This is a genomic window from Zoogloea sp., assembly GCF_030157465.1.
GTDB lineage: Bacteria > Pseudomonadota > Gammaproteobacteria > Burkholderiales > Rhodocyclaceae > Zoogloea.
Window position 1 is genome coordinate 1 of the sequence record NZ_JAOAUU010000147.1, and the last position, 97,941, is coordinate 97,941.

The 97,941-nt window shown below is 63.7% G+C and carries 103 protein-coding genes and 3 tRNA genes; 29 read left to right on the forward strand and 77 right to left on the reverse strand.

Annotated elements, in window-relative coordinates; all coding sequences use genetic code 11:
• The 11 genes from Q1W26_RS17900 to Q1W26_RS17950 form a co-directional block, all read right to left on the reverse strand.
• Positions 1-2,797 (reverse strand): efflux RND transporter permease subunit (locus Q1W26_RS17900; protein WP_300442939.1); only part of this gene is annotated, 2,797 nt, incomplete at its 3' end.
• Positions 2,794-4,044 (reverse strand): MdtA/MuxA family multidrug efflux RND transporter periplasmic adaptor subunit, encoded by a 1,251-nt coding sequence (locus Q1W26_RS17905; protein ID WP_300442941.1) that lies wholly within the window; start codon positions 4,042-4,044, stop codon positions 2,794-2,796. The genes Q1W26_RS17905 and Q1W26_RS17900, both read right to left, overlap by 4 nt.
• A 320-nt stretch (positions 4,045-4,364) precedes the next feature.
• Entirely contained in the window at positions 4,365-4,526 is a 162-nt protein-coding gene (locus Q1W26_RS17910; RefSeq protein WP_300442943.1) for a hypothetical protein, read from the reverse strand.
• A 263-nt stretch (positions 4,527-4,789) separates the two neighbouring features.
• Positions 4,790-6,406 carry a type I restriction-modification system subunit M gene (locus Q1W26_RS17915; protein WP_300442945.1) on the reverse strand — a complete coding sequence of 539 codons (1,617 nt, stop codon included), beginning with the start codon at positions 6,404-6,406 and terminating at the stop codon, positions 4,790-4,792.
• Between the two features lie 262 nt (positions 6,407-6,668).
• Positions 6,669-7,535 (reverse strand): DNA damage-inducible protein D, encoded by an 867-nt coding sequence (gene dinD / locus Q1W26_RS17920; RefSeq protein WP_300442947.1) that lies wholly within the window; start codon positions 7,533-7,535, stop codon positions 6,669-6,671.
• Positions 7,532-8,842: a restriction endonuclease subunit S gene (locus Q1W26_RS17925; protein WP_300442949.1), complete on the reverse strand. Its 1,311-nt coding sequence runs from the start codon at positions 8,840-8,842 to the stop codon at positions 7,532-7,534. The genes dinD and Q1W26_RS17925 overlap by 4 nt, the downstream gene beginning before the upstream one ends.
• A complete protein-coding gene (locus Q1W26_RS17930; protein ID WP_300442950.1) occupies positions 8,839-9,195 on the reverse strand; it encodes a hypothetical protein in 357 nt (118 codons plus the stop codon). Before Q1W26_RS17930 ends, Q1W26_RS17925 begins: the two co-directional genes overlap by 4 nt.
• Positions 9,192-10,691, reverse strand: a complete 1,500-nt coding sequence (locus tag Q1W26_RS17935; protein WP_300442952.1) for an RNA-binding domain-containing protein — start codon at positions 10,689-10,691, stop codon at positions 9,192-9,194. Before Q1W26_RS17935 ends, Q1W26_RS17930 begins: the two co-directional genes overlap by 4 nt.
• Positions 10,654-13,665: a type I restriction endonuclease subunit R gene (locus Q1W26_RS17940; RefSeq protein WP_300442954.1), complete on the reverse strand. Its 3,012-nt coding sequence runs from the start codon at positions 13,663-13,665 to the stop codon at positions 10,654-10,656. Before Q1W26_RS17940 ends, Q1W26_RS17935 begins: the two co-directional genes overlap by 38 nt.
• 194 nt (positions 13,666-13,859) lie before the next feature.
• Positions 13,860-14,087 (reverse strand): hypothetical protein, encoded by a 228-nt coding sequence (locus Q1W26_RS17945; RefSeq protein WP_300442955.1) that lies wholly within the window; start codon positions 14,085-14,087, stop codon positions 13,860-13,862.
• A 4-nt stretch (positions 14,088-14,091) separates the two neighbouring features.
• Positions 14,092-15,147: a sigma-54 dependent transcriptional regulator gene (locus Q1W26_RS17950; RefSeq protein WP_300442956.1), complete on the reverse strand. Its 1,056-nt coding sequence runs from the start codon at positions 15,145-15,147 to the stop codon at positions 14,092-14,094.
• 126 nt (positions 15,148-15,273) lie between these two features.
• Between Q1W26_RS17950 and Q1W26_RS17955 the strand changes: the two genes are divergently transcribed.
• From Q1W26_RS17955 to Q1W26_RS17975, 5 genes are read left to right on the forward strand one after another with little or no spacing between them, the layout of a single operon-like run.
• On the forward strand, positions 15,274-15,564 hold the full coding sequence (locus Q1W26_RS17955; protein ID WP_300442958.1) for a hypothetical protein: 291 nt from the start codon (positions 15,274-15,276) through the stop codon (positions 15,562-15,564).
• Positions 15,546-16,427: a MotA/TolQ/ExbB proton channel family protein gene (locus Q1W26_RS17960; protein ID WP_300442960.1), complete on the forward strand. Its 882-nt coding sequence runs from the start codon at positions 15,546-15,548 to the stop codon at positions 16,425-16,427. The genes Q1W26_RS17955 and Q1W26_RS17960 overlap by 19 nt, the downstream gene beginning before the upstream one ends.
• Before the next feature lie 18 nt (positions 16,428-16,445).
• Positions 16,446-16,874, forward strand: coding sequence for a biopolymer transporter ExbD (locus tag Q1W26_RS17965; RefSeq protein WP_300442962.1), 429 nt, complete (start codon positions 16,446-16,448; stop codon positions 16,872-16,874).
• Between the two features lie 13 nt (positions 16,875-16,887).
• On the forward strand, positions 16,888-17,319 hold the full coding sequence (locus Q1W26_RS17970) for a biopolymer transporter ExbD (RefSeq protein ID WP_300442964.1): 432 nt from the start codon (positions 16,888-16,890) through the stop codon (positions 17,317-17,319).
• Positions 17,316-17,963: an energy transducer TonB gene (locus Q1W26_RS17975; RefSeq protein ID WP_300442966.1), complete on the forward strand. Its 648-nt coding sequence runs from the start codon at positions 17,316-17,318 to the stop codon at positions 17,961-17,963. Before Q1W26_RS17970 ends, Q1W26_RS17975 begins: the two co-directional genes overlap by 4 nt.
• Positions 17,964-18,093: 130 nt before the next feature.
• On the opposite strand, the gene ribA is transcribed toward Q1W26_RS17975, so the two are convergent.
• From ribA to Q1W26_RS18015, 8 genes are all read right to left on the reverse strand, one after another.
• Positions 18,094-18,759 carry a GTP cyclohydrolase II gene (ribA, locus tag Q1W26_RS17980; RefSeq protein ID WP_300442968.1) on the reverse strand — a complete coding sequence of 222 codons (666 nt, stop codon included), beginning with the start codon at positions 18,757-18,759 and terminating at the stop codon, positions 18,094-18,096.
• Between the two features lie 256 nt (positions 18,760-19,015).
• Positions 19,016-19,768, reverse strand: coding sequence for an ABC transporter permease (locus Q1W26_RS17985; protein ID WP_300442970.1), 753 nt, complete (start codon positions 19,766-19,768; stop codon positions 19,016-19,018).
• A complete protein-coding gene (locus tag Q1W26_RS17990; RefSeq protein ID WP_300442972.1) occupies positions 19,765-21,012 on the reverse strand; it encodes an ABC transporter substrate-binding protein in 1,248 nt (415 codons plus the stop codon). Before Q1W26_RS17990 ends, Q1W26_RS17985 begins: the two co-directional genes overlap by 4 nt.
• Before the next feature lie 26 nt (positions 21,013-21,038).
• The gene (locus Q1W26_RS17995) at positions 21,039-21,842 is read right to left on the reverse strand and encodes an ABC transporter ATP-binding protein (protein ID WP_300442973.1); all 804 of its coding nucleotides are present in this window, start codon (positions 21,840-21,842) and stop codon (positions 21,039-21,041) included.
• Positions 21,839-22,924, reverse strand: coding sequence for an acyl-CoA dehydrogenase family protein (locus Q1W26_RS18000; protein WP_300442974.1), 1,086 nt, complete (start codon positions 22,922-22,924; stop codon positions 21,839-21,841). Before Q1W26_RS18000 ends, Q1W26_RS17995 begins: the two co-directional genes overlap by 4 nt.
• Positions 22,921-23,481, reverse strand: coding sequence for a carboxymuconolactone decarboxylase family protein (locus Q1W26_RS18005; RefSeq protein WP_300442976.1), 561 nt, complete (start codon positions 23,479-23,481; stop codon positions 22,921-22,923). Before Q1W26_RS18005 ends, Q1W26_RS18000 begins: the two co-directional genes overlap by 4 nt.
• Positions 23,482-23,574: 93 nt before the next feature.
• Positions 23,575-24,489: an AraC family transcriptional regulator gene (locus Q1W26_RS18010; protein WP_300442978.1), complete on the reverse strand. Its 915-nt coding sequence runs from the start codon at positions 24,487-24,489 to the stop codon at positions 23,575-23,577.
• 99 nt (positions 24,490-24,588) lie between these two features.
• On the reverse strand, positions 24,589-25,233 hold the full coding sequence (locus Q1W26_RS18015) for an RluA family pseudouridine synthase (protein WP_300442980.1): 645 nt from the start codon (positions 25,231-25,233) through the stop codon (positions 24,589-24,591).
• 105 nt (positions 25,234-25,338) lie between these two features.
• Between Q1W26_RS18015 and Q1W26_RS18020 the strand changes: the two genes are divergently transcribed.
• From Q1W26_RS18020 to Q1W26_RS18030, 3 genes are all read left to right on the forward strand, one after another.
• Positions 25,339-25,641: a type II toxin-antitoxin system Phd/YefM family antitoxin gene (locus Q1W26_RS18020; protein ID WP_300442982.1), complete on the forward strand. Its 303-nt coding sequence runs from the start codon at positions 25,339-25,341 to the stop codon at positions 25,639-25,641.
• Between the two features lie 2 nt (positions 25,642-25,643).
• Positions 25,644-26,012 carry a type II toxin-antitoxin system RelE/ParE family toxin gene (locus Q1W26_RS18025; RefSeq protein ID WP_300442984.1) on the forward strand — a complete coding sequence of 123 codons (369 nt, stop codon included), beginning with the start codon at positions 25,644-25,646 and terminating at the stop codon, positions 26,010-26,012.
• 337 nt (positions 26,013-26,349) lie between these two features.
• The gene (locus Q1W26_RS18030; RefSeq protein WP_300442985.1) at positions 26,350-28,002 is read left to right on the forward strand and encodes a hypothetical protein; all 1,653 of its coding nucleotides are present in this window, start codon (positions 26,350-26,352) and stop codon (positions 28,000-28,002) included.
• Positions 28,003-28,764: 762 nt separating this feature from the next.
• Here the strand turns inward: Q1W26_RS18030 and Q1W26_RS18035 are convergent.
• From Q1W26_RS18035 to Q1W26_RS18050, 4 genes are all read right to left on the reverse strand, one after another.
• Positions 28,765-28,840, reverse strand: a tRNA-Gly gene (locus Q1W26_RS18035).
• 21 nt (positions 28,841-28,861) lie between these two features.
• Positions 28,862-28,938 (reverse strand) — tRNA-Asp (locus tag Q1W26_RS18040).
• Between the two features lie 88 nt (positions 28,939-29,026).
• Positions 29,027-29,111 (reverse strand) — tRNA-Leu (locus tag Q1W26_RS18045).
• Positions 29,112-29,241: 130 nt separating this feature from the next.
• Positions 29,242-29,928 carry a hypothetical protein gene (locus Q1W26_RS18050; RefSeq protein WP_300442986.1) on the reverse strand — a complete coding sequence of 229 codons (687 nt, stop codon included), beginning with the start codon at positions 29,926-29,928 and terminating at the stop codon, positions 29,242-29,244.
• A 252-nt stretch (positions 29,929-30,180) separates the two neighbouring features.
• Here Q1W26_RS18050 and Q1W26_RS18055 point away from each other — a divergent pair, with 252 nt between their 5' ends.
• The gene (locus Q1W26_RS18055; protein WP_300442988.1) at positions 30,181-31,047 is read left to right on the forward strand and encodes an EamA family transporter; all 867 of its coding nucleotides are present in this window, start codon (positions 30,181-30,183) and stop codon (positions 31,045-31,047) included.
• Positions 31,048-31,100: 53 nt separating this feature from the next.
• Here Q1W26_RS18055 and Q1W26_RS18060 read toward each other — a convergent pair whose 3' ends face one another.
• Together Q1W26_RS18060 and Q1W26_RS18065 are read right to left on the reverse strand one after the other, a co-directional pair.
• Positions 31,101-32,153, reverse strand: a complete 1,053-nt coding sequence (locus Q1W26_RS18060) for an NADP(H)-dependent aldo-keto reductase (RefSeq protein WP_300442990.1) — start codon at positions 32,151-32,153, stop codon at positions 31,101-31,103.
• Positions 32,154-32,260: 107 nt separating this feature from the next.
• Positions 32,261-32,470 (reverse strand): dodecin, encoded by a 210-nt coding sequence (locus Q1W26_RS18065; RefSeq protein ID WP_300442992.1) that lies wholly within the window; start codon positions 32,468-32,470, stop codon positions 32,261-32,263.
• A gap of 338 nt (positions 32,471-32,808) precedes the next feature.
• On the opposite strand from Q1W26_RS18065, the gene Q1W26_RS18070 reads away from it, so the two are divergent.
• Positions 32,809-34,041: a cytochrome c gene (locus tag Q1W26_RS18070; RefSeq protein ID WP_300442994.1), complete on the forward strand. Its 1,233-nt coding sequence runs from the start codon at positions 32,809-32,811 to the stop codon at positions 34,039-34,041.
• A 15-nt stretch (positions 34,042-34,056) separates the two neighbouring features.
• Positions 34,057-35,472 (forward strand): FAD/NAD(P)-binding oxidoreductase, encoded by a 1,416-nt coding sequence (locus tag Q1W26_RS18075; protein WP_300442996.1) that lies wholly within the window; start codon positions 34,057-34,059, stop codon positions 35,470-35,472.
• Positions 35,473-35,877: 405 nt separating this feature from the next.
• Here the strand turns inward: Q1W26_RS18075 and Q1W26_RS18080 are convergent, their stop codons facing one another.
• The 25 genes from Q1W26_RS18080 to bioB all read right to left on the reverse strand — a co-directional run bounded on the left by Q1W26_RS18080 (position 35,878) and on the right by bioB (position 57,535).
• Complete coding sequence (locus Q1W26_RS18080; RefSeq protein ID WP_300442997.1) at positions 35,878-37,764, reverse strand: family 2A encapsulin nanocompartment cargo protein cysteine desulfurase; 1,887 nt, start codon at positions 37,762-37,764, stop codon at positions 35,878-35,880.
• Positions 37,739-38,668, reverse strand: coding sequence for a family 2A encapsulin nanocompartment shell protein (locus tag Q1W26_RS18085; RefSeq protein ID WP_300442999.1), 930 nt, complete (start codon positions 38,666-38,668; stop codon positions 37,739-37,741). The genes Q1W26_RS18080 and Q1W26_RS18085 overlap by 26 nt, the downstream gene beginning before the upstream one ends.
• Before the next feature lie 96 nt (positions 38,669-38,764).
• On the reverse strand, positions 38,765-39,007 hold the full coding sequence (locus Q1W26_RS18090; protein WP_300443000.1) for a helix-turn-helix transcriptional regulator: 243 nt from the start codon (positions 39,005-39,007) through the stop codon (positions 38,765-38,767).
• The gene (gene epsC / locus Q1W26_RS18095; RefSeq protein WP_300443001.1) at positions 39,000-40,013 is read right to left on the reverse strand and encodes a serine O-acetyltransferase EpsC; all 1,014 of its coding nucleotides are present in this window, start codon (positions 40,011-40,013) and stop codon (positions 39,000-39,002) included. Before epsC ends, Q1W26_RS18090 begins: the two co-directional genes overlap by 8 nt.
• 4 nt (positions 40,014-40,017) lie before the next feature.
• Positions 40,018-40,536, reverse strand: a complete 519-nt coding sequence (locus tag Q1W26_RS18100) for a rhodanese-like domain-containing protein (protein WP_300443002.1) — start codon at positions 40,534-40,536, stop codon at positions 40,018-40,020.
• A gap of 245 nt (positions 40,537-40,781) precedes the next feature.
• Positions 40,782-41,465: an alpha/beta hydrolase gene (locus Q1W26_RS18105; RefSeq protein ID WP_300443004.1), complete on the reverse strand. Its 684-nt coding sequence runs from the start codon at positions 41,463-41,465 to the stop codon at positions 40,782-40,784.
• Positions 41,466-41,529: 64 nt separating this feature from the next.
• Positions 41,530-42,537 (reverse strand): sulfate ABC transporter substrate-binding protein, encoded by a 1,008-nt coding sequence (locus tag Q1W26_RS18110; RefSeq protein WP_300443006.1) that lies wholly within the window; start codon positions 42,535-42,537, stop codon positions 41,530-41,532.
• Between the two features lie 149 nt (positions 42,538-42,686).
• On the reverse strand, positions 42,687-43,115 hold the full coding sequence (locus Q1W26_RS18115; protein WP_300443008.1) for a DUF1841 family protein: 429 nt from the start codon (positions 43,113-43,115) through the stop codon (positions 42,687-42,689).
• 6 nt (positions 43,116-43,121) lie between these two features.
• Positions 43,122-43,754 carry an endonuclease III gene (gene nth, locus Q1W26_RS18120; RefSeq protein WP_300443104.1) on the reverse strand — a complete coding sequence of 211 codons (633 nt, stop codon included), beginning with the start codon at positions 43,752-43,754 and terminating at the stop codon, positions 43,122-43,124.
• Between the two features lie 18 nt (positions 43,755-43,772).
• Positions 43,773-44,459 carry an electron transport complex subunit E gene (locus tag Q1W26_RS18125; protein WP_300443009.1) on the reverse strand — a complete coding sequence of 229 codons (687 nt, stop codon included), beginning with the start codon at positions 44,457-44,459 and terminating at the stop codon, positions 43,773-43,775.
• A 14-nt stretch (positions 44,460-44,473) separates the two neighbouring features.
• Complete coding sequence (locus Q1W26_RS18130; RefSeq protein WP_300443010.1) at positions 44,474-45,127, reverse strand: RnfABCDGE type electron transport complex subunit G; 654 nt, start codon at positions 45,125-45,127, stop codon at positions 44,474-44,476.
• 66 nt (positions 45,128-45,193) lie between these two features.
• Complete coding sequence (locus Q1W26_RS18135; RefSeq protein ID WP_300443012.1) at positions 45,194-46,216, reverse strand: RnfABCDGE type electron transport complex subunit D; 1,023 nt, start codon at positions 46,214-46,216, stop codon at positions 45,194-45,196.
• A gap of 22 nt (positions 46,217-46,238) precedes the next feature.
• Positions 46,239-47,930 (reverse strand): electron transport complex subunit RsxC, encoded by a 1,692-nt coding sequence (gene rsxC / locus Q1W26_RS18140; protein WP_300443013.1) that lies wholly within the window; start codon positions 47,928-47,930, stop codon positions 46,239-46,241.
• 1 nt (position 47,931) lies between these two features.
• On the reverse strand, positions 47,932-48,480 hold the full coding sequence (rsxB, locus tag Q1W26_RS18145) for an electron transport complex subunit RsxB (protein WP_300443015.1): 549 nt from the start codon (positions 48,478-48,480) through the stop codon (positions 47,932-47,934).
• 4 nt (positions 48,481-48,484) lie between these two features.
• Positions 48,485-49,069: an electron transport complex subunit RsxA gene (gene rsxA / locus Q1W26_RS18150; RefSeq protein WP_300443017.1), complete on the reverse strand. Its 585-nt coding sequence runs from the start codon at positions 49,067-49,069 to the stop codon at positions 48,485-48,487.
• Positions 49,070-49,181: 112 nt separating this feature from the next.
• Positions 49,182-50,195 carry a quinone-dependent dihydroorotate dehydrogenase gene (locus tag Q1W26_RS18155; protein WP_300443019.1) on the reverse strand — a complete coding sequence of 338 codons (1,014 nt, stop codon included), beginning with the start codon at positions 50,193-50,195 and terminating at the stop codon, positions 49,182-49,184.
• A gap of 41 nt (positions 50,196-50,236) precedes the next feature.
• A complete protein-coding gene (locus Q1W26_RS18160; RefSeq protein ID WP_300443021.1) occupies positions 50,237-50,716 on the reverse strand; it encodes a hypothetical protein in 480 nt (159 codons plus the stop codon).
• Positions 50,717-50,738: 22 nt separating this feature from the next.
• Complete coding sequence (locus Q1W26_RS18165; protein ID WP_300443023.1) at positions 50,739-51,479, reverse strand: arginyltransferase; 741 nt, start codon at positions 51,477-51,479, stop codon at positions 50,739-50,741.
• A 6-nt stretch (positions 51,480-51,485) separates the two neighbouring features.
• Positions 51,486-52,190, reverse strand: a complete 705-nt coding sequence (gene aat, locus Q1W26_RS18170) for a leucyl/phenylalanyl-tRNA--protein transferase (RefSeq protein ID WP_300443024.1) — start codon at positions 52,188-52,190, stop codon at positions 51,486-51,488.
• A gap of 55 nt (positions 52,191-52,245) precedes the next feature.
• Positions 52,246-52,782: a C40 family peptidase gene (locus tag Q1W26_RS18175; protein WP_300443026.1), complete on the reverse strand. Its 537-nt coding sequence runs from the start codon at positions 52,780-52,782 to the stop codon at positions 52,246-52,248.
• Between the two features lie 249 nt (positions 52,783-53,031).
• Positions 53,032-53,862 carry a phosphoserine phosphatase SerB gene (serB, locus tag Q1W26_RS18180; RefSeq protein ID WP_300443027.1) on the reverse strand — a complete coding sequence of 277 codons (831 nt, stop codon included), beginning with the start codon at positions 53,860-53,862 and terminating at the stop codon, positions 53,032-53,034.
• Entirely contained in the window at positions 53,862-54,938 is a 1,077-nt protein-coding gene (locus tag Q1W26_RS18185; RefSeq protein ID WP_300443029.1) for a 3-deoxy-7-phosphoheptulonate synthase, read from the reverse strand. The genes serB and Q1W26_RS18185 overlap by 1 nt, the downstream gene beginning before the upstream one ends.
• A gap of 36 nt (positions 54,939-54,974) precedes the next feature.
• A complete protein-coding gene (locus tag Q1W26_RS18190; RefSeq protein ID WP_300443030.1) occupies positions 54,975-55,622 on the reverse strand; it encodes a pyrimidine 5'-nucleotidase in 648 nt (215 codons plus the stop codon).
• A 20-nt stretch (positions 55,623-55,642) separates the two neighbouring features.
• Positions 55,643-56,527, reverse strand: a complete 885-nt coding sequence (gene bioC / locus Q1W26_RS18195) for a malonyl-ACP O-methyltransferase BioC (RefSeq protein ID WP_300443031.1) — start codon at positions 56,525-56,527, stop codon at positions 55,643-55,645.
• Between the two features lie 21 nt (positions 56,528-56,548).
• On the reverse strand, positions 56,549-57,535 hold the full coding sequence (gene bioB, locus Q1W26_RS18200; protein WP_300443032.1) for a biotin synthase BioB: 987 nt from the start codon (positions 57,533-57,535) through the stop codon (positions 56,549-56,551).
• Positions 57,536-57,639: 104 nt separating this feature from the next.
• Here bioB and Q1W26_RS18205 point away from each other — a divergent pair, with 104 nt between their 5' ends.
• Positions 57,640-58,317, forward strand: a complete 678-nt coding sequence (locus tag Q1W26_RS18205) for a ComF family protein (protein WP_300443034.1) — start codon at positions 57,640-57,642, stop codon at positions 58,315-58,317.
• Between the two features lie 33 nt (positions 58,318-58,350).
• Entirely contained in the window at positions 58,351-58,815 is a 465-nt protein-coding gene (locus Q1W26_RS18210; RefSeq protein WP_300443036.1) for a tRNA (cytidine(34)-2'-O)-methyltransferase, read from the forward strand.
• Positions 58,816-58,821: 6 nt separating this feature from the next.
• On the opposite strand, the gene Q1W26_RS18215 is transcribed toward Q1W26_RS18210, so the two are convergent.
• From Q1W26_RS18215 to Q1W26_RS18240, 6 genes are read right to left on the reverse strand one after another with little or no spacing between them, the layout of a single operon-like run.
• Positions 58,822-59,802, reverse strand: a complete 981-nt coding sequence (locus tag Q1W26_RS18215) for an NAD(P)H-dependent glycerol-3-phosphate dehydrogenase (protein WP_300443037.1) — start codon at positions 59,800-59,802, stop codon at positions 58,822-58,824.
• A 4-nt stretch (positions 59,803-59,806) separates the two neighbouring features.
• A complete protein-coding gene (locus Q1W26_RS18220; protein WP_300443039.1) occupies positions 59,807-60,259 on the reverse strand; it encodes an SH3 domain-containing protein in 453 nt (150 codons plus the stop codon).
• A complete protein-coding gene (gene secB / locus Q1W26_RS18225) occupies positions 60,259-60,723 on the reverse strand; it encodes a protein-export chaperone SecB (RefSeq protein ID WP_300443041.1) in 465 nt (154 codons plus the stop codon). Before secB ends, Q1W26_RS18220 begins: the two co-directional genes overlap by 1 nt.
• Positions 60,724-60,771: 48 nt before the next feature.
• The gene (grxC, locus tag Q1W26_RS18230) at positions 60,772-61,044 is read right to left on the reverse strand and encodes a glutaredoxin 3 (RefSeq protein WP_300443043.1); all 273 of its coding nucleotides are present in this window, start codon (positions 61,042-61,044) and stop codon (positions 60,772-60,774) included.
• A gap of 2 nt (positions 61,045-61,046) precedes the next feature.
• Entirely contained in the window at positions 61,047-61,457 is a 411-nt protein-coding gene (locus tag Q1W26_RS18235) for a rhodanese-like domain-containing protein (RefSeq protein WP_300443045.1), read from the reverse strand.
• Positions 61,458-61,506: 49 nt separating this feature from the next.
• The gene (locus Q1W26_RS18240; RefSeq protein WP_300443046.1) at positions 61,507-61,827 is read right to left on the reverse strand and encodes a metalloregulator ArsR/SmtB family transcription factor; all 321 of its coding nucleotides are present in this window, start codon (positions 61,825-61,827) and stop codon (positions 61,507-61,509) included.
• 282 nt (positions 61,828-62,109) lie between these two features.
• Between Q1W26_RS18240 and Q1W26_RS18245 the strand changes: the two genes are divergently transcribed.
• The 3 genes from Q1W26_RS18245 to moeB are packed head-to-tail and all read left to right on the forward strand — an operon-like array spanning position 62,110 to position 64,821.
• Positions 62,110-63,537, forward strand: a complete 1,428-nt coding sequence (locus Q1W26_RS18245; RefSeq protein WP_300443047.1) for a S41 family peptidase — start codon at positions 62,110-62,112, stop codon at positions 63,535-63,537.
• A gap of 24 nt (positions 63,538-63,561) precedes the next feature.
• On the forward strand, positions 63,562-64,017 hold the full coding sequence (locus tag Q1W26_RS18250) for a hypothetical protein (protein WP_300443049.1): 456 nt from the start codon (positions 63,562-63,564) through the stop codon (positions 64,015-64,017).
• 54 nt (positions 64,018-64,071) lie between these two features.
• The gene (gene moeB / locus Q1W26_RS18255; protein ID WP_300443050.1) at positions 64,072-64,821 is read left to right on the forward strand and encodes a molybdopterin-synthase adenylyltransferase MoeB; all 750 of its coding nucleotides are present in this window, start codon (positions 64,072-64,074) and stop codon (positions 64,819-64,821) included.
• Here the strand turns inward: moeB and Q1W26_RS18260 are convergent.
• The 8 genes from Q1W26_RS18260 to Q1W26_RS18295 form a co-directional block, all read right to left on the reverse strand.
• Complete coding sequence (locus Q1W26_RS18260; RefSeq protein ID WP_300443051.1) at positions 64,813-65,790, reverse strand: sterol desaturase family protein; 978 nt, start codon at positions 65,788-65,790, stop codon at positions 64,813-64,815. The genes moeB and Q1W26_RS18260 overlap by 9 nt on opposite strands.
• Entirely contained in the window at positions 65,790-66,539 is a 750-nt protein-coding gene (locus Q1W26_RS18265) for a polysaccharide deacetylase family protein (RefSeq protein WP_300443052.1), read from the reverse strand. Before Q1W26_RS18265 ends, Q1W26_RS18260 begins: the two co-directional genes overlap by 1 nt.
• A 2-nt stretch (positions 66,540-66,541) precedes the next feature.
• Positions 66,542-67,501 (reverse strand): beta-propeller fold lactonase family protein, encoded by a 960-nt coding sequence (locus tag Q1W26_RS18270; RefSeq protein WP_300443054.1) that lies wholly within the window; start codon positions 67,499-67,501, stop codon positions 66,542-66,544.
• Between the two features lie 111 nt (positions 67,502-67,612).
• Positions 67,613-68,701: a bifunctional diaminohydroxyphosphoribosylaminopyrimidine deaminase/5-amino-6-(5-phosphoribosylamino)uracil reductase RibD gene (gene ribD / locus Q1W26_RS18275; protein WP_300443056.1), complete on the reverse strand. Its 1,089-nt coding sequence runs from the start codon at positions 68,699-68,701 to the stop codon at positions 67,613-67,615.
• Between the two features lie 13 nt (positions 68,702-68,714).
• Positions 68,715-69,194: a transcriptional regulator NrdR gene (gene nrdR, locus Q1W26_RS18280; protein ID WP_300443057.1), complete on the reverse strand. Its 480-nt coding sequence runs from the start codon at positions 69,192-69,194 to the stop codon at positions 68,715-68,717.
• Positions 69,195-69,226: 32 nt separating this feature from the next.
• The gene (gene glyA / locus Q1W26_RS18285; RefSeq protein WP_300443058.1) at positions 69,227-70,477 is read right to left on the reverse strand and encodes a serine hydroxymethyltransferase; all 1,251 of its coding nucleotides are present in this window, start codon (positions 70,475-70,477) and stop codon (positions 69,227-69,229) included.
• 118 nt (positions 70,478-70,595) lie between these two features.
• Positions 70,596-72,635 carry a Cache 3/Cache 2 fusion domain-containing protein gene (locus Q1W26_RS18290; RefSeq protein WP_300443059.1) on the reverse strand — a complete coding sequence of 680 codons (2,040 nt, stop codon included), beginning with the start codon at positions 72,633-72,635 and terminating at the stop codon, positions 70,596-70,598.
• Positions 72,636-72,740: 105 nt separating this feature from the next.
• Positions 72,741-73,379 carry a histidine phosphatase family protein gene (locus Q1W26_RS18295; RefSeq protein WP_300443061.1) on the reverse strand — a complete coding sequence of 213 codons (639 nt, stop codon included), beginning with the start codon at positions 73,377-73,379 and terminating at the stop codon, positions 72,741-72,743.
• Between the two features lie 217 nt (positions 73,380-73,596).
• Here Q1W26_RS18295 and Q1W26_RS18300 point away from each other — a divergent pair, with 217 nt between their 5' ends.
• Positions 73,597-74,187, forward strand: a complete 591-nt coding sequence (locus Q1W26_RS18300; protein ID WP_300443063.1) for a TRAP transporter small permease subunit — start codon at positions 73,597-73,599, stop codon at positions 74,185-74,187.
• Position 74,188: 1 nt separating this feature from the next.
• Complete coding sequence (locus tag Q1W26_RS18305; RefSeq protein ID WP_300443065.1) at positions 74,189-75,685, forward strand: TRAP transporter large permease subunit; 1,497 nt, start codon at positions 74,189-74,191, stop codon at positions 75,683-75,685.
• 91 nt (positions 75,686-75,776) lie between these two features.
• On the opposite strand, the gene Q1W26_RS18310 is transcribed toward Q1W26_RS18305, so the two are convergent.
• The 6 genes from Q1W26_RS18310 to Q1W26_RS18335 all read right to left on the reverse strand — a co-directional run bounded on the left by Q1W26_RS18310 (position 75,777) and on the right by Q1W26_RS18335 (position 80,770).
• Positions 75,777-76,808: a GGDEF domain-containing protein gene (locus tag Q1W26_RS18310; protein WP_300443067.1), complete on the reverse strand. Its 1,032-nt coding sequence runs from the start codon at positions 76,806-76,808 to the stop codon at positions 75,777-75,779.
• 186 nt (positions 76,809-76,994) lie between these two features.
• Positions 76,995-78,275, reverse strand: coding sequence for a dihydroorotase (locus Q1W26_RS18315; RefSeq protein WP_300443069.1), 1,281 nt, complete (start codon positions 78,273-78,275; stop codon positions 76,995-76,997).
• Positions 78,276-78,292: 17 nt separating this feature from the next.
• Positions 78,293-79,252 carry an aspartate carbamoyltransferase catalytic subunit gene (locus Q1W26_RS18320; protein ID WP_300443071.1) on the reverse strand — a complete coding sequence of 320 codons (960 nt, stop codon included), beginning with the start codon at positions 79,250-79,252 and terminating at the stop codon, positions 78,293-78,295.
• Complete coding sequence (pyrR, locus tag Q1W26_RS18325; RefSeq protein ID WP_300443073.1) at positions 79,245-79,745, reverse strand: bifunctional pyr operon transcriptional regulator/uracil phosphoribosyltransferase PyrR; 501 nt, start codon at positions 79,743-79,745, stop codon at positions 79,245-79,247. Before pyrR ends, Q1W26_RS18320 begins: the two co-directional genes overlap by 8 nt.
• Complete coding sequence (gene ruvX / locus Q1W26_RS18330; RefSeq protein ID WP_300443075.1) at positions 79,732-80,160, reverse strand: Holliday junction resolvase RuvX; 429 nt, start codon at positions 80,158-80,160, stop codon at positions 79,732-79,734. Before ruvX ends, pyrR begins: the two co-directional genes overlap by 14 nt.
• A gap of 43 nt (positions 80,161-80,203) precedes the next feature.
• Positions 80,204-80,770, reverse strand: coding sequence for a YqgE/AlgH family protein (locus Q1W26_RS18335; protein WP_300443076.1), 567 nt, complete (start codon positions 80,768-80,770; stop codon positions 80,204-80,206).
• 117 nt (positions 80,771-80,887) lie between these two features.
• Between Q1W26_RS18335 and Q1W26_RS18340 the strand changes: the two genes are divergently transcribed.
• Complete coding sequence (locus Q1W26_RS18340; RefSeq protein ID WP_300443078.1) at positions 80,888-82,330, forward strand: deoxyribodipyrimidine photo-lyase; 1,443 nt, start codon at positions 80,888-80,890, stop codon at positions 82,328-82,330.
• Here Q1W26_RS18340 and Q1W26_RS18345 read toward each other — a convergent pair.
• The 4 genes from Q1W26_RS18345 to Q1W26_RS18360 all read right to left on the reverse strand — a co-directional run bounded on the left by Q1W26_RS18345 (position 82,327) and on the right by Q1W26_RS18360 (position 85,577).
• On the reverse strand, positions 82,327-83,166 hold the full coding sequence (locus Q1W26_RS18345) for a class I SAM-dependent methyltransferase (RefSeq protein WP_300443080.1): 840 nt from the start codon (positions 83,164-83,166) through the stop codon (positions 82,327-82,329). The two genes, Q1W26_RS18340 and Q1W26_RS18345, sit on opposite strands and share 4 nt — an antisense overlap.
• 70 nt (positions 83,167-83,236) lie before the next feature.
• Positions 83,237-83,806 carry a YqiA/YcfP family alpha/beta fold hydrolase gene (locus Q1W26_RS18350; RefSeq protein WP_300443082.1) on the reverse strand — a complete coding sequence of 190 codons (570 nt, stop codon included), beginning with the start codon at positions 83,804-83,806 and terminating at the stop codon, positions 83,237-83,239.
• Positions 83,803-84,768 carry a hypothetical protein gene (locus Q1W26_RS18355; RefSeq protein WP_300443084.1) on the reverse strand — a complete coding sequence of 322 codons (966 nt, stop codon included), beginning with the start codon at positions 84,766-84,768 and terminating at the stop codon, positions 83,803-83,805. The genes Q1W26_RS18350 and Q1W26_RS18355 overlap by 4 nt, the downstream gene beginning before the upstream one ends.
• A complete protein-coding gene (locus tag Q1W26_RS18360) occupies positions 84,753-85,577 on the reverse strand; it encodes an undecaprenyl-diphosphate phosphatase (protein ID WP_300443085.1) in 825 nt (274 codons plus the stop codon). Before Q1W26_RS18360 ends, Q1W26_RS18355 begins: the two co-directional genes overlap by 16 nt.
• Positions 85,578-85,743: 166 nt before the next feature.
• Here Q1W26_RS18360 and Q1W26_RS18365 point away from each other — a divergent pair, with 166 nt between their 5' ends.
• Positions 85,744-86,967 (forward strand): HD-GYP domain-containing protein, encoded by a 1,224-nt coding sequence (locus Q1W26_RS18365; RefSeq protein ID WP_300443087.1) that lies wholly within the window; start codon positions 85,744-85,746, stop codon positions 86,965-86,967.
• Positions 86,968-86,972: 5 nt separating this feature from the next.
• Here the strand turns inward: Q1W26_RS18365 and Q1W26_RS18370 are convergent, their stop codons facing one another.
• The gene (locus Q1W26_RS18370; RefSeq protein ID WP_300443088.1) at positions 86,973-87,212 is read right to left on the reverse strand and encodes a DUF2789 domain-containing protein; all 240 of its coding nucleotides are present in this window, start codon (positions 87,210-87,212) and stop codon (positions 86,973-86,975) included.
• Positions 87,213-87,348: 136 nt separating this feature from the next.
• Here Q1W26_RS18370 and Q1W26_RS18375 point away from each other — a divergent pair, with 136 nt between their 5' ends.
• The gene (locus Q1W26_RS18375) at positions 87,349-87,915 is read left to right on the forward strand and encodes a DUF3365 domain-containing protein (RefSeq protein ID WP_300443089.1); all 567 of its coding nucleotides are present in this window, start codon (positions 87,349-87,351) and stop codon (positions 87,913-87,915) included.
• Positions 87,916-88,009: 94 nt separating this feature from the next.
• On the opposite strand, the gene Q1W26_RS18380 is transcribed toward Q1W26_RS18375, so the two are convergent.
• On the reverse strand, positions 88,010-88,798 hold the full coding sequence (locus tag Q1W26_RS18380) for a MipA/OmpV family protein (RefSeq protein WP_300443091.1): 789 nt from the start codon (positions 88,796-88,798) through the stop codon (positions 88,010-88,012).
• A gap of 257 nt (positions 88,799-89,055) precedes the next feature.
• Here Q1W26_RS18380 and Q1W26_RS18385 point away from each other — a divergent pair, with 257 nt between their 5' ends.
• From Q1W26_RS18385 to Q1W26_RS18405, 5 genes are all read left to right on the forward strand, one after another.
• The gene (locus Q1W26_RS18385) at positions 89,056-89,709 is read left to right on the forward strand and encodes a cytochrome b/b6 domain-containing protein (RefSeq protein ID WP_300443092.1); all 654 of its coding nucleotides are present in this window, start codon (positions 89,056-89,058) and stop codon (positions 89,707-89,709) included.
• 29 nt (positions 89,710-89,738) lie between these two features.
• A complete protein-coding gene (locus Q1W26_RS18390; protein WP_300443093.1) occupies positions 89,739-90,404 on the forward strand; it encodes a response regulator in 666 nt (221 codons plus the stop codon).
• A complete protein-coding gene (locus Q1W26_RS18395; protein ID WP_300443095.1) occupies positions 90,401-91,777 on the forward strand; it encodes an ATP-binding protein in 1,377 nt (458 codons plus the stop codon). The genes Q1W26_RS18390 and Q1W26_RS18395 overlap by 4 nt, the downstream gene beginning before the upstream one ends.
• Positions 91,778-91,904: 127 nt before the next feature.
• Positions 91,905-93,113 (forward strand): efflux RND transporter periplasmic adaptor subunit, encoded by a 1,209-nt coding sequence (locus Q1W26_RS18400; RefSeq protein ID WP_300443096.1) that lies wholly within the window; start codon positions 91,905-91,907, stop codon positions 93,111-93,113.
• Positions 93,113-93,853, forward strand: coding sequence for an ABC transporter ATP-binding protein (locus Q1W26_RS18405; RefSeq protein ID WP_300443097.1), 741 nt, complete (start codon positions 93,113-93,115; stop codon positions 93,851-93,853). Before Q1W26_RS18400 ends, Q1W26_RS18405 begins: the two co-directional genes overlap by 1 nt.
• A gap of 5 nt (positions 93,854-93,858) precedes the next feature.
• Here the strand turns inward: Q1W26_RS18405 and Q1W26_RS18410 are convergent, their stop codons facing one another.
• Complete coding sequence (locus tag Q1W26_RS18410) at positions 93,859-94,302, reverse strand: CBS domain-containing protein (RefSeq protein ID WP_300443098.1); 444 nt, start codon at positions 94,300-94,302, stop codon at positions 93,859-93,861.
• Between the two features lie 145 nt (positions 94,303-94,447).
• Here Q1W26_RS18410 and Q1W26_RS18415 point away from each other — a divergent pair, with 145 nt between their 5' ends.
• The 3 genes from Q1W26_RS18415 (at position 94,448) to Q1W26_RS18425 (ending at position 97,927) form a co-directional block, all read left to right on the forward strand.
• Positions 94,448-95,611, forward strand: coding sequence for an ABC transporter permease (locus tag Q1W26_RS18415; protein ID WP_300443099.1), 1,164 nt, complete (start codon positions 94,448-94,450; stop codon positions 95,609-95,611).
• Positions 95,611-96,780, forward strand: a complete 1,170-nt coding sequence (locus Q1W26_RS18420; protein ID WP_300443100.1) for an ABC transporter permease — start codon at positions 95,611-95,613, stop codon at positions 96,778-96,780. The genes Q1W26_RS18415 and Q1W26_RS18420 overlap by 1 nt, the downstream gene beginning before the upstream one ends.
• Positions 96,781-96,901: 121 nt before the next feature.
• Positions 96,902-97,927: a 7TM-DISM domain-containing protein gene (locus tag Q1W26_RS18425; RefSeq protein ID WP_300443102.1), complete on the forward strand. Its 1,026-nt coding sequence runs from the start codon at positions 96,902-96,904 to the stop codon at positions 97,925-97,927.
• Positions 97,928-97,941 lie beyond the last annotated feature (14 nt).

The following is a 97,941-nucleotide window of genomic DNA, read 5'->3' on the forward strand; positions in this document are numbered from 1 at the left end:
CGGCGCTGATGGCGAAGTCGATCATCATGATGGCGTTCTTCTTGACGATGCCGATCAGCAGGATGATCCCGATGATGCCGATCATGCCCAGCGGCCGGCCCGACAGCAGCAGGGCCAGCAGGGCGCCGACGCCCGCCGAGGGCAGCGTGGACAGGATGGTGACCGGGTGGACGGTGCTCTCGTAGAGCACCCCGAGCACGATGTACATGGTGACCACCGCGGCCAGGATCAGCAGCAGGGTGTTGTCCAGCGAGGCCTGGAAGGCCAGCGCAGCGCCCTGGAAGCTGCTGCGGATGCCGCGCGGCAGGCCCAGCTCGGCTTCGGCGGCACGGATCGCGCTGACCGCGTCGCCCAGTGCCACGTCCGGCGCCAGGTTGAAGGACAGGGTTACCGCCGGGAACTGCCCCAGGTGGTTGATGGCCAGCATCGTGCGCCGTTCGCTGATGCGCGCCACCGACGAGAGCGGCACGCTGCCCCCGCCGGCGGCCGGAATGTGGATGTGTTCCAGCGCGGCGGGGCTTTGCTGGAAGTCCGGCCCCACCTCCAGCACCACCCGGTACAGGGCCGACTGGGTGAAGATGTTCGACACCTGGCGCTGACCGAAGGCGCTGTAAAGGGCGTTGTCGATGGCGGCCGGGGTGACGCCGAGGCGGCCGGCGCTGTCCCGGTCGATGTCGATGAAGGCCATGGCGCCCTGGTCCTGCAGGTCGCTGGCCACGTCGGCGAGCTGGGGCAGGGTGCGCAGCTTTTCGGTGAGCCTGGCCGACCACTGGGCCAGTTGCACTTCATTGGCGCCTTCCAGGCTGAACTGGTACTGGGTGCGGCTGGCCCTGTCCTCGATGGAGAGATCCTGCACCGGCTGCATGAACAGCCGGGTATCGAGGCGGTGCTCTTGCAGCCGCGCCTGCAGGCGGCGGATCACCTCGGTGGCGCTGGCATCCCGCTCGTCCTTCGGCTTCAGCCGGATCAGCATGCGGCCGCTGTTGAGCGTGGTGTTGGTGCCGTCCACGCCGATGAAGGAGGACAGGTTTTCCACGGCGGGGTCTTCCAGCACGATACCGGCGAGGGTTTGCTGGCGCTCGGACATGGCAGTGAAGGAAATGTCCTGGGGGGCTTCCGAGATCGCCTGGATCAGGCCGGTGTCCTGCACCGGGAAGAAGCCCTTGGGGATGAACACATAGAGCAGAACCGTGAGCGTGAGGGTGCCGAAGGACACCAGCAGGGTCAGGCGCTGATGCCGGAGCACCCATTCGAGCATCACCGCGTAGCGGTCGACGATGGCCTGGAAGAGGGCGCCGTTTTGCGCGTGCTGAGGGCCGACCGGCTTGAGCAGGCGCGCCGACATCATCGGGGTGAGGGTAAGCGACACCACGGCCGAAATCAGGATGGCCACCGCCAGGGTGATGGCGAATTCGCGAAACAGGCGGCCAACCACGTCGCTCATGAAAATCAGCGGAATCAGCACCGCGATCAGCGACACGGTGAGGGAGATGATCGTGAAGCCGATCTGCTTGGCGCCCTTGAGCGCGGCCTCCAGCGGGGTTTCGCCGTCTTCCACGTGGCGACTGATGTTCTCGATCATCACGATGGCGTCGTCCACCACGAAGCCGGTGGCGATGGTGAGGGCCATCAGGGTCAGGTTGTTGATGCTGAAGCCGGCGGCGTGCATCACCGCAAAGGTGCCGATCAGCGACAGGGGCACCGCCACCGCCGGAATCAGCGTTGCGGTGAAACTGCGCAGGAACAGGAAGATCACGCCCACCACCAGCGCCACGGCCAGCACCAGCTCGAACTGCACATCCTTGACCGAAGCCTGGATCGAGAGGGTGCGGTCGGTCAGGAGGCGCAGGTCCACCGAGGTGGGCAGGTCGTCCTGCAGCTGGGGCAAGAGGGCGCGCACCCGCTCGGCGGTTTCGATGACGTTGGCCCCGGTCTGGCGGTGGATGTTGATGATCACCGCCGGGCTTTTGTCGGCCCAGGCGGCCAGGCGGGTGTTCTCCACGCCTTCGACCGTTTCGGCCACGTCGCCCAGGCGGATCGGGGCGCCGTTGCGCCACGCGATCGTCAGCTTGCGGTAGTCCTCGGCGGATTTGAGCTGGTCGTTGGCGTCGAGGGTGGTGGCCTTCACCGGGCCGTCGAAGCTGCCCTTGGCCATGTTGACGTTGGCGTTGGAGATGGCGCTGCGCACGTCCTCGAGGCTGAGCCCCGCCGACGCGAGTGCCTGCGGGTTGACCTGCACGCGCACGGCCGGGCGCAGCCCGCCGCCGATGGTGACAAGCCCGATGCCCGGCAGTTGCGAGATCTTCATGGCCATGCGCGTATCCACCAGATCGGCCAGCCTTGCCATGGGCAGGCTGGTGGAGCTGACGGCGAGGGTCAGGATTGGTGCGTCGGCCGGGTTGATCTTGCTGTAGACCGGCGGCATCGGCAGATCCTGCGGCAGGAAGCTGCTGCTGGTGTTGATGGCGGCCTGCACCTGCTGTTCGGCCACGTCCATGGCCAGTGCCAGGTCGAACTGCAGGGTGATCACCGAAATGCCCTCGCCACTGGTCGAGGACATGCGCTTGAGCCCCGGCATCTGGCCAAACTGGCGCTCGAGCGGCGCGGTGATGGCCGACGTGGTGACTTCAGGGCTGGCGCCGGGGTAGCGGGTGGCGATCTGGATCGTCGGGTATTCCACCTCGGGCAGGGCCGATACCGGCAGCAGCCGCATGGCGATGAGGCCGATCAGCAGGATCGCCACCATCAACAGCGAGGTGGCGACGGGGCGGAGGATGAAGGGGCGGGACGGGTTCATGCCGGCTTCTTGCGCTCGCGGCGTTCGCCACCGGGGCCTCCCTCGGGGCCGCCCTTGCGGGATTCCGGCGAGCTGAGTTCAACGGGGGCGCCATCCCGCAGGCGGTCGACGCCTTCGACGACGATCTTCTCGCCGGCGCTCAGGCCTGATTCGATGGCCACGGTGTCGGTGGTGGCGGTGCCGGTGACCACCGGGCGCATGTGGGCGGTCTTGTCCTGTTCATTCACCACATACACAAAGCTGCCCTGGGCGCCTTTCAGGATGGCCGCCGAGGGCACCAGCACCACGTCGCGGCGGGTGTCGATGCGCAGGCGGGCGCTGACGAACTGGTTGGGAAAGAGGGCGCCGTCCCGGTTGTCGAACTGGGCCTTGAGCTTGACGGTGCCGGTGCTGGTGTCGATCAGGTTGTCGGTGCTGATGAGGCGTCCGCTGGCCAGCTGGCGGCGCCCGTCCCTGTCCCACGCCTCGACGGCGAGGCCCTTGCCGGCCCGGATCTGGGCTTGCACGGCGGGCAACTGGGCGGCCGGAATCGCGAACATGACCGAGATCGGCTGGGTCTGGGTGACGATCACCAGCCCCCCGGCGTCGCTCGCCCGCACCATGTTGCCGGCGTCAACCTGGCGCAGGCCGAGGGTGCCGGATACCGGGGTGGTGACCCGGGTGAAGCTCAGGTTGAGGCGGGCGGTGTCCACCAGCGCCCGGTCGGTCTGCACGGTGCCTTCCAGCTGGCGCACCTGGGCTTCCTGGCCGTCCACCTGCTGGCGGGCAATGGAATCCTTGGCCAGCAGGCCCTTGTAGCGCTCCAGGTCGAGGCGGGCGTTGGCGAGAAGGGCTTCGTCGCGCTTCAACTGGCCGCTGGCCTGCTCCAGCGCGGCGGCGATGGGGCGGGGGTCGATCTCGGCAAGCAGGTCACCGGCCTTGACGGTATGTCCGTCCTGGAAGGCGATGCGCTGGAGCAGGCCGTCGACCCGCGGCTTGATGGTGACGGTTTTGAAGGCCGTGACCGTGCCGATGGCGTTGAGGCTCACGTCGATGTCGCCGGACCGGCTGGCGGCGGTGAGGACGGGCGCCGGGCGATTGGCGGCGTCGCGGTTGCGCCCGCCCGGGCCGCGTCGGCCGCTTTCCGGTGCGGGCGCCTTTTCGGCGGCGCGGGCTTCGGGGGCCGGCAGGCTGCGAAAATAATAAGCGCCGCCGGCGGTGGTGGCGGCGAGCAGGGCGAGGGTGGTCCAGACGTACGTCTTTTTCATGGAGTTCGGATTCAGGATAAAGCGCGGTGCAGGGCGGTTCCGGGCGCCGGGGGAGCGTGCCCAATTGATTCGTTTAATTGCAGGTTTCGTGCCGACCTTAATGTTTTATTTCCGGATTGCTTTTCCGGAATTGGAATAAGGCCTCAAGCGCTTGAATTGAAATGAATCGCGGCGCTATTTTTTGGGTGCGCCAAATTGCGGCGGGCAATCACCGTGGGTGGTGCGGACGCAGGGTCGGGCGCGTTTTCGGGTTGCGTGTTCAGCACCGCTGTTGCCGGCCTGCTGGCTGGGCAACAGCGGGCAGGCCCTGTTGCCACGGATCAGGCGTCCGGGCGGAAGCCCCATTTGGGCGTGAGCAGCAGGGCCAGCATCGAGGCGACACTGCAGCCGATGGCCGCCCACAGAATCAGCGGGTTCTCGTTGATCCGCTCGGGGTAGATGCTCAGGCCGGCGGCCAGGCCGATGCCATTGCCGCCGGCCACCAGCACGACGGCGGCCAGATCGTGGTAGCGCCGGGCCTTGTTGGCGCCGGTGGCCCAGCCGGGGTCGGTGTTGTAGCTGGGCAGGCCGTGGTGGTTACGCTCCAGCCGTTCAAGGGTAGAGAGAAAGCGACGCAGATTGGTGATGGCCCGCTCGGCCTTGAAATCAAGAGCTTGTCCGTGAATAAGAGGCCGAGGCCCCGGAGCGTAGAGGAATTGCCGTCCGGTGCCGCGTGTGATGCGACTTCATTGAAGCACTTTGAGGTTCACGGCAAGGCTGGCAGGCCCAGCTCTTTGAGGAAGGTATTGTGTTTGTCCCGTGCATCCTTAATGGTTTGTGCCAGGGTGACCAGCTCGGTATTGATTAACTGCAAATCGACTTCGGCCTCGCCTACGGCCGTGCTGATATAGCGTGAGATATTCAGGTTGAAGTCGTTCTTCTCGATCTCCGCCATTTCCACGCGGCGGGCATAGCGCTCGATTCGTTCCGGGCGTTGCTGGTAGGTGTCGATGATCTTGGCGATGTGCTCGTCGCTCAGTTGGTTCTGGCGTTTGCCTTTCACGAAGTGCTCGGCGGCGTTGATGAAGAGCACGTCGTCGGGCTTCTTGCACTTCTTGAGCACAAGGATGCAGACCGGGATGCCGGTGGAGTAGAAGAGATTGGCGGGCAGGCCGATGACGGTGTCGATGTGGCCGTCCTTGAGCAGCTTGGTGCGGATGCGTTCCTCGGCTCCTCCACGGAAGAGCACGCCGTGCGGCAGGATGATCGCCATCACGCCCTCGTCTTTGAGGAAGTGGAAGCCGTGCAGCAGGAAGGCGAAGTCGGCAGCGGATTTGGGGGCGAGGCCGTGGCTTTTGAAGCGCACGTCGTCGGCCATCGCGGCGGTCGGCGCCCAGCGGTAGCTGAAGGGCGGGTTGGCGACGATGGCGTCGAAGCTCGGCTTTTTCGCCGGGTTCTGCTCGCGCATCATGTCCCACTCATTAAGCAGCGTGTCGCCGTGAAAGATGTCGAACTCCGTGTCCTTCACCCCGTGCAGCAGCATGTTCATGCGCGCGAGGTTGTAGGTGGTGATGTTCTTCTCCTGGCCGAAGATCTTGCCGATGGTGCCGCCGGCCTTGTTCACCTTCTTGCGCACGTTGAGCAACAGCGAACCGGAGCCACAGGCAAAGTCCAGCACGCTCTCCAGGCGCTTCTTGGTCCCGGTTTTCGGTTCCTGGCTGTCCAGCGTGACGATGGCGGAGAGGATGTCGGAAATCTGCTGCGGGGTGTAAAACTCGCCCGCCTTCTTGCCGGACCCGGCAGCAAACTGGCCGATCAGGTATTCATAAGCATCGCCCAGCGCATCGATGGCCGTGGAGAACCCCGCCAGTCCCTCGGCAATCTTCTGGATGATGGTGCACAACTTGGCGTTTCGGTCGGGGTAGGTCTTGCCCAGCTTGGGGGAGCCCAGGTCAATCTCGGAAAACAGACCCTGGAAGGTGCTCTCGAAAGACTCCGTCTCGATGTACTTGAAGCCCGCTTGCAGCGTGTTGAGCAGCTCCGCATTCTGCGTGCGGGCCAGGTTGGCGATGCTGTTCCAGAGGTGCGCGGGCTGGATGACGTAATGCACCTTGCGCCGCATCTGCTTCTCGAACGCCGGGATGTCGTCCACGTTGTTCGCATACCAGAGCGCCAGCGGCACCTTGCGGGTGTCGCCGTCCACATCGGGGTAATCCCGCCCCAGCTCCTTCTTCGCCGCCGTCTCGTAGTTGTCCGAGAGGTAGCGCAGGAAGAGGAAGGACAGCATGTAGTCGCGAAAGTCGTCCGCATCCATCGCCCCGCGCAGTTGGTCGGCGATGCTCCAGAGGGTGTTGCCCAGTTGTTTCTGGTTTTGTTCAGTCATGTCTCTTCTTCAATGGATTGGGCTGTGGCTGCAGCTTCATCGCCTGCTCAAAATCGCGATCCAAGTGATCGGCCTTGGCAATCTGTCGGAATTGCCGACAGGTTGCCGTGCATGAACAAGATCTGCGCTACTGGCCGAGCAGTTGCCGAGGAATCCTCGGTAACTCGCTTACACCGCAACTCGGTTTGAACCGTCAAGGATTCCTTGACAGTTGCCGCCAGGATCAAACCTCGAACCACAGCAGGATGGGAAATCAGGCCGTTCATTCTTCGTGTGATGGCTTCGGCAAACGTCCGGCCTGCTTCTCCAGCTTTTTTTCTTCAGCTTTGACGCGGCGCTCCAGTTTCTTGATGTCCTGCTCGGGCGGCAGGGCTTCCGGCTTGATGCCACGCTCGCCGAGCATCTGGCGCACGCTGGTGTTGTTCTGCAGATGTTCCTTGGTGATGGCGGGTTCCCCGCGCAGGTCGGCCTGCTGCACGTTGTGATTGGTCATTTCCGTTGCCAGGTTCTTGGCGGCAATCGTCAGGGTCGGCAAAAAGTCCGCCAGCGGGCGGGACTGGGTGATGCCAAACTTGTCCTTCATAGCCTGCGTGGTGTGGCCGCCGAAGAGGGCGGCGTCACCTTTGGAGCGGATGCGGCCAAACCCTGCATCGTCCACGCCGCGCTCGAAGATATTGTCGGAAAGCGCCTTTTCCGAGGCTCGCAGCTTGTCGCGGGCCTCCAGTCGATGCAGCAGTTGCAAACGCTCTTCGATCAACTCCAGCTTGCGTGTCTGGATGGCGAAATAACTCTGGGCAAAGGCAATCGGCTCTTTGCGTGGGTCGCCGTTCTGGGCGATCAGGTAGCACGCGTAGCGAGTGAGCATGAAATCCTCGATCTCACGCTGCCCGCCCTTACCGTGAGTGATCAATTTCGTGACGCCACGAAAATGATGCCCGGCCTCGTAACCCGTTGTTTTGCAAGACTCGATGGCACGCTGGATGGCGGTCAAAAAATTCTCCCACCGGGCGTAGCCCAGCGGTTCCTGCAAATCACGGGCGAACCAGAACTCAAGGTCGGCCGCCTCGGGATGGGTTTGGGCCAGCGCGTCAAACTGGCTTTGCATCTGGACGATGAGTTCTTTGTTCATAGATCGATGGTTTCCTCCGGCGATGGGAAAAGCTGCTGCATCAGCCCTTTCTTGTGGGTCTTGAGGGCTTCGAGCTTTTGGGTTTCGGCGGCGATCAGGGCATCGAGGCTGCTTAGGCATGAGGCGATACGTTGTTGTTCGTCGGGTGGAATAAGCGGGATCTTGAGCTGGGCAAACGTCTCACGCGTGAGGTGCTTGATGCCTCCGCCAGTGAAGAGCATTTCAAACTGGGTTGTGCCTGCAAGGTTCTCAAGGTGGAAGACGAGCAAGCAGGGTTCAAAAGGCACATTGAACCGGACGCGGTGAATGGCCTTCTGAAACTTGAGGTCTGGCAAACGTCCGTCCCAGACGGCAGCACGCCCCGGTTCTCCACCCTCGCAAACAACGACATCACCCGCTTTCAATCCGAAGCGATCAAGTTCACCGTCGTTGAAATACATTTCGGGCAGATTTGACGTGTTCACTTCATTCCAGCGAACGGACAAGTTATTGAGGTATGGCAGAAACCGACCTGTTGTGTGCTTTTGTTTGTCGAGCATTTTGCCAAGCTTGATCTCGGCGATGTCTCCCAAAGCCACTTCCTCCCACTCCCCGGCGTTTTGGAATTCGGGGAAGCGGAGGCGGGGTTGGGTTTCGCCTTCGCGGGGGAAAAGCTGCTGCATCAGCCCTTTTTTATGGGTCTTGAGCGCGTCCACTTTCCGCGCTTGCGCGGCCATCAGTTCGTCCACCGAACTCAGGCACTCGGCGATTTTTTGTTGTTCGGCGGGTTTTGGGAATCTGACCGGTAGGGCTTTGATGATGTCAGCGTTAAGATTCTGAACGCCACTTCCGGCAGCGTTATCAACAAAGTAGCTTTGGCTGCCGGGTGCCGAAATCGAATAATAGAGAAAGTCTCTATCAGCCTTCTTGGAGATGTCCGTGATGGCAATCCAGCCGTCATGAATGCATGTTTCAATCTGAAGAATGTAGGGCCGTCCGAAACTCATCGAGTTTGAGAGAATTAAGTCTCCGGGTTTTACGACTCTGGTTTTGCTCAGTGCTTCAGGGCGGACTTTCTCGGCAGTTCGAGTGACGTATTTGGCTTCTTTATCCACATCGCCAATCTTGAGCCAGTTGAGGCCGTTCGCATCGGTGGTGAGGAAACCATCAATTGGACGTGGAGAACCGCCACGAACGACTTCCGACAAATCACCCAAGATGGAGTTATCCCACCCCTCTGCCTCCCGAAACTCCGGAAACCGCAGCTTCGGCACCAGCGCAGGCTTTGCCTCTGCCGTCAGAACGGGGCTTGGCGTTTGGGGGTTCATGGCGCCACCTCGTCGGTGAGGTTCTGGTCATCGGCATCCCACATCTCGCGGTAGGCGTGGACATAAGCCGCGGTGGCCTGGGGGTCCAGCGTCCAGTAATGGCGGCAGAGGGTTTTGAAGAGGGCCAAGCCCTCCGGCAAGCAGGCGTGGTCCAACAGTTGGTCGAGTGTGTGCTCGATGCGTTGAACATCGCGGCTGCCGCTGCGCACCATGTCTTGCGCGGTGGGCGTCAGTGCTTCGATGGCCTGTTCGTGCAGTGTTTGCAGCCCGGCCGCGGTCGTCTTCAACTCAGCGAGCAGGTCTTGGTAGGTGGCTGCGCGCGGCCTTGCGGTGTGCTGGTCCTGGGTGGTCATTTCAACAAGGCCTTTCCTTGTGCAGTCAGTCGGTATTGCTGCAGGCGGCTGTTGGGTTTGTCGGGGATGGTGGGTTCGATCAGGCGGGCTTGCAGCAGCTTGGTCATGGCGGCCTTGTAGTTGCCTGTGGGTTGGCTGTAACCGAGTGCGCTGAGCAAGGGGCTGCGGCCCAGCGGCTGGGCAGCGAGCGCGGTCAAAATTTTCTGGTCGGTGTCGGTCAAGGCGACTGGGGCCTCGACTGAGGCCTCGACTGGGGCCTCGACTTGTTCGGTCACGTGTTCGCCCGCGCCCTCCCATTGCGCCCCGGGCCGCTTCACACGGGCGGTGAACTGGTTCCCGCTGACCTCGCTGATCAGTTCAATTTGGGGCCACTCGCCCAGCGCCCGGGGTATGCCGCTGCCCATGCCACGGTAGGGCAGCAAGCGGAAGGCGTGTTCGCTCAGCGTGGGATTGCGGCGGTTGGTTTTGCCGTGGCGTATGTCGTCAATGCTCAGGCTGTCGGGAAGGGGGCCTGGGCTGATGATCTCGATGCGGTCGCGAAACACCAGAATGCGGATGGACGCGCTGGTGAAGTAGTCGCGGTGTACCAGAGCATTGACCAGCAGCTCTTGGAGAGCCACCTCTGGCACCTCCAGGATGCCCGGTGAGTTGAAGCCCTGATCGCCCTGCACGCGACGCAGGTTGCGTTTGATGAAGGCCATCGCTTCGGTGTATTGGGCAGACAGAGTGCCGTTGAAGTCCTGGCTGTCCTGGTAGTGGCTGTCGGCAATGCTGGTGCCGAAGAAGGCCACGGCCTTGATCGTGAACGCCGGCCGCCAGCGCAGCGGGTTGCGGCCAAACAGCATGAGGCCAGCCAAGGTCAGTTCGCGGCCATCGCCCAGACCCAGGTTTTGCAACACGGCATCCAGCGGCAGCCCGGCTTGGGCGTCATCTGCGCTGTAGTGCTGGGCCAGGTAGCGGCGAAAGGTGGGCTCGTTGATGTCTGCGCTGGAGGTACCCGCCACGGGCACCACATCCGCATAGACCAGGCCGCCACTCTGAAACATGCGCTGCATTTCTTCGCGGGCGGTCACATGGCGTTTGTCAGCACCTTGCTTGACCCAGATGCGCCCTTGATGGTCCAGATAGGGTTTGGCCAGGCCATTGGGCACGGTCACCACCATCACCAGCCCGTCGTGGGTCTTGACGTTTTCGGTGAGGGGGTGAATGGGCGGGCGCACCTGCTGGCTGCTGGCGTTGCTGAGCATTTGGTTGAGGTGGCGAATATCGGCGGCGCTCAGCCCAGTGATGGTGCCGTCGTCTTCCACGCCGATCAGCAGCGTGCCACCCCCACTGTTGGCAAAGGCGGCCAATTCGGCGGCCAGTGCGTCGGGGCTGTTGAAGTGGCGCTTGAATTGCTGGCGGGTGTGTTCGCCCAGGGCGATGCGCTCCAGCAGCGCGGTTTCAGTGAGCGGTGTCTCATTCATACGCACTGAGCCCAGAAATGTCGCGGCCACCGGCTCGTTTGACCAGGTAGGGTGCGCAGTCCTGCATGAGGCGGAGTTCCTTTTCAGTGCGGTCTTTCCAGCCGAGGTCATACGGGGCGTAGAGGTCACTGAGTTTGTCGCCATCGAAAATCATGCGGTCCAGGGTGCCGTCCACAAAGCTTTGCAGTGCGGCGGGGTCAAGACCGTGCCTGGCGGCGATGGCGGCGAGTTCCTGGGCGTTCTTCTCCGCCTTGAAGCGGGTGTAGCCGTCGCGGATGGCGGCCTCAGAGAGGCCCTCGCCGGCCTTGAGCGTGCCGATGTATTCGGCAATGTCGTCGCGCTCGTTGATGAACTTGGCGTCGGCGCTGATGAGGCCGATGAGTTCCTCGCGGGTCATTTTCGACTTGCCCGGCCCCTTTTCCGAGAACTTGGCGATGAGGCCCATGATGTAGTCGTAATCAATGACGGCTGAGGCAAAAAGGACGAACTCGAAGTCAAGCTGATCCACGGGATCGGTGGTGCCGGGTTTGTCGCCGCCCTTGCCCTGCTGCTCTCTGAGCTTTTTGGCGGTTTCCAGATACTGGCCTTTGAAGCCGCGCAGGTTTTCCTCCGGCAGCACCTGCTCGATGGTGGCTTTGTTTTCCCCGGTGAGGTCGGTGTATTGGTCGAGCTGGGTCTTGAGGCGCTGGACTTCCTTGAAGTGGCTGATGAAGGCGGCGCGGGCGGCGTCACCCTTCAAATTGGCCACGGCAGAGGGCGTGCAGGCCAGGCCCTGGGACTGCATGAATTCGCCGAGCTTCTGCACGGCGGTCTCCAGTTTCTTGATCACCACAGGCGCCTTGTCTACGAGCCAGATTTCCCGGGCCTGCTCGCCGGTCTTCTCGCCGGAGAAAAGGGCGATGGCGGCATCGACGGAATCCCGCTGCTGGCGGAAGTCGAGGATGTTGCCGTAGGGCTTGGTGCCGTTGAGCACGCGGTTGGTGCGGGAGAAGGCCTGGATCAAGCCGTGGTGCTTGAGGTTCTTGTCCACGTAGAGCGTGTTCAGGAACTTGGAATCGAAGCCGGTGAGCAGCATGTCCACCACGATGGTGATATCGATCTTCTGCGCCGGGGGGTAGTCGGCATTCGGCCACTGCTGGTCTTTGATGCGCTTCTGCACGTCCTGGTAGTAGAGGTCGAACTCGCTGAGGCGGTGATTGGTGCCGTAGCGGGCGTTGTAGTCGGCGAGGATGGATTTGAGCGCGGCTTTCTTGCCCTCGGGGTCTTCCTCGTTGTCCGCCTGCTCCTGCGGCAGGTCTTCCTGTATCTGCTTCACATCCGGATCGCCCTCGGCGGGCGGGGAGAAGACGCAGGCGATGTTGAGCGGCTTGAAGTCGGGATCGGCGGCCGCCTTTTCTCCTTGCATGGTCTTGAACAGCGCGTGGTATTCGATGGCGTCGTTGATGGACGCGGTGGCGAGAATGGCATTGAAGCGGCGTCCGCCGGTGGCGGCATCGTGCTTGGCAAGAATGGCTTCGATGACCGCCTTCTTGGCGATGGCTTCGCCGGGTTTCGGCGGGTTCTTGCCCTCGGGCTTGAAGAAGTCGATGTGGAAGCGCAGGACGTTGCCGTCCTCAATGGCGTGGGTGATGGTGTAGGCGTGGAGCTGCTGCTGGAAGAGCTCTTCGGTGGTTTGGTATGAAGCCACCTCGCCGTCGATTTTTACGCGACTGGCGTTGCCCTTAGGTCCACCAAATATTGGTGTTCCAGTGAAGCCAAAGAGCTGCGCCTTGGGAAAGAAGGCTTTTATGGTTTTGTGGTTCTCGCCAAACTGCGAGCGGTGGCATTCGTCGAAGATAAATACGACGCGCTTGTCCTTCAGTGCTTCGAGCTGCTCTTTGTAGGTGGCCTGGCCGTTTTTGCTGCGCTGCTTGTTGCGCTTGCTGTTTTCATCGAGCGCGAGGCCGAGCTTCTGGATGGTGGTGACGATGACCTTGTCGGCGTGGTCCTCGGAAAGCAGGCGACGCACGAGGGCGGCGGTGTTGGTGTTTTCTTCGACGCAGCCTTCCTGGAACCTGTTGAATTCTTCCCGCGTCTGGCGGTCGAGATCCTTGCGGTCCACGACGAAGATGCACTTGTGGATGTGCTCGTTTTCCTTCAGCAGTGTGGAGGCTTTGAAGGAGGTGAGCGTCTTGCCGCTGCCGGTGGTGTGCCAGATGTAGCCATTGCCGTTGTCGTCATCGATGCACTTCACCATGTGCTGCACGGCATAGACCTGGTAGGGCCGCATGATCATGAGCTTTTGCTCGCCCGCGAGCAGCACCATGTAGCGGCTGATGGTCCGGCCGAGATCGCACTTTTTCAGGAAGCGCTCGGCGAACTCGTCGAGGTGGGTGATCTTGCGGTTGTCCTCGTTTGCGAACTCATAGATGGGCAGGAAGCGCTCGTCGGCATTGAAGGCGAAGTGGCGGGCGTTGTTGTTGGCGAAGTAGTAGCTGCGGTCGCGGTTGCTGACGATGAACAGCTGCATGAAGCAGAGCAGCGTCTTGGTGTAGCCGTTGCCGGTGTCGTGCTTGTATTCGACGATCTGTTCCATGGCCCGGCGGGGATTGACGCCGAGGGTCTTCAACTCGATCTGCACGACCGGCACGCCGTTGATGAGAAGAATCACATCGTAGCGGTGGTGGCTGTTGTTCGTGTTGATGCGGAGCTGGTTGATGACCTCGAAGTGGTTTTTGCACCAGTCCTTGAGGTTCACCAGTGTGTAGTTCAGCGGCGTGCCATCGTCACGGGTGAAGGCATTGATGCTGCGCAGGGTTTTGGCCGCGGTGAAGACATCCGGGGTGACGATTTCATCCAGCAGCCTGGCGAACTCTGAATCCGTGAGGCGGACCCGGTTCAGGGCTTCGAATTTCTCGCGGAAGTTTTTCTCTAGTGCGGCCCGGTCAGTGATGTCCGAGCGGTATTCGTATTTAAGCCCCGTCAGTTTGTCGATGAAGCTTTGTTCGATTTGTTGTTCAATCATTGTTGGTGCTCTGCAATCCTGATGCCGCTCCTGGCCACACATGACACTGGCAAATTTCCACAAATGGCCACCTCTTACAACCGTTGAGCATTCTGAAGCATTTCACTTCAGGATGCTCTATCCGCGACCACCGCGCGGAATCAGAGGTCTAGCGCGAGAGCGGTTTAGTCCAGGGGCTATTTGCGGACAAGCGTCTAAAACGCCAGGCAGGTGGAGGCGACCGGAAAGCCGAGAATCAGCCATTCGACCGGCACGTGACCCGCCGTGGCGCCCGGCTTGAGCGCCACCAGCGCGGCCAGAATGCTCACCACCAGTGTGACGTAAAGGGCCAGCGCATGCTGGCGCTGGGCAATACGGGCATTGACCTCCTGATAAGCGGCGATGAAACGGTAATTGGCATCGACCCATGATCTTCCGGACATGGGCCTATTCGATCAGTTTCATGCGCTTGAGGTGGGTGCGCAGCACATTGCGCGAAATGCCCAGCAGGCGCGCGGTGCGCACCTGGTTGAGGTGTTCCCACTGGTAGGCGGTGTTGATGGTGTGGTCGACAATGTGATCGAACAGGCCGTCGCGCCCTTCCTCGAACAGGCTTTTGAGGTGGCGGGTGAAGCAATCCTGCAGATCCGCCGGCGTGGACGGCTGCTCACGGGGCGTGCGGTTGATCTCGGTGGACAGCAGGTGCAGGTCGTCCGCCTCGATCTGCTTGCCGTGAAAGACCAGCAGGGCGCGGTGAATCACGTTTTCCAGCTCGCGGATGTTGCCGGGCCATTGGTAATCGAGCAGGGTCCGTTCGGCCTGGGGTGACAGGCCGGGCTCGGCAATTTCGAGGCGCTTGGCGTATTTGCTGATGAAATGGCGGGCCAGCGGAATGATGTCGCGGGGGCGATCCCGCAGGATGGGAAGGTCGAGGGAGACGACCTTGAGCCGGTAATAGAGATCCTCCCGGAAACGCCCTTCGGCAACGGCTTTTTCCAGATCCACGTTGGTGGCGGCAATCAGGCGGACATCCACCTTGATCGGCTTTCTGGCCCCGATCCGGACAACCTCGCCCTCCTGCAGCACGCGCAGCAGCTTGACCTGCATGTGCAGGGGCAGATCGCCGATTTCGTCGAGGAAAAGGGTGCCGCCATTGGCGGCCTCGAACCAGCCGGCCTTCGAATTGAGGGCGCCGGTGAAGGCGCCTTTTTCGAAGCCGAACAATTCGCTCTCGAAGAGGGTTTCGGAGAAGGCTCCGCAATTGATGGCCAGAAAGGGTTCGGACGCCCGCAGGCTGGACAGGTGCACCTGACGGGCCACCAGCTCCTTGCCCGTGCCGGTTTCGCCGATGATCAGGATATTGGCATTGCTCGGGGCAACCCGGTCGATCAGGGACAGCAGTTGCAGGGATTTGGGGTCGGCGAATACGACCGCGCTGGCACGGATCGACAGGGAAACCGACCGTGGGTCCGGGAAGGTAATGATATGGGGCGAATAGTCCATTTTTTTTCTGCCGGCTTGGGTATGTTTGAATTGTATGGATTTGGTTCCTTTTGCAAAAACAAGATTTTCTGATTTCCATATATCTGCTCATTGTTGAGCAGTTCTGCTGCTGTTTCAGCAATTGCCATGCCTCTGATGCAGCAGGATGCCCTTTTTGATCCCGGGCCTGTTTTTCAAGTTTATGAATTTAAAGATTTATGTGGTTCTGGCACGGCCCATGCAAATGCTTTGGCATTGGCGCAAACGGCCGGCCTGAACCCGCTATCTTTCTTCGGATTGTTTCTGCGAGCGGGTTTTCAGGTGGCTTCAAGCCCGGTGTTGGCCGAATTGAGTTCGGCTTCGGTAACCCCGTTGGTAACCCCGTTTATCCGTCTTCTTTATCTGTCCGGAGAATTAGCATGTTCAATTTTGATATAAGCAAGGGCCGCTCCCGTATTTCGGCCGTTCTGGCAAGCGCCGTGATCGCCGCCTCCGGCGCAAGCTTTTCGGGCGTCGTGATGGCCCAGTCCGCACCGGCCGTGACCACGTCCGCCGAAGCCGCTGCCGCCGCACCGTCGGCGCCCGCGACGGGCAGTCTTCCGGCTGCAGGCGCCGGCAAGGCGGCCGCCACCGAAGCGGTAGAGAACCCCTATGGCCTCGAGGCCCTGTGGAAGACCAGCGATGCCGTGGCCAAGACCGTGCTGCTGCTGCTGCTGATCATGAGCGTCGGCAGCTGGTACGTGATCATCGTCAAGCTGCTCGAGCAATCGAAGATCGGCCGCCAGGCCAAGAAGACCACCAGCCAGTTCTGGAATGCCGGCTCCGTGCAGCAGGGCGCCGAGAACCTGGAAAGCACCAGCCCCTTCCGCTTCATCGCCGAAGCCGGCATCGAAGCCACCAAGAAGCACGACGGCCTGCTCCAGCACGTGGGCTTCAATGACTGGGTGACGCTGTCCATCCAGCGCGCCATCGAGCGCATCCAGAGCCGTCTGCAGGGTGGCCTGGCCTTCCTGGCAACGGTGGGTTCCACGGCGCCGTTCGTCGGTCTCTTCGGCACGGTGTGGGGTATCTATCACGCGCTGACCGCCATTGGCGTTGCCGGCCAGGCATCCATCGACAAGGTGGCCGGCCCGGTGGGCGAGGCGCTCATCATGACCGCCATCGGCCTGGCCGTTGCGGTGCCCGCGGTGCTTGGCTACAACTGGCTGGTGCGTCGCAACAAGAGCGTTCTGGACGATGTGCGCGCCTTCGGCAGTGACCTGCACTCGGTCATTCTGGCCTCCTCGGCCACCAAGGCCTGATCGCCGGAGCAACTGAAAATGGGAATCAGCGCAGCTCCCGCCGAGGGAGACGACGAAGTCATCGCCGCGATCAACACCACGCCGCTGGTGGATGTGATGCTGGTGCTGCTGATCATCTTCCTGATCACCATTCCGGTCGTCACGACTTCCGTGCCGGTGGAACTCCCCAAGGAGACCATCGAGATGCGGGAGACCAAGCCCGAGAACCTGGTGATCTCGGTGGACAGCGCCAACGGCATCTACATCCAGGACGCGAAGGTCGCAAATACGCGGGCGCTGGTGGAGCACCTCAAGAAGGTTTCGGTGCAGCGCCCGCAGCCCGAGGTGCAGATCCGGGGTGACATGAGCGCGCAGTACGAGGGTGTCGGCAAGATCCTCTACGCGTGCCAGCTGGCCGGCATCGGCAAGGTGGCCTTCATTACCGAACCGCCGGCGCGCGGCGGCTGAGAGGAGCAGGAAAATGGCAATGAACGTGGGAAGCAGCAGTGGCAGTGGCGATCCCGAGGTGATGATGGACATCAACACCACGCCCTTGATCGACGTGATGCTGGTGTTGCTGGTGATGCTGATCATCACCATCCCGATCCAGCTGCATTCGGTCAATCTCAATCTGCCGGTCGGTACGCCACCGCCCAGCGATGTGAAGCCCGAAGTGCTCAAGATCGATGTCGATGCCAGGAGCGTTGTGCATTGGCAGGGCACACCGGTGGTGAGCGGGGCCGACCTGGAGCTGAAGATGAAGGAAGTCTCGGAACGGGCCGTGCAGCCCGAGGTGCATCTGCGCCCCGACAAGCACGCCCGCTATGAAGTGGTGGCGAGCGTACTGGCGGCAACCAAGCGGTCGGGGCTCACCAAGATTGGCGTCATTGGAAGCGAGCAATTCATAGAATGAGCACGATTACCGCAAACTACCATTTCCAGCCCAAGGACCCGTCCCGGAACCTCACCGGTCTGGTCGTCGTCGTCGGGCTGCACGTCGTCCTCGGCTATGCGCTGGTTTCCGGCCTGGCGCGGGATATCGTCAAGGTCATCAAGAAGCCGCTGGATGCGGCGGTGATCCAGGAGGTGAAGCTGCCTCAACCACCGCCACCGCCGCCCAAGATCGTCAAGGTCGAGCAGGCGCCTAAGGTTCGCACGCCGCCGCCGCCGGCCTATGTGCCACCGCCCGAGGTGGCGCCGCCAGTGGCCGCTCCGGTGATCGCCGCGGCATCGCCGACGCCTCCGCCGGCACCGCCGGTGATCGCCCCGCCGGCACCCCCTCCGGCACCGGTGGCGGCGCCCAAGCCCGTGCGACTGGATATCGCAGCCAGCTGCCCGAACCAGGTGCGCCCCGAAGTGCCCCGCGGTGCTGAAGGCGTCAGCGGCATCATCAAGGCGCAGGCGGTGATCCGTGAAGGTGCCGTACGCGAGGTGACCATTCTGTCCGGCCCGAAGGTGTTCCACTCGGCGGTGCGCAGCGCCATGCTCCAGTACAAATGCGTGTCCGGCGATGCGGACATCGTGGCAACCCAGCAGTTCGTCTTCGAGGCGGGCTGAGCAGACGGGATATCCGGTGGCAGCAAGCATGAAAAAAGGGCTGCAGAACTTTACGGTTCTGCAGCCCTTTTTTCTTGGGTACTTGCCGCCGCTGCGGCCCTCGGGCAAGCGCTGCCGGATGGACGCTGGGCTAAGCCGCGCTCAGATCCGACTTTTTGGGCGCCTCGTCCGCGGCCCAGTCGGGCACGGCATGCCCCATGCGCTGGCGCTTGGTCTGGATGTACGCAAAGGAGTGCGGGTTGGGCCGGGTGATCACCGGGAGACAGCCCTCGATCTTGATGCCCAGGTTTGTCAGCTTTGCGAGCTTGTCGGGGTTGTTGGTCATCAGCCGGATGCTCGGCACATCGAAATGCGCAAGCATTTCGGGCACGACTTCGTAAGAGCGCGCGTCGTCGGGCAAGCCGAGCTGGCGGTTTGCATCCACGGTGTCGTAACCCTGTGACTGCAGGTGATAGGCCCGGACCTTGTTGGAAAGACCAATGCCGCGGCCTTCCTGGCGAAGGTAGAGCACCATGCCTGCGCCCAGGCGAACCACTTCCGAAAGGGCCTTGTCGAGTTGATCCCGGCAATCACACTTGAGGGAGCCGAACACCTCGCCGGTCAGACATTCGGAATGCACCCGTACCGGCAGTCCGGCTTTGCCTGCGACATCCCCATAAACGAGTGCAACGTGTTCCCGGTAGCCTTCCGTGATGTCAGCAACCGTTGTACGAAAGACGTGCATGGCAAAAACGCCGTGCGACGTGGGCAATTCGGTTGAGGCCAGCCATTCTGAATGTCGGGACGAGGTGTTCATGGGTCGGGATTGTATTGCGCTGCGTTTCAGCGCTTTATTAAGACCAGACTGAAACGCATCTGTGGGGTTGTACGGGGAGGGCGCCAATGCCTTATTTCGAACAATCCTAGCATGAACGCTCAATGCGCCGCTGCGGCCCGGATCAAGCCGTCCCGCAGCCTGGGGCTCCCCATATACCCATATTGGATCGATATTGCTGTTTCAATTCACCCCGCTATTGCTGACGGGCCTGGAGCAATGACTTTGCTGTCAAAGCTCAGGCGGCGTGCAGCCAGCGCTTGTGCAGCGTGCGGGCGGCGTGGTCGAGCAGGTAACCCAGAAAGCCGATGACAAGAATGGCGGCCATCAGGTCGGAATAGGCCAGGCGGTCGCGGGCGTCGAGGATGAAGTAACCCAGGCCGGCCGACACGCCGAGCATCTCTGCCGGCACCAGCACGATCCAGATGATGCCGATGGCGAGGCGCACCCCGGTGAGGATCTGCGCGGTGATGCCCGGCAGGATCACATGGACGATGGTTTCGCGCCGGGTGGCCGAGAGGCTGCGGGCCAGCAGCAGCCAGTTCTTGTCCAGCTGGGCAACGCCAGCGGCCGTGTTGAGCAGGATCGGCCATACCGCCGCAAAGGCCAGCAGGAAATACACCGGGGCATTGCCCACGCCCAGCACCATCACCGCCAGCGGCATCCACGATAGCGGCGAGATCATCCGGGCAAACTGGAACAGCGGCGTCGTGCTGCGCGAGAACAGGGGCGACAGGCCGGTGAGCACCCCGAGCGGAGTCCCCAGCAGCAGCGCTACGCCGAGGCCCACGGCAACGCGCTCCAGGCTGACCGCGACGTGCTCCCACAGCTCGGCGCCCTGCAAGAGGGCGAGCAGCGCGCGGGCGGTTTCGAGCGGGGCGAAGCTGGCCGCGATGGGGGTGACCCCGGCCAGCCAGACGCTGCCGGCGGCCCAGGCCAGTGCCGCGAGCACGAGGCCGGAGAGCGGCAGAAGCAGGTTCGCGCCCATCATGCGGCCAGCACTTCCTTGCGCAGCAGGTCCGCCGGCAGGCCGAACGCCTGCGGGCCGCCCACCGAGGCAATGGCCTTCTTCACAAAGCGGTCGTCCACCAGATCGCGCGCGGCAAAACGCGGGTCGAGCTTTTGCAGGAAAGTGTTGTCGCCCTCGAGCCGGGTTTTTTGCAGCGCCCGCACCAGTTCTTCGGTGTAGGACGGGAAGGGATAGGGCTGGAAGTCGATGCGCCGCTGCTGCCAGATCTTGTTGCGGACGGCGCCGCTGGCTTCGTAGCTGGCGGTGTCGGTGGCCGCCAGCACCTTGGCGAGCACCTGCGGGCTGTGGGGCGTGTAGCGGTTGTCGTCGGCGCTTGAAAGCAGCTTGGCGGCGTCGAGTTGGTTGCCGCGCGTCCACAGCTGGGCCTTGACGATGGCGTTGGTGACACGCTGGGCCCATTCGGGGCGCTCGGCGATGTCGCGTTCGGAAAGGAAGGTGACGCAGCAGGCGTGGTTCTTCCAGACATCGCCCGACAGGCGCAGCACCTTGCCGACGCCGGCGGTTTCGGCCGCGGCGTTGAAGGGTTCGGCAACGATGAAGCCGGCGATGGATTTGCCGGCCAGCGCCGACACCATTTCGGCCGGCGGCATCACCACGAGGTTCACCTCGTTGGGCTTGATGCCGTCCCGGTTGCGGTTGACCGGCACCAGCCCGTTGGCCTGCAGGAGCTGTTGCAGGATGACGTTGTGGATCGAATACCAGAAAGGCACCGCCACCGTCTTGCCGCCCAGCTCCGAGACGCTGTTGATGCCGGGCGCCACGGTCAGTGCCGAACCGTTCACGTGGTTCCAGGCCACGACCTTGGCCGGGAAGCGGGTGCCGTAGCGCACCCACAGGGTGGCCGGCGAGAGCAGGTGGATGACGTTGACCTGACCGGCCACGAAGGCCTCGATGACCTGGGCCCAGCTGCGGAACAGGCGCGGCTTTTCGGTGCGCAGCCCTTCGGCCTCGAAGAGCTTGCGGGCGTGGGCCACCAGCAGCGGGGCCGCGTCGGTGATGGGCAGGTAGCCGATCTTGACCGGCTGATCGTTGCTGGCGGACTGGGCCAGCGCGTCGCCGGCCGACAGCAGCGGGGCGGCGATGCTGGCGGCGCCGAGTGCCGAGATGCGCAGGAAATCCCGCCGGGTCAGGCCGCAGCCGCAATCGGGCGACTGGCAGATGTGGATGGGGCGGCGGGAGAGGTCGCTGTCGTTATCGTGCTTCATCGGGATGGGTCTCCGGGCGGTTCGGGTTAGCTGGCGTGGCGCAGGGCGCCAAGAATCGCGAGGCGCAGCGCGCCAACGGCTTCCGGGTGGTCTTCCCGGTTGCGGGGAATATCCACCGTCCATTCGTGCAGCAGCCGGCCGGGGCGGCCACCCATCAGCACGATGCGGTCGGCCACCAGGATGGCTTCGTCGATGTCGTGGGTGACGAGCAGCGCGGCGGTGTGCCAGCGGTGCACCACGTCCACCAGCAGGCTTTGCATTTCGGCGCGGGTAATGGCGTCGAGGGCCGAGAAGGGTTCGTCGGCAAAGAGCAGTTCGGGTTGGCGGGCCAGGGCGCGGGCCAGCGCGGTGCGCTGGGCCATGCCGCCGGATAGCTGGGCCGGGTAGGCGCCTTCGCGGCCGGCCAGGCCCACTGCGGCGATGGCGGCCTTGATGCGTTCATCGCGGGCGGCCTTGCCGGTTTGGGGCTGATGGGCAAAGTCGAGGCCGAAACCCACGTTGTCGGCCAGGTTGAGCCAGGGCAGCAGGCTGGCTTGCTGAAACACCAGCGCGCTGCGCGGATGGGGTGCCGCCTGCACGGTGTCGAGAAAGCGCACTTCGCCCTTGGCCGGGCGCGCAAGACCAGCGAGCACCCGCAGCAGCGTGGATTTGCCACACCCGCTGCCGCCCAGCAGCGCAACGATTTCGCGCCGCCGGATCGACAGGGACAGGTGGCTGAACACCGGCCCGGCAGCGCCGTGGGCGTAGCTCAGGCCGCGGGCTTCGAGCACGGCGGGGGCATCGGCTGCAGCGGCAATGGCAAGCGCGGGTTCGGGCAGGGGGCTGTTCATGCGGCCCTCAATGCGGCCTGGCGTTCGAGTTCGCCGTGGAGCTGGGTAAGGCTGGGGGTGACCACCGGAACGAAGGCGGCTTCCAGCCAGCGGCGGGCGAAATCGCCGGTGGTGGCCACCAGATAGGCGCGGCCGCCGCTGGCGTCGAGTTCCAGATCCATGGCTTCGCGCACGATGCCGGCGAGGCGGATGCGCACGCGGAACAGCGGTGCGGCCTGCGCGGCAAAGCTGCCGCTGGCGAGGCCGGCCTTCAGCTCGTCGATGGCATGGGCGAGGCCGCTTTCCAGCGCGTCGATGCGCGACTGGAGCCCGGCACGCACGGCGCTGCCGGATGCCTTGGCCGCAGCGATGCAGGCCCGCGCCAGCCCGATCGACATGCCGCATTGCAGGCCCAGAAAGCCCGGCCGCACCCGCGGCAGAAAGCTGCGCGCATCGGCGTGGATCAGTTCTGCCGCGCCGGAGGCGACGCCCTGGATGTCGATGGCCGCGGTGTTGCTGCCGCGCAGGGCCAGCAGTTGCAGATCGACCGTGCGCGTGATGCCCGGCGTGTCGCCAAAAAAGGCCACCACCGCCGGGGGCTGGCCGTCGGTCGGCTCGACCGCGGCGGCAACCGCAAAGCCCGCGCGGCGCAGGTTGGTCACCCACGGCAGCGTGCCGTCGAGGCGCCAGCCGTCGCCGGCCGGCGTGGCGGAAATCGACAGGCTTTCAATGCCCGACAAAAACTTCATCGCGTTGGAAAGGCCGGTGGCGCCGGCCAGCTCGCCGGCCAGCAGCGCCGGCAGGCGGCTTTCGCGGAGGCCCGCATTGGGGCTTTGCAGCAGGTATTCGATGAAGGTGCGCTGGCCCCAAAAGACGAAGGCGGCGGTGAGCGAACGCTCGGCAACCCGGGCAATGGCGTCGATGGCGTCTGCGGTGCTGCCACCACTGCCGCCCAGCTCCGGCGCCACGCCGATGCGGAAGAATCCGGCGGCGCCGAGCACCGATACGATTTCATCGGCGTGGTCGGTGCCGTCGTTGAGCGACTGGGCGTGGGCCGAAACCCAGGCCAGCGCGTCGTCCTGATTGCGGATCGCGGTGTTCATGATTCGAGTGCTCCCGGCCGGAAGCCTTGCAGCTCGGGGTTGATGCCGGTGCCGGCCAGGTTGTTGGCGAAATTGCACAGCGTGGCGAGGCTGATGCCGAGCAGCACTTCCAGCACCTGCTGTTCGTTGAAGCCGGCGGCCAGAAAGTCGGCCAGTTCGCCCTTGGCCACGTTGCCGCGGGTGAGGATCACGGCGCGGGTGAAGGCCACCAGCGCGTCGAAGCGCGGGTTGCCGGTGCTGCCGCGCTCTTGCAGGGCGCGTACCAGATCGCGTTCGAGGCCGGCTTTCTTGAGGGCGATGGCGGTGTGGCCGGCGACGCAGAAGTCGCAGCCATGCACGCTGGCGGCGGTGATCTGCACCACTTCGCGCTCGGCCAGGCTAAGGCTGCCGCGGGCATTGATGCCCGACACGGTGAAATAGGTTTCGACCGCCACCGGGGCGTTGGCGAGCACGCCGATCAGGTTGGGCAGAAAGCCGTTGTTGGCGAGCGCCGTGTCGATGAAGGGGCGGCTTGCGGCGGGGGCGGTGTCGGCAGTGTGGAGCGTGAGGCGGGTCATGGAGGGTGTCCGGATGGTTTTGCGATCGGTCAATTGTGCCTATCTTGTTTGCGCCGCTATATGCACAGATGTCGCGCTTTTTTGTTCGATCGTCTAAAGCTGAAGGGCGCTGCGCCGGGCGCGCTGAAAGGCGCCGGGCTGCTCGCCAATCACCTTCTTGAAGGCCCGGGTGAAGGCGGCCTGGGAGTGGTAGCCCACGTGCTCGGCGGCGCGCAGCACGCTGTCGCCGGTCTGTAGCCGGCGGGCGGCGATCTTCATGCGGATCTGCAGCAGGAACTGGGCTGGCGGCTGGCCGCTGGTTTCAACGAAATGCCGGCAGAAGCTGGCCCGCGACATGCACGCCACCCGGGCCATGTCGTCCACCGACCAGGCCTTGCCGGGTGCTTTGAGCAGGTCGTCGAGGAGCGGCGCAAACTCCGGGCGGCGCGCCACGGCCAGCAGGCCGGCCGCCACCTCGTCGCGGCGGGCCACGTCGCGAATCACATAAAAGAACAGCAGCTCGGTAAGGCGCTCGATGAGCGGCGACGAGGCGTTGGCGTTGCGCCCGGCTTCGGCCAGGATCAGCTGAAACAGCGGCGTGATGGCCGACTGAGCGGGGTCGTCGGCGCGGATCGTCACGTAGGCCGGGAAGGCGCTGGTGAACAGTTCGCCCAGCAGGCCCTTGAACTGGAAGAAGCCACAGGCCAGCCCGCAGGCACCGGGCTGGGGCGGATTCATCGGCAGCATGGCGCGGGGCTGAAAGCTGGCGTCGACGACGGCTTCGGGGGTGAGGCAGTGGGGAATGTCGCGCAGAAAGAAAACCCCTTCCCGCTCGCGCAGCAGGATGGGCGCCTGCCCTTCAAGGTGCAGCCACGACTGGCCGCGCAGCACGAGGTGAAAGCTGGCCCGCTCGCGCCCGGCCGTGGACGCCCGCCACGGGCCGCAATACTGCCCCACGTGAAAAATCGTGGTGTCGAGTTCAAGCCCGCTGACAAGCCAGTGGGCAAGGCGGTCGGTGTCGCTGTTCATGGGACGTTTCCAGGCTGGTCTGGCGCCAAGTCTCGCCAAGCCGGCACTTAAAACGAACCAATAAAAAGTGCTTTGCTTATCGGGTGGAGCGCTGCCGGCTTAGAACGGAACCGCGCTTTCGAAGCACGCCGGCACCCGGGTTTGCGGGTGAATCAGGGCGAGGCCGGCCGCGTGCAGGTGCATGCGCGGGTAACGCGCCGCGCTTTCGGGCGGGGCGTAGAGCGGATCGCCGATGATGGCGTGGCCGATCGACATCAGATGAACGCGCAACTGGTGCGTGCGGCCGGTGACGGGCCGGAGTTCGACGCGGGAAACGGCGTTGTTGCCGGCGCCGCTGCGCGAGATGACGCGATAGCGGGTGAGCGCGCGCCGGCCGCGCAAGGGGTCGACGATCTGGCGCGGACGATTGTCAGGGTCGTCGCCCAGCGGCAGGGCAATCTCGCCGGCATCGCTGGCAAGGTGGCCATGCACCAGCGCAATGTAATGCTTGCCGATGATGCGCTGCTCGAAGGCCAGGCTGAGGCGGCGCAGCATCTCGGGCCCACGGGCAAGCAGCACCAGCCCGGAGGTGGCCATGTCGAGGCGATGAACGATCAGCGCGTCGGAATACAGCGCCTGAACCCGGCCCGCCAGACAATCCTGCCGACCCTCGCCACCCGCCGGCACCGAGAGCAGCCCCGCCGGCTTGTCGGCAACAATCAGCGCGTCGTCTGCGTAAAGGATGGTGGGGGAGAGTTGCGGCATGGGGTGGAACGGGTGAGGGGTTGGGCCAGGTGCGTCCGCTGTCGTTACTTTTTTATGCACTGTATTATGTACAAAATCGTGCAACTAAAGACAACGAGGTTTGCCATGTCGATCTCTGCCAGTGACGTCATCCCCTTCTCGCAAGCCCGCGCCAATCTTTCCGACCTGGCAGACCAGGTCAAAGCCGGTGCCGAGAAGATCATCACCAAAAATGGTGAAAGCTATGTGGCCCTGATCGATTCGGATCGACTGGATTACTACCACCGGCTCGAACGGGAACATATCCATCTGCTGCTCATCACCGAAGTCGCCAAGGGGCTGGACGATGTAGCGGCTGGCCGCACCAAGGATGCGCGCACCGCTCTGCAAGCCATCAAGCGCAAGCGTGCCGCCAACGCGGGAGGCTGAGCGTGGCAGTCAAGCTCACCGCAAACTTTGAGCGCAATCTCGAGGAAATCGAGCAATTCCTGATCGACGCGGAAGCCGCACCGGCCTACGACGGGTTGCTTGATGAACTGCTTGAAACCGTCATCCCCAATCTTGAACGTTTCCCGGCGATGGGCCCTTCATTCATGGGCCGCCCGCTTCGCTCGGTCGAGACCAGCAACGGAATCGACGGGCTGCAGGCCAAGCTGGGCAAGATCGATGCAAATGCCGAAATTCGCGAATACGTGCTGCAGAACTATCTGCTGCTGTACGCAATCACCGGCAAAGAAATCTTCCTGCTCGCCATCCGCCACCACAAACAGCTTTCATTCGATTTCAAAGCCTTGTGGTAGCGGAGGACTTGCTGATTTGGTTGACGCGGCGCGCTTCAAAAGCTGCTCCCTATTCCAAATGTCCCAAAAAACCAGATCGCCCAGGTTGGCCAGATTCCTGCCGGGATTCGCCGCGAGCAGGCAGGGGGGCAGGCCTGCTGCTATTTGAAGATCGGCGTTTTAAGAGAGCCGATGTTGGTGGGATGGGGGGCTTTGCTTTGGCCGGAGTGGATCGTCATGCTTATGAGCTAAAATGGCAGTTGTCGGTTGTGGAATCAACCAGTGGATGCAACACACTAGAATCTGTGCAGACAGAACTAGTTATACATCGCGGTTCTTAATTTATGGGAGGTAGTTAATGAATCTAGATGGTTTATTCGTCGAATTCGTTGACGAAACCACTCCTTTGTCCAGTTTACATGGGGCAACAAGTCTTGAGGCTCAAGGCTCTTACAACACGCTGGACTTCGTTGTACGCCTTAGACCAGACCTCCATCAAATCCTTGAGGCCCAAGGTGGCGAGCTTTCCATGCGCAAATGCGACTCTTGGGATGCTGCCAAAGCTTTTTCGACCTACTTTCATGAAACGGTCCATTGGTGGCAGCACGTAGGAACTAGCGCAGGACTCATGTTGAGTTTTCTACAGCCAGCCCACGCACATATGAACCGACAGCGGCTGGGTGAAGTGCTTGTAGCGCATGGACCTGTGAAGCCCCTGATAGGCCTCGCCGCCAAGCTTCTCGATGCTAACGACAAACAAGACGAGTCCCTCAATTTCGTACTCAACAATTGGCACGACCTGGAGTTCTTCCGAAAGCTTGTTCTTAACCCAGTTGACCTTGCGAAGGTTGTAGCAAATGACCCCTATTTTATGAGCGTTGGCCACTCCTATCACATGGCTATTGGCGCTACCAGTTGGCTGATTGGCGCGACAGTAGATCCAGAATATGAGGTATTGCCTCACCCGTGCGATTGGGAAGCCTCAATGGCCGAGTTGCGAGCAACCAGAACTGAAGGCTTTTACCTCGGGTCGCCCATAAAGGTCCCGCCGCTTGGAGCAAGAGAAATCTTCGAGGGTCAGGCGCGCTTTTCGCAGTTGCAGTACCTCTTTGGGGCTAGCGGAGGAAAGCTTGCCTGGAACGATATTCGCAGAACAGGAATGCTCAGCGGCGTATATGTCCGCGCTTTTGAGGTCTTTCTGGACTTTGTAGAAGATGATTGGCCTGCAACAGTCGACGATCCCATCGTGGGACTCTTTCTCCTCATTTGTGACGTCGCTTTATCGCCATCAGAAGGTATCTTTTTGCCGATGACGGATCCCTCGGCTTTAATTTGGTCTACTGATCCAGCTTGGCGGTTTATTTTTCTTTGCCGGGCCGCCAAGGAGCAAGGGCATGATTTCAAGCGGTCGATCCAAACCTACAGCGCGCAAGAATATTGGGATGTAAGTCAGCGGCTCAGCGACTTGATACTTAGCCCCAGTCCAAGAAAGCTTGCAGAAGCTGTTGTGCGCAACTCCGATTCACACCCTTCATGGAGTCAATTAGTAGAGGAAGATCAATCATTTGAGTACCGAGAGGGAAACTTTCCCATACGCGTGCTTTTAGGACGGTTCACTCGCATGCAGCGAGATAAACTGGCATCGCCCCAATTCTTTTGCTGGCCCGGGATGTGCCTCACAAGCTATCGCCAACCACTCCCCCCTGAAACGGTTGTTTCGCTCTTCAGCGAACATCAAGCATTGTTCCTTGATCGTGCCGATAGGGATGTCTATCCACGACTGGTACCCGGGAAGGATGAGATGACACTTCAGCACTTATTGGACGAATTCTACGTATGGGTGTCCACGTACGAGATGACTCGGCAATGGCTGGTAGAAGATGGTCCGTTCGATTATGATTATTTATGGCTGACTAGCAAATTCACCAGTTCTGAAATTAAGGCTTGGGCGGATAACAACTTCCAAATTGGCACGGGTGTACACCCAGACGTTTTCTCAATTTTGCGGTGAGCCGGGACCCCGTAGCTAAAGCGATGAGGCTGGCTGCGAGATGTCATATAAACAGGTAATGGCAAAATCGAGTGTTGCTGTTGGAATACATACGCATTTCTTCTAGTTCAGGTAGTTCAGGTAGGTCGGGTTAGCGCAGCGTAACCCGACATTCCCCATACAATAGCGACGTGCCATCGTTTCCGGCGGAACCTTCTTCTTCAGCCTTGTGGCGGATCGTCGCCGACCTGTTCTTACTTCGAATGAAACTGTCGATGTCCTGCGCAATGCCTTCCGATCCGTTCGCCAATCGCGTCCATTCGAATAGATGTGATTGTCGTCATGCCTGATCATCTTCACTGCATTTGGACTTTACTGCCTGAAGGTGTCGACTTCTCCACCCGCTGGCGCCTGATCAAAACCGGATTCACCAAACATTGCCCGGAAACTCTCTGGTGCGCACCTAACACAGCGCAGCTGAAAGAAGGCGAACAAGCCATATGGCAACATCGATATTGGGAACGTCAAATACGGGATGAAACCAACTTTTCCCGTTAGCAGAAACGCGCAGGTCTCCTCGAAAAATTTAGCCCGGATATGTGGCAGATTTTCGCTACAGCCCAAAGTCTGCCGTTCAGGACGCAGTAAGGCGCAAGGCGCAGCGAGGAGACGTAATACAAAAGGTGAAATTTGATTCGCGTTTGCGCAGGGGAGGCGCTTGCGGCCCGGCGATTCAAGGTGGGTGTTTGATCCACCGAGTTCGGGGCGAGGGGCGGGAAGATTTGGAGCGGCAGAAGAGTCTCGAACTCTCGACCTCAACCTTGGCAAGGTTGCGCTCTACCAACTGAGCTACTGCCGCTTCCGGGTACTGCTTGAATGTTGGCGGAGTGGACGGGACTCGAACCCGCGACCCCCGGCGTGACAGGCCGGTATTCTAACCAACTGAACTACCACTCCAATTTTGCTGCTATTGCAAAGACGTTTTTCTCAAAACGCTTTTGCCAAAAAATCAGCCCTTTAAAGGGGCCGGACTTTTTGTATTTTTTGGTGCCCAGGAGAGGACTCGAACCTCCACGGAGTTACCCGCTAGTACCTGAAACTAGTGCGTCTACCAATTCCGCCACCTGGGCAGGCACAGAAGGAGGCGGATTGTATTGGAAACCGAATAAGAACTCCAGCAATTTTTAATCGTCGGGCGTTTGTGGCCGGTTGGTGGTTTGGATGGGCTATTGCCTTGGTGTGCTTGCAGAAATCTGCCGTTCACGACTCGTCCCGGCCGGGGTGGCGGAAATCGCTTTCTATCCAGGTTTGCGCCACGGCCGCGGTGAGCTTGAAGTCTGGGGCGACGCGTTCTTGGGTGATCAGCTCGCCGTGTTCGTCGAAGGCGGTGAGCAGGGCGTGTGCTTCGTATTCGTCGGGCACGATTTCGAGTGTCACTTCCCACTGGCTGTCGGCGGTGCTTACCGTAAGGCGCTTGTGAAGCCGGGCGTGGATCTGCTGTTCGTGGCGTTGCTGGATTTCCGAGGCAGTTTTAACCAGCCCGTTGAACGCGGATTGATCCAGCGGTCTGGGGTTGCGGAGGTCGTGATCGGTGTTCCAGGGGGCGAGCAGCAGGGGTTCGGATTTGTTGTCCCGGCGTATCTCCACGGCCCAGCCGTCGTCGTCTTCGTTCTTGATGACACGGGCGGTCCATCCGTTTTCGCTCCACAGCCGGGCTTCGCGGATGCCAGTGGCGCTGTCCGTGCTGTTTTGGGTGCTGGCGGGGGCGGTGAAGGGGATGCGCGGCTTGATGGGAGGCCGGGTTTCCAGGCGCGGGCTGGGGGGCGCAAGGGGCAGCTGGTGCGGCGCCAGGGTCTGGTAAGGAGGCATCGCCGTACTGCGTTTGCGCGTGGCGCGGGGAATGCGGCCGGGGGGAGGGGCGTCGCCTTGTGCGAATTCGAAACTCATTTGTTGGCTCATGGGCGTGATTCCATGGGGCCGGCAAGACCGGCGCGGTGTGTCAGGGCTGTGCTCGATGGGGCTTGGTTTGCGATACTGTACAAAATAACACTAACAGGTTCAAGCCTGGCGGCGGGGATGAGCCTGGCGGGCGAGGGCAGAACGCTGTTGTCAGCCACCTGAGTGGCCGGATTGCCCGACCTCGACCTCATCTCCCGGCGGGCTTATGATCCGCGCCTGTCTTGCCGGAAACCCCTGCCAATGCCGCACCTGATCGTCGTCAATCTGCTCTGGGCCTTTTCTTTCAGTCTTATCGGTGAATACCTTGCCGGGCGGGTGGATAGTGATTTTGCCGTGCTGATCCGGGTGGCCATTGCGGCGCTGGTGTTCATCCCCCTGACTCGTTGGCGTGGCTTGCCGCGGCAGCTGGTGGCCGGGCTGTGGCTGGCCGGGGCGCTGCAGTTTGGCGTGACTTACCTGTGCCTTTACCGCAGTTTCAGCGTGCTGACGGTGCCGGAGGTGCTGCTCTTCACGGTGCTTACGCCCATCTACGTCACCTTGCTGGACGACGCGCTGGTGCGGCGCTTCAGCCCGTGGGCGCTGCTGGCGGCGCTGGTGGCGGTGGCGGGCGGGGTGCTGATCCGCTTCCAGCCCCTCGAGGGGGACTATCTGGTGGGCTTCTTGTTATTGCAGGTGGCCAACGCCACCTTTGCGGCCGGGCAGGTTTTGTGTCGCCATTTGCTGGCCCGCTATCCGACGGAATTGCCGCTGTACCGCTTTTTCAGCCATTTCTTTCTTGGCGCGCTGCTGGTTGCGCTGGTGTCGTTTGCGATTTTTGGCAACACTGCCCGCTTGCCGCAGACGGCGGTGCAGTGGGGCGTGCTGGTGTGGATGGGGCTGTTTGCCACCGCGCTGGGCATGTTCTGGTGGGTCAAGGGCAGCACCCGGGTGGACGCGGGCACGCTGGCGGTGATGAACGAGCTGCATGTTCCGCTGGGGCTGGTGGTGAATCTGCTGATCTGGAACCGGGATGCAGACCTGCCGCGCATTGCGCTCGGGGGCGGGGTGATCGTGCTGTCCCTGTGGCTCAACCGGATCGGGCGTTCCCGGCGGGCGCTGCCGGTCTAGGCGGAGGGCGCCGCCGTGGGCAGGGCCTGCCCACGGGGTGAATCAGTTAAAGCTCAAGAGCAAAGGTTCGGGCGGCTGGTGTGAATGCGCTCGATCTCGTCGAGCACTTCGGCGGGCAGGCGAACATCGATGCTGGCGATGTTCGTCTTGAGCTGCTCCATGGTGGTTGCGCCGATGATGTTGCTCGTCACGAAGGTGCGGCTATTTACATAGGCCAGCGCCATCTGTGCCGGATCAAGGCCGTGCTTTCGGGCAAGGCCCACGTAGCTTGCGATGGCGGCATCTTGCGCTTCGCCCTTGTAGCGGGCGAAGCGCTCCCACAGGGTCATGCGCGCACCGGCGGGCTGGGCGCCGTTCAGGTATTTGCCGGTAAGGGCGCCGAAGGCCAGCGGTGAATAGGCCAGCAGGCCCACTTTTTCGCGGATGGCCTGCTCTGCAAGCCCGATCTCGAAAGTGCGGTTGAGCAGGTTGTAGGGGTTTTGCACGCTCACCACGCGCGCCAGTCCGGTGGTTTCGGCCAGCTTGAGAAACTGGCTGATGCCCCACGGGGTTTCGTTCGAAAGCCCGATGTGGCGCACCTTGCCTGCCCGCACAAATTCATCCAGCACCGTGAGGGTTTCAAAGATGGGCACGCTGTCTTCATCGGCCACGTGCTGGTAGCCCAGCTGGCCGAAGTGGTTGGTTGAGCGGTCGGGCCAGTGGAGCTGGTAGAGATCGATGACGTCGGTTTGCAGGTTCTGGAGGCTGCCGTGCAGGGCCGCTTCGAGGTTGGCGCGATCGAGCCGCGTGTTGCCGCCGCGAATGTGCCGGGCCTGGACGAGCCGCCCGGTGGAGGGGCCGGCGGCCTTGGTGGCAATCAGAACCTTGCTGCGGTTGCCGGGCTTGGCAAGCCAGCTGCCGATGTAGCGCTCGGTCGAGCCCTGGGTTTCGGGGCGCGGCGGCACCGGGTACATCTCGGCGGCGTCGACCAGGTTGATGCCGTGGGCGACGGCGTAATCCAGCTGCGCGTGGGCCTCGGCCTCGGTGTTCTGCTCGCCCCAGGTCATGGTGCCCAGCGTGATGAGGCTGATGTCGATATCGGTATTGCCTAGTTTTCTGTATTCCATGGGTTCGTCTGGATGGTTACGGTTGGGCTTCGGCCGCGATTGTAGCGAGGGGCCGGCACGGGCTGGGCGTTTCTCTTTTCACCCGCGCCAGGGCGTTCGCCACGCGTTCATGCGGTAAGCGCAAAGCCGATTTTCAGCGTGACCTGCCAGTGGGCGACCTTGCCGTTTTCGATATGCCCACGCGTTTCGGTGACCTCGAACCAGCGCAGGCCCTGGTGGGTTTCGGCCGCCTTGGCGATGGCGTTTTCAATGGACTCCTGGAGGCCGGTGGTGGACGAACCGGTGATTTCGAGCTTTTGGTAAATGTGGTCGGGCATGGCGGACTCCTTGGAAATAAACGCAAAAACAGGGTGGAACACGCGTGGCCAGGTGGGCCGGATGCCTCGTCGGCGGGCCGTTGCCGGTGCGTGTTTTCGCCTGTCGATGGCGGGCGGTGTTTTCTGCCCGCCAGTGAGTGAAAGACTCCGGCGGCGCGGGTTTCGTTCCGGCGGGCCGTACTGTTGAATTCCCGACCGTTGCGCCCCGCCTTTAAGGTCCGCTTAAGTTGGTCCGACCAGAATTGTTTCGCCCGATCAATTCTGGATGGCCGGGCGGGCTTCTTCACCAAGCCCGATCCAGGCCTCCGTCCTCACCCTGTTCAACGCAAGGAATCCGCATGACAACCGACAGACTTACCCGTGGTGCCGGCACGCACGGTTTATTGGCAAGCGCCCTGGCTGCCGCCTTTCTTGCTGCATGCGGCGGCGGTGGAGGCGGTGGCGGCACGACCGCTGCGCCGGCGGGCCCGGCAACGGTGCTGAACGGCGTGGCCGTGGACGGCTACCTGAAAGGCGCCACGGTGTTTCTGGATCTCAACGGCAACGGCCTGCAGGACGCTGGCGAGCCGTCAAGCATCACCAACGATACCGGGCGTTACGCGCTGAACTACAGCGGCGTTGCCGATTCGATCGCCGGCAAGATGATCGTGGTGACGGGCGGCATTGATACCGACACCGGCTACGCCTTTGGCGGCCGGCTGACCACCCGCGCCGAACAGGCAGCGAGCGGCCAGGTGGTTTCGCCCTTCACGACCCTGGTCGATGCCCTGGTTGCCCAGGGGCTGACGATCGATGCGGCCCGCAGCCGGCTGGCCGCAGCCCTCGGCCTGAGCGTCGCGGATCTCGCCACCGACCCGCTGGCGGCGCTGGCAAACCAGCCCGCCATCTACACCCAGCAAGTGGCGTTGCAGCGCAGCATCCAGCTGCTGGCCGCGGCCAACACCCGTGAGGGCGATTCGGCGTACGCGGCCCAGCAGCGCATCGTCGACGCCCTGGCGGTGGCGATCAAATCGGGCACCGGGCAGGTCAGCGTGGGAGGCCTCGTTGCGCAGATCAATGCCACCAACACCGCTGCCGGCCGCCAGCTGGCCGATGCTCTCCACGATGCCCTGGAAGCCGCGCTGAAAACCCCGGGCGGCCATCAAAGCGCCAAGGCGGTGCTGAAGGCCATGGACCAGATGCGTACCCGCATGGAAAACACCCACGACTACAACCTCGGCACCACGGCCAGCCAGCTCGACACCGAACACGGCACGGCGGCCTTCGCCAAGCTGACCAACACCGATCACTCCGATGACGACGACGCCATCAACTCGGTGACCCGCAAGCTGGGCAGCACCACCAGCGCGATCACCCAGCCGGCCAGCACCAGCGGGCGCCTCCTGGCATCCAACTGTTTCCAGTGCCACGGCACGGGCGGCGTTGGCGGGTTTGAAAGCATTCGCGGCTCCGACGCCGGCGAGCTGAGGGAGTACCTCGGCAAACCTGCGGGCGACGACATCATGGCGGCCCACGCCCAGGGCTACACCAGCGCCCAGCTCGACGCGATCATCGCCTACCTGAAGCAGTAAGACCGGAGACCCGACATGAAATCCGACAACAACAACACCCTCAAATCCCGTCGCCGCCTCATGCTGCTCGCCACCGCTGCGCTGGGCGCCGGGCTGGTGCCGTCGCTGGGCCGCCTGGCCTTTGCCGATTCCGACGGAGACGATGACGACAACCATTACGAAGAAAGCGCCAACACCAGCTTTACGCTGGCCAACACCGGCCTCAACGCGAAAATCGTGGTGGTCGGCGGCGGCATGGCCGGCGCCACCCTGGCCAAGTACCTGCGCCTGTGGGGCGGCAGCGGCGTGGCGGTCACGCTGGTCGAGCCCAATGCCAGCTACACCTCGAACATCATGAGCAACCTGGTGTTAAGCGGCAGCCGGTCGCTCTCCACCCTTGGCTACAGCTATGGCAGCCTGGCCGCCAAGTTCGGGGTGACGGTGAAGCAGGCCTTTGTCACCGGTATCGACAAGACCGCCAAAGCCGTGCTGCTGTCCGATGGCACCCGTTTGGCCTACGACCGGCTGGTGCTCGCGCCGGGCGTTGAGTTCATGAACGCCTACGGCCTCACCCAAGGCGACTACGCCGGCACCACGCCCCACGCCTGGCAGGCCGGGCCGCAAACCGCCGAGCTGGCTCGCCAGCTGGCCGGCATGAGCAACGGCACCTTCGTGATGACGATTCCGAAGGCCCCTTACCGTTGCCCGCCCGGCCCCTACGAGCGCGCCTGTATCGTGGCCGACTATCTCAAAACCTACCGGGGCGCCGCGTCGAAGGTGATCGTGCTTGACGAAAACGCCAGCATCCAGGCCGAAAGGGAAACCTTCACCACGGCGTTTGGCGTCACCCACGCGGGCGTCGTCCAGTACGAAGCCGGCGTCACGGGCATTGCGATCGACCCGGTGACAAAGGTCGTCAGCTACCTCGACGCCGTGGGCACGCCCCGTACGATCAACGCCCAGGTGGTCAATCCCATCCCGCCGCACCGCGCCACGGGCAGCAGCGCCGGTGGCTGGCTTGCCGGTGCAGAGCTCAACAACAGCGCCGATGGCCGCTGGTGCGTGGTTGATGTGCTGAGCTACGAATCCACCGCCGTGCCCGGCATCCACGTGATTGGCGACGCGGCCAGCTGCGGCTTGCCCAAGGCCGGCCATGTGGCCAACCAGGAGGCCAAGATCTGCGCCGACGCCATTGTTCGCCTGCTGGCCGGCCAGCAGCCCGATCCGGCACCGGTGGCCAACTCGGCCTGCTATTCGCCGATCACCGCTTCGACTGCTTCGTGGCTGACGGCGGTCTATCAGTACGACGCCGTGAACCGCAAGATGGTGGTGGCCGCCAACGGTGGCAATCCGCTGGGCGCTGTACCCACGGCATCGGCAACGGTGAGCAACAAGAACTACAAAAACATGAGCACGTGGTTCAACACCCTGATGGGCGACAGCTTCGCCTGAGCCAGGCCCGCCCGTTGCCGGGTACGCCGCCGTCCGTGCCCGCGAAAAAGCCACGCCCAGATCGGGCGTGGCTTTTTCGCTTTGGCCGTGGATGCGCAGAAAATGGGTTCGTTCACCCTTGTCTGTGGAATCTTTGCGTCGGTTTCAGGTGCGTTGTTGCGCCTTTGCGGGGGCTGGATGTGGGGGCTGGATGTGGGGGCGACTTCAGTCGCCCATCGGTGGTTGATCAACGCAAAGGCGGGCGACTGAAGTCGCCCCTACAGGATGCGCATCGCAGGGGTGATGCATTTCGCTGACAGAGCAAAAAAATAGCCGCAGATCGCTCTGCGGCTAAAGGTGTTGCTGCCAGATTCCGGGCCCGGCTTGTGCTGGAGCGCAAGCCGGGTTAATCGATTGCCCTGCTGCTCAGCGGCCGATGCGCCCCTTGCCGCGGGCGAGCCGGTGCAGCACTGCGACGAGGGTGTCGACCTCTTCGCAGGTGTTGTAGAAGGCCAGCGAGGGCCGCACCGTGGCTTCCTGCCCGAAACGTCGCAGGATGGGCTGGGCGCAGTGGTGGCCGGAGCGCACCGCGATGCCTTCTTCGTTGAGCGCTTTGCCCACCTCTTCGGGCCGGTAGCCGTCGAGGACGAAGGACAGCACGCTGGCCTTGTCCCGGGCGGTGCCGATCAGCTTGAGGCCGGGCACGGTGAGGAGGCCGCGCGTGGCATACACCAGCAGGTCGTGCTCGTAGCGGGCGATGTTCTCCATGCCGATGCGCTCCACGTAGTCGAGCGCCGCGCCAAGGCCTAGCGCATCCGCGATGTTGCCGGTGCCGGCTTCAAAGCGGGTGGGCGCGCCGTGGTAAACGGTTTTCTCGAAGGTGACGTCGGCGATCATGTTGCCGCCGCCCTGCCACGGGGGCATGTCTTCGAGGATGTGCCGCTTGCCGTACACCACGCCGATACCCGTCGGGCCGAAGATCTTGTGGCCCGAGAAGACGAAGAAGTCGGCGTCGATGTCCTGCACATTCACCCGCATGTGCGATACCGACTGGGCGCCATCCACCACCGCCACGGCGCCGGCCCGGTGGGCCAGGTCAACGATTTCCTTTACCGGCACCACGGTGCCGAGGGCATTGGAAACCTGCGTCACCGAGACGATTTTGGTGCGATCAGAGAGCAGTTTGCGGTACTCGTCGAGTCGCACCTGGCCGGTGTCGTCCACCGGGATCACCTTGAGCTTTGCGCCCTTGGCGGCGGCGAGCTGCTGCCAGGGAACGATGTTGGCGTGGTGCTCCAGGTTGGACACGATGATCTCGTCGCCTTCGCCCACGTTCTGCCAGCCCCACGTCTTGGCGATCAGGTTTATGCCTTCGGTGGTGCCGCGCACGAAGATGATCTCCTCGCTGGATGCCGCACCCAGGAAGCGGGCAACCTTGTTGCGCGCGCCCTCGTAGGCGTCCGTTGCGCGGGCGGCGAGTTCGTGGGCGGCCCGGTGGATGTTGGAGTTTTCGTGCTGGTAGAAGTAAGCCAGCCGGTCGATCACTGCCTGAGGCTTGTGGGTGGTGGCGGCGTTGTCGAACCAGATCAGCTGCCGGCCATTCACCCGCTCCTGCAGGATCGGGAAATCGCGCCGTACGGCGTGCACGTCGAAGGCCGGATGGGCTGCGCTGGGCGTGGCGGGCAGGTCTGCTTCCGGCTTCGGCACGTTGTGTGTGTCGAGGAAGTAATACGGGCTCGCTGCGCTGCTGCCGGGCACGGAGGCCGTGCGCCGCTCGCCGGCCAGTTCGGCCAGGATGCTGTGGAGTTCCGCTTCGCCGGGAAGGCCGAAGGATTGCGCGGCAGTGCGGTTCTCGGCCCGCGGTGCGGCATGTGCCGCCTGCTGCGGTGCGGACTGGAAGGCGCCGGCTTCACCCAGGAAGTAATAGGGTGTCGACGGTGCCAGCGGCGGTGGCGATACCGGCGGGCTGAAGGTGGGCAGCGCGGCTGCGTAGGCCTCGGGCACGCCGAGGGCCGGCGCACCGGGCCGGCCGGCCGCGCTGGCGTGGTCGATCGGCACGGATTCTGCCCGCACGGGCGCTACCGGCGCGGCGGCGGTCAGGGTCGGGCCGACGTTGCCGGGCGGAATGATTTCCGGCGCCGGGGCGCGCGGGGCATTCGGCAGCGACAGCGCGGATGCGCCGCCGAAGCCGGTCGGCAGCGCGGCGAAGAATTCACCCGCGAGCCGTGCCAGCGTCACCTCGTCCGGCAAGCCGGCAGGAACTGCGCCGGCCAGGCCGGCGAGCCCCTCACTTGTAGGTGTCGGGATAGTCATGGTACTTGCCGATCTCCACATCATCGAGGACAGCCAGTGCATCGTCGGTCAGCACGGCCAGCGAGCAATACAGGGAAATCAGGTAGGACGAGATGGCGTTGCGGTTGATGCCCATGAAACGCACGGACAGGCCCGGGGTCTGCTCGCCGGCAAGGCCCGGCTGGAACAGGCCGACCACGCCCTGACGCTTTTCGCCGGTGCGCAGCAGGATGATCTTGGTTTTGCCGTCTTCAACCGGAACCTTGTCCGACGGGATCAGCGGGATGCCGCGCCAGGTGAGGAACTGGGCGCCGAACAGGCTGACGGTGGGGGGCGGCACGCCGCGGCGGGTGCATTCACGGCCAAAGGCGGCGATGGCCAGCGGGTGGGTCAGGAAGAAGCCGGGTTCCTTCCAGACCTTGGTGATCAGGTCGTCGAGGTCGTCCGGGGTCGGGGCGCCGGTCAGGGTGGAAATGCGCTGCTCATCGGTGACATTGGCCAGAAGGCCGTAGTCGGGGTTGTTGATGAGTTCGGATTCCTGGCGTTCCTTGATCGTCTCGACGGTGAGGCGCAGTTGCTCCTTGATCTGGTCGTGGGGGCTGCTGTACAGATCGGAGACGCGGGTGTGCACGTCGAGGATGGTGGTGACGGCGTTGAGGAAGTACTCGCGGGGGGCTTCGTCGTAGTCGACGAAGGTTTGCGGCAGTTCGGACTCGTCGCGCTGGGAGCAGGCAACACGCACATCGCGGGGGTTCTTGACCTTGTTGAGGCGGTAGATACCGGCTTCGACCGGCAACCATTGCAGCAGGTGCACCAGCCAGCGCGGCGAGATGGTGGACAGCTGGGGAACGGTTTTGGTGGCATTGGCCAGTTGCCGCGCGGCGTTATCGCCAAGGGCTGTGGGGACGTCGTGGTGATCGGACATGGATGGGCTCCTTATTCCTGCAGGTGGAAAGCTTATGAAAAAATCAGATAAAGAATTCTGGTTGTGCGGTGCATCAACTTCAACCGGCTATAGCCGTCAACTGCGTGCCTGGCCGGTGCTGGCGGATTCAAAACGGGCGACCAGCGCCGAGGGTTGCAGGCCGAGGGCCGCGGCGAGCTTGGTCAGCGTGGCCAGCGAGGGCATGGCCCGGCCGCGCTCGAGATCGCCGATATAGCTGCGGTTGAGATCGGCGTGCTCGGCGAGGCGCTCCTGCGACCAGCCCCGTTCTTCGCGAACCTGGCGTACGGCGTTGCCGAAGCTGCGCGAAAGCTCAGTCATCGATAGGCTCTCCGCTGGCGGGTGCCTGCTGCCGGGTGGTGGCCTGGGTAACCTGGCTGCCGGGCGGGACGCTGTGGGTGAGCCACACGTTGCCGCCGATGCTGGAGCCGCGGCCGATGGTGATGCGGCCGAGAATGGTGGCGCCGGCATAGACCACCACGTCGTCCTCGACAATGGGGTGGCGGGCGAGGCCTTTTTCGAGGCTGCCGTCGGCACCCACCGGAAAGCGTTTGGCGCCGAGGGTGACGGCCTGGTAGAGGCGCACGCGGCGCCCGATCACCGCGGTTTCGCCAATCACGACGCCGGTGCCGTGGTCGATGAAGAAGCTCTCGCCGATGTCGGCGCCCGGATGGATGTCGATGCCGGTGGCCGAATGGGCCAGCTCCGAAACGATGCGGGCGATGAGCGGCACGCCGAGGCGATACAGCTGGTGGGCCAGGCGGTGATGGATGACGGCCAGGATGCCGGGGTAGCACAGCACCACTTCGTCCACGCTGCCGGCGGCCGGGTCGCCGTGGTAGGCGGCTTCGACATCGCTGTCGAGCAGCTCGCGGATGCGCGGCAGGGCGGCGGCAAAATCACGCACGATGCGCTCGGAGGCCACGTGGCTGGCATCGATGTCGGGGTGACCGTGGCGCAGCTGGTAGTCGAGCTCCAGCGCCACCTGCTCACGCAGGCCGTTGAGGGCGGCGTCGAGGGTGTGGCCGACGTAGAAATCCTCGTTTTCCTGGCGCAGGTCGGCCGGGCCGAGGCGCATCGGAAAGAGCGCGCCGCGCAGGCCGTCGACGACGACGCGCAGGGCTTCGCGGGAGGGCAGCTCGCGGCCGCCGTATTCGCGCTGGCGCTGCTGGGCGTGGCGCCAGCGTTCGCGCACGGCGCGCAGCCCGGTGACGACGCTGTCCAGATCCCACGAGTTGCGCGCGGGCGCTTGCGAGTGCAGCGGGGCGACCTTGGCCGGGCGGGTGCCGGTGGTGGCGTCGGAGTGGTTTCGGCTGGCCTGGAGCATGGTTTCAGTCCTGGATCCAGGGCAGGGCGTGGTAGCGCCAGCCGCCCAGGCTGCCCCGCCGGGTGTCGGCATCCAGATCGCCCTCGAAGCCTTCGAGAATGTTGAAGGCGTTGGCGAAGCCGGCCTTGCTTGCGGCTTCTGCGGCGGCCGCCGAGCGCTTGCCGCTGCGGCACAGGAAGAGCACCACGGCGTCTTTCCTGACCTTGGCTTCGAGTTCCTTCACGAAGCGCGGGTTGCGCGTCATGGCGGTGCCGGTCATCCAGGCCACGTGCAGGGTGTCGGGCACGTGGCCGACAAACTTGCGCTCTTCGTTGGTGCGTACGTCGACCAGCACGGCATAGCCGGCACTGGCCAGCTCCCAGGCTTCGGTCGGGCTTACGCCACCGGCGAAGGGAAGGCCTTCGGCGCGGGCGCGTTCGCGGGCTGTTGCAAGCAGGGTGTCCAGCTCATCGGGCTGGCTGGTGGCGTTCTGGGCACTCAGGTGCTGGTTCGAGGCGAGGTCGCTGTGCTGGGTGTCGAGCATGGTGGGTCTCCACTGGCGGTTTGCTGTTGGACGTTTGACTGCACGTCCTGTCCGGGTGGAGACACATTAGCGGGCTGCTGTGCGTGCGCGAACCAAGAAGAATGTGAATGGATTTCACCGCTTGATTCATAAGCTATGCAGCTTATGAATTGGCGTGGCGGGGCTGATTGGCCGCCATAAAACACGAAAGCGAAGCCGGCTGGCTTCGCTTTCAGGGCTGCAACCCGGGGCGGGCGCCGCGGCGATCAGTTGAGCGGGTCGAAGAGCAGGGCTTCGTTGCGCGTGCGGTGACGCAGCCTGGCGAGGGCGCCATGGCGGCCCCTGCGGGTGATTTTCTGTTCATCGATGCTGCCCAGCGGCAGGTCGTCGCCGGCCGCCTGCAGGGCCAGGAGGAGTTCCAGCCCGCGCGGCCAGGGGCCGTGGCCGGAATCCACGTTGATGTGGCCGGCGGCGCCGATCTGCTCCAGGTGGCTGCCCCAGCAGTCGGCCCAGTAGGCCGCGGACGACAGGCGTACCCATGGATCGTCGGTACTGGCCACGACGAGGCTGGGCACGCCGAGGGGTTCGCGCGGAATCCAGCGGGCGGTGCTTTCCTGGTCCGGGTGGGCGTTGGCATCCCGCAGGCCGCGCGGGGTGAAGCGCTCCGGATCGGCGGGGGCGACGAGCATGAGGCCGGCAACGCGGTGCAGGCGGTCGGCTGCCGCGACCACCGAGGCGAGACAGCCGAAGCTGTGGGCAACCACCCACACCGGCCCGGGCGACTGGTCGATGGCATCGCGCACGGCATTGGCCCAGCGGGCCAGCACCGGCTGCTCCCAGTCGATCCCGGTGACACGACGGGCGTCTGGTACTTGCTGTTCCATCCAGCTTTGCCAGTGTGTCGGGCCGCTGCCGTGGAGCCCGGGCACGATGAGGGTGGTGTGGTGCATGGCCTTGTCTCGGAAAAGAGGTGGGCGGCGGGGCCGGATTCGGATGGCCCGGCCGGCGCCCGGTTTACCTGGCGCTGATCTGGTCGAACACGCCGCCATCGGCGAAGTGGGTCTTCTGGGCTGCGGTCCAGCCGCCGAAGGCGTCGTCGATGGTGAAGAGTTTCACCGGCGCGAACTGTTTGGCGTACCTGGCGGCGATTTTGGCGTCACGCGGGCGGTAGTAGTTTTCGCCGGCGAGGGTCTGGCCTTCGGGGGAGTACAGGTATTCGAGATAGGCGGTGGCGACTTTGCGGGTGCCGCGTTTGTCGACGACCTTGTCGACAATGCTGACCGGCGGTTCGGCAAGGATGGAGACCGACGGCGTGATCAGATCGAACTTGTCGGGGCCGAGTTCCTTGAGCGCCAGGTAGGCTTCGTTTTCCCAGGCGATCAGCACGTCGCCAATGCCGCGCTCGACAAAGGTGGTGGTCGAGCCGCGGGCGCCGGAATCCAGCACCTTGACGTTGGCGAACAGCTTTTTGACGAAATCCCTGGCGCCGGCCTGGGTACCGCCCGGCTGCTTGAGCGCGTAACCCCAGGCCGCGAGGTAGTTCCAGCGGGCGCCGCCGGAGGTCTTGGGGTTGGGGGTGATGACGGCTACGCCGGGTTTGACCAGGTCGTTCCAGTCATGGATTTTTTTGGGGTTGCCCTTGCGCACCAGGAACACGATGGTCGAGGTGTAGGGCGAGGCGTTGTGGGGCAGGCGTTTTTGCCAGTCGGCGGGGATCAGCCGGCTCTTGTCGGCGAGCGCATCCACGTCGTAGGCCAGGGCCAGGGTGACGACATCGGCTTCAAGCCCGTCGATCACCGAGCGCGCCTGCTTGCCCGATCCGCCGTGGGATTGCTTGATGGTGACCGTCTCGTTGGTCTTGTTCTTCCAGTATTTGGCGAAGGACGCGTTGAAATCCTGGTAGAGCTCGCGGGTCGGGTCGTAGGAAACGTTGAGAAGGCTGACCTGCGCCTGGGCCGTGCCGACGAAGCCGATGGCGAGGAGGGTGGCGAGCAGCTTCTGGGTGATGCGTCGGAGCGGCATGGGATTTTTCCTGGAATGGCATTCGATGAGGCAAGTCTAGGTATGACGGGCCGCGGATCGAACCAAGAAAAATCGCGAAGCTAATTCATGGGGGTGGAAAGGGGCGTGTGGCGCGGCGCCTTCGCCGGCGGGAAGGCGCAAGCCCCGTTTTACGTTCCGGCCCGCTTCCTCACCGCCTCCACATATTCCCGCCCGTCCAGTGGCGCCTTGTCGCGCTGGGCGCGCCAGATGGTTTCGCCGAGGGCTTCGAGCACGTCGTGCAGGGCGGCGTGGCGGTCGCCGCGTTTGGCCTGGCATTGCTCGAAGGCTTCGCGGATGCCGGGGGGCTGGTTGATGGAGAGTTGTTCCTCGATGGCCAGGTGCAGCGAAAGGTGCAGGAAGGGGTTCACCTGCCCGTCTTCGGGGCTGAAATCTTTCTGCACGGCGTCGGGGTCTTCCAGCAGCGGCTGGTATTCCGGGTGGTGAGCGACGAGATCGGAGGCGATGATCTCGAGCTGGGTCAGCACTTCACGGCTCTTGTGCTTGCGCCAGGATTCAACGAAAAACTGGCGGGCCTGGTCTCGGGAGGGATCGAACATGGGGTTTTATTCCGTCTTGTCGCGGTTGAGGCAGAGGTCGCGGATGATGCATTCGCCGCACCGGGGTTTGCGGGCGGTGCAGACGTAGCGGCCGTGGAGGATGAGCCAGTGGTGGGCGTCGCGCAGGTATTCCTTGGGGATGCGGCGCAGCAGGCGTTTTTCGACTTCGAGCACGTCCTTGCCGGGGGCGAGGCCGGTGCGGTTGGCCAGCCGGAAAATGTGGGTATCCACGGCCATCGTCGGTTCGCCGAAAATGGTGTTGAGCACAACGTTGGCTGTTTTGCGGCCGACCCCGGGCAGGGCTTCGAGGGCTTCGCGGTCGTTGGGCACTTCGCCGGCGTGGCGTTCGAGCAGTTGCCGCGAGAGCATCGCGGTATTTTTGGCCTTGTTGCGGAACAGACCGATGGTCTTGATGTGCTCGGCAATGCCCGCTTCGCCGAGATCTGCCATGGCCTCGGGCGTGGGCGCGAGGGCAAAGAGCTTGCGGGTGGCGATGTTCACGCCCTTGTCGGTGGCCTGGGCCGAGAGCACGACGGCCACCAGCAACTGGAAGGGCGAGGCGAATTCCAGCTCGGTGGTGGGCGTCGGGTTGGCGTCCCGCAGGCGGCGGAAGACTTCGGCGACCGCCGCGAGGCGCATGTCAGGCATGTCGGCGGATCAGGCTTCGGCCGGCGTATCGGTGATGGCCGGCGGATTCATCCTGGCGCGTGCCAGCTTGCGGGCTTCCAGCCAGTTGCGCCCGGCGATCAGGCAGCCCAGGGCGAAGAAGGCGCCCGGCGGCAGGATGGCGATCAGGAAGCCGGGGTAGTCGTCGCCGAACACGTGAATGGCCTCGGCGCCGGGGAAGAGCATTTCGATGCCCGACAGCAGGGTGCCGCTGCCGATGAGTTCGCGGATGGCGCCCAGTACGGCGAGCACCAGCGTGAGGCCGATGCCCATGGCGATGCCGTCGATGGTCGAGCCGATGGGTTCGTTCTTGGCGGCGAAGGCTTCGACACGGGCGAGCACGATGCAGTTGGTGACGATCAGCGGAATGAAGATGCCGAGCACCAGGTAAAGCTCGTGGAGATAGGCGTTGAAGGCCAGGTCAACAACGGTGGTGAGCGCGGCGATGATCAGGATGAACACCGGAATGCGGATTTCGTAGGGGATGAAGTTGCGCAGCGCGGCAATCACCAGGTTGGACATGGCCATGACCAGAATGGTGGCGAGGCCGAGGCTGACCGCATTGACGATGCTGGTGCTGATGGCGAGGATGGGGCACAGGCCGAGGATCTGCACGACCCCGGTGTTCTGCTTCCAGATCCCGTTCCAGGCGATATCACGATAGGCTTTGATGTCCATGACGGGGGCTCCGGTCAGAGCTTGTCGCCGCTGGGGGCGGCAAACAGGCGGTCGTGGTTGGCGGCGGCATAGCCGGCGGCGCGGGCCACGGCCTGGGTGACGGCGCGGGCGCTGATGGTGGCGCCCGTGTGATAGGCGATCTGGCCGCCGTCTTTGGTGAGCTTGCAGCGGGGCAGGTCGGCGGCTTTGAGTTCGGCGAACTGGGTGATCCAGGGCGACTTTTTGTTCTTGTCTTTCTTGGGGTCGATGTAGTCGCCGAGGCCGGGGGTTTCCCGGTGGGTGACGGCACGCACGCCGGACACGCCGCCGTCGGCGCGCACTGCGACGATCAGCTCGATGCGGCCGCTGTAGCCGTCGGGAGCCGTGGCTTCGAGGAGCAGCGCCGCGGGCTGGCCGGCCTTGCGGGCCCGGTAGATGTGGCCACCGTCGTCGAGGCCCAGCTCGCGGGTCGGGCCGACGGTGATGACGTCGTCGAGGAGCACGTTGTCGTAAGCCGTGGCGGGCAGCACTTCGGAGATGAGTTTCATCTTCTCTTCGGTGGCCGAGGCTTCGATCTGGGTTTTGGTGGCGCCGTAGGTGAAGGCCATGACCGCGGTGAAGATCACGGTAAAGGCCACCATCACCGAGCCGGTGCGGGCGGAGAGGCCGAGGGCGGTTGTTTCACTCATGCTCAGGCCTTCCGCCGGGCCGCCCCGGCGGGCTGCGAATTCAGTGAGCGTGGTGGCTGTTTCATTTCAGTCTTTCTTGTGGCCGAAAACCGGCGCCTGGGTCTTCATGTCGATCAGCGGCACGAGGATGTTCATCAGCAGCGTGGCGAAGGCAACGCCATCGGGAAAGGCGCCGAAGCTACGGATCACGTAGGTGAAGATCGCTGCGCCGGCGGCAAACAGCAGCTTGCCGCGGGGGGTGGTGGCACCGGAAACGGGGTCGGTCAGGATGAAGAAGGCACCGAGCATGGCGCCGCCGGATGCCAGGTGGAACAGCGGCGAGGCGAAGGCGTCGGGGCGCATGCCCCACAGCAGCAGCGCAGAGGCGAAGAGCGCGCCGCAGAAGGCCGCCGGAATGTGCCAGGTGATGATGCGCTGCCTGATCAGCCACAGGCCGCCGACGAGATAACCCAGGGCGATCCATTCGCTGCCCTTGCCACCGAGCAGGCCAAAGGCCGGGCCGTCCATCAACTGGCTGGTGCGCAGGCCGTGAAGCTGGGAGTCGGGGTTTGCGGCGCTGCGCAGCGCGGTGCGCAGGGCATCCAGCGGCGTGGCGCCGGTGATGGCGTCCACCTGGCGCAGGCCGCCGAAAATCAGGTCGAGCTGGGTTTTGAAATCGAGCTGCCCGGCGGCGGGCCACTGGGACATCAGCGCCGGGTAGGCGACGATCATCAGGCAGAAGGCGGCCATTGCCGGGTTGAACGGGTTTTGGCCGAGCCCGCCGTAAAGCTGCTTGACCACGACCACGGCGAGCAGCGTGCCGGTGACGGTGAGCCACCAGGGCGCGATGGGGGGAAAGGTGAGGGCGATCAGCCAGGCGGTGACGACAGCCGAGAGGTCGGTGAGGAAAAGCGCCTTGGGCTTGCCGCGGATGGCCAGCATGGCGGCCTCGCCGGCAAGGGCGGCGGCGGAGGCGATGGCGAGCTGCACCAGGATGCCGGCGCCGAAGAACCACACGTAGGCGGCGATGGCTGGCACGAGGGCGAGCAGCACCTGGAGCATGACGCTCTGGACGCTGGCCGCTTTGCGGACGAAGGGGGAATTGTTCATCGGTAGGCGGGTCGGGTGGTGCTCAGGCGTCCGGGGTGTCGGCGGCCCTGGCGGGCGCGGCGTTCCGGCGGGCGTCGATGGCGGCGATGTCGGCTTCCACGTCCGGCGCGAGGTGGTCGGTGTTCTTCGGGGCGACCTGGGCTTTTTGCTGGCGGGCTTTTTCCATGGCGGCTTCAATCAGCGCGCGCTTGGCGTCGTCGCCGGAAGGCTTGGGTTTGGGCGCGGCTTCGCCGTCGGCCGCGGCCGGTGTGGCAGCGCCTTCGGTGGCGACCTTTTCACGGGTGGCGGCGGCCTTGGCAGCGAGCTTTTCGGCTTTTTCCTGCTTCTCGCGTTCCTGGCGGAAGTTCTTGAACTCGAAGCGGTCGCGGGCGCCGTCGGCGGATTCCTTCTCGCGCTCGCGGGACCAGATTTCGCTTTTGGAAAAGCGGAAGTAGTCCACGAGCGGAATGTGCGAGGGGCAGACGAAGCTGCAGCAGCCGCATTCGATGCAGTCGAATAGGTGGTATTCCTGGGCCTTGCCGAAGTTCTTCGAGCGGGAAAACCAGTACATCTCGAAGGGGGCGAGATCGGCCGGGCAGGCCTTGGCGCATTCGCCACAGCGGATGCACGGCATTTCGGGCGGCGGCGCCGGGAACATGGTCGCGCTGCCGACGAGCACGCAGTTGGTGGCCTTGACCACCGGCACGTCGAAGCCCGGCATGCGCACGCCCATCATCGGGCCGCCCATGATGTAGCGGTCGGTGTCGGGGCGGGGGCCGGCGAGACGCACGAGGTGGTCCATCGGCGTGCCGATTAGCACGTCGTAGTTGCGCGGTGCGGTGACGTTGCCGGCGACAGTGACAAGGCGCGAGATCAGCGGACGGCCGTGTTCGAGCGCTTCGAAAATGCTGAAGGCGGTGCCCACGTTGAAGCACTGCACGCCGAAATCGGTGGAGCGGCGGCCGTGAGGCACTTCGATGCCGGTGAGGACACGAATCAGCTGCTTGGCGCCGCCAGCCGGATAGCGGGTGGGGATGGCAACGGCTTCGATGCCCGTCTCGCCGCTGGCTTTGATGGCGGCCTGAACCGATGCGACGGCTTCGGGCTTGTTGTCCTCGATGCCGATCAGCACTTCTTCGGCCTGCAGCATGTAGCGCATGGCGACGATGCCCTTGAGCATGTCGCTGGCGCGCTCGCGCATCAGCATGTCGTCACAGGTGATGAAGGGCTCGCACTCGGCACCGTTGATGACGAGTGTCTTGAGCTTGCCTTCTTTGCCCGGCTTGAGTTTGGCGTAGCTGGGAAAGACGGCGCCGCCGAGACCGACGACACCGGCGTCGCGCAGGAAGTCGCGCAGTTCGTCGGGGGGTGTGCTGCGGTAATTGACCTTTTCAAGTTCGCACCAGCGGTCTTCGCCGTCGGGCTCGATGATCACCGACAGGGTGGTGAGCCCGGAGGTGTGGGGCATCACGGCCTGGGCCACGTCGCGCACGATGCCGGAGGTGGATGCATGCACTGCCGATGACAGGTTGCCGTCGGCACCGCCGATACGCTGGCCCTTGAGCACGTGATCGCCGGGCTGAACCAGCGGGCGCGGATGACCGCCTACCGCCTGGTGCAGCGGAATGACGAGACGATCCGGCAGCGGCACGGAGGCGATCGGTTCGGTGGTGGATTGCGTCTTGTTGGTTTGCGGCTTGACGCCACCATGGAACTTGAAGAGTTTGCGCAGCATCTCAGGCGGCCTTGATTTCAACGACCGGGTAACGCCATTTCCAGGTGTCCACGGTTTCAGTGATGGCTTCCATCGTGATGCAATCCACCGGGCAGGGGGCAAGGCAGAGTTCGCAGCCGGTGCATTCGGCGGCGACGATGGTGTGGAGCTGCTTGGCTGCGCCGACGATGGCATCCACCGGGCAGGCCTGGATGCACAGGGTGCAGCCGATGCAGGTGGCCTCGTCGATGACTGCCACGGATTTGGGCTTTTCAACGCCGTGTTCTTCGGAGAGCGGCTTGAATTCACGGCCGAGGAGGTCGGCCAGCTTGCGGATGCCTTCCTCGCCGCCGGGCGGGCACTGGTTGATTTCTGCCTCGCCGTCGGCAATCGCGGTGGCGTAGGGCCGGCAGCCGGGGAAGCCGCATTGCCCGCATTGGGTTTGCGGCAGGATGGCGTCGATTTTTTCGACCAGCGGATCGCCTTCGACCTTGAACTTGATCGATGCGAAACCGAGCACCGCCCCGAGGACGAGGGCAATGCCCGTCATGACCAGAAGTGCAGTAATCATGGTGTCAGTGGAACTTGTCGAGGCCGGCGAAGCCCATGAAGGCGAGACTCATCAGTCCGGCGGTAACCATTGCGATGGCTGTTCCCTTGAACGGGACGGGCACGTCGGCGCCGTCGAGACGTTCGCGGATGCCGGCAAACAGCACGAGCGCCAGGGAGAAGCCAACCGAGCTGCCGAAGCCGAAGAGCAGGGATTCGAGCAGGTCGTGGTGCAGGGCCACGTTGAGCAGCGGAATGCCGAGCACGGCGCAGTTGGTGGTGATCAGCGGCAGGTAGATGCCGAGCACCTGGTGCAGCATCGGGCTGGTTTTCTGGATCACCAGCTCGGTGACCTGCACGATGGCGGCGATGATGACGATGAAGGCCAGGGTGCGCAGGTATTCGACGCCTGCCGGCATCAGCACGTAGTGGTCGACGAGGTAGCTGGTGCCGCAGCCCAGAGTGAGCACGAAGGTGGTTGCCGCGCCCATGCCGACAGCGGTTTCCAGTTTCTTGGAAACGCCCATGAAGGGGCACAGGCCGAGGATGCGGACCAGGACGACGTTGTTCACAAGAACGGCGCCGAGGATCACGAAGAGGTAGCTGGTCATGGCTGCCGGAGGCTTAAGGGGCTGGGGTGGGAGCGGAAGGCCGGATTATCCCGTGCTGGCAGGCTGGCACTCAAGCCTGCTGGCGGTGTGGGCATCTCCGGCATGGTGTGCTTCAGGCGTAATCGCGGGTTTCGGCAACGGCTTCGCGTACCAGGGCCGGGCCGCGGTAGATGAGGCCGCTGTACACCTGGACCAGTCTGGCGCCCGCATCGAGCTTGGCCCGCGCTTGACGGCCGTCGAACACTCCGCCGGCTGCGATGATCGGCAGTTCGTTTTGCAGGGCCGTGGCCAGTGCGGCGACGACGGCCGTGGAGGCTTCGAACAGCGGGGCGCCGGAGAGGCCGCCTTGCTGGTCGCCGAAGGGGATGCCCTGCACTTTGTCGCGAGCGAGGGTGGTGTTGGTGGCGATCACGCCGTCGATGCGGTGGCGGCGCAGCGCGTCGGCGATATTGGTGATCTGGGCACTGTCGAGGTCGGGCGCGATCTTGAGGGTGATCGGCACGTAGCGCCCGTGCTTGTCGGCGAGCTGGGCCTGGCGGGCCTTGAGCTGGCCGAGGAGGGCGTCGAGTTCGGACTCGCCCTGCAGCTGGCGCAGGTTCTTGGTGTTGGGTGACGAGATGTTGACGGTGATGTAGCTCGCCAGCGGATAGGCCTTGTCGAGGCAGATCAGGTAATCGTCGGCCGCGCGCTCGATGGGCGTGTCGGCGTTCTTGCCGATGTTGATGCCGAGGATGCCCTTGAACTTCATTTGTTCCACGTTGCCGAGCAGTGCATCGATACCGTGGTTGTTGAAACCCATGCGGTTGATGATGCCTTTGACTTCCGGCAGGCGGAACATGCGTGGCTTGGGGTTGCCGGGCTGGGCACGCGGCGTGATGGTGCCGATTTCGATGAAGCCGAAACCCATTCGGGCCAGGCCATCGATGGCTTCGCCGTTCTTGTCGAGGCCGGCGGCAAGGCCGATGCGGTTCGGAAACTGCAGGCCCATGACTTCGACTGACTTGGCGGGCAGCGGCTTGGCGGCGGGGAGCAGGCGTCCGGCCAGATGCAGGCCGGCGAGAGCGGTTTCGTGGGCGGTCTCCGGATCAAGGGAGAACAGCACCGGGCGGGCGATTTGGTAGAGCATGCAGCATTCTACCGCAGTGCGGCAAAGTCTTGTTTCTACGATCAATCCAGAGCGAAACGAAGCTGCAGCCCAAGGTAGCCGCTGTAGCCCGGCAGGTTGGGCAGGGCGATCAGGTTGGCGCCGACCCGCCCGATTTGTGCCGATACCGCCGGCAGCACGAGCACCGGCGACGGGTAGCCGGTGGCGAGAAGCCCGAAAGCGCCAAAGCGGAAGGGGCCTGCCGCAAGCGGCATCCAGCGGCCGCCAATGTAAAAGGTATTGCGGTCGTAACTGTTGCGGAAGTAGCCGGCCGAGGCCGTCCAGGGGGTGCCGGTGAATTCCCGCTCGAGCCCGGCGCCTGGATTGACTTGGCGCCAGTCGCGGCGGTCGGGCTGAAAATGGTGGGAGAGCCCCGCGAGGGTCAGCCAGTCGCGGTGAGCTGCGGTGTGGAAGTCGTCGAGTGCTGGCAGGGCATGGGCCGCAGGGCTGACCAGCACGCAGGCGGCGATGGGCGCCAGGATGCGCGCCAGGGTTCGAGTCATGGTGGGAAGTCGCCGGGAAGGGTTAGTCGGACTGTGCGAAGTCGGCGTCCGTGAGGGCACGCCACAGGCCGTCGACGCGGCCTTCCATCGGGCGGAAGCGTGCCTTGTAAGCCATTTTGCGGCTGTCGCGGATCCAGTAGCCGAGATAGAGGTAGGGAAGCTTGAGTTCCCGGCACACTTCGATCTGCCACAGCACGCCGAAGGTGCCGAGGCTGCTGCCGGGAAGGTCCGGATCGTAAAAAGTGTAAACGCTCGACAGGCCGTCGGTCAGGCAGTCGATGACGCTCACCATGCGCAGGATGCCGTTTTCGCGGAACTCCACGAGGCGGCTGTCCACATGGCTTTGCAGCAGGAAGTGGGCGTACTGCTCGCGGTTGTCTTCGTCCATGCCGCCGCCTGAGTGGCGGCTGGCCTGGTAGCGTTGATAAAGGGCGTAGTGCTCTTCAAGGAAGGCCAGTTCCATCTCCCGTGGATGGAGGTTGGCGTGGGCGTTCCAGGCGCGGCGCTGGCTGCGGTTTGGATTGAAGGAGGCGACCGGGACGCGTACCGGAACGCAGGCATGGCAGGCGTCGCAGTGAGGGCGGTAGGTGAAGATGCCGCTGCGCCGGAAGCCGCTGCGCACGAGTTCGCTGTAAAGCGGCGTGTCGATCAGGTGGCTGGGCGTGGCGACCTGGGAGCGGGCCTGCCGCTCGGGCAGGTAGGAGCACGCGTAAGGGGCCGTGGCGTAGAACTGCAGCAGGGAGTATGGGTAATCCTTGAGCATCGTGCGCTACGTCCAGGAGGCTTGGGCACCATTTTGTGGCCAACGGGCAGGAGGCGGGCCTTCGCGGGTGAGGGTGCCGAGCATTTTCACGAAAACCTCGCGTGGAATTTCCGTGCCACCCAGCGAGGCCAGATGGCGTGTTGTCATTTGACAATCTAGCACGCGAAAATCGTGTTGCTCAAGAAAGCGTGCCAGGTGGGCAAAGGCGATTTTCGAGGCATCGGTGCGCCGGCTGAACATCGATTCGCCGTAAAAGACGTGCCCCAGCGCCATGCCATAGAGTCCTCCGGCCAGCTCTCCGTCGATCCAGGTTTCCACCGAATGGGCGTAGCCGAGTTCGTGCATGCGGATGTAGGCTGACTCAATGGCGGGCGTGATCCAGGTGCCGACGTTCGATTGGCGGGATTCGGCGCAGGCGCGGATCACGGCGGCGAAGTCGTGGTCCAGGCGCACTTCGTAGTGGCCCCTTTTGAGCGTCTTGCCCAGCGAGCGGGTGATGCGGATATGGTTGGGTACGACCACCATGCGCGGGTCGGGGCTCCACCACAGAATGGGCTCGCCCTGATTGAACCAGGGGAAGATGCCGTGCCGATAGGCTGCAAGGAGCCAGTCGGGCGCAAGGGAGCCACCCGCCGCGAGCAGGCCGTTGGGCTCGCGAAGGGCGCTGGCGGCGGGAGGGAATACAGGGTGGTCGCCGAGCCAGGGAATCATGTGGAGGGCACCTGGCTGTTGGCGCAACGAGCCGGTCTGAAACCGGCTGGCGGGATCAGTTGGCTTGCGGCTGGCGCGACTGGCCGGTCGGCAATACGCGCCGGGCGCCGTCGTAGCGGGCTGCCCAGTAGCTTATGCGCATGTCTTCTACGCGAACCACGCCGCCCGATGAAGGTGCATGGACGAACTGGTTGTTACCGAGGTAGATGCCGACATGGGAAAAAGCGCGACGCATCGTGTTGAAGAACACGAGATCGCCGGGCTTGAGTTCGTTGATCTTGACCTGTTCGCCCATCTGGGACATTTCGGCGGCCGTGCGAGGCATGCCGAAACCGAGGGCGTCGGCGAATACCTTGCCGACAAAGCCGCTGCAGTCGAAACCGGTGAGTGGGCTGGTGCCGCCAAACCGGTAGGGCACTCCCAGGAAATTCAGGCTGCGGTCGACAAGCGAGCGGATGGAATCGGTATAACGCTCGAAAACGGAAGCGGGCGGCGCTTCGTCAACGGCAATGAAGGGGGGCTCAGACGCAAGGACCGCACCGGAAAACGCGATCGCTACTAAAAAGCCGAGTATCGTCTTTTTGATAGGCATCGAATCAGTCTACCGAATGGTGGAATAAGTGTAAAGAATTTCGACACTTGCCGGTGCTGCATGGCGCCATGTGAAATCCGGCACAGTTCAAGCATTTTGGCATCTGTAGTATTTGTCAGGCACTGGTCGCGAACAGCAACGCTCGGGAGGCCGCGCGGAAAACATGCGGAACCGGACCGCTTGTTTTCATGAAAGGGCCCTTCGGCTTTCCGCAGCGGAGCGCTCGCGCCAGTCGCACTAATTTCGCCATCAGGCAAATAGGTTCAGGATGCCGTCCAGGCCGCTGTGGTTCAGCGCGTAGGTGGCGTGTTCCCGAACCACGGGTTTTGCATGATAGGCAATTCCTACGCCCGCCGCGCTGAGCATGGGCAGGTCATTGGCGCCGTCACCTGCAGCAATCACGGTTGCGGGTGCGAAGCCGTGGTGCTTGCGTACCAGTTGCAGCGTGTGACGCTTGGCTTCGCCGTCGATGACGTCGCCCTTTACCTTGCCGGTCAGCTTGCCGCCACGGATTTCCAGTTCGTTGGCCACCGCGTAGTCGAAGCCGAGTTGTTTCTGGAGGCGTTCGGTAAAATAAGTGAAGCCTCCCGACACGAGCACCGTGACGATGCCTGCCTGCTTGAGCCCGGCGAGCAGCGCCCGGGCGCCCGGATTGAGCTGCAGACGTTCGCGAAAGACCCTTCCGAGCGCTTCTTCGGGAAGGCCTTCGAGCAGGGCTACACGGCGGGTCAGGGATTCGCGGAAATCCAGCTCGCCGCGCATGGCGGCTTCGGTGATCGCGGCAACCTCGGCTTTCAGGCCCTGCATGTCGGCAATTTCGTCGATGCACTCGATGTTGATCAGGGTCGAATCCATGTCGGTAACGAACAGGCGGTAATTTGCCAAGCTGCCGTCTTCGGGAACGAAGGCGTAATCCAGTTCGTGGGCGTCGCAGTAGCTTGCGAGTTCCGGGTGCTGCCCGGCGCCAATCAGCCGGACGGCGGTGCTGCCGAGGCGCTTGACACCCCCGGCGCCGGTGAGGCCGGTGATCTCTTTCAGGGCACGGGCTTCAATCTTGGGGCCCTGGACGACCAGGTTCATCAGGCCGCGCTCCGCTTTTGAAGGCAGTCGCGGAGAATCTCGCCGGTGTTGCGGATCATCGTTTCGGTTGCTGCCCAGTCGACGCAGGCGTCGGTGACGGAGCAGCCATAGCGCAGCTGGGAGAGGTCGGCCGGGATCGGCTGGTTGCCCGCTTCGATGTTGCTTTCGATCATCAGGCCGACAATCGAGGTGTTGCCTTCGCGGATCTGGTGGGCCACGTCGCGCATCACCAGGGGCTGATATTCGGGGTTCTTCCACGAGTTGGCGTGGGAGCAGTCGACGACGATGTTGGCGGTGAGCTTGGCCTTGGCCAGGGCCTTTTCGGCGAGTGAGACGGAAACTGTGTCGTAGTTGGGGCGTCCGCCGCCGCCACGCAGGACCACGTGGCCGTACGGGTTGCCTTGCGTGCGGATGATGGACGACTGGCCCTGGGCGTTGATGCCGAGAAAACTGTGGGCGTGGGATGCGGACAGGATGCCGTTGACCGCGGCGTCGAGGGAGCCGTCAGTGCTGTTCTTGAAGCCGACGGGGGTGGACAGGCCGGAGGCCATTTCACGGTGGGTCTGGGACTCGGAAGTGCGGGCGCCGATGGCAGTCCAGCTGATGAGGTCGCCGTAATACTGGGGCGCGATCGGGTCGAGGGCTTCCGTGCCTGCGGGCAGGCCGATTTCATTGACGTCGAGGAGGAAGCGGCGGGCCTTTTCCATGCCTTCGTCAATGCGGAAGGAGTCGTCCATGTACGGGTCGTTGATGTAGCCCTTCCAGCCGGTGGAGGTGCGCGGCTTTTCGAAGTAGACGCGCATGACCAGCACCATGGTGTCGGCGACTTCGTCGGCGAGCTTTTTCAGGCGGCGGGCGTAGTCGAGGCCGGCAACCGGGTCGTGGATGGAGCAGGGGCCGACGACGACGAAAATCCGCGGATCCGTGTGGTCGAGAATGGCCTGCAGGGTCTGGCGGCCCTTCATGACGACTTCAGCGGCGGCGTCGGACAGCGGCACGCGGGCGACGATTTCTTCGGGGGACGGCATGCGGTCGAAAGCCGCAATGTTCAGGTTCTCGGTCTTGGCGTGGGGCATGGCGGTTACGCGTCTGAAAATGCGGAATTGAATATTTTACCCCGAAGCGTGGCTGCCGATTGCGCGCCGGGCAAGGCCAAGCACGGAAGTTAGCCGGAAATCGACGTAATGGGGCTTGCGCAGGCTGCGGCTGATCCACACCGTGGTCATGCCGAGGCGTTTGGCGGTGCGCAGGTTTTCGGCGCTGTCTTCGACGAGGATGCAGCGGGCCGGGTTGAGACGGTGATCCTTGAGCAGATGCCGGAAGCCGGTCATGCCGGGTTTGGGGTTGAAGCGCATCTGTTCGACCGCGTATACGTCTTCGAAGTGACGGCGAATGCCCATGATCTCGAGTACGGCTTCGGCGTAGCGGCCGGGGCCGTTGGAGAAGACGATCTTCCGGCCGGGCAGGCGAGCCAGCATGTGGTGCAGGGCGTTGTCGAAGACGACCATCCGGGCAAGGTCGGGGAACTGGTGGGTGTCGTGCAGGAAGTGGCGCGGGTCGGTGCCGTGGTGACGCATCAGGCCCCGCAGTGTGGCGCCGTAGCGCCGCCAGTAGTCGACGCGCAGGCGGTTGGCGGCGGGTTCGTCCAGCTCGAGGTGCTGCATGAGGTAGGCCGTCATGCTGCGGTTGATGTGCGGAAAGATGTGCGGGCTGGCGTTGTGCAGGGTGTTGTCGAGGTCGAACAGCCAGACGGGGTGCATGGCTTGGCCGGTCCTGTCGTTCAGGCGGGCTTGCGTTCGAAGCGCACGATGGCGCGGCCGTCATCCGCCACCTTGGGCGCCGCCTTCCAGGCGTGACCATAGACGACTTCGACGGTGGAAGGCAGGCGGCCGTCGCGGCGCAGGGCCTCGTAGGCGGCGCGCATCTGTTGCCAGTGGTTCTTGCCGACGAGGCCGCGCGGGCGGCTCAGGGCGGCGTTGGTGGACCCGCTCGCACGCAGGTCGTGGAAGAGATCGTCGAGTTTTGTGTAGGTGACGGTAAGCATTTCCATGTCCATCACCGGGTCTGAGAACCCGGCGCCGACGAGGGCGTCTCCCAGATCATGCATGTCGATGAAGCGGTGCAGGTGTTCGGCGCTGGAGGCGGGCAGCGAGGCGCGGAGTTCCTTGAGGGTGTCCGGGCCGAGGGTGGAAAACATCAGCAGGCCGCCGACTTCCAGCACCCGGTGGACTTCCTTGAGGGCCGGCAGCGGATCGTGCAGCCACTGAAGCATCAGGTTGGACCACGCAAACGAGACACTGCCCCGGGCGAGGGGCAGGGCGCTTGCGTCAGCGCAGACGAAATCCGGCTCGGCCGGCTTGCCGAAGCTCATCAGGCGCTTGAGCAGATTTTTTTCGCCGCGGGCCTGAGCGAGCATGGCCGGGGCGCTGTCGATGGCGATGCGGGCGACGCCGGGATAGCGCGTTGCAAGGGTGGCGAGGTCTGCTCCGGGGCCGCAGCCCAGATCGAGGATCCGCTTCGGTTCGATGCGGATGTACTCGAGGCGTTCGGCCATGCGCCGGGAGATTTCCCGGGCGAGGGTGTCGACGCCGGAGTAGCCGGTTGCGGCCCGCCCCGCCCGGCGACGCACGAGACGCGGGTCGAGCTGAAAATCCGGTGCGCTCATCGGGGCGGGTTCAGGCGAGGCTCAGATGGACTTGAGGCCGAGACGTGCGAAGAGCTTGTCGTCGGCGTCGGCATCCGGGTTGTCGGTGGTGAGAAGGCGCTCGCCGTAGAAGATCGAGTTGGCGCCGGCCATGAAGCACAGGGCCTGGGTGGCGTCATCCATCTGCTGGCGACCGGCCGAGAGGCGCACGTAGCTTTCCGGCATGGTGATGCGGGCGGCGGCGATGGTGCGAATGAAGTCGAAGGGGTCGATGGGCTTAGCTTGATCGAGCGGGGTGCCTTCTACCTGCACCAGGTTGTTGATGGGCACGGACTCCGGAGGAGGGCTCATGTTGGCCAGCTCGGCGATCAGGGCGGCGCGGCTCTTCTGGGTTTCACCAAGGCCGACGATGCCGCCGCAGCACACGTTGATGCCGGCGTCACGCACCTTGTCGAGGGTGTCGAGACGATCCTGGAGGGTGTGGGTGGTGATGATCTGGCCGTAGAATTCCGGCGAGGTGTCGATGTTGTGGTTGTAGTAATCGAGGCCGGCGTCCTTGAGCTGGGATGCCTGGCCTTCCTTCAGCATGCCGAGGGTGACGCAGGTTTCGAGGCCGAGCTTCTTGACTTCGCGAACCATGTCGAGAACCGGGGCGAGATCCTTTTCTTTCGGGCCGCGCCAGGCGGCGCCCATGCAGAAGCGGGATGCACCTTTGGCCTTGGCGGCGCGGGCGTTTTCCAGCACTTCATTGAGCGGCAGCAGGGATTCCTTTTCGAGGCCCGTGTCGTAGCGGGAAGATTGCGAGCAGTAGCCGCAGTCTTCCGAGCACCCGCCGGTCTTGATCGACAGCAGGGTCGAGCGCTGGATGGCGTTCGCGTCGAAGTGCTCGCGGTGCACCTGTTGGGCGCGGAACAGCAGGTCATTGAAGGGCAGCGCGAACAGGGCCTCGATTTCGGCGACGCTCCACCGCTTGCGGGCGGGGGTGTTTGCGGTCGGAGCGCTCTCTGCGCGGGCGACGGTGGCGGTCATTGTGATGAACCCTTATTTTGGCTGTAATTTATAATTACGAAGCCTTTTAGTTTCCCTGAAGGGGTCTGGATTTGTCAAATCAAGCGCCTGCCTGGCGCCGCTGGATGGAGGGTGCAGCCACCGCAGTCTTCCCGCAACAGTGCTTTGCCTGCGGGGTGGCGAGCGGCAGCGACGTGCTGTGTCGCGCGTGTTTCGCAGGATTGCCCGGAATTGGGGCGGCACGCTGTCCGGTTTGCGCGATTCCCCAGCCGCTTGGCGAAACCTGCGGCGACTGCCTGCGCCATCCGCCATCCTTTGATGCGACCCGTGCCGCACTCGACTATGGCTTTCCTGTCGACAAGCTGGTGCAGGCCCTGAAGTACGGCCATCGGCTGGCGTCGTCGCGTCTGTTTGTCGACCTGATGGCTGTGCTGCCTGTGCCGAAGGCCGATCTGGTGATGCCGATGCCGCTCCATTCGGTGCGCCTCGCGTCGCGTGGATTCAACCAGGCGGCAGAACTGGCGCGACCGCTGGCGAAATGCTGGGGGCTGCCCGTGCTCCTTGACGGGATTGTGCGTGACGTAGACACGCGCCCGCAGGCAAGCCTGCCATGGAAAGAGCGGACGGCCAACGTGCGTGGCGCGTTTCGCGTGGCAGGCGGCGTGGAGGGCTTGCGTGTCGTGGTGGTGGATGACGTGATGACAACGGGTGCAACGCTTGCAGAACTGGCTCGAACGCTGAAAGACGTGGGCGCGGTGAGCGTGGAGAACCGGGTCGTCGCCCGAACGCCGGCTCCGGCTTGATTGGCTTGAGTGGGGCGGGCACAATCCGGCCCCATGTTCCATGTCGTCCTCCATCAGCCGGAAATTCCTCCGAATACCGGCAACATCATGCGCATGTGTGCCAATTCCGGCGCCCGATTGCACCTTGTCAAACCCCTTGGTTTCACCCTCGAAGAGAAGCAGCTGATCCGTGCCGGCCTGGATTACCGGGACATGGCGGTGGTTACCGTGCACGAAGACTGGCCGAGTTGCCGTGCCGGTTTTGCTGGCCAGCGTATTTTTGCGCTGACCTCCCACGGTGGGCGCAGCTATGCCGAGGTGGCTTTCGAGCCGGGGGACGTTTTTGTGTTTGGTTCGGAATCCCGTGGCTTGCCGCCGGAACTGCACACCGAATTTGGCGATGACCGTCGCCTGCGCATTCCGATGCGGCCGGGTAACCGCAGCCTCAATCTTTCGAATGCGGCCGCGGTGGTCGTCTATGAAGCGTGGCGACAGGCGGGGTTTGACGGCGGGGCCTGAGCCGCCTTATTCCTGTTTCGGATCGCGGGCGAGAAGCTGCTCGACTGCGTCGCGGGCCAGCAAGGTGCCGCGCAGAACGCCATCTACCGAGTTGGTGATGGGCATGTCCACACCCAGGCGTGCAGACAACGCGGCGACTTCCCGTGTCGTGCTGACGCCTTCGGCAACGTGGCCGAGGGTAGCGAGGATGTCCGGCAGGGTTTTGCCTTCGGCCAGCAGCAGTCCGACGCGGCGGTTGCGGGACAAATCACCGGTGCAGGTGAGCACCAGGTCGCCGAGGCCGGCGAGACCCATGAAGGTATCGCGCTTGCCCCCTAGGGCCAGGCCGAGGCGAGTGATTTCGGCGAGACCGCGGGTGATGAGGGCCGCGCGGGCGTTGAGGCCGAAGCCCATGCCGTCGGCTACGCCGGCTGCGATCGCCATGATGTTCTTGACTGCCCCACCGACTTCGGCCCCGATAAGGTCATCGTTGGCGTAAAGGCGCAGCCGGTTGTTGTGCAGCGCCTGGACCCAGTAGCGGGCGAATTCGATATCACGGGCGGCGATCGTCACGGCAGCGGGCAGCCCCTGGGCGACTTCGGCGGCGAAGCTGGGGCCGGTGAGTACGCCGCAGGCGGCATCTGCCCCGAGTTCTTCGGCAACGATCTGGTGCGGCAGCTTGGCTGTGCCGGCTTCAAGGCCCTTGCAGGCCCACAGCAGCGGCGTTCCCGGGGCTGCGGCCTGCAGCGCGCGGGCTGTCTCGCGCAGGCCGGCCAGCGGCGTGACGATGAGGTGAAGATCGGCGCGGGCAGCATCCTGCAGGCTGTCGGTCAGCTGGAGGTTGGCAGGCAGCGGGATGCCTGGCAGGTAGCGGCGGTTTTCACCGTCGGCCCGCATCGCGGCAACGTCGTCGGATTCACGACTCCACAGGACCACGTCGTGGCCGCGACTGAAGGCCAGAGCGAGGGCAGTGCCCCACGCTCCGGCGCCGAAAACGGCAATACGCATGGCGTTACAGCCCCCAGACCTGGTTGATGCGGACGAACCCGCTGGCGCCATCCCGGTGCCGGACCTTGACCCAGCCGTCGGCCGGCTTGTCGGCAAGCTCGAGAACCACGTCCTTGGCCGCTTCGAAGGCCAGCGGACTGCCGGTATCGGGTTTCTGGCGGATGTCGGCGCGGGCTGCGGTGATGATCACGGTGCGCTTCTCGGCGAGCTGGCGGCGTTCGAGCCACAGCAGGCTGCCGGCCGGTTCGCGCACTTTCACCCAGCGGTCGATGCTTACAACCATCTCTACGGGCGTGTAGCGCTGGATCACGAAGAGCGGCTTGCCCTGCTTTGACGGCGCATCGTAAAGAATGGCCGGTTCGGCAAGGGAGCGGAAGTCCGAGGCGCCGGCAACTGCCGCCGCGAGGGCGAGCGGCAGGCCAAGCAGCGCCGCAGCGGCAAGGCGGCGCATTTTCATTACTGGATCGGCAGATCTGTGCCGGCCTGAGCTTCGGCTTGCTGACGGTTCTGCTGGTACAGAGCCTCGAAGTTCACCGGAGCGAGCAGCACGGGCTGGAAACCGGCGCGGGACACCGCGTCGGAAACGGCCTCGCGGGCGTACGGGAAGAGGATGTTGGCGCAGCCGATCATCATGATCGGATCGAGGTCTTCCTGCGGAACGTTGCGGATCTGGAAGATGCCCGCCTGGGCCACTTCAACCAGGAAAACGGTCTTCTCGTCGGGCAGCTTGGCGGTGACAGTGACAGTCAGGGCCACTTCGAACACGCCTTCGTCAACGCCGCTGCCGTCGGTGCGCAGCTGGACGTTGATCTGGGGGGCTTCGCGCTCGAGGTAGATCTGGGGTGCATTCGGCACTTCGACGGACAGATCCTTGACGTAGAGCTTTTCAATGGAGAAGACGGGTTGCGCGTTTTCGGACATGGTGGTTTTTCCGGTTGAAAAAATGGAAGAAGCGAAGTGAAGCGGTGTTCAGGCAGGTTCGCCGCGCAGCAGCGGCTCGAGCTTGCCTTCGTGATCGAGGGCGAAGAGGTCGTCGCAGCCACCTACGTGGTAGTCGCCGATGTAGATCTGGGGAACGGTGCGGCGGCCGCCGGTGCGCTCCATCATCTCGTCGCGACGGGCCGGATCGGTGTCGATGCGGACCTTCTCGATCTCGGTAACCCCCTTGCGGCGCAGCAGGCCTTCGGCACGGACGCAGTAGGGGCAGACGGCGGTGGCGTACATCAGGATTTTGGGCTGCATGATTATTTCTTCTTCCGGCTGACTGGCATGCCGGCCTGTTCCCAGGCTGCGATGCCGCCTTCAAGGTTGTGGACGCTGGCAAAGCCGGCCTTCTGCAGGATGCTGCAGGCCGAGGCCGACCGGCTGCCGCTCTGGCAGCTAAGAATAACAGGCTTGTTCTTCAGTTTATCGAGCTCGCCGATGCGCTTGTCCAGTTCTCCGAGCGGTATGTGGCGGGCGTTCAGGAGATGGCCGGCGGCGAATTCACCTGCCTCGCGAACGTCAATGACGATCGCATCTTCGCGGTTGATGAGTGCGGTTGCCTGAGCCGGTGAGAGGCCACGACCGCCGCCGCGCAGGGTTTGGACGACGAGCAGGGTGCCGCTGACGGCAGCCAGCGCTGCCCAGTACCAGTTTTGCTGGATGAATTCCACGAAACGAACTCCAGGTGGGAGAAAAAAGGGGGACGATTGAAAAGGAAGGCTATTCGGGAGCGACGCCGCAGAAGACCTCGCGCATCAAGGCGATGAGTTGCAGCGTGCGTGGATCGCCCACACGGTAAAAAACCCGGTTGGCATCCTTGCGGGTCAGCAGTACTTCCTTGTCGCGAAGAATCGCCAGATGCTGGGAAATATTGCTTTGCGAGGTGCCGACGGCGTCGACGATGTCCTGGACGCAGGCTTCTTCGGCACCGATCACGCACAGGATTTTGAGCCGCAAGGGATGCGAGATCGCCTTCAGGGCCCGCGCAGCGGTTTCGATGTGCTCTTGCTTGGCGATGAGATCGACGGTGGGTGTTTTCACGAAATCAGCGGGTTTTGACGCAGGTTAATATTCTAAAATAACATTTTTTCGCCTGGACGGTGAGGCCGGCCAGGCGGATGCGCTCGCGGAGGCGTTTCAAGGCGGCTCAGGATGAGGCCGGGGCCAGACGGTGCAGACCATTTTTCGGGTGCCTAATTTCGGTCGGGCGGGTCGGGAACCTTTCCGGTTTATACTCATCAGCCTATTCAGAACCGGCCCGATTCCGGGTGGGGAATGGCGTCGTCTACGGGCCTGGGGCCCCGGCGTCCTGACGGAGATTTTATGCGCAGCAAGATGCAACAAGCCGGCCTGCTCTTCACCGGGCTGTGTGCCGGCGTCCTGATCAGTCTCAACTTCTCGGCCAACGCGGACAAGTCGCCGCTATCCCCGTTGCCCGTGGAGGAATTGCGCAACCTGGCCGACGTTTTCAACGCCATCAAGCAGGGCTACGTGGAGCCTGTTGACGACAAGAAGCTGATCACCCACGCGATCAGCGGAATGCTCTCGAATCTTGATCCTCATTCGGCCTATCTCGACGCTGAGGCCTTCAAGGAATTGCAGGTGGGCACCCAGGGCGAATTTGGCGGCCTGGGCATCGAGGTCGGCTCCGAGGATGGTGTCGTCAAGGTGATTTCGCCCATCGAGGACACGCCCGCCTTCCGTGCCGGCGTCAAGGCTGGTGACCTGATCATCAAGCTCGACGAGACTTCCGTGAAGGGCATGGCTCTCAATGATGCGGTCAAGCGCATGCGCGGCAAGCCGAAGACGAGCATCGTTCTCACGATCGTGCGCAAGGGTGAGGCCAAGCCGCTTGTCGTAACCCTGGTGCGTGAAGTCATCAAGGTGCAGAGCGTCAAGTCCAAACTGGTCGAGCAGGGCTATGGCTACGTACGCGTCGTTCAGTTTCAGGAGCAGACCGCTGCCTCCCTCGTGCAGCACCTGGAAAAACTGGTCAAGCAGGGTGAGTTGAAGGGCTTGGTACTCGATCTGCGTAACGACCCGGGCGGCCTGTTGCATGGTGCGGTCGGTGTGTCCGCAGCCTTCCTGCCTCCGCAGGCTCTGGTGGTGTCCACTGATGGCCGTGCAGAGGATTCGAAGCGCAAGTATCTGGCTACACCCGAGGATTACCTGCGCGGCTCTCGCGAGGATTTCATCAAGAGCGTTCCCGCCTCGATCAAGACTGTTCCGATGGTGGTGCTGGTTAACGGTGGATCTGCGTCGGCGTCCGAAATCGTTGCTGGTGCATTGCAGGACCACAAACGCGCCGTTGTGATGGGTACGCAGAGCTTTGGCAAGGGTTCGGTCCAGACCATTCTGCCGCTCAACAGCAATGCCGCCATCAAGCTGACGACGGCGCGCTACTTCACGCCGAATGGGCGTTCCATCCAGGCCAAGGGTATCGTGCCCGACATCCTGGTCGAAGAAACGCAGGGTGGGGCTTCTCGCGAGCGTTTGCGCGAGGCCGATCTTGACCGTCATCTGGGTAATGGCAAGGAGCCCGAAGTGGTTAAGGCTGTCGAGCCTGCGCCCCGGAAAGAGGCCGCACCGAAGGGCAAGGAAAAAGACAAGGAAAAAGACAAGGACAAGCCCAGGGACGAGCCCGAGGATGTGAAGCCGCCCTTCGAGATTGCCGGCAAGGACGACTACCAGCTGGCCCAGGCTGTCAATTTGCTCAAGGGCCTGCAAATCCTCCAGAATAACGCCAAGTAAATTCACGACAGATCGGGAGACGCCATGCGACGCGAAACCGCTTACAAGCTGGCCGGACGCAAGCATGACAGCGCGTCGCACCACGGCGGAAGCGGTCTTGCCAAGACACGGGAAATCCGCTTTAAGGCTTTTCCGCCCGGTCAGACGGCACAGGCCTGGAGATCCCTCGCGGCCCTGCGTGGTGTGCAGGTGGAGGCCGGGAGTGATGCGCTTTCTCTGGTTGTGCATTACAACGTGCTCGACTTCACGCTCGAGCTGCTGGATGAGGCGCTTGTCGGGGCTGGTTTTCACCTCGACCGCAGCCTTTTCATCCGCCTGCACCGGGCGCTGATCTATTACCTCGAGGAAACGCAGGTGCATAACCTGCGTTCTCCAGAGCGGCTCATCAAGCAGTCCCACGAAGTTTACATGCAGGCCTACGCGCATCATCCCCATGGCGATCACGACGATACGCCCCCCGATCTGCGCGAATACAAGTAGGCCCGCACCGCGCACCTTACCGGTGTGACTGTCGTTCCATCTCTTCCGCTTTCCATGAACGACGATCAATTGTTGCGCTACTCGCGCCATATTCTTTTGCCCCAGATCGGAATCGAGGGGCAGGACTCCATTGTCTCTTCCCGGGTGCTGGTGGTCGGGGCCGGTGGCTTGGGGTCACCGGCGGCCATGTATCTGGCGGCTGCGGGTGTCGGTACGCTGGTGCTGGCCGACGGAGATACCGTTGACCTGACCAACCTTCAACGCCAGATCTTGCACAGCCAGGAAAGCATCGGGCAGCCCAAGGTTGCGTCGGGGCGGGATGCGCTGGCGCGGCTCAATTCCGGGATCAGGGTGATTCCTGTTGCCCATCGCCTTGAAGGTGCCGAACTGGAGTCGGAAGTTGCCGCTGCCGATCTGGTGCTGGATTGCTCGGATAATTTCGCTACCCGCCACGCAATCAACCGCGCCTGTGCGCTTTATCGCAAGCCACTGGTTTCGGGGGCGGCAGTGCGCTTTGACGGCCAGGTGTCGGTGTTCGATCTGCGTAGGGCGGAGAGCCCCTGTTACCACTGCCTCTTTCCGGAAGGCGAGGACGTGGAGGAGGTGCGCTGTGCGGTGATGGGGGTGTTTGCGCCGCTGACAGGCATCGTTGGCGCCATGCAGGCAGCCGAGGCGCTCAAGCTGCTGGCGGGCTGCGGTGAAACCCTGACCGGACGTTTGCTGCTGCTGGATGCGCTCACCATGGAATGGCGGACGATCCGTCTCGGGCGCGACCCGGGCTGTCCGGTGTGCGCCTTACGCTGAAGGCGACTTTTCCGGACGCGTCACCAGCGCCTTCCAGAACAGGGTGAGTCCCAGTTTTTGCTGCGCCCAGAAATTGTCCCGGGCGGAGATTTCTTCGTTATTGATTTCGTGGATGCCGGTCGGCGGGAGTTCCTTTTCGAGATACAGCGTGCCGAACAGGATGTCCCACGCGGGCAGCAGGATCGCGAAATTGCAGCCGCGGCGATAGCGCAGATTGCTCGGCAGATCGAGGGCATGGTGCCAGCGGTGGTAGCGTGGCCCAACTATCAGGTAGTCGCCCAGTTGGCCGAAACCCAGCCGGGTGTTGGTGTGGGACAGGTTTTCAACCAGCCGCAGCGCGATCAGCAGACCGAGAAAATGCCCCGGCGGAACACCAATCAGCAGCGATAGACAGGCAAACCACAAGCCGGCGATCAGGTCGTCGAGCAGGTGGTTGCGGGAGTCTGTCCAGAACGACATCTGGCGCTGGGAGTGATGGATGCCGTGCAGGGCCCACCACCAGCGAAAAGTGTGGGAAAGGCGGTGCCGCCAGTATTCGGCGAAGTCGAGTATCACCAGGTAGATGAAGAAGCTGGTCAGCGGGTGCCGGTCGAGTCCGGGGAGCCAGTCCTCGAGCTGGCGCGGGATGATGTCGTGGAAGCGCAGCCAGCCTTCCAGCTCCATGAAGCCCGGCGCGAGCAGCGCGAAGACCGCCAGAGGGACGATGCCCAGGCGGTTGAGTACCGAATAGATCACATCCACCCGCACCGCACGGCGCTGCGTCCAGTGCTCTGCAGGCCACCAGGCCTCGAGGGGGCGCATCAGGGCGTAGGCGATGGTGAGTTCGATGACTCCCAAGAGAGCGAACTCGATTCCTTCGAAGCCCATTTCCACATAGCTGGCGAGCCCGAGGGCGAACAGCACCGGCTGGACGAGAGTGTCGAAGAGCCAGCCCTGGATGAGGACAAACCAATCAGTCAGAAACTGCATCATCGGGCAGGAAGGGGCGCGAAGCAGAAACCCCGGGCTTTGAGGCCGCGGATCAGTGGGTCGAGCATGGGGGCGAAGGGATCTTTGCGGGACCAGATTCCCAGATGGGCCATCAGGATGTCGCCGTCACGAATGTTGGCGAGGGCGCGCTTGAGCAGGACTTCGTTCGGGAATGCGTCGGATGGCAGCTCATCGCCGAGGAATCCGGCGCTTGCCCAGGCCGTGTGCCGGTAGCCGCAGGCTTCGGCAGCCCGGAGTGTGTTGGGCGTGGTGCGACCACCGGGGGCGCGCCACAGGGGGTCGAGCGGGCGGCCAGTGAGTTCGGCGAAGCGGGTGTCGGGCTTTTTCAGTTCGGCGCAGATATCGGCGGCATCGAGCAGCGTCTGGCTGCCGTCCATCAGGCGGTAGACCACTTGGCCTCCGGCCTCGTCCTTGCGGAACGAGCCATGGCGCCAGGTGTGGCTGCCGAAGGTGTGGCCCTCTGCGACGCGGGCCTTCCAGTAGTCGGCCCAGGATGGATCGAGCGACATGTCGCCGCGCAGGGTTTTCTCCTGGGCGACAAAAAAGCTCGCCTTGACCTGATGTTTCGCGAGGATCTCGGCGATCGCTTCGGCATGCCGCATGTTGCCGGTGTCCAGGGTCAGGTAGAGCGTGCCCTTGCAGGCCGTGTCCGCCCCTTGGGCGAAGCCGGCTGCGGTGCCCAGGATGACGGTGAGCGCGGTGCACAATGCGCTGCGGACGGGCGACATGATTACTGCCTCGGGGCGTGGCTGATGAAGGAAACGCCGTGGGGCGAGCGGCCGACCGGGATGGAATGGGAGAGCTTTTTCTGTTCCAGATTGACGACCTGAACCTTGCGGGCGAAACGTGCGGTTGCCCACAGCTCCTTGCCATCGGCGCGGATTTCCATGTCGTCGGGGCCGCCGGGAACGTCGTATTTCTCGACTTCGGTGAGCGTCTGCATGTCCACCAGCGAGATGCTGCCTTTCATGCTGCGGTTCGATACGAAAACGTGACGCCCGTCGCCGCGGGGAAGGAAGTTATGAGCGGCCTTGTCGGTGATGATTTTCCGGATCGTCTTGCGGGCACGCCAGTCGATGACCTCGACGTAATTTGCACCCATGATTCCGACCAGCAGGTATTTGTCGTCGGGTGTCATGTGGATGCCGGCCGGGGTCGGGCCGACGGGGATTTTCCACAGTGGCTGACGGGTCTTGAGGTCGATGGCGAGGACTTCGTTGGAGTCCTGCAGGGTGATGAATACAAACTGGCTGGCCTTGTCGAAAGCCATGTGGGACGGTGTTTTTTCTGCGGAAACGCGGGCGACCAGGGAGAAGTCGGCGGCGTTGTAGAGATCGACCCTGTCGAGGCGCAGTGAGTTGGCCACGAACCATTTATTGTCGGGCGAGAAGCCGAGCTGGTAGGGATCGGAAATATTCTTGATGCGTTTTTGTTCCTTGCCCGTTTTGGGGTCGAAGAACACCAGTTCGTTCGAGATGGCGCACGCGACGATGACCGAGCTGTCGTCCGGGGTGGCCATCAGGTGATGGGGTTCCTTGCAGGCTGGCGCCTTGCCGGTTTCCTTGTAGGTGCGGGTATCGATGAAGCTGACGTTCTCGTCGACTGAATTGAGAACGATGGCCGTTTCGGCATGGACAGCGAGTGACAGGAAAGCTGAAGCGAACAGACCGGACAGGAGCGGAAACTTCATCAAAGTGGGCAGCGTATCGAAGGTGCCCAGATTAACGGCAGTGCCGGCCCGACGTTGACCCCCTCGACTGATCTTTGTCAAAGGTTTGCAATTAAACCAATCAGGCAGGGTTCAGGCTGGGCGGGCGATGATGCGCAGGTCGCGTCCGACCTGGCGGACGTCGTGAAAGTTGAGCTGGCGTTTGTCGTCCAGGCTGCTGAGGGCGGGGAGATTGAAGAGGCCACGGGCTGTGTCGCCGACGAGGGCGGGAGCGAGGTAGAGGATCAATTCATCCACGCAGCCTTCGCGCAGCAGCGAGCCATTGAGCTTGAAGCCACTCTCGGCGAGGACTTCGTTGATGCCACGCCGACCGAGTTCGAGCAGCAGGGCGGACAGATCGACCTTGCCGTTGGTGTTGGGGAGGATCACCACGTCGGCGCCGCGGCGCTGCAGGGCGGCGATGCGTTCAGGGTTGTCGACCGCTGCGGCAATCAGCACCGGCCCGCCATCGAGCAGCCTGGCGTTGAGCGGTGTTTCGAGCCGGGCATCGACGACGATGCGCAGCGGCTGGCGTTCGGTGGGAATGGCGCGGACGTTGAGCTGAGGGTCATCGTCGCGAACGGTGCCGATGCCGGTGAGTACCGCGCAGGAGCGGGCGCGCCAGCGATGGGCGTCGCGGCGGGCGTCGTCGCCGGTGATCCACTGGGACACGCCGTTGTCGAGGGCGGTTTTGCCATCCAGCGTGGCAGCGGCCTTGAGGCGCAGCCACGGGCGGCCGCGGCTCATGCGGGAGATGAAGCCGATATTGAGTTCGCGGGCCTGGGCTTCCTGGACGCCAGCCGTAACCTCGATGCCGGCGGCCCGGAGAATGTCGAGGCCGCGTCCTGCTACCAGCGGGTTGGGGTCTTCCATTGCCGTGACGACGCGAGCGACGCCGGCTTTGACCAGCGCTTTTGCGCAAGGCGGCGTGCGGCCATGGTGGGCGCAGGGCTCGAGCGTGACATAGGCGGTGGCGCCGCGCGCTGCGTCGCCTGCCATGGTCAGCGCATGGACTTCGGCGTGGGGTTCGCCTGCGCGCACATGCCAGCCTTCGCCGACTACGCAGCCATCACGCACGATCACGCAGCCGACGCGGGGATTTGGAGTCGTCGTGAATAGCCCGCGCTCAGCCAGTTCGATGGCGCGGGACATCCACCGGTAGTCGTCTGCACTGGCGCTCATGGGAGAGGAGGCTTCAGGAAACCTTGGGGGGGCGACCGCGGGGCCGGGTGGTGACTTCGCGGATGACTTCGGAGAATTCGTCTACGTCTTCGAAGGCGCGATAGACCGAGGCAAAACGGATGTAGGCAACCTTGTCGAGCTTCTTGAGCTCGCGCATGACGAGTTCGCCGATGCGTTCGGAGGCGATTTCGCGTTCGCCCATGGAGAGGAGCTTGGCTTCGATGCGATCGACGGCTGCTTCGACGCTTTCGGCGGTGACCGGGCGTTTGCGTAGCGCCAGGCTCAGGCTGCCGAGGAGCTTGTCGCGGCTGTAGTCGGCACGACTGCCGTTTTTCTTGACCACCTGGGGCATCTTGAGGTCGATGCGCTCGTAGGTGGTGAAGCGCTTGTCGCAGGACAGGCAGCGACGGCGGCGCCGCACGATGTCACCGTCCTCGTTTTCACGGGTGTCGGTGACCTGCGTGTTGTCGGCGCCGCAGAAGGGGCAATGCATGGGCTAGTGCGCGTGTCTGCCGGTGACGGCTGTTACGCGCCGTACACCGGGAACTTGCGGCACAGCTCTGCAACCTTGGCGCGCACGTTCTCGGTGGTGGCTTCGTCGTTGGGGTTGTCGAGCACGTCGGCGATGAGGTGTGCGATGCGCTCGGCTTCGATCTCGGTGAAACCGCGGGTGGTCATGGCCGGCGAGCCGATGCGGATGCCGGACGTGACGAACGGCTTTTGCGGATCGTTCGGGATCGAGTTTTTGTTGACGGTGATGTGGGCGCGGCCGAGGGCGGCTTCGGCTTCCTTGCCGGTGATGTTCTTGGACTGGAGATCGACCAGGAAAACGTGGCTTTCGGTGCGGCCGGAGACGATTCGCAGGCCACGTTCTTCACCAAGGACACGCGCCATGACGCGGGCGTTGGCGATGACCTGTTCCTGGTAGCGCTTGAATTCGGGCTCGGCGGCTTCCTTGAAGGCGATGGCCTTGGCGGCGATGACGTGCATCAGCGGACCGCCCTGCAGACCCGGGAAGATCGCGGAGTTGAGGGCCTTTTCGTGCTCGGCCTTCATCAGGATCACGCCGCCACGGGGGCCGCGCAGGGTCTTGTGGGTGGTGGAGGTGACCACGTCGGCGTGGGGGACCGGGTTGGGGTAGTAGCCTGCCGCGATAAGGCCGGCGTAGTGGGCCATGTCGACCCAGAAGATCGCTCCGACTTCCTTGGCGATCTTGGCGAAGCGTTCCCAGTCGATGCGCAGGGCGTAGGCGGACGCGCCGGCGACGATGATGCGCGGCTTGTGTTCGCGGGCCAGCGCTTCCATCTTGTCGTAGTCGATTTCTTCCTTTTCGTTCAGACCGTAGGCCACGGCCTTGAACCACTTGCCGGACATGTTCAGGGCCATGCCGTGGGTAAGGTGGCCGCCTTCGGCGAGATTCATGCCAAGGATGGTGTCGCCCGGTTTGGCGAAGGCCATCAGCACGGCCTGGTTGGCCTGCGAGCCAGAGTTGGGCTGGACGTTGGCCGCTTCGGCGCCGAACAGGGTCTTGAGGCGGTCGATCGCGAGTTGCTCGGCGAGGTCGACGAATTCACAGCCGCCGTAATAGCGTTTGCCCGGATAACCTTCCGCGTACTTGTTGGTGAGCTGGGAGCCCTGGGCTTCCATGACAGCTGCACTGACGTAGTTTTCGGAGGCGATCAGTTCGATGTGATCTTCCTGACGGCGGTTTTCGGCCTCAATGGCCTGCCAGAGTTCAGGGTCGACTTTGGCAAGGGTATTTTGCTTGGAAAACATGGCGATCCGGGTGGGCTTGAGTCAAATAAAGAGTTTAACACGGCACTTCGGGCTTACTGAAAGCATGAAGGCCCGCCAGACCGGTAAAAGCCTGCGGACCTTGCGGGAAGGGCGGGTTTCAGATGCGGAAGTGGCTGACCTTGTCCTGCAGGTCGGCGGCGAGCTGTTCGAGGAGGGTGGCTTGGTTGTTGGTTTGCCGGGTGGCCTCGCTGTTTTGCTCGGCCATCTGGGCAATATGTTCGACACCACGGGCAACTTCCTGGCTGGCGGAGCTTTGTTCGCGGGTAGCGTCGGCAATGTCATTTACGGCGCTGGTCGTGCGGCTGCTTTCACTGTGGATTGTTTCAAGGACAGCTCCGGAGTCGGTGGCGAGCGTTACGCCGTCACGCACCTGCCCGGTCACGTCGCGGATCATCGTGACGACCCGTTCGGCTTCGCTTTGCACTTCGCTGACGGTGCTGGTGATTTCCCGCGTGGATGTGGCCGTGCGTTCGGCCAGCTTGCGTACCTCGTCCGCCACGACGGCAAAACCGCGTCCGCTCTCGCCGGCGCGTGCGGCCTCGATGGCTGCGTTGAGGGCCAGCAGGTTGGTCTGGTCGGCGATGTCGTTGATGATCTTGCCGATGTTGGAGATACGTGCCGAGCGTTCGGACAGCAGGTTGACCGCCACGCCGGCGTTGTCGATTTCGGAGGCGATGCGATTCATGCCGCTGATCATCCGGCGAACCGTGGCGCCACCGTTCTCGGCGTGATTCTGGGCCTGCTGGGTGATGTCCCGGGCGGTGGCTGCGCTGTCGGAAACGTGGGTGATGCTCACCGACAGCTCTTCGATTGCCGATGCGAGGCCGGCGGCGGCTGCGTTCTGGGTGGTGCTGCCGCTCACGATCTCGTCCGAGCCCAGGCGCACGGATTGGGCTGCTTCCCGGACAGCGGTGCTGGCTTCCTTCACGCTGCTGATCAGCATGCCGATCTGGCGGGTGGTTTTGTCGAGGGTGCGGTTCATCTGGTCGAGTTCGTTGCGGCTGTTTTCGTCGGACTCGGGGAACTGGACCGTCATGTCGCCGCCGCCGACACGTTGCATGATGTCAAGTTGCGCGCGGATCGGAGAGAGTTGCCGGCGGGTGACGAGGTAGAGAACACCGGTGATCAGGATTGCGCCGCCTATGCACAAGGTGATGAGTGTGTTGCGCAGCTGGCGGGCTTCGGTGGTGAATTCGTCGATGAAACTGCCGGTCGCAACGATCCAGCCCCAGCCCGGAGCTGTCTCGAAAACCATCATGCGTGTGCCGGTTTCAGTGCTGTCCGCACTGCGATTCCATTCGTAGATGGAGGTGCCCTGTTTTTGCCGAACCTGCTCTTCCGAGATGCTTACGATTCGTGGATTGCTGATTTCGCCGAGGGTTTTTCCGGCCATGGTCGGGTGGTAGATGAATTCGGACTTGGTCTGGTCCTTGTTCGGCGCCAGGATGTAGGCGTATCCGGTTTGGCCCGACTTGATATCTGACACGGCGTTGAGCAGGCGTTCCATGTCGGTCTGGATGTCGACCCTGGCGGCCAGCGCGGCAACGACCTTTCCTTTTTCATCCATGATCGGCTCGATGGCCGAGATGTAGTACTTGCCAGACCGCTTGACGACGCCGGTGTAGGGTTTGCCCGCCAGAAGCGCCGTGGTTTCCTTGCTGTCTTTGGGAATGGGCGTGCCTTCCGTGCTCTTGCCGTCCTTGTCTTTAAGAAGGGTGGCGGCACGGACGAATTCGTCACCCGAACGTACCAGCAATGCAGGGTCTGTTCCTGTTTGCTGGCGCAGGCTTTCGAGGAGTGCGATGTTGCCGTTGATGATGCGTTCGCCGCTGCGCACAACTGGAATCTGGTATTTGCCGGAGGCCGCGGTGTCGGGCCCAACATTCAGTTTGCCGAGGCTCTCCTTGACCCGGGCAAGGCTCTTGTCAGCATGGGCTACAGCATTGCCATGGCTTAGTTCGAGCAGGCGGACGATGCCCTTGACCTGGGTGTGGAGTTCATCTTGCGTTTTGGCAAGGGCTGCGGTTTCGCTGAAGTAGGTGGTGAAGCCAATCAGCGCAGCAAAAACGGCGAGCGTGACGACTGCCGCAGAGAGAACGATCTGGTAAGCAAGGGACTGGTGCTTCAGTTTGAACATGACGGAACTCCGACCGGTACCACCTTGGCAGGCGGGATACCGGTTGTTTAAACGGTCGAAGTCCGGATAGCTTTAAGTTTTATTGTTTTGTTGGGTGTGACGTTTTCAGGCGTTTGGCAGTTCGTCCAGGGTTTTGTCGAGATGGCGTTGCTCTGCCCATGCGATAAGCGACCAGGTTTCACCATTCCAGCCAATCCAGTTGAGGGCGGCGTTGGGAATGGTGAAATCGCGAGGGGCCTGGAGATGCTTGCCGGTGGCAAGGCGATGGGCAATGTCGAGCACGCCGCCGTGGGTTACAACCAGCACGCTGCCGCCCTGGTGCCGGCGGGCGATGTCTTCGAGGGTGGCGCGGATGCGGGCGGCGAATTCGCGCAGGTTTTCACCGCCGCCGGGGAAGGTGAATTCTGGGTCACGGTTTTCGAAGCGGTGATAGTCATGGGGAAAGCGCGCCTGCGCTTCAGCGTAGGTCAGGGCCTGGAAGGCACCGAAATTACGCTCGCGCAGGCTGGCGTCGAAGCCAGGGGCGAGGCCGCAGCAGTTTGCGATGGCTTCGGCGGTCTGGCGGGCGCGGGTAAGGTCCGAGCAGTAGGCCGCGTCGAAGCGCTCGGTGGCCAGACTGGCTGCGGTGGCGCGGGCCTGGGCCAGCCCGGTTTCATTGAGCGGGATGTCGGTGTGCCCCTGGAGGCGGCGTTCGGCGTTCCAGGCGGTTTCACCGTGGCGGACGAGGCAGATGCGGGTGGACATTGCTGCTGTGCTGTCTGAATGGAAAGTCGGGAAGTATCTCACGGACCCGCCTTGGTGCCTGTGAGAGCCACTTTGACGGGATAATACGCGGCTAAAGGCCGGTAGGCGTAATCCCTGATTGCCGGACTACCGTTCTCGCAGATAATCCGGAAGGTGGACGCACCGACGTCTTTGCCCAAAAAAAGTTCGTTATTTCATTAAAAGGGAGGTGAGGGACGTGCAAGCCCTGCTCAAGTTATCGCGCGCGATCGATGCGCTTACCGAACGCGTCGGAAAGGCTGCGATCTGGCTGGTCCTGATCGTCACCCTCATCAGTGCGATCAACGCCTTTGTGCGTTATGCCTTCAACTACAGTTCCAACGGACTTCTTGAAATCCAGTGGTACCTGTTCTCGGCAATCTTCCTGTTGTGCGCCGGCTACACGCTGCTGCGCAACGAGCACGTCCGTATCGACGTGGTGTCCTCGCATTTTTCGCCGCGCGTTCTCGCCTGGATCGACATCATCGGGACGATTTTCTTCCTGGCTCCGATGGCGTTTGCCGTGCTGTATCTCTCCTGGCCGATCTTCGTCAATTCCTACCTCAATAACGAATACTCGTCCAACGCCGGCGGCCTCATCGTCTGGCCGGTGCGCGGACTGGTGCCGGTCGGTTTTGCAATGCTGATCCTGCAGGGCCTTTCCGAGCTGATCAAGCGCTTCGCCTTTCTCAAGGGCCTGATCGACGATCCGAACGCCAAGCCACACACACCGTCAGCTGAAGAAGAACTGGCCAAGGCCATCAAGAAACAGCGCGGGGAGGCCGTCTAAAATGGAATTCATTGCTGCCAACATGGCACCCCTGATGTTCGGGTCGCTGGTTGTTTTCATGCTGTTCGGCTACCCGGTGGCGTTTGCCCTGGCGGCCAACGGCGTGGTCTTCGGTCTGATTGGCATCGAGCTTGGCCTTCTTACGCCGGCCCTGTTCCAGGCCCTGCCCGACCGTATTTTCGGTGTCATGTCGAACGACACCCTGCTCGCAATCCCGTTCTTCACCTTCATGGGCCTGATTCTCGAACGATCAGGGATGGCCGAAGATCTGCTCGATACCATCGGCCAGCTCTTTGGCCCGGTGCGCGGCGGCCTGGCGTTTGCGGTGATTTTTGTCGGCGCAATCCTGGCCGCGACCACCGGCGTGGTGGCCGCTTCGGTCATCTCGATGGGCCTTATCTCGCTGCCCATCATGATGCGATATGGCTACGATCAGCGTATCGCCACCGGTGTCATCGCCGCTTCCGGAACCCTGGCGCAGATCATTCCGCCGTCTCTCGTGCTGATCATCATGGCCGACCAGCTGGGGCGGTCGGTGGGGGACATGTATCAGGGCGCGCTGCTCCCGGGTCTCGTGCTGACCTGCCTGTATGTCGGTTACGTGGCGCTGGTTGCTGTGTTCAAGCCCCAGTATGTGCCAGCCCTGCCGCCCGAGGCCCGCACGCTGCGCGGCGCCAAGCTTTTCCTGCGTGTGCTGACGACCCTTTTGCCGCCGTTGTTGTTGATCTTCCTGGTGCTCGGCACGATTTTCCTGGGTATCGCAACACCGACCGAGGGCGGTGCGATGGGGGCTTTCGGCGCATTGGTGCTGGCGGTTGCCCGCAAGCGCCTGAACGTCAAGTTGCTCAAGCAGGCGATGGAAAGCACGGCCAGACTCACCACTTTCGTGGTCTTCATCCTGGTGGGTGCGCGGGTCTTCTCGCTGACCTTCTACGGGGTTGAAGGCCATCTGTGGGTGGAGCACCTGCTCGCAGGCCTTCCCGGTGGCCAGCTCGGCTTCCTGATCGTGGTGAACATCCTGATCTTCCTGCTGGCCTTCTTTCTCGACTTCTTCGAGTTGTCCTTCATCGTGGTGCCGCTGCTTGCACCGGTTGCCGAGAAGCTTGGCATCGACCTGATCTGGTTTGGCGTGCTGCTCGGGGTAAACATGCAGACCTCGTTCATGCACCCGCCCTTTGGTTTTGCGCTGTTCTACCTGCGTTCGGTGGCGCCGCCAACGGTCAAGACGACCCAGATCTACTGGGGCGCGGTGCCCTTCGTGATCATCCAGATCATCATGGTCGCGATCATCATCGTCTTTCCGCAATTGGTGACGATGGGGCTGGACAAGCAGGAAGTGATCGATACCGACAAGGTCGAGATCGTGGTTCCGGATAGCGAAATGCCGGACGATTCCGCTGTGCAGTTTGACAATGAACCGAAAGACGGCACGGCTCCACCTGCCGAGGATGATCCAGCCAAGGCTCTGGAGAAGGCGCTGCAGGACGACAAGAAGTAAGAGCTCGTCAGGTCGTCAAGAATGAAAAAGCCCGAAACATGCGTTTCGGGCTTTTTCATTTTGAGCGGAGGATGCTGACGGCAGTGTGCCCTCAGGCCTGACAAACCTGGTTGCGGCCGTTGTTCTTGGCCTTGTAGAGCGCGGCGTCGGTACGGGCCACCAGGGCTTCCGCCGTCTCCCCGGAATTGCGGCTGGCGATGCCGATGGAGGCGGTGATGTTTGTGAGGCGTTCCCCGTTGCGACTGTCCTTGAGTACCAGCCGTTCGATAGAAATTCGTAGGGCCTCGGCCAGCTTCATGGCCTGCGCGGCTGTTCCGCCGCAGAAAATCAGTGCGAACTCTTCGCCGCCATAGCGATAGACCGAAACGCCGAGCCGGCTTGTCGCGTTGAGTTGCTTTCCGACAAGGCTCAGCACCCGGTCTCCGACCTGGTGGCCGAAGCGATCGTTGAATTGCTTGAAGTGATCGATATCGAGCAGACCGAGGTGGATGGCGGGGCCCCGGTCGCCGTGGCCGATGAACTGGTTTAGTTCGACGTCGAAGGCGCGACGGTTGAATACGCCGGTCAACTCGTCGTTCATTGCATCCTGGCGCAGGGTTTCGAGTTCGCCGCGGAGGCGCCGGATTTCGTCGTTGGCGGACGCCAGGCGCTGCTCGAAGCGCGAGGTGTTCTCCTGCATTGCGGTGGAGCCCTGAAGCAGCTTGTCGAGGGTTCCGAACATGTCGTCAATACTGGCCATGCCGGTGCTCGGCGTGCGCAGGTCGCGGTTGCATTCGTCGAGCAGGGTGGAAAAGGAGCGCGTATCCGCGATGGTCGCGTGCAGATCCTTGTCGATGCTGTGCACCATCTCTTCGAGATTGTTCTTTACGCGGCTCAACGTGGCTTCGTAGTTCCCGGCGGGAGATACATGTTCGCGAAACAGGCCTTCCGCCGACGTCAGCGGGATCGTTCCGTAGGCGGCGACGATTTCGTCGATGCGCAGGTTGAGGCTCGGATCCTCGTTTGAAACGTAGGAGTACCACAGTGCGTAGTTGAGCGGTGTAACCGGAATGCCGTGCTTCACCATGATGGGCACGGCCTTGCGGAGTCGTTCCGCAGCTTGCTCGACTGAACCGCTGATCACTCTGTTCCTCCTGTCGGGGCAGGAGCGGGGCCCCTGCGAAGTATTTCCGGGCTGACGGATCTCTTGCGGCTGCAAAAAAGTCAGTCGATGGCTTATCGGCATCAGCGCACAAAACTTCATGACACATGATAAAAAACGGCGCCTCGAGGGCGCCGTCGGGCGAGGCAGCGGCGGGCTGCCAGCGCGTCAGTGTGCTTCGTACATCAGCGTGCCTTCGACCAGCGTGTAGCGAACCTTGCCCGGCAGTTCGAGGCCCAGGAAGGGCGTGTTCTTGCCCTGGCTCCTGAGCATGCTGCGGTCGATGAGCTGGTGAGTATCCGGGTCGAAGATACAGACGTCGGCACGGGCGCCGACCGACAGGTGACCACCCTTGGCGATGCCGGCGATCTTCGCGGCCTCGGAGGTGATGCGGGAGAGTGCGTCGAGGAGTGGCAGATTGTGTTCGGCAGCCCACTTAAGGGTGAGCGGCAACAGGAGTTCGAGGCCGGTGGTGCCGGGCTCGGATTCGCTGAACGGGGCCTGCTTGGCGTCGTCGTCCACCGGTGTGTGGTCGGAGCAGATGGCGTTGATGCGCCCGTCGGCCAGCCCCTTCGACAGCGCGATGCGGTCGCGCTGGCTGCGCAGCGGCGGCACCACGTGGCAGTGGGGGTTGAAGTAGCCGATGTCCATGTCGCACAGGTGCAGGTGGTGGGCGGCCACGTCACAGGTGACATCGACGCCATCCTGGCGGGCGCGCTCGATGAGATCGAGGCTCTCGCCACACGACACCCGGGTGATGTGCAGGCGCGCGCCAGTCTGTCTGGCCAGGCGCAGGTAGGTGTAGAGGGCGACGATTTCGGCGCTGGCCGGAATGCCGGGCAGGCCGAGGCGGGAGGCGACTTCGCCGTCGTGGGCAACGCCACCGCGGGCGAGGTAGGGGTCGAGGGGCTGCAGCCAGATGCGGAAGCCGAAGGTGGCGGCGTACTGCATGGCGCGGCCGAGGACGCGGGTGTCGAGGATGGGCGTATTGGCCTGGCTGAAGGCCACGCAACCAGCTTCGACGAGCTCGGCCATTTCGGAGAGCTGTTCACCCTTCAGGCCGATGGTGAGGGCGCCGACCGGGTAGATGTGGGCGCGGTTGAGCTTCTTGGCCCGGTAGCAGAGCATTTCGACGAGGCCGGGTTCGTCCAGCACCGGATCGGTGTCCGGCGGAATGGCCAGGCTGGTGACGCCGCCGGCCATGGCTGCATCGAGTTCGGATTCGAGGGTGGCCCGGTATTCGAAGCCGGGTTCGCGCAGGCGGGCGGCCAGGTCGATGAGGCCGGGCGCGACGACGAGCTTGCTGGCATCGATGGTGTGGGCGGCTTTGAAGCCGTCCGGGGCAGTGCCGACGCCGACGATCTTGCCATCGGCGATGAAGATGTCCTGCCTGGCGTCGATGCGATTGGCCGGGTCGATGAGGCGGCCGTTACTGATGTGGATGTTCATTGTGGAAGACCTGTCTTTCAGTGACTGCCCAGCATGCTCATGACAGCCATGCGCACGGCGATGCCGAAGGTGACCTGCGGGAGGATCACGGCCTGGTTGCCGTCGGCCACGGCGGAATCGATTTCGACGCCGCGGTTCATCGGGCCGGGGTGCATCACGATGGCGTCGGGCTTGGCGAGGGCGAGTTTTTCGGCCGTGAGGCCCCAGACCTTGAAGAACTCCTGGGGGCTGGGCAGCAGCGCACCGTTCATGCGCTCGTTTTGCAGACGCAGCATCATCACCACGTCTACATCCTTGAGGCCTTCTTCCATCGTCGCACAGTAGCGCACGCCCATTTTTTCGACCTCGGTGGGCATGAGGGTGCGGGGGCCGATGACGCGTACTTCGGGCACGCCGAGGGTGGTCAGCGCCGCGATCTGCGAGCGGGCCACGCGGGAGTGCAGCACGTCGCCGACGATGGCGACGGTGAGGTTGTGGAACTCTTTTTTGTAGTGCCGGATGGTGTACATGTCCAGCAGCCCCTGGGTGGGGTGGGCATGACGGCCATCGCCGGCATTGACGACGTGGATGTGGTCGCGGCCGGTGTTCTGCAGGTGCTGGGCGATCAGGTGCGGGGCGCCGCTGGATTCGTGGCGCACGACGAACATGTCGGCCTGCATCGCGCAGAGGTTGTCCACCGTGTCGAGCAGGGTTTCGCCCTTTTTGGTGGACGAGGTGGACACGTTGAGGTTGATGACATCGGCCGACAGACGCTTGGCGGCGATCTCGAAGGTGGTGCGGGTGCGGGTGCTGTTCTCGAAGAACAGGTTGAACACGCTCTTGCCACGCAAGAGCGGCAGCTTCTTGACCTCGCGCTCGGCCATCTCGGTGAAGGGCGCGGCGGTGTCGAGGATTTGCGTGATGATGCTGCGCGGAAGGCCGTCGAGGGTGAGCAGGTGTTGCAGCTCGCCGTTCTTGTTGAGTTGGGGATTACGCATGGATCAGCCTCATGGTGAGGGCGCCGGAGTCGTCGCGCTCGAGTTGGAGGTTTTGCCCGGCGGGCATGGGTTCGGGCAGGGTGAGAGCGCAGAAGCGGGCCGAGATGGGCAGCTCGCGCCCGCCGCGGTCGATGAGCACGGCCAGGTCGACCTGTGCCGGGCGGCCGTAGTCGAAGAGCTCGTTGAGGGCTGCACGGGTGGTGCGGCCGGTGTAGAGCACATCGTCAACGATGACAATGTGGGCGCCTTCGACGTCGAAGGGAATCTTCGAGCCCCGGGGCTGCTGGTGCAGGCCCTTGGCGGCGTAGTCGTCCCGGTAGAAGCTGACGTCGATGCTGCCCAGCGGCAGGCTCAGGCCGAGCAGCGCGTGCAGGCGGTCGGCCAGCCACACGCCGCCGGTGTGAATGCCGACCAGTGCGGTGTTGGCGGTGACGTGGGGACGCATTGCGGCGGCCAGGTTGGCAATGAGCTGTTCGGCGTCAGGGAGCTGCATGTCTGGTGCTTTCAAGGTGCTGATTCAGGATGATCTGGGCCGCTGCGGAGTCGAGCCGCGGCTTTTGCTTGCGCCAGCCGTGGTGGCCGGCTTCGCTGAGGCGCTCCTCGGCTTCGGCGGATGAAAGGCGTTCGTCCACCAGGCTGACCGGGAGGCCGTAGCGGCCGTGGAGCTGGTTGGCAAAGCGGCGGCAGCGCACGGTCATGGCGTGCTCGGTGCCGTCCATGTGGGTGGGCAGGCCCACCACCAGCCCGGAGGGCTTCCACTCGGCGAGTAGTTTTTCGATGGCGGCAAAGCGCGCGGCGTTGGCTTCTTCGGCGATCACGGCGAGCGGATGGGCGTGGCCCGTTTCCGTTTCGCCAACCGCCACGCCGATACGGGCGAGGCCGAAGTCGAAGGCGAGCAGGGTGCTCATTGCGGCTTCGCGCGGGAAGCGTCGCCTTTGCGGTTCTGCATGCTCACGCGTGACCGGCGACGTCGGAAAGCTTGGCGAAGTCGATGCCCAGCAATTGCATGGCTGCGGCAAGGCGTTCTTCGGGCGGCAGGTCGAAAACGATGGAAAGATCGGCCGGCACGGTGAGCCAGGCGTTCTGGGCCAGTTCGTGTTCGAGCTGGCCGGCAGACCAGCCGGCATAGCCAAGGGCGACCAGCACTTCGGCAGGCTGGCCGTCGGTGGCCAGGGACTGCAGCACGTCGCGCGAACTGGTGAGGCCTACGGTGTCGCTGACCTTGAGTGTCGAATGCCAGGCGCCGCCCGGACGATGCAGCACGAAACCCCGGTCGGCCTGCACCGGGCCGCCGAAATACACGGGCAGATTGGCAAAATCGGGCTGCTCCAGGGGGATGTCGATGCGCTCGAAAAGGGTGGCGAGGCGCATGTCTGTCGGCCGGTTCACGATGACGCCCATCGCACCGTTTTCGTTGTGCTCGGCGATGTAGGTGAGCGTGCGCGTGAAGTTCGGATCGGCCATGGCGGGCATGGCGATCAGGAAGTGGTCAGTGAGGTTGATCGTTGGTGTAGTCACGGGCGTTATTTTAAGCCGAGGTCCGGGGATTGTAGCGGCAAGTTTTCGGGCATGCTTGCGTCCCTTCATTGAAAACATCCAGCGTCCTTGTTGGCGCCGCGTCAGGGTTCGTCATTCATGTCATCTGCTCTTGTCTGGTTTCGTCGCGACCTGCGTGACTTCGATCATGCGGCGCTTTACCACGCCCTCAAACACCACCGGAAGGTGTTTTGCGCCTTCGTTTTTGACACCGTGATTCTCGACGCGTTGCCGCAACGGGCCGACCGGCGGGTGGAGTTCATCCACGCCAGCGTGGTCGAACTGGACGGCGCGCTGCGGGCACGAGGCGGCGGGTTGATCGTGCGTCACGGCCCGGCTGCAGAAGTGATTCCGGCGCTGGCGGCCGCGCTGGGTGTGACGGCGGTTCTGGCCAACCGGGATTACGAGCCGGCGGCCATCGCCCGCGATGGTGACGTGGCCGAGCGGCTGCGGGTACTTGGAGTCGGCTTTGAGACTTTCAAGGACCAGGTGATCTTTGAAAAGAGCGAGGTGCTGACCCAGGGCAATTCGCCGTTCTCGGTCTTCACGCCCTACAAACGGGCCTGGCTGAAGACGCTGACGGATTTTCACCTCAAGGCCTACCCGGTCGAAAAGTACGCGGCCAGCCTGGCGCCGCTGCCGGACGGCGAGACACTGCCAAGCCTCGCCGATATCGGTTTCGAGCCGACCAATCTCGTCGAGCTGGGCATCCAGCCGGGCATGAGCGGCGGGCGCAAGCTGTTTGACGATTTCCTCAAGCGCATCGGGCGCTACAAGGCGAAGCGGGATTTCCCGGCCGTCAAGGGCGTCTCCTACCTGTCGGTGCATCTGCGCTTCGGCACCGTGTCGATCCGCGAGCTGGCGCGGGCGGCGCACGGAATTGGGGGGGAGGGGGCCGAGACGTGGTTGTCGGAACTGGTGTGGCGGGATTTTTACTTCCAGATCTTGTGGCACCACCCCCGGGTGATCGGCGCCTGCTTCAAGCCGGAATACGACCGGGTGCAGTGGGACGACGCGCCGGCGTTGTTTGCCGCCTGGTGCGAGGCGCGCACTGGCTACCCCATCGTGGATGCGGCGATGCGCCAGATCAACCACAGTGGCTTCATGCACAACCGTCTGCGGATGATCGTTGCGTCTTTTTTGACCAAGGATCTGGGCATTGACTGGCGGCTGGGCGAAAAATATTTCGCCGACCAGCTCAACGATTTTGATCTCTCGGCCAACAACGGTGGCTGGCAGTGGGCGGCGTCCACGGGCTGCGATGCGCAGCCGTATTTCCGGATTTTCAATCCGGTGACCCAGTCGGAAAAGTTCGATCCGGACGGCAGCTTTATCCGCAAATACCTGCCCGAGCTGGCCCAGGTGCCGAACAAGTTCATTCACGCCCCATGGACCCTGCCGCCCATCGACCAGAAGCTGGCCGGCTGCGTGATCGGAACCGATTACCCGGCGCCGGTGGTGGATCACGCCAAGGCCCGGGAGCGCACCCTGGCCCGCTTTGGCGTGGTGAAGGGCGCGGCCGGAAACGAAGACGAAACTTAACGCCGGGCGCTGGCGATGAGCACCGTGCTTTCAACGGTGTAAGCGTCTCCGTCCCGGTGGGCCGCCAGTTCGGTGGCGACTTCAGCACGCAGCCGGGTCTGGATGTTTTCGGGCAGGCGGGCCAGGGATTCGGCGGCACCGCCGGCCAGATCCAGGAAGGCCTGCCAGTAGTCGTCGGCACAGGCGAAGCGGCAGCTGAAGGTGTGCGGTGCAATGCTTATGTCGCAAAAGCCCGCGGCGGCGAGCAACGCAGCCAGCTCATCCGCATCGCCGAGGCGAAAGACTGACGGACGCGGCACCTTCGGCGCCGGCAGCAGGCGCGCAATGCAGTCCTGGGCGCGGGCGATCAGGGGAACGGCTTCCCGTGGGCCCCACACCGACAGGGCGATCCGCCCGTCCGGGCGCAGCACGCGGCGGAGTTCGGCCAGGGCTTTTTCCGGCTGGGGAAAGATGAACAGCCCGAGGCCGATCAGGGCCACATCGAAACAGGCGTCGCGAAATGCCAGGTGTTCCGCATCGCAGGCGGCGGCGAGGAGATCCGGCAGGCCCTCGGCCGCAGCCCGGCGCAGGCCTTCGGTGAGCATGCCTTCGGCGATGTCACTGGCCAGCACCTGTCCGTCGGGCAAAACCCGGCGAGCCGCCTCGCGGGCCAAGAGGCCCGGGCCGGCAGCCAGGTCAAGCACGTGCTGGCCGGGCTTTAGCGCGGCGGCGTCGAGCAGGGCCTGCTGAAGGCCGGCGCGGATTGGCGCGCCGTCGGCATAGCGGGCGGCGATGCGATTGAAGCCGGCACGTTCAAGCGCCTTGAAGCGGCGGGCGTCGAAACCGGGTGAGGTCATAGGGGCACGCCTGGTGCTGCGCGGCTTGCTGCCGGCCGAGTGGCTGTGTGTTTTGGGTGGCTCTGCGGATTCATTCGAGCAGCCCCGCAAAGTGCAGGATCGGATCGAGGTAGTCGTCCCATCGGGTGAAACTGTGGTCGCCGCCTTCGAGCACGGTTTGCCGGGCGCCGGCGTAGCGTTCGACGGCCTGGCGGTAGTCGAGCACTTCATCGCCGGTTTCAACCATCAGCCAGTAGCGCTCGGGCTGGGTGATGGCCGGCGGTTCGATGGCGCGGATTTCGTCGATGTGGGCAGCGGTGAATTCGAAGGGCTCGTCGCTGTACATGTGGGTTTGCGTGCCTATGTAAGACGACAGCGACAGCGGCGCGAGCACTGCCGGGTTGACCAGCACGGCCTTGAGCCCGTGCCTTTCGGCCAGACAGGTTGCGTAGAAGCCGCCCAGCGAGCTGCCGACAAGGGTGGGCGCGGTGCCGCAGCGGGCAATCTGCGCATCGGCCAGCGCGATGGCTTCGAAGGCGGAAACCGGCAGCTGTTCGCACCAGAATTCGTCGCCGAGGCCGAGCGCGTCCATGCGAGCCTTGAGGCTGCGGGATTTCCAGCTTTGCGGGCCGGAGCGGAAGCCGTGAAGGTAGATGATCATTTGTGTTCGAAGCGGTCGTCGGGCCGCAGGCGGGCAGGAAAATCGGTGGTGAGCCAGCGCCGTGCCGTGGCGTCGGAGCCCAGGTGGGCGAGCCAGAAAGCCGTGCTGGCGGCGAGCAGATGCGGGCGAAAGGCGGCCGGTTGACGGCGGGCCTGGAACACGATGCGCTCGGTGTCGCTGGCTTCGCCGGCAAAATCCAGGTGGTTGCCGCCCGCAAAGACGAGGAGGTATTTGCCGTCGTCGGCCGGCATGTGGCGAAAGGGCAGCTCGCGGTTGGTCGCGCTGATGTCGGAGATTCCCATGCCGTCGTCGCGGCTGCCGGTGATGCCGAAAAAGGGCAGGCGGATGTGGCCGAAGCGCTGGTCGAGGCCGGGGGCCGAATCGGCATGGCGGGCCGAGGGGCTGAGGGCGAGCGCGGCACGCAGGCGTGGGTCGGGATCGATGGCGGGCTGGGTCGGACGGCGCTCGCCGGCGATGAGTTGCACGGTAACGGCCCCGAACGAATGCCCGGCAATGCCGATGGCGGTGGCGGCGTTGATGGCGTCCGGCAGCGCCGGATCATGGCCGATGCGGCCGAGGACGAAGCGCAAGTCGTCGGCGCGCCGGGTGAGTTCTTCGGGGATCATTGCGGCCTTGAAGGCGCGACGCAGGGCCAGCGGGGAGTTGTTGCGCAGGATGCTGTCATCCGAGCCCGGGTGCTGCAGCGCCAGCGCCAGGAAGCCGTGGCTGGCCCAGTGCATGAGCCACGCGGTGCCGCTTTCGCAGGAGCCGCCGAGGCCGTGGGAAAACACGATCAGGCCATGGGGCCGGGGCTGCTCGGGCAGGTAGAGCTTGACCGGCAGCGTGCGCGCGCGCCGGGTGTCGTGGAGACGGGTGAGCTGTGTGCTTACCGGCCAGGGGCCAGTGACCCCTGGCTCGGGCTGCGATCCGCCCTGGATTGCCGGGCTTAGTGAACCGCCCATTCCACCAGACCGAAGTGCCAGGTCAGCAGCACCACGATGCCGAAGACGATGCGATACCAGGCGAAGGGCACGAAGTCGTGGCTGGAGATGTAGCGCAGCAGCCAGCGCACGCACAGGAAGGCGGACACGAAGGCCGAGATGAAGCCGACCACCCACATGCCGATGTCGTCGGCGTTGAGGAGGGCGCGCTCCTTGTAGATCTGATAGACCGTGGCTACGCCGAGGGTCGGGATGGCCAGGAAGAAGGAGAACTCGGTCGCCGCCTTGCGTGACAGCCCGAACAGCATGCCGCCGATGATCGTCGAGCCCGAGCGGGAGGTGCCGGGGATCAGCGCGAAAGCCTGGGCAATGCCCATCTTGAGGGCGTCCATCGGACCCATCTCATCGACGGTTTCGATGCGGATGCGGTGGTCCTTGCGTTCGGCCCACAAAATGACGAAGGCACCGATGATGAAGGCGGCAGCCACCGGGACAGGGGCGAACAGGTTGGCCTTGATGGCCTTGCCGAAGGCGAGCCCGAGCACCGCCAGCGGCAGGAAGGCGATGAACAGATTGAGCACCAGCCGGTTGGCTTCTCGCTGGCGACCGAGGCCGGCGAAAGTGCTGCGGATGCGCTCGCGGAACTCCCACACCACGGCGAGGATGGCACCGGACTGGATGACGATTTCGAAGAGCTTGCCCCGGTCGTCGTTGAAGTTCAGCAGGTCGCCGGCAAGGATCAGGTGGCCGGTGCTGGAGATGGGCAGGAATTCGGTCAGGCCTTCGACCACGCCGAGAATCAGCGCCTTGAGGAGCAGGATGATGTCCATGAACGATTAAGTAGTTGACGCAAAAAGAGGCCGCATTATAGCCGTTGTATATTTGCAGGCCGGTTGCAGGGGGCAGGCAATCTGTCACGAACAGATGTTCAAGCGGTGCGGCGAGCTGCCGTTAAAGCCGAAGTACATAAAAATATAATTCGCCCAAGCCCTTACTATGCTCAAGAAAATCCCGGTTTCCCGGCTCAAGCCGGGCATGTTTGTTCATGAACTTTGCGGCGACTGGATGTCGCACCCTTTCTGGCGTGCGAAGTTCAAGCTGACCGGAGGCGACGATCTGCGCCGTATCGTCGAATCCGGCATCCAGCATGTGTATATCGACACCGACCGTGGTCTCGATGACCAGGAGGCAGTGGCTGCCGATGTGGTTCAGGCGGCGGTCGAGCAGGAAATCGTCGCCGCGATGAGCGCGCCGGATGACAAGCTGGTGCGGGTTTCAGTGCGCGAGGAAATGGCCCGCGCCCGCAAGGTGCATGAGCAGGCCCACAAGGTTGTGCGCTCGATGATGGGCGATGTGCGACTCGGCAAGGCGGTGTCGCTGGAGGATGCCGAGCCGGTGGTCGAGGCGATCACTTCGTCGGTACTGCGCAACAGCAACGCGCTGATGGGGCTGATCGGCATCAAGAACAAGGACGACTACACCTTCCTGCACTCGGTCAGCGTATGTACGCTGATGATCGCTTTCGGCCGCTCCCTCGGGCTTGCCGGCGAAGAGTTGCGCCAGGGGGGCATCGGGGGTCTTTTGCACGATATCGGCAAGATGAAGGTGCCGGACGAAGTGCTCAACAAGCCCGGCCGGCTGACCGATGCAGAGTTCGATCTGATCAAGAAGCATCCCGGCGACGGCCACGCCGTGCTGCTCGAAACCGCAGGCATCGGCGCCGTGCCACTGGACATCACCCGCCACCACCACGAACGCCTCGATGGCAGCGGCTACCCCGACCGTCTGGCCGGGGACGCCATTTCAGTGATGGCGCGGATGGCCGCCATCGTCGATGTTTACGACGCGATCACCGCCGACCGCTGCTACCACAAGGGCATGCCGGCGGCCGAGGCGCTGCGCAAGATGTGGGAGTGGAGCAGCGCCCACTTCGACCAGAAACTGCTGCAGGCCTTCATGCGCTGTGTCGGCATTTATCCGGTGGGCAGCCTGGTGCGGCTGGAGTCGGGCCGCCTGGGCGTGGTCACCGAGCAGAACGAAAGCAGCCTTTTGACGCCGCGCGTGCGGACGTTTTTCAGCACCCGATCCAACGGCTACATCAAGCCCGAACTCGTGGATCTTGGCCGCAAGCTTGGCAGTGGCGGTGGCGACCGCATCGTGTCGGCAGAGGCCCCGGACAAGTGGGGCGTTGATCCGGCGCGTTTTCTGATCGCCGAATAGCCGGTTCAGCCTTCGCGGCGCAGCAGCACGTCGAGGCCGTCGACCACCGCGCTCCAGTCGGAGTCTTCGGAAATATCGGCTTTCAGAAAGGCGGCCTGCGATGGCGTCCAGAATGGCGCGTCGGCCAGCTGCAGGTCGTGGGGCAGGGGCGCGTGCCGCTCGATGAAGGCTTCGATGGCGGCCTGCTCGCCCGGCAAGCCGAGCTGGGCGAACAGGTTGGCGAGGGTGTGGGTCTGCGATTCCATGGTGGGGCTCCCTAAGTGTGGCGCTTCGGATTGCGCATGATGTTGGTCCCGTTTTTTGCGGATTGGTTTCGCCTCCCTGTTCTCGCTGGCATGACATCCTGTATATTAGAAAACTCTGATTAAGAAAGGATCGACCATGCTTCGTCTTGCCCTGATTGCCGTTTCTCTTCTCGCCGGAGCCGCCCAGGCCCAGGATCTCGATGCCCTGAAGGTCGATACCCGCAAGAACGCCCTGCCGGTGTTGCCCAAGGTGGTTGGCATGATGCAGGAGACCGTTGCCGCCAAAGGGCCGGTCGAAGCGATTCCGGTGTGCAAGGAAAAAGCGCCCCAGCTGCTCCGGGAGCAGGCCGCCAAGACTGGCTGGGACATGCGCCGCGTCAGCCTCAAGACACGCAACCCCGAGCGTGGCACGCCCGATGTGTGGGAGGCCCGCCAGCTGGCCGACTTCAACATCCGGGCGGCTGCCGGCGAGAAGGTCGAAACCCTTGAAACTGGCGAGCTCGTCACCGAGAACGGCAAGCAGGTCTATCGCTACATCCGCGCCATTCCGGTGGGCGACGTATGCCTGAAGTGCCATGGCCCGGCGGACAAGATCGAGGCCGGCCTCAAGAGCCAGCTCGCCAGGAGCTACCCCCACGACCAGGCCTTCGGCTATGAGAAGGGGATGATCCGCGGCGCGCTGACAGTCAAGCGCCCGCTCTGAGCGCCTTCAGGGCCGGGCTACCCCGCCAGCCCCTCGTGGGGGACACGCAAACCTGGGGCGGCCCTGGCGTTCTCCTGAGCGCGTCACTCCGCGATCAGAAGCTCCACCCGTAGCCTGCATAGGCCAGCGGTTGGATGCGTGTCTCCACGATGGGGCTGTCGGCCTGGGCACCACCCAGCCGCGTGGCCATCAGCCCGAACAGCACTGAGCCGCGTTGCCCAACGGGCCAGGCGCCATTTACTCCGGCCTGCAGTTGGGTGCCCGAGCTTGCGGAATAGGTCGGCCGGTTCGCCGTGGCTTCGGCGGGCGAGACGCCGTAGTAGTAATTGTTGGCCCGCTTGTCGTTCCAGGTAATGCCGACCAGTCCGTTTACACGCAGCCCCGGGCCGCGTACCAGTGCGCGTACAAACTGCAGCTGCACGTTTTGCCCTTTGCTGGCGCCGCCCACGTCAAACCCCCACTGGGCATTGAGCGTGCCGTAATCGGTTTGCCAGCGCAGGGCAGGGCCCAGGTCCACCGAAAAGTCCCGGTCTTCCATGCCTTTGGTGCGCCCGCCGTCTTCTGCTTTCCAGCCGAAGCGGGCGTCGGCTGCCAGCCCGACGCGCAGGCGCCGGTCATCCGAATCGGCCAGCCATACGCCGGCGCGCAGCGCGTTGATGTAGAAGCGATCGGCATAGGTGGCCTGAATGATTGGCAGGACCATCGTGCGGAGATCTTCGGAGCCGGAGGTTTTGGGCATGACGCCGATGCCCAGGCCATAAAGGTTGCCGCTACGGGGAATCGCCGTTTCGGTCTGGCTATCGCTCCGGTCGGCGGCGAGGAGAGGGGGTGCAAGCAGGCTGGCGATGGCGGCCAGGATGACGCGGATGCAGGGGCGGTTCATGAAAACTCCATTGTTGGGCGCCTGATTCGGAGTGTCCCGCCTCGCATATGTTCCGTAACCGTTGCAGAAAAGTTTCGCCGCCCTGCCGGCCCGGACTCCCCGATTGAGCCAGAGGGCCCGATCAAGGCCTTGTCCGGCAAGACTGGCCAATCTCGTACGTTCTGCCATGACGATGCTTTAATGGGTTGGCAGCCTGCTTAAGGCTGCGCTAAGCCTCATCGGCGATAGTAGGTATATACGAACAGCAAGGAACCATCATGGACGCCCGCCAGCCCGAAACCCTCACCCTTGAGCGCATCAAGGTGTATGACCCGTTGCTGCGCCTCCTGCACTGGTGGAATGCGGTGGCCATCGTGATGCTCGCTGCGAGCAGCCAGATCGCCGAGTTCCTCGAGCACGGCCCGTTTGAGGATGGCGCCTGGCAGGTGCATGTGATCACCGGCTACCTGTTGGCCGGCGGCCTGGGCACACGCGTGTTGTGGGGTTTGTTCGGGCCAGCCCGCGCGCGGTGGTCCGATTTCTGGCATCTGCAGGTCTGGCTTCGCGTGCTGCGGGAGCGCCGGCTGCCGGTCGGGCACGGCTTTGGCCACGATCCGCTGGCCAGCCTGGCTTACATTGTGGCCTACGGTGTGATGGTGCTGATGGTGGCAACCGGGCTGGGACTGGCTGCGGCCCAGTTCGGCGTCGGCCCCCTGGCGCCCTGGGAGGGCGCGCTCCATGATTTCCGGCACGCCATCAAGGAACCCCACGAGGTGGGCTTTTTCGTGCTGATCGGTTTTGTCGCCGTGCATGTGGCTGCGCTGGTGTTCCATGAGCGCAGTGGGCAGCCGGTGGCGCAGAGCATGGTCAGTGGCTTCCAGTACCGTCGCCTTGCCAGGCGGGCGGCGGATGAGAATGATCGGCAGCCCTGAATTCAGGGTTCCGGGAACAAGGTAAAAAGATGCGGATTCTGCTGGTCGAGGATGATCGCCTGCTGGGCGACGGGGTGAAGGCCGGGCTGGCCGGTGCCGGTTTCGCGGTGGACTGGGTGCGCGATGGCGAGGCGGCGCTGGCGGCGCTGGCGGCGGAGAGCTTCACCGCCATCGTGCTCGACCTCGGCCTGCCCCGGCGGGATGGGCTGTCGGTGCTCTCGGCCCTGCGCGGGGCCGGCAACCCGGTGCCGGTGTTGGTGCTCACGGCCCGCGACCAGGTGGTCGACAAGGTTCGCTGCCTCGATCTCGGCGCCGACGACTACGTGGTCAAGCCCTTCGATCTCGACGAACTGGCGGCCCGCCTGCGTGCGCTGGTGCGCCGCTCCCAGGGCCGTGCCGATGCCAGTCTGCGACACGGCGATCTTGTGCTCGACCCGGCTGCCCGTAGCGCAAGCTTGAAGGGTGTGCCGGTGGCGCTCACGGGCCGCGAGTTCGACCTTTTGCGCATGCTGCTGGACGCCGCCGGCCGGGTGCTGACCCGCCGGATCCTGGACGAGCAGCTCTACGTCTGGGGCGAAGCCGTTGGCAGCAATGCGCTCGAAGTGCACATTCATCACCTGCGCCGCAAGCTCGGCAGCGAGCTGATCCGTACCGTGCGCGGGGTTGGCTACATGGTGGACGAGGCGCCCAAGTGAGCGTCGTCCGCTCGGTTTATTCCCTGCGCCGCCGGCTGGTGCTGCTGCTCATCGGGGTGGTGGCGCTGTTGTGGAGCGTGTCGGCGCTGGTGGCGTTTCGCACCGCCCATGCCGAGGCCGACGAACTTTTCGATGCGCAGCTGGTGCAGGTTGCCGAAACCCTGCTGGCCATCGTGGCGGCCAGCGAGGACGGCCATGTGGCCGACGAGATGGCCGAGCATCAGCACGCCTACCAGTTGCCGATCGCCTTTCAGGCCTGGCAGCGGGAGAAGGACGGCGGCTGGCGCCTGCTGGTGCGCTCGTCCGAAATGCCGGCGCTGCCGGCCACCGGCGGTCCCGGTTTCGACGAGCACGATCTGCACGGCGAGCTATGGCGATTCTTCACGGTCGACCACGACCACAGCGACTACCGGGTCATCGTCGGACACAACCACGGCGCCCGTTACCGCCTCGCCGGCGAGATCGCCCTGCACCTGCTGCTGCCCATTCTGATTGGCCTGCCGTTGATGGCGCTGGGCATCTGGGCCGTGGTCGGGCGGGCGCTGCGCCCGGTGGATGCAGTGGCGCGGGCTGTTAGTGGCCTCGACGCCCGGCACCTTGCACCGGTGAATGTGCCCGGCTCGCTGCCGGCCGAAATCGCACCGCTGGTGAGTTCGCTGGACGCGCTGGTCGGGCGGGTGACCGAGGTGCTCGACAACGAGCGGCGTTTCACTGCCGACGCGGCCCACGAACTGCGCACGCCGCTGGCTGCGCTCAAGATCCAGGCCCAGGTTGCGCGCCGTACCCTTGATGACAGCGTGCGCGGCCACGCCCTCGACCAGGTCTTGTCGGGCGTCGACCGCATGACGCATCTGGTCGAACAGCTCCTTACGCTGGCCCGGCTCGACCCCGATGCCGGAGCCGCAACGGCGGAAGGCGTTGCGCTGCTCGAACTGGCCGAGCTTGCCGAAGCTGTCTGCTCGGTGCTCACGCCCCAGGCCCTGCGCCGCCAGCAGACGCTGGAACTCGAGGCCGGGGCCGGCTTGCGGCTCTGTGGCAACCGCTGGTGGCTTGAAGTGATGTTGCGCAACCTCGTGGATAACGCGCTGCGCTACACGCCGGCTGGCGGCCACGTGGTCGTCAGCCTCGACGCCGGTGCACGCAGCATGCGGGTCGCCGACGACGGCCCCGGCATTGCCCGGGAGCTGCGCCAGAAAATGCTGACCCGCTTTGCCCGCGGCGCCGACCCCGAGGCCGATGGGTGCGGGCTGGGCCTCTCCATCGTCGCCCGGATCGCCGAGATCAGCGGTGCAAGCCTGAGTTTCGAGGATGGGCTGGCGCGGCCGGACGGCGGGGCAGGGCTGGCCGTCGTGGTGCGCTTTCCTGAAGCGTGAAAATTGTTGTTGGGACTGAAACAATAATTCATTGATTGTTTTGGTTTTGACGCGAATGCCGACGTCGTGGAGGCTGGCGCGCGCGCTGTAGAATGCTGGGCCAATCCCGCATTTTCAGGCTGTCGCCATGAGCGAAACCGATCTCTCGCCACTGCGTATCGACCGTCAGACCCCTCGCTCGCCAAAAAGTCGCCCCCGCAAGGGCTGGCTGATTGGCGGGCTGGCCGTGCTGGTGCTGGGCGGGTCGGCGATTTTTGCCGGGCTGAGGGCACCGGTCGGGGTCGAAACGGTGACGGTCGGCCAGGCCTGGCCCTACCAGGGCCTTACGGTGCTCAACGCTACCGGCTACGTGGTCGCCCAGCGCAAGGCGGCAATCGCCTCCAAGGCGACCGGACGGCTTGAATGGCTGGGTGTGCGCGAGGGCTCGGTCGTGAAGGCCGGCGAGCTCATCGCCCGGCTCGAGCAGCGCGACGTGGCGGCCCAGCTGCAGCAGGCCGCGGCCAATGTCGGCGTGGCGCAGGCCAACGTCGGACAAGTGCAGGCCGAGCTGCGTGACGCCGAACTGGCCTTCGGCCGCGCCCGCGATCTTCGCGCCCGCAATTTCGTGGCCCAGGCCCAGGTGGACCAGGCGGAGGCGCGGATGGTCAAGGCGCGTGCGGCCGTGGTTTCGGCCCGGGCGGCTGAAAGAGCCTCCGAGGCCGCCCGCCAGGCCGCGCAGGTGGCGGTGGCGCAAACCGAAATCCGTGCGCCCTTCGACGGCGTGGTGCTGACCAAGCACGCCAACGTGGGCGATCTGATCACCAACTTTTCGGCGGCCGCCGACAGCAAGGGCGCGGTGGTCAGCATGGCCGACATGAGCACGCTGGAGGTGGAGGCCGACGTGTCGGAATCCAGCCTCTCGAAGATCAAGCCGGGCCAGCCCTGTGAAATCCAGCTCGATGCTTTTCCCGAGTTGCGCTTTCGCGGTGAGGTGTCGCGCCTTGTGCCGACGGTGGATCGGGCCAAGGCCAGTGTGCTGACCAAGATCCGCTTCATTGATCCCGATCCGCGCGTTTTGCCCGAAATGAGCGCCAAGATCGCTTTTTTGTCCGAAGCGCTGGACGCCGCCCGGCGCCAGCCGCGGGTGGCCGTTCATGGCGAGGCGGTCGTCGCCGAGGGCGGCGCGAGTGCGGTGTTCCGGGTAGAGAACGGCGTGGCAAAACGGGTATCGGTCACGCCCGGCCCAAAGATCGGCGATCTTGTCGAGCTGAGCGGTGTGGCGCCTGGCGATACGCTGGTGCTGCGTCCGCCGGCATCGCTGCGCGATGGCGCAGCGGTAAAAACGGGCGGCAAGTGATGGCCGCGACCGAGCCCGTCGTGCGGCTGTGCAATGTGCACAAAACCTACCGGCGCGGTGTACAGGTGGTGCCGGTGCTGGCCGGCATCAGTTTTGACATTGCAGCGGGAGAATTCCTGGCGCTGATGGGGCCGTCGGGTTCGGGCAAGAGCACGCTGCTCAACCTGATTGCCGGCATCGACCGGGCCGACAGTGGCGAACTGGTGGTGGCGGGCGAAAACATCGCAGCCCTCGACGAAGCGGCGCTGGCCGACTGGCGGGCCCGCAACATCGGCTTCATCTTCCAGTTCTACAACCTGATGCCGGTGCTCAACGCGCGCGAGAACGTTGAATTGCCGCTGCTGCTGACCAATCTTTCAGGCCGGGAGCGGCGCCAGCGGGCCGAGTTTGCGCTGGGCATGGTGGGCCTTGCCGACCGCATGGATCACAGGCCGGGCGAACTCTCCGGCGGCCAGCAGCAGCGGGTGGCGATTGCCCGTGCGCTGGTGAGCGATCCGACCCTGATCGTGGCCGACGAGCCCACCGGCGATCTTGACCGGGAGTCGGCCGGCGAGGTGCTGCGGCTGCTCCAGCGCCTCAACCGCGAAGCCGGGAAGACCATCGTGATGGTCACCCACGACCAGCGGGCCGCCGAGGCGGCCCACGCGATCATGCATCTGGAAAAAGGGGAGCTTAAGACGGAGTGGCCGGAAGTGCGGCCAGAAGTGCGTCCGGCGGGCGAGGCGCTGCGCCGGACATGAAACGTTCAGGTTGTCATGCCACCGGCGATGTAGCCGGCAAGCTGGTCGATGGTGGCCTGCTGCTGTTCCATGACCGACTTGACCGCGTCGCCAATACTGATGATGCCCACCACCTTGCCATGATCGACCACCGGCAGGTGGCGCACATGGTTGTTGGTGATGATGCACATACAGTCGTCGATGGTGTGGGTGGGGGAAACAGTGAGCACGTTGGGCGTCATCAGGTCGCCGACCTTGGTGTCCTTAGAGGCGAGGCCCTTCAGCACAACCTTGCGGGCGTAGTCGCGCTCGGTGAAGATGCCCGCCAGCCGCGCGCCTTCCATCACGAGCACGGCACTGACGTTGCGTTCGGCCATGAGAAGGAGGGCCTGGAGCACGGTGGTGTCGGGGGTTACGGAGTAGTTCGCGTTGCCTTTGCTCTGAAGAATCTGTTGAACCGTCGCAGCCATAGTTTTTATCCCTCCTTTTTGTGTGTACCAATGGGCGCGGCGGCGCCGTGCCACCGGCTTTTTGAAGTGTATAGCTTGGCGCCTGTGCGGCAAGAGCGCAAGAGCTTGCGCGGGTTTTCGCACGCCTGGCGAGCGGGCTGACGAGATGACCGCCAGTTTCTTCAAGCTCATTGTGCTCAACGCCGGGCGCCACCGCCTGCGGGCGGGGCTGACGGTGCTCGGCATGGTGGTGGCGATCCTGGCGTTCGGGCTGCTCGGCACGGTGGTGGATGCGTGGTATGCGGGGGCCGAGGGGGCCGCGGCCAATCGTCTGGTGACCCGCAGCTCGATTTCGCTGGCGTTTCCGCTGCCGCTTTCTTACAAGGAGCGCATCCGCGCCGTGGATGGCGTGCGGGATATCAGTTGGGCGAACTGGTTCGGGGGAATCTACAAGGAGCCGAAAAATTTCTTTCCGCAGTTTGCGGTGGATGGCGAGAGCTACTTTCGCCTCTATCCCGAGTTTGTCGTGGGCGAAAACGCGATGCGTGATTTCCTGCGTGATCGCAAAGGCTGCATCGTCGGTCGCAAGCTGGCGGATGTCCATGGCTTCAAGGTCGGCGATACCCTGACGCTGAAGGGAACGGTTTATCCGGGCAACTGGGATTTCGTGATCCGCGGTATCTACGACGGCGCGAAGAAGGGCACCGACCAGTCGCAGATGTTCCTGCACTGGGCCTATCTCAACGAAACCGTGAAGGCGCGCATGCCCGGCCGGGCTGACAACGTGGGCGTGTTCATCGTCGAGGTGGAAGGGGCCGACCGGGTGGCGGCGGTGTCGCGGGCGATCGACCAGGAGTTCGCCAATTCACGGGCCGAAACCCTTACCGAAACCGAAAAGGCTTTTGCGCTCGGCTTTGTGGCAATGACCGAGGCCATCGTGGTGGCGATCCGCATCGTTTCCTACCTGGTGATCTTCATCATCATGGCGGTCATGGCCAACACGATGGCGATGACCGCCCGCGAGCGCACCGCCGAGTACGCCACCCTCAGGGCCCTGGGTTTTTCGCCGGCTTTCGTCGCGGCGATGATTTTTGGCGAGAGCCTGATGCTGGCGCTGGGTGGCGGCTTGATCGGCATCGCGCTGACTTTTCCGGTGGCGGCGGCCTTTGCGGCAAGAATGGGCACGCTGTTTCCGGTGTTCAACGTGTCCGAATCCACCGTGCTGCTGCAGTTCGGCTGTGCGCTGACGGTAGGTGTGGTGGCGGCGATCCTGCCGATGCGGCGGGTGGCGCGGCTGTCCATCGTCGATGGTCTGAGGGCGGTCGGCTGATGAAACCGATTCCGCTTTCCTACAGCCTGCGCAACCTTTGGGCGAGGCGCCTCACCACGGCGCTTACCGCTGGCGGCATGGCGCTGGTGGTGTTCGTGTTTGCCGCCGTGTTGATGCTCGACCAGGGCCTGAAGGAAGCCCTGGTGGATACCGGTCAGCCGGACAACGTGGTGGTGATCCGGAAGGGCTCGGAAACCGAGGTGCAGAGCGTCATCGAGCGCAGCCAGGCGGCGCTGGTCGAAAGCCTGCCGCAGATTGCCCGCGGCGCCGGGGGGCTGCCGCTGGTATCGCGCGAGACCGTGGTGCTCATCACCCTCGCCAAGCGCGACGGCGACAAGCCGGCCAACGTGATCATCCGTGGTGTGGGGCCGGCCGGTGCCGCGCTGCGTCCGCAGCTGCGGGTGGTGGAGGGGCGCATGTTTCGCCCCGGCTCCAGCGAAATCCTTGTCGGCAGCAGCATCGCCCAGCGCTTCCGGGGCATGGGGCTCGGCGATGCGGTGCGTTTCGGCGGGCGGGAGTGGCGGGTGGTGGGCATTTTTGAGGCGGGCCGGAGCGGTTTTGATTCCGAGATCTGGGGTGACGCCGACCCGCTGCTGCAAACCTTCCGGCGCAACGCCTTTTCGTCGCTGGTCTTCCGCTTGTCGGACGCGGCGGATTTTCCGGCGGCGCGCCAGACGCTCGACGCCGACCCGCGCCTTACGCTGGAGGCCAAGCTCGAGCGCACTTTCTACACCGACCAGTCGGCCATGCTGTCCAACTTCATCAACATTCTCGGCTTGACACTGTCGGTGATTTTTTCGGTGGGCGCCGTGATCGGCGGGGCCATCACGATGTACGCCGCGGTGGCCAGCCGCACCGCCGAGATCGGCACGCTGCGGGCGCTGGGGTTTCGCAGATCGAGCGTGATGGTGGCTTTCATGGTGGAAAGCCTGCTGCTGTCGCTGCTGGGCGGCGTGGCCGGGCTGGCGGCGGCGTCGCTGATGCAGGCGTTCACGATTTCCACGATGAACTGGCAGTCGTTTTCCGAGCTGGCTTTCAGCTTCCGGCTGACGCCGGCGATTGCCGTCAAGACGCTGCTCTTCGCGCTCGGCATGGGGTTTGTGGGCGGATTCATGCCGGCGGCGCGGGCGGCGCGGATGAAAATCGTCGATGCGCTCCGGGCGTCCTGAATGATGGCTGGCATCGTGAGGATTGGTAAGCATTCGCTGGCGCCGTGGGCCTGCTTTAGCATCATCGGCCGCTCAAGATTTTCAACCCCGGGATGTGTCGGTGTGCCCGGCACAATGCGCCATGCAAGCTGAATTCACCACCGACTCCCGGATCCGCCGCGTGTCCTCTTCAGGTCTCGATGCCGGAGGGGCGTTGGGTTCGTCGACGGCCAGCTTCATTCGTGTGCTGCTCGGGCTGCTGCTCCTGCTCCATGCGCTGCTCAGCGGCGCCTGCGGCCTCGATTCGGCGCCGCTTTCCGATGCCGAAAGCGAGCGTGTGCTCGATTTCGCAGAGCTGTCGGTGCTTAGGGATCCGGGGCGATCGTTGTCGATCGACGATGTTTCGGCGCCGTCCAGTGCCAGCCAGTTCAAAATCCTCAAAGGCGGTCTCGCGCTGGGCTTCACGACCGACGTGGTGTGGCTGCGGATCTGCATCCGGCGCGCGCTGTCGGCCGGCCCGGAGTGGTGGCTGGATTTCAAGGGCCCTTTCGCGGATGACGTGCGCCTGTATTCGCAGCGCGCCGGCGAGCGTGGCGGCTGGCACGAATCCCGTGCCGGAGATCGCTACCCGATGAGTGCGCGCGAGCTGCCCTATCGCACGATCGTCTTTCCGGTGGAGTTGCCTGCCGAGGCGCCCGGCGTTTTTTACATGCGTATCGAAACCAGTTCGATGATGGCCACCGCAATTACGGCCTGGACGCCTAAGGCTTTTCGCGCCCAGGCCCAGAAGGATCTGCTCATGATCGGGGCCATGCTGGGTTTCGTGCTGGCGATGGGGCTGGCCAACCTGGCCAACCTGGCCAACGGGCTGTGGACCGGCCAGCGTCTTTACCTGGGATTCGCGGCCTTCACGGCGGTCATTTTTGTCGTGCTGGTGTCCGGGTATGGTCTTCTTGCCCAGTATTTTTTTCCTGACAGCACGTGGATTCCCAATGCCGCACTGAATATCAGTTTCTGCGTTTTTCTCGGCGGAGCCCTTTTGATGGTTCGCATTCCCTTGAGGCTGGCCGAGTATTTTCCGCGCATCAACCGGGGGCTGCCTTATGTTGCGGCGGTCATTGCACTGGTAAAGCCGCGCGCGATAAACGCTGAGGGTGAGGTGCGATAAATGGGAGGTCCGCG

What these genes read in the sequence shown, in the direction of transcription:
- Q1W26_RS17905 (WP_300442941.1), bottom strand. Translation starts at nt 4,044, where the DNA reads ATGAAAAAGACGTACGTCTGGACCACCCTCGCCCTGCTCGCCGCCACC.
- Q1W26_RS17915 (WP_300442945.1), bottom strand. Translation starts at nt 6,406, where the DNA reads ATGACTGAACAAAACCAGAAACAACTGGGCAACACCCTCTGGAGCATC.
- dinD (WP_300442947.1), bottom strand. Translation starts at nt 7,535, where the DNA reads ATGAACAAAGAACTCATCGTCCAGATGCAAAGCCAGTTTGACGCGCTG.
- Q1W26_RS17925 (WP_300442949.1), bottom strand. Translation starts at nt 8,842, where the DNA reads ATGAACCCCCAAACGCCAAGCCCCGTTCTGACGGCAGAGGCAAAGCCT.
- Q1W26_RS17930 (WP_300442950.1), bottom strand. Translation starts at nt 9,195, where the DNA reads ATGACCACCCAGGACCAGCACACCGCAAGGCCGCGCGCAGCCACCTAC.
- Q1W26_RS17940 (WP_300442954.1), bottom strand. Translation starts at nt 13,665, where the DNA reads ATGATTGAACAACAAATCGAACAAAGCTTCATCGACAAACTGACGGGG.
- Q1W26_RS17945 (WP_300442955.1), bottom strand. Translation starts at nt 14,087, where the DNA reads ATGTCCGGAAGATCATGGGTCGATGCCAATTACCGTTTCATCGCCGCT.
- Q1W26_RS17950 (WP_300442956.1), bottom strand. Translation starts at nt 15,147, where the DNA reads ATGGACTATTCGCCCCATATCATTACCTTCCCGGACCCACGGTCGGTT.
- Q1W26_RS17955 (WP_300442958.1), top strand. Translation starts at nt 15,274, where the DNA reads ATGCCTCTGATGCAGCAGGATGCCCTTTTTGATCCCGGGCCTGTTTTT.
- Q1W26_RS17960 (WP_300442960.1), top strand. Translation starts at nt 15,546, where the DNA reads ATGTTCAATTTTGATATAAGCAAGGGCCGCTCCCGTATTTCGGCCGTT.
- Q1W26_RS17965 (WP_300442962.1), top strand. Translation starts at nt 16,446, where the DNA reads ATGGGAATCAGCGCAGCTCCCGCCGAGGGAGACGACGAAGTCATCGCC.
- Q1W26_RS17970 (WP_300442964.1), top strand. Translation starts at nt 16,888, where the DNA reads ATGGCAATGAACGTGGGAAGCAGCAGTGGCAGTGGCGATCCCGAGGTG.
- Q1W26_RS17975 (WP_300442966.1), top strand. Translation starts at nt 17,316, where the DNA reads ATGAGCACGATTACCGCAAACTACCATTTCCAGCCCAAGGACCCGTCC.
- ribA (WP_300442968.1), bottom strand. Translation starts at nt 18,759, where the DNA reads ATGAACACCTCGTCCCGACATTCAGAATGGCTGGCCTCAACCGAATTG.
- Q1W26_RS17985 (WP_300442970.1), bottom strand. Translation starts at nt 19,768, where the DNA reads ATGATGGGCGCGAACCTGCTTCTGCCGCTCTCCGGCCTCGTGCTCGCG.
- Q1W26_RS17990 (WP_300442972.1), bottom strand. Translation starts at nt 21,012, where the DNA reads ATGAAGCACGATAACGACAGCGACCTCTCCCGCCGCCCCATCCACATC.
- Q1W26_RS17995 (WP_300442973.1), bottom strand. Translation starts at nt 21,842, where the DNA reads ATGAACAGCCCCCTGCCCGAACCCGCGCTTGCCATTGCCGCTGCAGCC.
- Q1W26_RS18000 (WP_300442974.1), bottom strand. Translation starts at nt 22,924, where the DNA reads ATGAACACCGCGATCCGCAATCAGGACGACGCGCTGGCCTGGGTTTCG.
- Q1W26_RS18005 (WP_300442976.1), bottom strand. Translation starts at nt 23,481, where the DNA reads ATGACCCGCCTCACGCTCCACACTGCCGACACCGCCCCCGCCGCAAGC.
- Q1W26_RS18010 (WP_300442978.1), bottom strand. Translation starts at nt 24,489, where the DNA reads ATGAACAGCGACACCGACCGCCTTGCCCACTGGCTTGTCAGCGGGCTT.
- Q1W26_RS18015 (WP_300442980.1), bottom strand. Translation starts at nt 25,233, where the DNA reads ATGCCGCAACTCTCCCCCACCATCCTTTACGCAGACGACGCGCTGATT.
- Q1W26_RS18020 (WP_300442982.1), top strand. Translation starts at nt 25,339, where the DNA reads ATGTCGATCTCTGCCAGTGACGTCATCCCCTTCTCGCAAGCCCGCGCC.
- Q1W26_RS18030 (WP_300442985.1), top strand. Translation starts at nt 26,350, where the DNA reads ATGAATCTAGATGGTTTATTCGTCGAATTCGTTGACGAAACCACTCCT.
- Q1W26_RS18050 (WP_300442986.1), bottom strand. Translation starts at nt 29,928, where the DNA reads ATGAGTTTCGAATTCGCACAAGGCGACGCCCCTCCCCCCGGCCGCATT.
- Q1W26_RS18055 (WP_300442988.1), top strand. Translation starts at nt 30,181, where the DNA reads ATGCCGCACCTGATCGTCGTCAATCTGCTCTGGGCCTTTTCTTTCAGT.
- Q1W26_RS18060 (WP_300442990.1), bottom strand. Translation starts at nt 32,153, where the DNA reads ATGGAATACAGAAAACTAGGCAATACCGATATCGACATCAGCCTCATC.
- Q1W26_RS18065 (WP_300442992.1), bottom strand. Translation starts at nt 32,470, where the DNA reads ATGCCCGACCACATTTACCAAAAGCTCGAAATCACCGGTTCGTCCACC.
- Q1W26_RS18070 (WP_300442994.1), top strand. Translation starts at nt 32,809, where the DNA reads ATGACAACCGACAGACTTACCCGTGGTGCCGGCACGCACGGTTTATTG.
- Q1W26_RS18075 (WP_300442996.1), top strand. Translation starts at nt 34,057, where the DNA reads ATGAAATCCGACAACAACAACACCCTCAAATCCCGTCGCCGCCTCATG.
- Q1W26_RS18080 (WP_300442997.1), bottom strand. Translation starts at nt 37,764, where the DNA reads ATGACTATCCCGACACCTACAAGTGAGGGGCTCGCCGGCCTGGCCGGC.
- Q1W26_RS18085 (WP_300442999.1), bottom strand. Translation starts at nt 38,668, where the DNA reads ATGTCCGATCACCACGACGTCCCCACAGCCCTTGGCGATAACGCCGCG.
- Q1W26_RS18090 (WP_300443000.1), bottom strand. Translation starts at nt 39,007, where the DNA reads ATGACTGAGCTTTCGCGCAGCTTCGGCAACGCCGTACGCCAGGTTCGC.
- epsC (WP_300443001.1), bottom strand. Translation starts at nt 40,013, where the DNA reads ATGCTCCAGGCCAGCCGAAACCACTCCGACGCCACCACCGGCACCCGC.
- Q1W26_RS18100 (WP_300443002.1), bottom strand. Translation starts at nt 40,536, where the DNA reads ATGCTCGACACCCAGCACAGCGACCTCGCCTCGAACCAGCACCTGAGT.
- Q1W26_RS18105 (WP_300443004.1), bottom strand. Translation starts at nt 41,465, where the DNA reads ATGCACCACACCACCCTCATCGTGCCCGGGCTCCACGGCAGCGGCCCG.
- Q1W26_RS18110 (WP_300443006.1), bottom strand. Translation starts at nt 42,537, where the DNA reads ATGCCGCTCCGACGCATCACCCAGAAGCTGCTCGCCACCCTCCTCGCC.
- Q1W26_RS18115 (WP_300443008.1), bottom strand. Translation starts at nt 43,115, where the DNA reads ATGTTCGATCCCTCCCGAGACCAGGCCCGCCAGTTTTTCGTTGAATCC.
- nth (WP_300443104.1), bottom strand. Translation starts at nt 43,754, where the DNA reads ATGCGCCTCGCGGCGGTCGCCGAAGTCTTCCGCCGCCTGCGGGACGCC.
- Q1W26_RS18125 (WP_300443009.1), bottom strand. Translation starts at nt 44,459, where the DNA reads ATGGACATCAAAGCCTATCGTGATATCGCCTGGAACGGGATCTGGAAG.
- Q1W26_RS18130 (WP_300443010.1), bottom strand. Translation starts at nt 45,127, where the DNA reads ATGAGTGAAACAACCGCCCTCGGCCTCTCCGCCCGCACCGGCTCGGTG.
- Q1W26_RS18135 (WP_300443012.1), bottom strand. Translation starts at nt 46,216, where the DNA reads ATGAACAATTCCCCCTTCGTCCGCAAAGCGGCCAGCGTCCAGAGCGTC.
- rsxC (WP_300443013.1), bottom strand. Translation starts at nt 47,930, where the DNA reads ATGCTGCGCAAACTCTTCAAGTTCCATGGTGGCGTCAAGCCGCAAACC.
- rsxB (WP_300443015.1), bottom strand. Translation starts at nt 48,480, where the DNA reads ATGATTACTGCACTTCTGGTCATGACGGGCATTGCCCTCGTCCTCGGG.
- rsxA (WP_300443017.1), bottom strand. Translation starts at nt 49,069, where the DNA reads ATGACCAGCTACCTCTTCGTGATCCTCGGCGCCGTTCTTGTGAACAAC.
- Q1W26_RS18155 (WP_300443019.1), bottom strand. Translation starts at nt 50,195, where the DNA reads ATGCTCTACCAAATCGCCCGCCCGGTGCTGTTCTCCCTTGATCCGGAG.
- Q1W26_RS18160 (WP_300443021.1), bottom strand. Translation starts at nt 50,716, where the DNA reads ATGACTCGAACCCTGGCGCGCATCCTGGCGCCCATCGCCGCCTGCGTG.
- Q1W26_RS18165 (WP_300443023.1), bottom strand. Translation starts at nt 51,479, where the DNA reads ATGCTCAAGGATTACCCATACTCCCTGCTGCAGTTCTACGCCACGGCC.
- aat (WP_300443024.1), bottom strand. Translation starts at nt 52,190, where the DNA reads ATGATTCCCTGGCTCGGCGACCACCCTGTATTCCCTCCCGCCGCCAGC.
- Q1W26_RS18175 (WP_300443026.1), bottom strand. Translation starts at nt 52,782, where the DNA reads ATGCCTATCAAAAAGACGATACTCGGCTTTTTAGTAGCGATCGCGTTT.
- serB (WP_300443027.1), bottom strand. Translation starts at nt 53,862, where the DNA reads ATGAACCTGGTCGTCCAGGGCCCCAAGATTGAAGCCCGTGCCCTGAAA.
- Q1W26_RS18185 (WP_300443029.1), bottom strand. Translation starts at nt 54,938, where the DNA reads ATGCCCCACGCCAAGACCGAGAACCTGAACATTGCGGCTTTCGACCGC.
- Q1W26_RS18190 (WP_300443030.1), bottom strand. Translation starts at nt 55,622, where the DNA reads ATGCACCCCGTCTGGCTGTTCGACCTCGACAACACCCTGCACAACGCC.
- bioC (WP_300443031.1), bottom strand. Translation starts at nt 56,527, where the DNA reads ATGAGCGCACCGGATTTTCAGCTCGACCCGCGTCTCGTGCGTCGCCGG.
- bioB (WP_300443032.1), bottom strand. Translation starts at nt 57,535, where the DNA reads ATGACCGCCACCGTCGCCCGCGCAGAGAGCGCTCCGACCGCAAACACC.
- Q1W26_RS18205 (WP_300443034.1), top strand. Translation starts at nt 57,640, where the DNA reads ATGGAGGGTGCAGCCACCGCAGTCTTCCCGCAACAGTGCTTTGCCTGC.
- Q1W26_RS18210 (WP_300443036.1), top strand. Translation starts at nt 58,351, where the DNA reads ATGTTCCATGTCGTCCTCCATCAGCCGGAAATTCCTCCGAATACCGGC.
- Q1W26_RS18215 (WP_300443037.1), bottom strand. Translation starts at nt 59,802, where the DNA reads ATGCGTATTGCCGTTTTCGGCGCCGGAGCGTGGGGCACTGCCCTCGCT.
- Q1W26_RS18220 (WP_300443039.1), bottom strand. Translation starts at nt 60,259, where the DNA reads ATGAAAATGCGCCGCCTTGCCGCTGCGGCGCTGCTTGGCCTGCCGCTC.
- secB (WP_300443041.1), bottom strand. Translation starts at nt 60,723, where the DNA reads ATGTCCGAAAACGCGCAACCCGTCTTCTCCATTGAAAAGCTCTACGTC.
- grxC (WP_300443043.1), bottom strand. Translation starts at nt 61,044, where the DNA reads ATGCAGCCCAAAATCCTGATGTACGCCACCGCCGTCTGCCCCTACTGC.
- Q1W26_RS18245 (WP_300443047.1), top strand. Translation starts at nt 62,110, where the DNA reads ATGCGCAGCAAGATGCAACAAGCCGGCCTGCTCTTCACCGGGCTGTGT.
- Q1W26_RS18250 (WP_300443049.1), top strand. Translation starts at nt 63,562, where the DNA reads ATGCGACGCGAAACCGCTTACAAGCTGGCCGGACGCAAGCATGACAGC.
- moeB (WP_300443050.1), top strand. Translation starts at nt 64,072, where the DNA reads ATGAACGACGATCAATTGTTGCGCTACTCGCGCCATATTCTTTTGCCC.
- Q1W26_RS18260 (WP_300443051.1), bottom strand. Translation starts at nt 65,790, where the DNA reads ATGCAGTTTCTGACTGATTGGTTTGTCCTCATCCAGGGCTGGCTCTTC.
- Q1W26_RS18265 (WP_300443052.1), bottom strand. Translation starts at nt 66,539, where the DNA reads ATGTCGCCCGTCCGCAGCGCATTGTGCACCGCGCTCACCGTCATCCTG.
- Q1W26_RS18270 (WP_300443054.1), bottom strand. Translation starts at nt 67,501, where the DNA reads ATGAAGTTTCCGCTCCTGTCCGGTCTGTTCGCTTCAGCTTTCCTGTCA.
- ribD (WP_300443056.1), bottom strand. Translation starts at nt 68,701, where the DNA reads ATGAGCGCCAGTGCAGACGACTACCGGTGGATGTCCCGCGCCATCGAA.
- nrdR (WP_300443057.1), bottom strand. Translation starts at nt 69,194, where the DNA reads ATGCATTGCCCCTTCTGCGGCGCCGACAACACGCAGGTCACCGACACC.
- glyA (WP_300443058.1), bottom strand. Translation starts at nt 70,477, where the DNA reads ATGTTTTCCAAGCAAAATACCCTTGCCAAAGTCGACCCTGAACTCTGG.
- Q1W26_RS18290 (WP_300443059.1), bottom strand. Translation starts at nt 72,635, where the DNA reads ATGTTCAAACTGAAGCACCAGTCCCTTGCTTACCAGATCGTTCTCTCT.
- Q1W26_RS18295 (WP_300443061.1), bottom strand. Translation starts at nt 73,379, where the DNA reads ATGTCCACCCGCATCTGCCTCGTCCGCCACGGTGAAACCGCCTGGAAC.
- Q1W26_RS18305 (WP_300443065.1), top strand. Translation starts at nt 74,189, where the DNA reads ATGGAATTCATTGCTGCCAACATGGCACCCCTGATGTTCGGGTCGCTG.
- Q1W26_RS18315 (WP_300443069.1), bottom strand. Translation starts at nt 78,275, where the DNA reads ATGAACATCCACATCAGTAACGGCCGCCTCATCGACCCGGCCAATCGC.
- Q1W26_RS18320 (WP_300443071.1), bottom strand. Translation starts at nt 79,252, where the DNA reads ATGCGTAATCCCCAACTCAACAAGAACGGCGAGCTGCAACACCTGCTC.
- pyrR (WP_300443073.1), bottom strand. Translation starts at nt 79,745, where the DNA reads ATGCAGCTCCCTGACGCCGAACAGCTCATTGCCAACCTGGCCGCCGCA.
- ruvX (WP_300443075.1), bottom strand. Translation starts at nt 80,160, where the DNA reads ATGAGCACCCTGCTCGCCTTCGACTTCGGCCTCGCCCGTATCGGCGTG.
- Q1W26_RS18340 (WP_300443078.1), top strand. Translation starts at nt 80,888, where the DNA reads ATGTCATCTGCTCTTGTCTGGTTTCGTCGCGACCTGCGTGACTTCGAT.
- Q1W26_RS18345 (WP_300443080.1), bottom strand. Translation starts at nt 83,166, where the DNA reads ATGACCTCACCCGGTTTCGACGCCCGCCGCTTCAAGGCGCTTGAACGT.
- Q1W26_RS18350 (WP_300443082.1), bottom strand. Translation starts at nt 83,806, where the DNA reads ATGATCATCTACCTTCACGGCTTCCGCTCCGGCCCGCAAAGCTGGAAA.
- Q1W26_RS18355 (WP_300443084.1), bottom strand. Translation starts at nt 84,768, where the DNA reads ATGGGCGGTTCACTAAGCCCGGCAATCCAGGGCGGATCGCAGCCCGAG.
- Q1W26_RS18360 (WP_300443085.1), bottom strand. Translation starts at nt 85,577, where the DNA reads ATGGACATCATCCTGCTCCTCAAGGCGCTGATTCTCGGCGTGGTCGAA.
- Q1W26_RS18365 (WP_300443087.1), top strand. Translation starts at nt 85,744, where the DNA reads ATGCTCAAGAAAATCCCGGTTTCCCGGCTCAAGCCGGGCATGTTTGTT.
- Q1W26_RS18370 (WP_300443088.1), bottom strand. Translation starts at nt 87,212, where the DNA reads ATGGAATCGCAGACCCACACCCTCGCCAACCTGTTCGCCCAGCTCGGC.
- Q1W26_RS18375 (WP_300443089.1), top strand. Translation starts at nt 87,349, where the DNA reads ATGCTTCGTCTTGCCCTGATTGCCGTTTCTCTTCTCGCCGGAGCCGCC.
- Q1W26_RS18380 (WP_300443091.1), bottom strand. Translation starts at nt 88,798, where the DNA reads ATGAACCGCCCCTGCATCCGCGTCATCCTGGCCGCCATCGCCAGCCTG.
- Q1W26_RS18385 (WP_300443092.1), top strand. Translation starts at nt 89,056, where the DNA reads ATGGACGCCCGCCAGCCCGAAACCCTCACCCTTGAGCGCATCAAGGTG.
- Q1W26_RS18390 (WP_300443093.1), top strand. Translation starts at nt 89,739, where the DNA reads ATGCGGATTCTGCTGGTCGAGGATGATCGCCTGCTGGGCGACGGGGTG.
- Q1W26_RS18400 (WP_300443096.1), top strand. Translation starts at nt 91,905, where the DNA reads ATGAGCGAAACCGATCTCTCGCCACTGCGTATCGACCGTCAGACCCCT.
- Q1W26_RS18405 (WP_300443097.1), top strand. Translation starts at nt 93,113, where the DNA reads ATGGCCGCGACCGAGCCCGTCGTGCGGCTGTGCAATGTGCACAAAACC.
- Q1W26_RS18410 (WP_300443098.1), bottom strand. Translation starts at nt 94,302, where the DNA reads ATGGCTGCGACGGTTCAACAGATTCTTCAGAGCAAAGGCAACGCGAAC.
- Q1W26_RS18415 (WP_300443099.1), top strand. Translation starts at nt 94,448, where the DNA reads ATGACCGCCAGTTTCTTCAAGCTCATTGTGCTCAACGCCGGGCGCCAC.
- Q1W26_RS18420 (WP_300443100.1), top strand. Translation starts at nt 95,611, where the DNA reads ATGAAACCGATTCCGCTTTCCTACAGCCTGCGCAACCTTTGGGCGAGG.
- Q1W26_RS18425 (WP_300443102.1), top strand. Translation starts at nt 96,902, where the DNA reads ATGCAAGCTGAATTCACCACCGACTCCCGGATCCGCCGCGTGTCCTCT.